General features: G+C 41.9%; 100 protein-coding genes, 2 tRNA genes and 2 pseudogenes (2 of these 104 cut by a window edge). 59 read left to right on the top strand and 45 right to left on the bottom strand.

What is annotated here, in order from left to right:
• The 4 genes from V7K76_RS12390 to V7K76_RS12375 all read left to right on the top strand — a co-directional run.
• Positions 1 to 51: the 3' end of a hypothetical protein gene (locus tag V7K76_RS12390; RefSeq protein WP_334780553.1), read on the top strand. Its footprint begins 162 nt before the window's first position; only the last 51 of its 213 coding nucleotides appear in the window; the start codon falls outside the window, past its left edge; the stop codon is at positions 49 to 51.
• Positions 52 to 63: 12 nt separating this feature from the next.
• The gene (locus V7K76_RS12385) at positions 64 to 990 is read left to right on the top strand and encodes a hypothetical protein (RefSeq protein WP_334780554.1); all 927 of its coding nucleotides are present in this window, start codon (positions 64 to 66) and stop codon (positions 988 to 990) included.
• A gap of 198 nt (positions 991 to 1,188) precedes the next feature.
• Positions 1,189 to 1,719, top strand: coding sequence for an ATP-binding protein (locus V7K76_RS12380; RefSeq protein WP_334780555.1), 531 nt, complete (start codon positions 1,189 to 1,191; stop codon positions 1,717 to 1,719).
• Between the two features lie 105 nt (positions 1,720 to 1,824).
• Complete coding sequence (locus V7K76_RS12375) at positions 1,825 to 3,297, top strand: ATP-binding protein (protein ID WP_334780556.1); 1,473 nt, start codon at positions 1,825 to 1,827, stop codon at positions 3,295 to 3,297.
• A gap of 52 nt (positions 3,298 to 3,349) precedes the next feature.
• Here the strand turns inward: V7K76_RS12375 and bchM are convergent, their stop codons facing one another.
• Both bchM and V7K76_RS12365 read right to left on the bottom strand, forming a co-directional pair.
• On the bottom strand, positions 3,350 to 4,036 hold the full coding sequence (gene bchM / locus V7K76_RS12370) for a magnesium protoporphyrin IX methyltransferase (protein WP_334953518.1): 687 nt from the start codon (positions 4,034 to 4,036) through the stop codon (positions 3,350 to 3,352).
• A 640-nt stretch (positions 4,037 to 4,676) separates the two neighbouring features.
• A complete protein-coding gene (locus tag V7K76_RS12365; RefSeq protein ID WP_334780580.1) occupies positions 4,677 to 4,997 on the bottom strand; it encodes a DMT family transporter in 321 nt (106 codons plus the stop codon).
• Between the two features lie 317 nt (positions 4,998 to 5,314).
• Here V7K76_RS12365 and V7K76_RS12360 point away from each other — a divergent pair, with 317 nt between their 5' ends.
• Positions 5,315 to 6,493 carry a GNAT family N-acetyltransferase gene (locus tag V7K76_RS12360; RefSeq protein ID WP_334953516.1) on the top strand — a complete coding sequence of 393 codons (1,179 nt, stop codon included), beginning with the start codon at positions 5,315 to 5,317 and terminating at the stop codon, positions 6,491 to 6,493.
• 628 nt (positions 6,494 to 7,121) lie between these two features.
• On the opposite strand, the gene gatB is transcribed toward V7K76_RS12360, so the two are convergent.
• Positions 7,122 to 8,597 carry an Asp-tRNA(Asn)/Glu-tRNA(Gln) amidotransferase subunit GatB gene (gene gatB, locus V7K76_RS12355; RefSeq protein WP_334780559.1) on the bottom strand — a complete coding sequence of 492 codons (1,476 nt, stop codon included), beginning with the start codon at positions 8,595 to 8,597 and terminating at the stop codon, positions 7,122 to 7,124.
• A gap of 130 nt (positions 8,598 to 8,727) precedes the next feature.
• On the opposite strand from gatB, the gene V7K76_RS12350 reads away from it, so the two are divergent.
• The 4 genes from V7K76_RS12350 (at position 8,728) to V7K76_RS12335 (ending at position 11,201) form a co-directional block, all read left to right on the top strand.
• A complete protein-coding gene (locus tag V7K76_RS12350; protein WP_334780560.1) occupies positions 8,728 to 9,252 on the top strand; it encodes a DNA topology modulation protein in 525 nt (174 codons plus the stop codon).
• A gap of 643 nt (positions 9,253 to 9,895) precedes the next feature.
• Entirely contained in the window at positions 9,896 to 10,441 is a 546-nt protein-coding gene (locus V7K76_RS12345; RefSeq protein WP_334780561.1) for a shikimate kinase, read from the top strand.
• A 20-nt stretch (positions 10,442 to 10,461) separates the two neighbouring features.
• Entirely contained in the window at positions 10,462 to 10,878 is a 417-nt protein-coding gene (locus tag V7K76_RS12340) for a XisH family protein (protein ID WP_334780581.1), read from the top strand.
• On the top strand, positions 10,866 to 11,201 hold the full coding sequence (locus V7K76_RS12335; protein WP_194042083.1) for a XisI protein: 336 nt from the start codon (positions 10,866 to 10,868) through the stop codon (positions 11,199 to 11,201). The genes V7K76_RS12340 and V7K76_RS12335 overlap by 13 nt, the downstream gene beginning before the upstream one ends.
• 498 nt (positions 11,202 to 11,699) lie before the next feature.
• Here V7K76_RS12335 and V7K76_RS12330 read toward each other — a convergent pair whose 3' ends face one another.
• Entirely contained in the window at positions 11,700 to 12,173 is a 474-nt protein-coding gene (locus V7K76_RS12330; protein WP_334780562.1) for a tetratricopeptide repeat protein, read from the bottom strand.
• A 3-nt stretch (positions 12,174 to 12,176) separates the two neighbouring features.
• Positions 12,177 to 13,163 carry a homogentisate phytyltransferase gene (locus tag V7K76_RS12325; protein ID WP_334780563.1) on the bottom strand — a complete coding sequence of 329 codons (987 nt, stop codon included), beginning with the start codon at positions 13,161 to 13,163 and terminating at the stop codon, positions 12,177 to 12,179.
• Here V7K76_RS12325 and V7K76_RS12320 point away from each other — a divergent pair.
• Positions 13,162 to 13,524, top strand: coding sequence for a hypothetical protein (locus V7K76_RS12320; RefSeq protein WP_334780564.1), 363 nt, complete (start codon positions 13,162 to 13,164; stop codon positions 13,522 to 13,524). The genes V7K76_RS12325 and V7K76_RS12320 overlap by 2 nt on opposite strands.
• A gap of 208 nt (positions 13,525 to 13,732) precedes the next feature.
• On the opposite strand, the gene V7K76_RS12315 is transcribed toward V7K76_RS12320, so the two are convergent.
• The 3 genes from V7K76_RS12315 to V7K76_RS12305 form a co-directional block, all read right to left on the bottom strand.
• A complete protein-coding gene (locus tag V7K76_RS12315) occupies positions 13,733 to 16,114 on the bottom strand; it encodes a phosphoketolase family protein (RefSeq protein ID WP_334780565.1) in 2,382 nt (793 codons plus the stop codon).
• 411 nt (positions 16,115 to 16,525) lie between these two features.
• Positions 16,526 to 17,092 (bottom strand): ribosome maturation factor RimM, encoded by a 567-nt coding sequence (gene rimM, locus V7K76_RS12310; RefSeq protein ID WP_334780566.1) that lies wholly within the window; start codon positions 17,090 to 17,092, stop codon positions 16,526 to 16,528.
• A 71-nt stretch (positions 17,093 to 17,163) separates the two neighbouring features.
• On the bottom strand, positions 17,164 to 18,447 hold the full coding sequence (locus V7K76_RS12305; RefSeq protein WP_334780567.1) for a valine--pyruvate transaminase: 1,284 nt from the start codon (positions 18,445 to 18,447) through the stop codon (positions 17,164 to 17,166).
• 405 nt (positions 18,448 to 18,852) lie between these two features.
• Here V7K76_RS12305 and V7K76_RS12300 point away from each other — a divergent pair, with 405 nt between their 5' ends.
• Positions 18,853 to 19,962: an S-(hydroxymethyl)glutathione dehydrogenase/class III alcohol dehydrogenase gene (locus V7K76_RS12300; RefSeq protein ID WP_334780568.1), complete on the top strand. Its 1,110-nt coding sequence runs from the start codon at positions 18,853 to 18,855 to the stop codon at positions 19,960 to 19,962.
• A gap of 287 nt (positions 19,963 to 20,249) precedes the next feature.
• Positions 20,250 to 20,708: a DUF29 domain-containing protein gene (locus tag V7K76_RS12295; RefSeq protein ID WP_334780569.1), complete on the top strand. Its 459-nt coding sequence runs from the start codon at positions 20,250 to 20,252 to the stop codon at positions 20,706 to 20,708.
• Positions 20,709 to 20,874: 166 nt separating this feature from the next.
• Here the strand turns inward: V7K76_RS12295 and V7K76_RS12290 are convergent, their stop codons facing one another.
• The 5 genes from V7K76_RS12290 to metG form a co-directional block, all read right to left on the bottom strand.
• Positions 20,875 to 22,554, bottom strand: a complete 1,680-nt coding sequence (locus tag V7K76_RS12290) for a hybrid sensor histidine kinase/response regulator (protein ID WP_334953510.1) — start codon at positions 22,552 to 22,554, stop codon at positions 20,875 to 20,877.
• Between the two features lie 548 nt (positions 22,555 to 23,102).
• A complete protein-coding gene (locus V7K76_RS12285; protein ID WP_334775043.1) occupies positions 23,103 to 25,013 on the bottom strand; it encodes a GTPase family protein in 1,911 nt (636 codons plus the stop codon).
• 384 nt (positions 25,014 to 25,397) lie between these two features.
• Entirely contained in the window at positions 25,398 to 26,606 is a 1,209-nt protein-coding gene (gene lptC, locus V7K76_RS12280) for an LPS export ABC transporter periplasmic protein LptC (protein ID WP_334775042.1), read from the bottom strand.
• Entirely contained in the window at positions 26,606 to 27,235 is a 630-nt protein-coding gene (locus V7K76_RS12275; protein WP_334710139.1) for a LabA-like NYN domain-containing protein, read from the bottom strand. Before V7K76_RS12275 ends, lptC begins: the two co-directional genes overlap by 1 nt.
• 166 nt (positions 27,236 to 27,401) lie before the next feature.
• Complete coding sequence (gene metG / locus V7K76_RS12270; protein WP_334775041.1) at positions 27,402 to 29,006, bottom strand: methionine--tRNA ligase; 1,605 nt, start codon at positions 29,004 to 29,006, stop codon at positions 27,402 to 27,404.
• Between the two features lie 382 nt (positions 29,007 to 29,388).
• On the opposite strand from metG, the gene V7K76_RS12265 reads away from it, so the two are divergent.
• The 10 genes from V7K76_RS12265 (at position 29,389) to V7K76_RS12220 (ending at position 41,015) form a co-directional block, all read left to right on the top strand.
• Positions 29,389 to 30,114 (top strand): lysophospholipid acyltransferase family protein, encoded by a 726-nt coding sequence (locus V7K76_RS12265; RefSeq protein WP_334775040.1) that lies wholly within the window; start codon positions 29,389 to 29,391, stop codon positions 30,112 to 30,114.
• 175 nt (positions 30,115 to 30,289) lie between these two features.
• Positions 30,290 to 31,108, top strand: a complete 819-nt coding sequence (locus V7K76_RS12260; protein WP_334953507.1) for an alpha/beta fold hydrolase — start codon at positions 30,290 to 30,292, stop codon at positions 31,106 to 31,108.
• Between the two features lie 142 nt (positions 31,109 to 31,250).
• Positions 31,251 to 32,417: an EcsC family protein gene (locus V7K76_RS12255; RefSeq protein ID WP_334953505.1), complete on the top strand. Its 1,167-nt coding sequence runs from the start codon at positions 31,251 to 31,253 to the stop codon at positions 32,415 to 32,417.
• Between the two features lie 160 nt (positions 32,418 to 32,577).
• Positions 32,578 to 34,059 carry a leucyl aminopeptidase gene (locus tag V7K76_RS12250; protein WP_334775037.1) on the top strand — a complete coding sequence of 494 codons (1,482 nt, stop codon included), beginning with the start codon at positions 32,578 to 32,580 and terminating at the stop codon, positions 34,057 to 34,059.
• 244 nt (positions 34,060 to 34,303) lie between these two features.
• A complete protein-coding gene (gene plsX / locus V7K76_RS12245) occupies positions 34,304 to 35,326 on the top strand; it encodes a phosphate acyltransferase PlsX (RefSeq protein WP_334953502.1) in 1,023 nt (340 codons plus the stop codon).
• Positions 35,327 to 35,454: 128 nt separating this feature from the next.
• The gene (locus V7K76_RS12240; protein ID WP_334775035.1) at positions 35,455 to 36,447 is read left to right on the top strand and encodes a beta-ketoacyl-ACP synthase 3; all 993 of its coding nucleotides are present in this window, start codon (positions 35,455 to 35,457) and stop codon (positions 36,445 to 36,447) included.
• Positions 36,448 to 36,617: 170 nt separating this feature from the next.
• A complete protein-coding gene (gene fabD, locus V7K76_RS12235; RefSeq protein WP_334775034.1) occupies positions 36,618 to 37,517 on the top strand; it encodes an ACP S-malonyltransferase in 900 nt (299 codons plus the stop codon).
• 115 nt (positions 37,518 to 37,632) lie between these two features.
• Positions 37,633 to 39,612 (top strand): HET-C-related protein, encoded by a 1,980-nt coding sequence (locus V7K76_RS12230; RefSeq protein WP_334775033.1) that lies wholly within the window; start codon positions 37,633 to 37,635, stop codon positions 39,610 to 39,612.
• Between the two features lie 303 nt (positions 39,613 to 39,915).
• Positions 39,916 to 40,560 (top strand): NIL domain-containing protein, encoded by a 645-nt coding sequence (locus V7K76_RS12225; protein ID WP_334775032.1) that lies wholly within the window; start codon positions 39,916 to 39,918, stop codon positions 40,558 to 40,560.
• 116 nt (positions 40,561 to 40,676) lie between these two features.
• Complete coding sequence (locus V7K76_RS12220; RefSeq protein WP_334775031.1) at positions 40,677 to 41,015, top strand: NIL domain-containing protein; 339 nt, start codon at positions 40,677 to 40,679, stop codon at positions 41,013 to 41,015.
• Between the two features lie 6 nt (positions 41,016 to 41,021).
• On the opposite strand, the gene V7K76_RS12215 is transcribed toward V7K76_RS12220, so the two are convergent.
• Positions 41,022 to 41,612 carry a Crp/Fnr family transcriptional regulator gene (locus V7K76_RS12215; protein WP_334775030.1) on the bottom strand — a complete coding sequence of 197 codons (591 nt, stop codon included), beginning with the start codon at positions 41,610 to 41,612 and terminating at the stop codon, positions 41,022 to 41,024.
• Positions 41,613 to 41,790: 178 nt separating this feature from the next.
• A complete protein-coding gene (gene cysE, locus V7K76_RS12210; protein WP_442936247.1) occupies positions 41,791 to 42,519 on the bottom strand; it encodes a serine O-acetyltransferase in 729 nt (242 codons plus the stop codon).
• Between the two features lie 241 nt (positions 42,520 to 42,760).
• Here cysE and V7K76_RS12205 point away from each other — a divergent pair, with 241 nt between their 5' ends.
• Positions 42,761 to 43,216 carry an RrF2 family transcriptional regulator gene (locus V7K76_RS12205; RefSeq protein WP_334775029.1) on the top strand — a complete coding sequence of 152 codons (456 nt, stop codon included), beginning with the start codon at positions 42,761 to 42,763 and terminating at the stop codon, positions 43,214 to 43,216.
• An 18-nt stretch (positions 43,217 to 43,234) separates the two neighbouring features.
• The gene (gene cysK / locus V7K76_RS12200) at positions 43,235 to 44,197 is read left to right on the top strand and encodes a cysteine synthase A (protein WP_334775028.1); all 963 of its coding nucleotides are present in this window, start codon (positions 43,235 to 43,237) and stop codon (positions 44,195 to 44,197) included.
• Between the two features lie 134 nt (positions 44,198 to 44,331).
• Here the strand turns inward: cysK and V7K76_RS12195 are convergent, their stop codons facing one another.
• Together V7K76_RS12195 and V7K76_RS12190 are read right to left on the bottom strand one after the other, a co-directional pair.
• Entirely contained in the window at positions 44,332 to 45,042 is a 711-nt protein-coding gene (locus tag V7K76_RS12195) for a cadmium resistance transporter (RefSeq protein ID WP_334775027.1), read from the bottom strand.
• A 238-nt stretch (positions 45,043 to 45,280) separates the two neighbouring features.
• Positions 45,281 to 45,526, bottom strand: a complete 246-nt coding sequence (locus V7K76_RS12190) for a hypothetical protein (RefSeq protein ID WP_334775026.1) — start codon at positions 45,524 to 45,526, stop codon at positions 45,281 to 45,283.
• Between the two features lie 88 nt (positions 45,527 to 45,614).
• Between V7K76_RS12190 and V7K76_RS12185 the strand changes: the two genes are divergently transcribed.
• On the top strand, positions 45,615 to 46,277 hold the full coding sequence (locus V7K76_RS12185; RefSeq protein ID WP_334775024.1) for a cadmium resistance transporter: 663 nt from the start codon (positions 45,615 to 45,617) through the stop codon (positions 46,275 to 46,277).
• A gap of 57 nt (positions 46,278 to 46,334) precedes the next feature.
• Here the strand turns inward: V7K76_RS12185 and V7K76_RS12180 are convergent, their stop codons facing one another.
• On the bottom strand, positions 46,335 to 47,132 hold the full coding sequence (locus V7K76_RS12180; RefSeq protein ID WP_334775023.1) for a sulfite exporter TauE/SafE family protein: 798 nt from the start codon (positions 47,130 to 47,132) through the stop codon (positions 46,335 to 46,337).
• Between the two features lie 1,307 nt (positions 47,133 to 48,439).
• Here V7K76_RS12180 and V7K76_RS12175 point away from each other — a divergent pair.
• Together V7K76_RS12175 and V7K76_RS12170 are read left to right on the top strand one after the other, a co-directional pair.
• A complete protein-coding gene (locus tag V7K76_RS12175) occupies positions 48,440 to 50,608 on the top strand; it encodes a PAS domain S-box protein (protein ID WP_334775021.1) in 2,169 nt (722 codons plus the stop codon).
• A gap of 215 nt (positions 50,609 to 50,823) precedes the next feature.
• Complete coding sequence (locus tag V7K76_RS12170) at positions 50,824 to 52,011, top strand: class I SAM-dependent methyltransferase (RefSeq protein WP_335029791.1); 1,188 nt, start codon at positions 50,824 to 50,826, stop codon at positions 52,009 to 52,011.
• 72 nt (positions 52,012 to 52,083) lie between these two features.
• Here the strand turns inward: V7K76_RS12170 and V7K76_RS12165 are convergent, their stop codons facing one another.
• The gene (locus V7K76_RS12165; RefSeq protein WP_335029800.1) at positions 52,084 to 52,371 is read right to left on the bottom strand and encodes a hypothetical protein; all 288 of its coding nucleotides are present in this window, start codon (positions 52,369 to 52,371) and stop codon (positions 52,084 to 52,086) included.
• Positions 52,372 to 52,469: 98 nt separating this feature from the next.
• Here V7K76_RS12165 and V7K76_RS12160 point away from each other — a divergent pair, with 98 nt between their 5' ends.
• The 9 genes from V7K76_RS12160 (at position 52,470) to V7K76_RS12120 (ending at position 64,586) form a co-directional block, all read left to right on the top strand.
• Complete coding sequence (locus V7K76_RS12160; protein WP_335029790.1) at positions 52,470 to 53,348, top strand: NAD(P)-dependent oxidoreductase; 879 nt, start codon at positions 52,470 to 52,472, stop codon at positions 53,346 to 53,348.
• Positions 53,349 to 53,538: 190 nt separating this feature from the next.
• Positions 53,539 to 54,702 carry a DNA polymerase III subunit beta gene (gene dnaN, locus V7K76_RS12155; protein ID WP_179067702.1) on the top strand — a complete coding sequence of 388 codons (1,164 nt, stop codon included), beginning with the start codon at positions 53,539 to 53,541 and terminating at the stop codon, positions 54,700 to 54,702.
• A gap of 251 nt (positions 54,703 to 54,953) precedes the next feature.
• Positions 54,954 to 56,270, top strand: coding sequence for an FADH(2)-oxidizing methylenetetrahydrofolate--tRNA-(uracil(54)-C(5))-methyltransferase TrmFO (gene trmFO, locus V7K76_RS12150; RefSeq protein ID WP_334775017.1), 1,317 nt, complete (start codon positions 54,954 to 54,956; stop codon positions 56,268 to 56,270).
• 285 nt (positions 56,271 to 56,555) lie between these two features.
• On the top strand, positions 56,556 to 57,761 hold the full coding sequence (locus V7K76_RS12145) for a murein hydrolase activator EnvC family protein (protein ID WP_334775016.1): 1,206 nt from the start codon (positions 56,556 to 56,558) through the stop codon (positions 57,759 to 57,761).
• Between the two features lie 58 nt (positions 57,762 to 57,819).
• A tRNA-Arg gene (locus V7K76_RS12140) sits at positions 57,820 to 57,892 on the top strand.
• Between the two features lie 541 nt (positions 57,893 to 58,433).
• Positions 58,434 to 60,683, top strand: a complete 2,250-nt coding sequence (locus V7K76_RS12135) for a GUN4 domain-containing protein (RefSeq protein ID WP_334775015.1) — start codon at positions 58,434 to 58,436, stop codon at positions 60,681 to 60,683.
• 163 nt (positions 60,684 to 60,846) lie between these two features.
• Complete coding sequence (locus tag V7K76_RS12130) at positions 60,847 to 61,095, top strand: hypothetical protein (RefSeq protein ID WP_334775014.1); 249 nt, start codon at positions 60,847 to 60,849, stop codon at positions 61,093 to 61,095.
• Positions 61,096 to 61,337: 242 nt separating this feature from the next.
• Positions 61,338 to 61,769, top strand: a complete 432-nt coding sequence (locus V7K76_RS12125) for a hypothetical protein (RefSeq protein ID WP_334775013.1) — start codon at positions 61,338 to 61,340, stop codon at positions 61,767 to 61,769.
• 78 nt (positions 61,770 to 61,847) lie between these two features.
• Entirely contained in the window at positions 61,848 to 64,586 is a 2,739-nt protein-coding gene (locus tag V7K76_RS12120; RefSeq protein WP_334775012.1) for a hypothetical protein, read from the top strand.
• A 425-nt stretch (positions 64,587 to 65,011) separates the two neighbouring features.
• On the opposite strand, the gene V7K76_RS12115 is transcribed toward V7K76_RS12120, so the two are convergent.
• Complete coding sequence (locus V7K76_RS12115; RefSeq protein WP_334775011.1) at positions 65,012 to 66,448, bottom strand: hypothetical protein; 1,437 nt, start codon at positions 66,446 to 66,448, stop codon at positions 65,012 to 65,014.
• Between the two features lie 1,343 nt (positions 66,449 to 67,791).
• On the opposite strand from V7K76_RS12115, the gene V7K76_RS12110 reads away from it, so the two are divergent.
• A complete protein-coding gene (locus V7K76_RS12110) occupies positions 67,792 to 68,112 on the top strand; it encodes a hypothetical protein (protein ID WP_334775010.1) in 321 nt (106 codons plus the stop codon).
• Between the two features lie 2 nt (positions 68,113 to 68,114).
• On the opposite strand, the gene V7K76_RS12105 is transcribed toward V7K76_RS12110, so the two are convergent.
• Together V7K76_RS12105 and V7K76_RS12100 are read right to left on the bottom strand one after the other, a co-directional pair.
• On the bottom strand, positions 68,115 to 69,623 hold the full coding sequence (locus V7K76_RS12105) for an ATP-binding protein (protein ID WP_334775009.1): 1,509 nt from the start codon (positions 69,621 to 69,623) through the stop codon (positions 68,115 to 68,117).
• Complete coding sequence (locus tag V7K76_RS12100; RefSeq protein WP_334775008.1) at positions 69,620 to 70,303, bottom strand: response regulator transcription factor; 684 nt, start codon at positions 70,301 to 70,303, stop codon at positions 69,620 to 69,622. Before V7K76_RS12100 ends, V7K76_RS12105 begins: the two co-directional genes overlap by 4 nt.
• Positions 70,304 to 70,472: 169 nt before the next feature.
• On the opposite strand from V7K76_RS12100, the gene V7K76_RS12095 reads away from it, so the two are divergent.
• Entirely contained in the window at positions 70,473 to 71,360 is an 888-nt protein-coding gene (locus V7K76_RS12095; RefSeq protein WP_335029788.1) for a hypothetical protein, read from the top strand.
• 474 nt (positions 71,361 to 71,834) lie between these two features.
• Positions 71,835 to 72,185 carry a histidine triad nucleotide-binding protein gene (locus V7K76_RS12090; protein WP_334775005.1) on the top strand — a complete coding sequence of 117 codons (351 nt, stop codon included), beginning with the start codon at positions 71,835 to 71,837 and terminating at the stop codon, positions 72,183 to 72,185.
• Between the two features lie 49 nt (positions 72,186 to 72,234).
• Here the strand turns inward: V7K76_RS12090 and V7K76_RS12085 are convergent, their stop codons facing one another.
• Positions 72,235 to 72,915 (bottom strand): RibD family protein, encoded by a 681-nt coding sequence (locus tag V7K76_RS12085; RefSeq protein ID WP_334775004.1) that lies wholly within the window; start codon positions 72,913 to 72,915, stop codon positions 72,235 to 72,237.
• Positions 72,916 to 73,388: 473 nt separating this feature from the next.
• On the opposite strand from V7K76_RS12085, the gene V7K76_RS12080 reads away from it, so the two are divergent.
• The gene (locus tag V7K76_RS12080; RefSeq protein ID WP_334775003.1) at positions 73,389 to 76,538 is read left to right on the top strand and encodes a GAF domain-containing sensor histidine kinase; all 3,150 of its coding nucleotides are present in this window, start codon (positions 73,389 to 73,391) and stop codon (positions 76,536 to 76,538) included.
• On the opposite strand, the gene V7K76_RS12075 is transcribed toward V7K76_RS12080, so the two are convergent.
• Positions 76,535 to 77,977 (bottom strand): RecQ family ATP-dependent DNA helicase, encoded by a 1,443-nt coding sequence (locus tag V7K76_RS12075; RefSeq protein ID WP_334953489.1) that lies wholly within the window; start codon positions 77,975 to 77,977, stop codon positions 76,535 to 76,537. The genes V7K76_RS12080 and V7K76_RS12075 overlap by 4 nt on opposite strands.
• 398 nt (positions 77,978 to 78,375) lie before the next feature.
• Positions 78,376 to 78,951, bottom strand: a pseudogene (locus tag V7K76_RS12070) (hypothetical protein); the annotation flags it as partial.
• Positions 78,952 to 79,422: 471 nt separating this feature from the next.
• Here V7K76_RS12070 and V7K76_RS12065 point away from each other — a divergent pair.
• Positions 79,423 to 81,879: a HEAT repeat domain-containing protein gene (locus V7K76_RS12065; protein ID WP_334775001.1), complete on the top strand. Its 2,457-nt coding sequence runs from the start codon at positions 79,423 to 79,425 to the stop codon at positions 81,877 to 81,879.
• A 34-nt stretch (positions 81,880 to 81,913) separates the two neighbouring features.
• Here the strand turns inward: V7K76_RS12065 and V7K76_RS12060 are convergent, their stop codons facing one another.
• The 6 genes from V7K76_RS12060 to V7K76_RS12035 form a co-directional block, all read right to left on the bottom strand.
• A complete protein-coding gene (locus V7K76_RS12060) occupies positions 81,914 to 82,159 on the bottom strand; it encodes a hypothetical protein (protein ID WP_334775000.1) in 246 nt (81 codons plus the stop codon).
• Between the two features lie 120 nt (positions 82,160 to 82,279).
• Complete coding sequence (locus tag V7K76_RS12055) at positions 82,280 to 82,609, bottom strand: hypothetical protein (protein ID WP_334774999.1); 330 nt, start codon at positions 82,607 to 82,609, stop codon at positions 82,280 to 82,282.
• 114 nt (positions 82,610 to 82,723) lie between these two features.
• A complete protein-coding gene (locus V7K76_RS12050) occupies positions 82,724 to 82,954 on the bottom strand; it encodes a hypothetical protein (protein WP_334774998.1) in 231 nt (76 codons plus the stop codon).
• A 38-nt stretch (positions 82,955 to 82,992) separates the two neighbouring features.
• Complete coding sequence (locus V7K76_RS12045; RefSeq protein ID WP_334774997.1) at positions 82,993 to 83,664, bottom strand: ester cyclase; 672 nt, start codon at positions 83,662 to 83,664, stop codon at positions 82,993 to 82,995.
• Positions 83,665 to 83,938: 274 nt separating this feature from the next.
• Positions 83,939 to 85,543, bottom strand: coding sequence for a 2-isopropylmalate synthase (locus tag V7K76_RS12040; RefSeq protein WP_334774996.1), 1,605 nt, complete (start codon positions 85,541 to 85,543; stop codon positions 83,939 to 83,941).
• 95 nt (positions 85,544 to 85,638) lie between these two features.
• Positions 85,639 to 86,160, bottom strand: a complete 522-nt coding sequence (locus V7K76_RS12035) for a LabA-like NYN domain-containing protein (RefSeq protein ID WP_041565194.1) — start codon at positions 86,158 to 86,160, stop codon at positions 85,639 to 85,641.
• Between the two features lie 741 nt (positions 86,161 to 86,901).
• Between V7K76_RS12035 and V7K76_RS12030 the strand changes: the two genes are divergently transcribed.
• Together V7K76_RS12030 and rpsU are read left to right on the top strand one after the other, a co-directional pair.
• Positions 86,902 to 89,247 carry a CHASE2 domain-containing serine/threonine-protein kinase gene (locus V7K76_RS12030; RefSeq protein WP_334774995.1) on the top strand — a complete coding sequence of 782 codons (2,346 nt, stop codon included), beginning with the start codon at positions 86,902 to 86,904 and terminating at the stop codon, positions 89,245 to 89,247.
• A 676-nt stretch (positions 89,248 to 89,923) separates the two neighbouring features.
• On the top strand, positions 89,924 to 90,115 hold the full coding sequence (gene rpsU / locus V7K76_RS12025) for a 30S ribosomal protein S21 (protein WP_069073774.1): 192 nt from the start codon (positions 89,924 to 89,926) through the stop codon (positions 90,113 to 90,115).
• A 239-nt stretch (positions 90,116 to 90,354) separates the two neighbouring features.
• On the opposite strand, the gene V7K76_RS12020 is transcribed toward rpsU, so the two are convergent.
• The 4 genes from V7K76_RS12020 to V7K76_RS12005 form a co-directional block, all read right to left on the bottom strand.
• Complete coding sequence (locus tag V7K76_RS12020; protein ID WP_334774994.1) at positions 90,355 to 90,774, bottom strand: GNAT family N-acetyltransferase; 420 nt, start codon at positions 90,772 to 90,774, stop codon at positions 90,355 to 90,357.
• Between the two features lie 50 nt (positions 90,775 to 90,824).
• Positions 90,825 to 91,211 (bottom strand): SMU1112c/YaeR family gloxylase I-like metalloprotein, encoded by a 387-nt coding sequence (gene gloA2, locus V7K76_RS12015; RefSeq protein WP_334774993.1) that lies wholly within the window; start codon positions 91,209 to 91,211, stop codon positions 90,825 to 90,827.
• A gap of 74 nt (positions 91,212 to 91,285) precedes the next feature.
• Positions 91,286 to 91,690 (bottom strand): type II toxin-antitoxin system VapC family toxin, encoded by a 405-nt coding sequence (locus tag V7K76_RS12010; protein ID WP_334774992.1) that lies wholly within the window; start codon positions 91,688 to 91,690, stop codon positions 91,286 to 91,288.
• A complete protein-coding gene (locus tag V7K76_RS12005) occupies positions 91,680 to 91,940 on the bottom strand; it encodes a hypothetical protein (protein ID WP_334774991.1) in 261 nt (86 codons plus the stop codon). The genes V7K76_RS12010 and V7K76_RS12005 overlap by 11 nt, the downstream gene beginning before the upstream one ends.
• A gap of 129 nt (positions 91,941 to 92,069) precedes the next feature.
• Between V7K76_RS12005 and V7K76_RS12000 the strand changes: the two genes are divergently transcribed.
• Together V7K76_RS12000 and V7K76_RS11995 are read left to right on the top strand one after the other, a co-directional pair.
• A complete protein-coding gene (locus V7K76_RS12000) occupies positions 92,070 to 92,291 on the top strand; it encodes a DUF433 domain-containing protein (RefSeq protein ID WP_334774990.1) in 222 nt (73 codons plus the stop codon).
• 277 nt (positions 92,292 to 92,568) lie between these two features.
• The gene (locus V7K76_RS11995) at positions 92,569 to 93,210 is read left to right on the top strand and encodes a type I restriction endonuclease subunit R (protein ID WP_292852765.1); all 642 of its coding nucleotides are present in this window, start codon (positions 92,569 to 92,571) and stop codon (positions 93,208 to 93,210) included.
• 69 nt (positions 93,211 to 93,279) lie between these two features.
• On the opposite strand, the gene V7K76_RS11990 is transcribed toward V7K76_RS11995, so the two are convergent.
• From V7K76_RS11990 to V7K76_RS11975, 4 genes are all read right to left on the bottom strand, one after another.
• The gene (locus tag V7K76_RS11990; RefSeq protein ID WP_334774989.1) at positions 93,280 to 93,735 is read right to left on the bottom strand and encodes a hypothetical protein; all 456 of its coding nucleotides are present in this window, start codon (positions 93,733 to 93,735) and stop codon (positions 93,280 to 93,282) included.
• 99 nt (positions 93,736 to 93,834) lie between these two features.
• On the bottom strand, positions 93,835 to 94,215 hold the full coding sequence (locus tag V7K76_RS11985; protein WP_334774988.1) for a DUF4238 domain-containing protein: 381 nt from the start codon (positions 94,213 to 94,215) through the stop codon (positions 93,835 to 93,837).
• A 519-nt stretch (positions 94,216 to 94,734) separates the two neighbouring features.
• On the bottom strand, positions 94,735 to 96,015 hold the full coding sequence (locus V7K76_RS11980; RefSeq protein ID WP_334774987.1) for a vWA domain-containing protein: 1,281 nt from the start codon (positions 96,013 to 96,015) through the stop codon (positions 94,735 to 94,737).
• Positions 96,012 to 97,268, bottom strand: coding sequence for a vWA domain-containing protein (locus V7K76_RS11975; protein ID WP_334774986.1), 1,257 nt, complete (start codon positions 97,266 to 97,268; stop codon positions 96,012 to 96,014). The genes V7K76_RS11980 and V7K76_RS11975 overlap by 4 nt, the downstream gene beginning before the upstream one ends.
• A 238-nt stretch (positions 97,269 to 97,506) precedes the next feature.
• On the opposite strand from V7K76_RS11975, the gene V7K76_RS11970 reads away from it, so the two are divergent.
• From V7K76_RS11970 to V7K76_RS11960, 3 genes are all read left to right on the top strand, one after another.
• Positions 97,507 to 98,169, top strand: a complete 663-nt coding sequence (locus tag V7K76_RS11970; RefSeq protein WP_292732139.1) for an ATP-dependent Clp protease proteolytic subunit — start codon at positions 97,507 to 97,509, stop codon at positions 98,167 to 98,169.
• 121 nt (positions 98,170 to 98,290) lie between these two features.
• Positions 98,291 to 98,902 (top strand): ATP-dependent Clp protease proteolytic subunit, encoded by a 612-nt coding sequence (locus V7K76_RS11965; protein ID WP_334696314.1) that lies wholly within the window; start codon positions 98,291 to 98,293, stop codon positions 98,900 to 98,902.
• A 259-nt stretch (positions 98,903 to 99,161) separates the two neighbouring features.
• Entirely contained in the window at positions 99,162 to 99,785 is a 624-nt protein-coding gene (locus V7K76_RS11960) for a J domain-containing protein (RefSeq protein ID WP_334774985.1), read from the top strand.
• A 67-nt stretch (positions 99,786 to 99,852) separates the two neighbouring features.
• On the opposite strand, the gene V7K76_RS11955 is transcribed toward V7K76_RS11960, so the two are convergent.
• Complete coding sequence (locus V7K76_RS11955; RefSeq protein WP_334774984.1) at positions 99,853 to 100,056, bottom strand: J domain-containing protein; 204 nt, start codon at positions 100,054 to 100,056, stop codon at positions 99,853 to 99,855.
• Between the two features lie 78 nt (positions 100,057 to 100,134).
• Positions 100,135 to 100,764, bottom strand: coding sequence for a J domain-containing protein (locus tag V7K76_RS11950; RefSeq protein WP_334774983.1), 630 nt, complete (start codon positions 100,762 to 100,764; stop codon positions 100,135 to 100,137).
• Positions 100,765 to 100,796: 32 nt separating this feature from the next.
• On the opposite strand from V7K76_RS11950, the gene V7K76_RS11945 reads away from it, so the two are divergent.
• Together V7K76_RS11945 and V7K76_RS11940 are read left to right on the top strand one after the other, a co-directional pair.
• A complete protein-coding gene (locus tag V7K76_RS11945) occupies positions 100,797 to 101,885 on the top strand; it encodes a tocopherol cyclase family protein (protein WP_334774982.1) in 1,089 nt (362 codons plus the stop codon).
• 33 nt (positions 101,886 to 101,918) lie between these two features.
• Positions 101,919 to 101,992, top strand: a tRNA-Arg gene (locus V7K76_RS11940).
• Positions 101,993 to 102,215: 223 nt separating this feature from the next.
• Here the strand turns inward: V7K76_RS11940 and V7K76_RS11935 are convergent.
• Positions 102,216 to 102,416 (bottom strand): hypothetical protein, encoded by a 201-nt coding sequence (locus V7K76_RS11935; RefSeq protein WP_334953476.1) that lies wholly within the window; start codon positions 102,414 to 102,416, stop codon positions 102,216 to 102,218.
• Positions 102,417 to 102,576: 160 nt separating this feature from the next.
• Here V7K76_RS11935 and V7K76_RS11930 point away from each other — a divergent pair, with 160 nt between their 5' ends.
• From V7K76_RS11930 to dusB, 5 genes are all read left to right on the top strand, one after another.
• A complete protein-coding gene (locus V7K76_RS11930) occupies positions 102,577 to 103,146 on the top strand; it encodes a YdcF family protein (protein ID WP_334774981.1) in 570 nt (189 codons plus the stop codon).
• A gap of 566 nt (positions 103,147 to 103,712) precedes the next feature.
• The gene (locus V7K76_RS11925) at positions 103,713 to 104,876 is read left to right on the top strand and encodes a GuaB3 family IMP dehydrogenase-related protein (protein ID WP_334774980.1); all 1,164 of its coding nucleotides are present in this window, start codon (positions 103,713 to 103,715) and stop codon (positions 104,874 to 104,876) included.
• Between the two features lie 372 nt (positions 104,877 to 105,248).
• A complete protein-coding gene (gene trxA, locus V7K76_RS11920) occupies positions 105,249 to 105,572 on the top strand; it encodes a thioredoxin (protein WP_334706013.1) in 324 nt (107 codons plus the stop codon).
• Between the two features lie 747 nt (positions 105,573 to 106,319).
• Positions 106,320 to 107,132: a carbon-nitrogen hydrolase family protein gene (locus tag V7K76_RS11915; RefSeq protein WP_334774979.1), complete on the top strand. Its 813-nt coding sequence runs from the start codon at positions 106,320 to 106,322 to the stop codon at positions 107,130 to 107,132.
• Between the two features lie 238 nt (positions 107,133 to 107,370).
• On the top strand, positions 107,371 to 108,426 hold the full coding sequence (gene dusB / locus V7K76_RS11910) for a tRNA dihydrouridine synthase DusB (protein ID WP_334774978.1): 1,056 nt from the start codon (positions 107,371 to 107,373) through the stop codon (positions 108,424 to 108,426).
• 223 nt (positions 108,427 to 108,649) lie between these two features.
• Here the strand turns inward: dusB and aroF are convergent, their stop codons facing one another.
• Entirely contained in the window at positions 108,650 to 109,519 is an 870-nt protein-coding gene (gene aroF, locus V7K76_RS11905; RefSeq protein WP_334774977.1) for a 3-deoxy-7-phosphoheptulonate synthase, read from the bottom strand.
• A gap of 1,067 nt (positions 109,520 to 110,586) precedes the next feature.
• Here aroF and V7K76_RS11900 point away from each other — a divergent pair.
• The 4 genes and pseudogenes from V7K76_RS11900 to V7K76_RS11885 form a co-directional block, all read left to right on the top strand.
• Positions 110,587 to 111,081: a hypothetical protein gene (locus V7K76_RS11900; protein WP_334774976.1), complete on the top strand. Its 495-nt coding sequence runs from the start codon at positions 110,587 to 110,589 to the stop codon at positions 111,079 to 111,081.
• Positions 111,082 to 111,256: 175 nt separating this feature from the next.
• On the top strand, positions 111,257 to 111,904 hold the full coding sequence (locus tag V7K76_RS11895) for a pentapeptide repeat-containing protein (RefSeq protein ID WP_334774975.1): 648 nt from the start codon (positions 111,257 to 111,259) through the stop codon (positions 111,902 to 111,904).
• A gap of 148 nt (positions 111,905 to 112,052) precedes the next feature.
• The gene (locus V7K76_RS11890) at positions 112,053 to 112,907 is read left to right on the top strand and encodes a DUF72 domain-containing protein (protein WP_334774973.1); all 855 of its coding nucleotides are present in this window, start codon (positions 112,053 to 112,055) and stop codon (positions 112,905 to 112,907) included.
• A 36-nt stretch (positions 112,908 to 112,943) separates the two neighbouring features.
• A pseudogene (locus V7K76_RS11885) lies at positions 112,944 to 113,066 on the top strand (hypothetical protein); the annotation flags it as partial.
• A gap of 265 nt (positions 113,067 to 113,331) precedes the next feature.
• On the opposite strand, the gene V7K76_RS11880 reads toward V7K76_RS11885, so the two are convergent.
• Positions 113,332 to 114,339 (bottom strand): aldo/keto reductase, encoded by a 1,008-nt coding sequence (locus tag V7K76_RS11880; protein ID WP_334774971.1) that lies wholly within the window; start codon positions 114,337 to 114,339, stop codon positions 113,332 to 113,334.
• A gap of 175 nt (positions 114,340 to 114,514) precedes the next feature.
• Positions 114,515 to 115,343: the 3' portion of an SDR family NAD(P)-dependent oxidoreductase gene (locus tag V7K76_RS11875; RefSeq protein WP_334774970.1), read on the bottom strand. The gene runs 8 nt beyond the window's last position; only the last 829 of its 837 coding nucleotides appear in the window; its start codon lies beyond the right edge, outside the window; it ends in the stop codon at positions 114,515 to 114,517.

The raw sequence follows: 115,343 nt of genomic DNA, 5'->3' as shown, positions 1-115,343 counted from the left end.
ATGAAATTGGCTTCTCCTGATACTTGGAAACACTATGGATTAAATTCATAGATAGCAGTAATAGTGCGCTTTAGTTGCGAGGAAATTGAGCCTTTTACTCCCTTCGGTTTTTGGAAAAAATTACTCAGTTTACTGAAGGATAATCTAGATACTGAACCGGAATTGCAAGCTAGCATTAATACTGTTCTAGCAGAGAGTCGGGCATCTAGAGATAGTCTGCGTCAGCTATTAGTAGAACTTGCTCAAAGAGGAAAATTCTTAGTACTGCTAGTAGATGACTACGATGTGGCTCTTATTCAAAGCCAAGAATACTCAGAAGAGAATATGCAGCAATTCTTGAGTGAATGCCGTAACTTGGCTGTTCACTTAGAACCAAAACGGAATATCTCAATCATTGTCACTTCTAAAAAACGCCTCAACGATCTTGGTCCACGTCTTAATCCTAATGCTTCCCCGTGGTATAACCATTATTTATTTCGACAAATTAAACCATTTGATAACACGGAAATTGAACAATTCCTGCAACCATTCCTACAACCATTTAATAAACCAATCACAACAGAATTACAGCAAGCAATAGGAGAAATTGCTGGGGGACACCCATCTCTATTACAAATTGCTAGCTTTTTGCTATATCAAGAGTTACGCAATACTACATCACCCCAGGTAGAAGAATTTGTTAGGGAATTTGAAAGCAGTACTCGATATTTTTTTGATAATACTTGGCAAAGGTGTAATATTCAAGACCAAAATTTATTGATGTTGATGGCTTTGGCAAAATTGAGAGGTCGTCTGGAAAGAAGACGATATGACTTAAAAGATGTTGACCTGATTTTTACCCAAAATGAACGAAATTTGACCAAACTAGAAGAGCAGGGTGTCATTAAACGGACACCTAACAACGGGAATATTGCTTATTTATTTATTTATTTATTTATTTACTTCATCATTGATGGAAAAGTGGGTAATTCAGGAAATTTGGAATTCTGATGATGATTTATTAACGAAAAGACAGAAAGAATTCCTCAATCTCATGAGTCATCAACAAGCTGAGAATATGAAAAACGCCATTGTCTGGGTAGGAAATCACAAGAATGATGTTATCTCATCTCTAAAATTTATTTATCCTATAGTTTAAAAACTAATCAAGTTTTTTGTAGTTTAGTAAAAGTACTATGTGAAAATAATATGGTAAATGATAGCAAAAGAAACCCTTATATTATTGGTACTCCAATTGAAATCCCAGAAAAACTTTTTGGGCGAGAAACTATATTTGAAGACATAAAAGATAGTTTGCAACAAGATGCACAAGTTATCTTACTAAATGGTCAGCGACGTATAGGCAAATCTTCTGTTTTAAAAAATATTCCTCTTGTCGTCTCTAAAGATGAGTTGTTGTTTGTGCATTGCGATTTACAAGCTCATAGTCATGCAAGTTTAGGCGAAATTTTGTATGCGATCTTTCGTGAGATTTTTAAAGTTATTAATTTAGATACAAGTAACCTAGATATACTATTAAGTATAGATGTAGATATTCGCAGAATTATCAACAATAAACTACTGCCGATAGTTTATAACGCACTAGAAAATAGAAAGCTGATATTGTTGTTAGATGAGTTTGATGTTGTAACTCAAAACGATACAGAACAAACTTCAGGATTTTTACGTTTTTTAGACAATTTAGTGAAGCGGAATGAGTATAATATAATTTGTGGGTAACAACGACAAGTAAAATATTTTCCTTATTTTGTTGTACTGCAATAGCTTATGGGTATCTAGCTAAATAATCCCAGGCTGTTCAGTAGACCTATCGCAGATATTATCATGATACAACTAAAATCTCAGAGAAACCCTTATATTATCGGTCGTCCCATTAGTGAACCGGAAATATTTTTTGGGAGACAGGAGCAATTAGCGTTTATTGAAGAAAATCTGAGCCGAGGCGAGAAATTCATATTACTACACGGTCAACGACGTATAGGCAAGTCATCTCTACTTCAAAATATTCCTAAGATTGTCAAAGTAGATAAGTCTGCTTTTGTTAGTTTTGATTTAGAATATCATAGCCAAGAAAAGTTAGAAAATCTCTTAGAAAGTTTAGCAGAAACTATTGTCGAACAATTAAAAATAGATCCAGACAAAGTAGTAATACCAAAAGCCAAAGAGATAGAAGAACAAAAAGATATCTTTTGCACTAACTTTTTACCCCAAATCCACGAACATCTAAAAGAGACTAATTTGGTATTACTATTAGATGAATTTGATGCTTTAAATAATAAACATATAGGTGTAGGGCTTGAGTCACTATTCAAACAGTTAAAAAATATTGTTTATAAAAATCAAAGATTATTTGTAATTATATTTGCTGGAAGAAAACCGGCAGACATATCAAATTTACTAAAAATATTTCCCAAAGTACTGATTGCAGAAGTTGGGTTGCTAGATAAGGAAAGTATTGAGCAGTTAATTATCCAACCTGTTGCGGATTCTTTGAAATACGAACCAAAGGCCATAGAAGCAATTACCGATTTATCAGCAGGACATCCCTATTTTATTCAAATTTTATGTTTTGCAATTTTCAGTCGAGCTAGGGAACTAGAAAAATGGGAAGTTTCTGAAGAAGATGTAGAAATGATTATAGATAGGGCGGTTGAGCTTGCCGAAGCGGGTTTTGCATGGTATTGGGAGGCTTTATCTGTACCAGAGAAAGTAGTTTTTTCGGCGGTGGCTGAGGCGCAAAAAATAGCTATAGAAAAAAAAGACCAACAGCTAGAGAAAAACCCGTTGATGTTACTTCAAAGTCATAATGATGTCTTGTCAAGAGATTTGCAGAAAAAATTAACTAAAGAACTAGCATCAAAGGGGTTTTTAAATGAGCAAGGCAGTAAAGTTAAAATCGAATTAGTCCGGCGTTGGTTAATACAACGTCACCCGTTATGGCATGAGATTAGGGAATTAGAAAAACTAGATAAACAAGAAGTTAAATATACCTACGAAACTCTGAATCAAATACCTGAAACTAGCCAAAATCAAAAGCAAAGTAATATGACTCAAAGCGGTGCTTTGAGTCAACATCCTCAGAAGTCTGAACAAGATGTATCCTCTGTTAAAGCTTCTAAGGATAAAGTTCATCAGAATAGAGGAGAAATCTGGTTACTTACTGGAATTATTTTCTTAGGAGCAGCTGCGATCGCTACCTTTGTAATCATGTATAATTCTGCAAAGCCGAACAACAGTCATTTAGAGAAAAAACAAAGCTTGATGCCAACGGCAATATCTACCATATCTCAGGTTTGAGATTGTCAAATCGCAGCAAAGGTCTATCATATCCTTTGCTGCGATTTTAACTTTACTTGCGTGTAGCTTCCAGTAGGCGAGAAAAATAGAAGCGAGTCTTCGTCATTGCCCGTCTTTCCAAAGAAAAGCCATTACTTTCCAAGATTCTTACCACATCAGCCTCACGGTGCAAATATGCACGAGTGGCTTTACTTGGCCCAGGAAAGAAACTGCCAATTTTCTTGAGTATACTCAGGGTGCAGGTCTTTGGCGCAAAACTGAGAATTATCCGCGACTGTGCCAAAGAACAGAGGTGAGATATCATCTCATCGGCTTTTTCTTGAGGGTAATGAATAAGAACATCTAGACAAATAACAGTATGGTAGCTACCACTCAGCGATTCCAAATCCTGCACAGCAAAAGTGGGATTTTCATCATTTCCCAAGGTTTGCTTGGCTCTATCCCTGCCTTCTTCCACCATTTTTTCAGAAATATCGGTGGCATAGACTTTAGCACCATCTACCGCCAGGGGAATGCTGAGACTACCGACACCACACCCAGCATCACAGATTGATAGCTCTGGTAAATTGTTATCAGCCTTCAGCCAACCGAGAACTGTATCCACGGTTTGCTGGTGTCCATTGCGGATGTCTAGTTGGACTTTGTTGACTTCGCCATCGCCGTAGATTCGCTTCCAACGGTCAAACCCTGTGGAATTGAAATACTCGCGAACAATCGTTTTATCGTCGGCTGCGTTCATAAACTTTGATTTTTAGGGGTTCCCAATGCTTAAAATTATCATTGATAGGAACCCATAAGAGCGGTCTTCCAGATTTTTCTAGATGATAGTTTGCCGATAGGCAAGGATACTTACGTATATAGAGAAATTAGAGTGCCGAATTCTTGGGTAGATTTACATCTTGCACTTATTTTTCCATTGTCGTTTGTATAGCTGACCCTTTCATTTTTAGCATGATTCAAAACTTTTGTTTTTGCTTCTTCTAAGAACCTATCCCACTATTCTAAAAATCCTTAATTCTTTTCGTAAAATATAGTTCAATATGCTTGGTTTAAGGGCTACTGGCAACAATTTTAGGTTTTAAAGACGCGATAAATCGCCGTCTCTACAAGTGTTTTGGGTTTATCTGAACTGTATTGAATATAGTTTGGTTTTTTCGCGCCGACTTACTTATTCATTACAACAGCAACAAGCAGAATGAGCGGTTTTAGTTTATTTACCTCGTTTTATAATATTTACGAAGTATAGGACTCATATTTGATTTTTGAACAAAACTCAGTACACCTTTATTCCTTCTTCCCAGTCACTAGTCCCCAGTCCCCAGTCCCCAGTCCCTTACCTCTACGAGTGATTCAGAAATCAAATCGGATTGCTATATTTTTTATTGATTTGCATTTATGCCAATTACCCCTATGATTATTAAGGCAATCGACAAAAGTTTAATGAATGTGGCAGATTCACGAAACCAGATAATCCCAATAATAGCAATTAGAATAGTTCCCAATCCAGCCCAGACGGAATAAGCCACACTTACTTCAAGTCTCTTGAGAGCAATGGTCAAAAAAGTAAAACAAAATCCATAGCAGACAAATATTAATACTGAAGGAACTATTTTCGTAAATCCCTCCGATAACTTCATGCAGGTTGTGCCTGAAACCTCAAAGAGGATTGCGATGATGAGGTAAATCCAGCTTAGGAACATATTTTTTGTAAGTGGTTTGTTAAGAGCAACTGATGGGCGATGCACCACACCCTATCAATGTAAAAAACAGTACTGAAGCCACCCATTAACAAATACATTTAATTAAGTATAAGTCTATTGACCCCAGCAATCAAGTCAGAGGCTCATCAATTAATTGTTGGATTTTAGATTTATTCTGGTGTTAAATTGGGAGGCAACTCTTTAATTTTGAATCTTCAATTCCAAAATCCAAAATTTAAAATCTAAAATTCCGTAAAGCATTGAGGCAACGCCTGCTGTAGTATGATTGTGATTTTGTTCTACTAATGGTATGAGAGATGACGGCTCAATTTGAATACAGCACTCTTGCCGATTCACAAGATATCCAGCACCTTGGGCATATATTTGAGCAGTGTTTTATCAGCGCACTGGGAGGTGAGGAAGCTTATATCAATCTAATTGGCGTAGAAAATTTCCGTATTATTCGTGAGTCAGAGCAATTAATTGGTGGATTGGCAACTTTGGATATGGGCCAGTGGTGGGGTGGTTTGCGTGTACCAATGACAGGAATTGCAGTAGTGGGCATTGCTCCAGAGTATCGTGGTTCGGGAGCTGCGATCGCTCTTATGGAACAGACCCTCAAAGAACTTTATGCTAGGGGTATACCGCTCTCTGCTCTTTATCCAGCAGTTCAAGGCTTGTACCGAAAAGTCGGGTATGAACAGGGGGGTAGCTGGTGTAATTGGGAAGTTCCGACTAAAAGTATCCAATTGCGAGAGCAACCCCTAACTTTGCAACCAATATTTCCGCTAAATCATCAAGTCTTTCACCAACTATATCAGCAGCAGGCGAGACTAACGCATGGATATTTAGACCGACATCCAGCAATCTGGGAGCGCTTAATCCAGCCAGATGATAAAGAAACATTTTACGCATATTTTATCGGTACTAAAGAGAAACCCCAAGGATATATCCTCTTCAGTCAACATTCAACAGAAGATAGCACAATCCTGCGGGTCAAGGATTGGGTAATTCTCACAGTTGCGGCTGCACAATCATTCTGGTCTTTTCTGGCCAGTCATCGCTCTCAAATTGAGCAGGTGCGATGGAGAAGTTCTGTGAGCGATTCCTTGACATTGCTGCTACCAGAACAAACTGCCAAACTCAAACAGACGATGCGTTGGCTACTGCGGGTAGTAGATGTAGTCAAGGCATTGGAAATGCGTGGTTATCCATCGGGAATTCAAGCTGAATTGCACTTAGATATTCAAGATAATTTGCTAGATGCAAACAATGATAAATTCATCCTTTCCGTTGCCAATGGACGCGGTGAAGTTACAAAAGGTGGAAAGGGTGAATTACAGCTAGATATCAGAGAACTAGCACCACTGTATACAAGTTTGTTCACTCCCTACCATTTACAAATAGCCGGAAAACTACATGGGACAGAAACAGCTATATCAGCAGCTACACAAATATTTGCAGGTGCATCGCCTTGGGTGGCTGATTTCTTTTAAGGGGAGTGTATAAAATATCAGCGACTTCCAAATAAAAAAATATCTAACTTTTCTTGTGGGGTGGACATCTTGTCCGCCCTTATTTATGAGCAAGTGAGACCCCACCCCCGTGGGTTTCCAATTTCTTGAGTCCGCGCAGGCGGACGAAAGTTTGTGTAGCCGCGATTTCTAATCGCTAAGTATATTTGCCGTATTCAATTCTATCCGTAAATACCACAAAAATAAAATAAAAAAGAGAGCTACTTAAGCAGCTCTCCAGATCATCAGGGTGCATCTACTTACCACAGCATATCATTTTAGGTATGAGGGTTGTCACCAGCTTTTATATGAAGATTTTGTGAAGGAAGACCGGGAAAATACTTAAATTGGTCATGGGGCATGGGGTATTGGGCATTGAAAAGAGGCAGAGGGGTGCGGAGGGGAAAACTCTTCTCCCTTGCTTCTTCCCTGCTCCCTGCCTTATGCCAACAATAATTATTTACGCCTAACTACTTAAGCATTCAGTTGTAAAAAAATTGTAGGTTGGGTGGAGCGGAGCGCAACCCAACATATATAAGGATGTTGGGTTACGCAAAGCCTCCACCCAACCTACGTCCAATGAACTATTTTAAGCTTGCCATGCCACTACTTAAGCATTCAGTTTTTTCTCGACCAATTCGTTAGTCAGCTTAGGATCGGCACGTTTGCCTGTCTTTTTCAGAACTTGTCCGACAAAGAAGCCTTTGAGGTTGGTGTTACCGTTGCGATACTTTTCTAGTTCTTTGGGATTAGCGGCTATTACTTCATCAACGATAGGTTCCAGTACACTAGGATCGGTGATTAACTCTTGACCTGCAAAGGCTTTCTCAGGAGAAATACCACTTAGCAAATCTGGGAGCTTTTCTTTAGCTTGAGCATTGCTAATTTTGCCCGTTTCAATGCGAGTGATGATATCTGCTAAATTGGTGGGAGTCAGGGCGATTTCAGTAATACTGAGTTTTTGCTTATTGAGGTGGGCGGCGATATCTTGAGTAATCCAGTTAGCAGCGGCTTTGGGATTTGCTCCAGATGCGATCGCAGTTTCAAAATATTCGGCTATTGAACGATCTTCTGTCAACACTCTCGCATCGTAAGGGGAAAGCCCCAACTCACTTTCATAATGATGGCGTTTTTGGGCTGGTAATTCTGGTAGTTCGCTCCGCCATTGCTCTAATTGTGCATTTGACACCTCAATTGGTGCTAAATCTGGTTCGGGGAAGTAGCGATAATCGCTGGAACCTTCTTTCACCCGCATACTACTTGTGCGTTGAGCGCCTTCTTCCCAGAGACGAGTTTCTTGGATAATCCTCGCGCCTGCTTCGATGGCGGCGATTTGGCGCTCAATTTCGTAGTCAATTGCCCGTTGAATAGCGCTGAAGGAGTTCATGTTTTTAATTTCTACCTTGGTGCCAAATTCCTTTCGTCCCACTGGACGCACGGAAATGTTGACATCGCAGCGCAGAGATCCCTCCTGCATATTCCCGTCACTCACGCCGAGATACCGCACAATCCGGCGTAATTCTTCAGCATATTCAGCAGCTTCTAGCCCAGAACGCAGATCGGGTTCCGAGACAATTTCTACTAAGGGTATACCTGCGCGATTGTAGTCTACCAAAGAATAGGAAGAACCGGAGAGGCGATCGCTGCCTGCGTGTACCAATTTTCCCGCATCTTCTTCCATGTGCAGACGCGTGATACCAATGCGTTTGCGAATCGGATTACCCTCAGCATCTACCAACTCAATTTCTAACCAACCATGTTCTGCGATCGGTAGATCGTATTGAGAAATTTGGTAATTTTTGGGTAAATCTGGATAAAAATACTGTTTGCGGTCAAATTTACTATATTTAGCGATTTGACAATTTAGTGCCAAACCAGCCTTGACAGCGTATTCTAATACTTTTTCATTGAGTACAGGTAAAACCCCAGGTAAACCCATACAAATCGGGTCAATGTTAGTATTGGGGTCAGCACCGAATGCCGTAGAGCTATTAGAGAAAATCTTGGTGTTGGTACTTAGCTGACAATGGGTTTCTAAACCAATAATCGCTTCATACTCAGTTTTTACAGTCGTAGCAGTCGTCATAATATCAATAATTTGGGCATAATCCTTCTAGTGGTACTATTGTAGCGGCGTATTGAGTTGCCCTGAAGACGGTTATTTGGGTGAGCAATGCTTACCGTGTTGAGCTTGAAAAAGAAGGTGCGAACCTAAAGTGAAGAAAATCTTGATTATTGGTTCTGGGGGTGCTGGTAAATCTACCCTAGCCCGCGCACTGGGAAGCATTTTAGGTTTAGAAGTGATTCACTTGGATGCTTGGTACTGGAATCCTGGTTGGGTTGAGACTCCAAAAACTGAATGGCAAAGTATTATCCAAGACCTAACCCGACGAGAATCTTGGATTATGGATGGTAACTATGGCGGTACTCTCGACCTTCGTTTGTCGGTTGCAGATACGGTAATTTTTTTGGATTTTCCCCGAATTTTATGTTTGTCGCGAGTGATTAAACGCCGCTTCATCTATGCTGGACAATCCAGGCCTGATATGGCGTCACATTGTCCTGAAAGATTGAATTGGGAATTTCTCAAATATATCTGGTCATACCCAATTATCCGTCTTCCTGGAATTCTAGAAAAACTTAGTCAAGTAACACCAAACCAGCAAGTTATTATTCTCCGCAAACCAACAGAAGTCAGAGAGTTTTTACAAAATATTTCCCACGATAGGACTCATATTTGATTTTTGAAAAAACTCAGTACACCTTTATTCCTTCTTCCCAGTCCCCAGTCCCCATTCCCCAGTCCCTTACCTCTACGAGTGATTCAGAAATCAAAGACGCTCCTGCGTCGCTAACGCTGCGCTATCGAGCGTCGCGTCTGAATATTGGTTAAAACCGTACTTCTCTACGAGACGCTACCGCGAACGTCCCGCTACGCGCTAATGCCCCTGGTGGGCGAAAAAAATTAAAATATTCTCGCCTTAAAATTCTATTCCTTTATGGGTAGAGTATTCTGAATTCTGAATTCTGACTCCTGTTTTATTAAAAGTATCTGAAAAAATTGATAAACTATCACTATAGCATTTCCCGACTTAGTAAGGTACACCCGTAGGGGTACGGCAGTGCCCATTGGTGTCAGCTTAACGTGAAACCGCTTGTCCGCCGGGAATTGAAATTCCCGTATAATAGCTAAAGTCATCTGAAGATGACTAAATATCGCCAAAAATCTCTAGTCTACTTCAGTAGTGGGCATGGAAGCCAACAGATAAGCTATTTCCATCTGTCGCAGCTTAACTCAGGTATTGCTTGAATACGCACCTATGAGTCGTTAAGTTTATAATTTGAAACTGTGACTCAAAACTCATAATTGGAGCGAAGCAACTGGTGAGCAGCTTATTACAAGGAGTCAACCTGTACTTAATTGGGATTATGGGCGTTGGTAAGACGACGGTAGGGCGCTTACTAGCAAAGGAATTGGGTTATGGATTTGTGGATACCGATGATGTCATTGCCCAAGCGACAGGTAAATCTATCAATCAGTTATTTGCACAAGCTGGTGAAGCGGAGTTTCGCCAGTTAGAAAGCGACGTACTTTCAAAAGTTTGTGCTTTTACAAAGTTGACTATAGCAACTGGTGGGGGAATTGTTCTGCGGCGAGAAAATTGGGGTTACTTGCACCACGGTTTGATAGTGTGGCTAGATACGCCAGTTGAGATAATTTACAACCGTTTAGCTGAGGATACCACAAGACCATTGCTACAAGATGTTGATCCTCAAGGTAAATTGCGATCGCTCCTCGAACAACGAACACCACTTTATTCTCAAGCCGATTTGCACATCATCGAGCGAGAGGGAGATACACCTGAAGATGTTGCCAAGCGAATACTTGAGGCAATTCCTAGCATCCTGAAAAAAGCTGTTTCTCATTAATGGCGAATATTAATCTAACTGTGTCTGCAAAAGATATTTTTCATGAATCAGTTAAAAAAGCTTTGCAAAAAGAACAATGGATCGTTACGAGCGATCCATTAAAATTTAAATTTGGGGAAGTCAACTTCCAAATTGATTTAGGCGCAGAGAAAATAATTGCCGCAGAAAAAGGAAATGAAAAAATAGCAATTGAAATCAAAAGCTTTTTTAACCCCTCGGCAATAACAGATTTTTACTCCGCTTTGGGACAATTCCTTAGTTACTGTCTAGCATTAGCAGGATATGAACCAGAGCGAGTATTATACTTAGCAGTTCCATTGGATACTTACAAAATATTTTTTCAACTTGAATTTACTAAAACTGCGATAAAACAGTATCAGGTGTTGTTAATTGTTTATGAGCCGGAAAATGAGGTGATTGTACAGTGGATAAACTAGCGAAATATCAAGAATTGGTGAAAACATTGTTGACTAACTATGCCAGTGATGATGTCTCAGATAATGATGTCGAAGTTCAACTCATTTTAGACACAGAACGCAATCATTATCAATGGATGAATGTCGGTTGGCAAGGATTTAATCGTATTTATCGATGCGTAATGCATTTTGATATTAAAGATGGCAAAATCTGGCTGCAACAGAATTTAACCGATCGCAATCCAGCAGAGGAATTAGTGATGATGGGAGTACCACGAGAGGATATTGTCTTGGGTTTGCAAGCTCCATACAAGCGTCAGTATACAGATTATGGCGTAGCGTAAGGCGATCGCTCTTTTCGATTACCTACGAAAGTTAATATTTATCTTGGAGTTTAATGCAGTGATATATTCATTTGCTCATCCTGCATTTTTACTACCACCATCTTCAGATTTTAGCAATTTTCTAGATGTTATGCCACTTGCATGTTAGTGTGTGTTACGGAGTGTTGAGTTTCATTACATCAAATAGATGCATCCACTTTTGGAATAAACATAATTATTTAGTGCGAGAAAACCAACTACATGGGTTGTCTAAAAAAGACTATCTGCCAAAACCGGATGCTCTCCATAAAAATTAACCAGCCGAGTAACGCACCATTCTTAAGGATTTGGTGCGTTACACTACGCTGTCGCTAACGAACCCTACGTATCTGTTCAAAAATCAAATAGTAGTCCTATAGGAAATTCCCAAATAAAAACCATTCTCACCATAATGATGAGAATGGCAAAAAATTAGGAGACAAGAACAGGAAAATTTAATCTTCGCAATTCTCATTCAACTTAAGATTCACTTGACTTAACACTCATTTTATCTAACAGTTTAGTGATTTTTTGAGCTTTTTCAGCTTGTCGCTGTTTTTGTAATAAATCTTTAGCTTGTATCAGGTTAGTTTTCGCTTCTTCTTCTCGCTTTTGCTGCATGAGAATGTTTGCCAGACGCAAGTAAGCATCAGGATTTTTTGGACTGCGGCGAATTACTTCTTGGAATAATTCTGTTGCTTCTTCTACTTGTCCTTGCTGGTTTAAAACATCTCCCAAAAACAAGCGCACCACATCATTTGTAGAGTTGATGGAAATCACTTTGCGAAAGGCTGCTTCTGCACCTTGGTAATCTTTTGCTTGAGCAAGATTGATGCCTTTTTGAAATAAGTCTGAGGTTATCAAAGTTTTCCAAGCGAAATAACCAAGGATTGACAGACTGAGAACAACTACAATAGCAGCGATAATCGAACTAGTGGGAAAGGTTTCTAGCATTGTCTAAGCCAAAAGACAGGCGATAGGAAAAATCAGATATTCCATAAAAAAGAGTTTCCAGATAAATTGGTAGAATTGAGCGATCGCACTTTTATCTTGTAAGTCTACCGTCAAACTCCGCAACCACAGCCAAGCCAACAGCCCCAAATGAGTAACTATCAAGAATATGGGGTTAACTGAGGCGACACGTAGCACCCCAACCAGAATAATTCCCAAATAGCAGGCAGTTATTACCCAAAGAGACAGATTAAACACAGCTTGCGAGCCGAGTTTGATGGTGAAAGTAGTAATATTGTAGAGGCGATCGCCTTCCATATCGGGGATATCTTTAAAGATCGCGATCGCAAAGGTAAACACCAAAATAAATAACGTCAGCACCCATACCACAGGCGGAATTGTTTGGCTTTGGTGCAACGCCCAACTGTAATGCAGATATAACCCTAAATTCACAATCGTACCGCGCACCGAAAAAATACACAGCGCCGCCCAAACGGGAAACTGTTTCAAGCGAATTGGCGGTAAAGAATAAGCAGTACCAATGGCCAAACTAATCGCCACCATCCCCAATAAGAACGGGCCAGTTAGCCACGCCACAACTAGCGCCAAAATCCCACTAGAAGCAACAATCAATTGCCCAGTTTGCTGAGAAAACTCACCAGATGCTAGGGGTAAATGAGGCTTATTAATCTTGTCAATTTCCACATCTTCTAATTGATTCAGCCCCACAATGTAGACATTGCCACACAGACAAGCAATCCATGCGCCCAACAAAGGTAGTAGGGAATACGTTGTTGTAGAGACGCGATTCATCGCGTCTGTATTTATCGCACCTGTACTAATGGCAACGGCAATTAAATATAAACCTAAAACACTCAGACTTGTACCAATAATTGTGTGCGGGCGAGAGAATTTCCAGAAAGCGTATAACCACTGGAAATATGATTGAACGGGTTTGCCTGATAAAGGGCTGTTTTGAGAACTCTGGCTCATGAGTAGCTTAAATACTGTATTCTGGCTAGTTGTTAATCATTGTTACAGAATTTGGTCATTAACAAGAGCCAAAGACCTACATAGTATTTATATTTTGGGTTCTTCAGTACCTTTTATCCTAAAGTTCCAGTTAAAAATCTCAGAAGTCTTGCTATATAAGGGAATTATCAAACAGAATTCAGGAGTCAGGAGCCAGAATGGGCTAAACGCCCCGCTACCGCTAACAGAATTGAATTCTGTGCGACTGGCGGATAGCGCCGGCGGCAAGCGAGTCTTCTCCCAAGGGGAGACGCTAAGAGCGAACGAGCGTCTTGATTCTGACCGGAGGCGGAGCATCTCCGGCTCCGCTCCTGAATTCTGACTTCTGAATTCAGGAGTCAGAATTCTTCTTCAAGCTTATTTTCTGAGATTATTTTAATATTGCCTCTTTCCCCTGTTCCCTTGTGGTTTCCTGACTTGTAGTACGTGGCATTTGAGGAACTTAGAGAATCTCTTCTGCGTAAGTTATAAAAAAAAGGGAGAAGCAGGGAGAAAAGTTTCCCCTCTGCCTCTTTCCCCTCTATCTCCTTTTAATAAGGCCACTTCCAATCGCGGATTTCCGGCACATCATCGCCGTACTTCTCAATATAGTGCTTGTGTTCAATCAGCTTATCCTGCATCTGCTGTTTCACATAAGCTGCCTTAGATCCTAGTTTGGGGACGCGATCGATTACATCAATTACTAAATGGAAGCGATCTAAATCGTTGAGAACAACCATATCAAAAGGAGTAGTGGTAGTTCCCTCTTCCTTGTAGCCACGCACATGGATGTTTTTATGATTAGTGTGGCGGTAGGTTAAGCGATGAATCAGCCAGGGATAGCCATGAAAGGCAAAGATAACGGGTTTGTCGGTGGTGAAAATTGTGTCAAAGTCTTTTTCACTCAAACCGTGGGGATGTTCGCTTTTTGGCTGGAGTGTCATCAAATCGACTACGTTCACTACCCGCACTTTTAAATCTGCGAAATTCTGACGCAAGATGTCTACAGTCGCCAAGGTTTCTAAGGTGGGAACATCCCCAGCACAAGCTAGCACTACATCTGGATCGCCGCCTTCGTCGTTGCTTGCCCATTCCCAAATGCCGATGCCTTTGGTGCAGTGCTTGATGGCTGCATCTATGTTGAGATATTGCAATGCTGGCTGTTTTCCAGCAATGATGACGTTAACGTAGTTGCGGCTTTTAAGACAATGGTCAGTTACCGACAGCAGAGTGTTGGCATCGGGGGGCAAATAGACGCGAACAATCTCGGCTTTTTTGTTGAGTACATGGTCGATAAAACCAGGGTCTTGGTGGGAGAAGCCGTTATGGTCTTGTCGCCAAACGTGAGAGGTGAGTAGGTAATTGAGAGAAGCGATCGGTCTACGCCAGGGAATATGTTTGGTGGTTTTCAACCATTTGGCGTGTTGGTTGAACATGGAATCAATGATGTGGATGAATGCCTCGTAGCAAGTGAAAAATCCGTGACGCCCGGTGAGGAGGTAGCCTTCTAACCATCCTTGGCAAGAAGTTTCGCTGAGAACTTCCATCACCCGACCGTCGGGGGAAAGGTGGTCATCTTCGGGGTAAATTTCGGCTTCCCAAACCCGATCTGTAACTTCTAACACAGGGTCTAGACGATTCGATGCTAATTCGTCGGGCGCAAAGATGCGGAAATTGCGACTTTCTTGGTTAAGTCGCATGATATCCCGCAGGAATTTGCCGGTCACTTTGGTAGCTTCGGCGATCGCCTTCCCTGGTTCAGCAACATCTACAGCATAGTCTTGAAAGTCCGGGATATTGAGGTCATGCAGCAAAATACCGCCGTTGGCGTGGGGATTATCACCCATACGTCGATGCTTTTTGGGGGCTAGTTCTGCTAGTTCGGGAATCAGTGTGCCGTTAGCGTCGAAGAGTTCTTCTGGTTTGTAACTCTTCATCCAATCTTCTAGAAGTCTTAGGTGTTCTGGCTGTTTTGCTATGTTGCTTAAGGGGACTTGGTGCGATCGCCAAGAACCTTCAGTTTTTTTGCCATCCACTTCTTTAGGCCCTGTCCAACCTTTGGGGGTTCGCATGACAATCATCGGCCACTGGGGACGTTCAGTGAAACCATGTACGCGGGCTTCTCTTTGAATACTTTGAATTTCAGCGATCGCTGTTTCTAGAGTCGCCGCCATCTGCTGGTGAACATCTGCGGGATCGTCACCTTCAACAAAGTATGGTTTGTAGCCGTAACCTACAAATAAACTCTCCAACTCCTCACGGCTAATTCGTGCGAGTGTCGTTGGGTTAGCAATTTTATACCCATTCAGGTGCAGAATCGGCAATACAGCACCATCACGTATAGGATTAAGAAACTTGTTGGAATGCCAGCTAGTGGCTAAAGCACCTGTTTCAGCTTCGCCGTCACCGACAACAGCAGCAACAATTAAATCAGGGTTATCAAAGGCAGCACCGAAAGCGTGGACAAGGGCATAACCTAGTTCCCCGCCTTCGTGGATCGAACCAGGAGTTTCCGGTGCAACGTGACTAGGAATACCACCGGGAAAAGAGAACTGTTTAAAAAGTTTCTTGATTCCTTCAGCATCCTGGGAAATGTTGTGGTAATACTCGGTATAAGTGCCTTCTAAGTAGGTGTTGGCAACCAGTCCAGGGCCTCCATGACCGGGGCCAGCAATGTAGATTGTGTTTAGGTCATATTTCTTAATGAGCCGATTCAGGTGAACATAGATAAAGTTCAGCCCTGGCGTTGTTCCCCAGTGCCCTAAAAGTCTGGGTTTGACGTGTTCCAGCTTTAGGGGTTCTCTTAGTAGCGGATTGTCCAGTAGATATATTTGCCCAACGGAAAGATAGTTAGCTGCACGCCAGTAGGCGTTTATCTTTTGTAATTCTTCATCTGTTAAAGGCTTTGTTTGTGGAGTCGTTGCTAATGTCATTATCGACACTCCATTACAAAAAGGATTTTGGCGAACTCATCAGTAAGTGATTATACTTTTTTTCCAGATGATGGCCATCTACCCATGATGATTTTTTCCACCCTTCTTGACTAAACAAGGTAAAAGTAAAAAGTAAAAAGGCAAAAGAAAGAAAAAGAAAAATGGTTTGAGAGCAACTAAATTTATTTATGGAATGAAATAAAAACATTTATTTCGAGATGCACTGGCTTGCACAAGTTAAAACTTATACTATTTCCTTATGAGGGTGTGCCAAACCCTTTTAACTTCTTTCTTTCTTTGTGTCCTTCTCTGACGAGACGCTGCGCGAATGCGTCCTTTGCGGTTCGTTTTCTTCCTTGTACTTAAATATGGTTTAGCGCATCTTCATACAGAAGCAGATCAAGGAATAACCTAATTATTAATTTCCAATAACCCAGGCGGTGGTGTGATTTCAATACGATTAGATTTCAAGTCTACTATTGGTGCGATCGCTTCCACAAAAGGAATCAAAACAGTCTTTTGCTTTTTGTCGCCAGCAAATGATTCATGGAACTTTACTTCTAACAAATCATTACCAGCCGGGATAATATCTACCACTGTACCAACGAGTTCGCCAGATACCTGCATGAAGACTTCCAAACCAATCAAATCGAGGACATGATATTCATCTTCGCCTAATTGGGGGCGATCGCTAGCTGGCACCATTAATGTACAACCGCGCAACGCCTCCGCCTGGTCGCAATTTTCTACACCAGCTAATTTGATCACATACAAGTTTTTGTTACTGATATAACGTCCTGTCAATAATTCGATTGGTTGTGGTTCTGTGTCACCTGAACGCAACAACCAACGTTTTCCCGGCACCTCAAATCTTTCGGGAAAGTCTGATACAGGATAAACCCGCAATTCTCCAGACAATCCTTGAGGGGCAACAATTTTACCAATTTCTAGCCAATTATCTGATTTGTCATTTGTCATTTGTCATTTGTCATTTTTTATTGCTTATTTTTCCCTTGTCTCACTCAGCACTCAGCACTCAGCACTCAACACTAGGCAGTCACAGCCGCACGCTTATAAGCTTCTTCAGCCACCTTGGCTAAACGTTGCATGGCAGTGGCAATTTCCTCATCACTGCCGGTGAGGCTGATGCGGAAGCATTGGTGCTTGTGTGCCCATTCTTCTTCTAAACCGGGGAAGAAGGTACTTCCAGGGACAATAATCACACCTACTTGCTTTAATTGTTGGTAGAATTCCCAGTCAGCGATGGGTAAATCCTCTAACCACAACCAAGCAAAAATTGCTCCTTCACCGCGATGGAGGAACCAAGGTAAATCCTTGGGCATCGCTTCTTCTAAGCTGGTTTCTAAAACGGTAAATTTATTTTGGTAAAAGGGACGGATGACAGTATGAGAAATTTCAACTAAGCGGCCAGAATTGATTGCATAAGCTGCGATCGCTTGGCCGTAACGTGAAGAATGGAGACTCATATTTGCCTGAAAACACTCCAGCACTTCAATCCACTTTTCATCCCCAATGGCAATACCAATTCTTTCTCCTGGTAATCCGGCTTTCGATAAACTCAGGCAGTGGAGGATATTCTCACCAAACACTGGTGTCATTTCGGTAAAGTTTAATGCGGGGAAGGGAGGCGCATAAGCGGAGTCAATTAACACGGGTAAATTGTAAGGTGCAGCCAGGGCGGCAATCTTTTTCACCTCATCATCAGTGAGGACGTTACCAGTAGGATTACAGGGGCGAGAGAAAAGGACACAACCAGTATTTTCTGTAATCGTAAGTTTGCTGAAGTCGGGGCGATATTTAAATCGGTGGGCAGCTGCATCAATATCGAGAGTTGGTTTGTAGGCAGTTAAGGCTTTTGGAACTAAGCAGATACCACCGTAACCTGTGTAGTCAGGGCTGAGGGGCAAAACGATTTGTTTTAACTCGCCACTGGGGGTGTAGCCACCGAAGGTATTGGCAGCGTAGAAGTAGAGGGTTTGACTGCCGGGGGTAATCAGGATATTGCGATCGCTCAAGTTTAACCCGTAGCGTTTGTTAAAATCGTTAGCGATCGCTTCAATCAATGGTGCATAACCCTGACTTGAGCCGTAGCGGCAAACTACCTCACCATATTCTGAACTAGCAAGAAGTTGTGCAGTACAATCCCGCCATAATTGCTCTACCTCTGGCAAAATCAACGGATTACCAGCACTCAAATTAATAAACTGCTGCCCTGCACCCGCTCGTAATGTTTCGATAATATCCTTCATGATTGCTCTGACGCCAGTCAGGTTGGACATTTGAGCGCCGATTTGAGTTAGGGCAGGGTTCATAAGCTGTAATAAAATATATTAATTGAGGGGTGGACAAATTATTTGGGGTTTGCTGCTGACATCCAGTTTACATCGTTGTTAAAGCAGCTGTTACCACCTTTAACCAATCTAGCTAGAGAATGATATTTTAACAAAGGTAATAATATTTATCGTTCTAGTGGCGATCGTGCTGAGTAAATCCAATGAAGTAATACAAAAGTTTATCATGTGTTTAATATTTATGAGGGGACTGGATACTGGGGACTGGAGATTGGGGACTGGGGAATGGGGAGATGAGGGAGTGTGGGGAGATGAGGGAGATGAGAATTTTGCTTCCCTCTCCTCCCACACCCCCCACACCCCCCACACCCCCCACACCTCCCAATGCCCCATGCCTAATGAAAAAACTATACAGGAGCGCTGACATTGCAAGTTAAAGCAGCAGTAGCTTACAGTGCAGGTAAGCCGTTGACGATTGAAACCGTTCAACTATCGGGGCCACAAGCCGGCGAAGTGTTAGTTGAAGTGAAAGCAAGCGGGGTTTGTCATACCGACGCTTTTACCTTATCTGGTGACGATCCCGAAGGTTTGTTTCCGGCTATTTTGGGACATGAAGGTGCTGGTGTGGTTGTGGAAGTAGGCGCTGGTGTCACTAGTCTCAAACCAGGGGATCATGTGATTCCTCTCTACACTCCCGAATGCCGTCAATGTGAATATTGTCTGAGTTTCAAAACTAATCTCTGTCAAGCCATTCGCCTAACTCAAGGACGCGGTGTGATGCCCGATGGCACCAGTCGCTTTAGTGTGGATGGGCAGATGATTCATCATTATATGGGTACATCCACTTTTGCTAACTATACGGTGCTGCCGGAAATCGCCTTAGCAAAAATTCGCGAAGATGCCCCATTTGATAAGGTTTGTTACATTGGCTGCGGTGTGACTACTGGTATTGGTGCAGTCATCAATACTGCCAAGGTGGAACCTGGGGCAAATGTCGTGGTTTTCGGTTTGGGTGGTATAGGTTTAAATGTCATCCAAGGGGCGCGGATGGTAGGGGCAAATATGATTGTCGGGGTAGATATTAATCCCAACAAACGCGCCTTGGCGGAAAAATTTGGTATGACGCACTTTGTCAATCCTCAAGAAGTAGAGGGTGATTTAGTTCCCTATCTGGTTGATTTAACAAAAGGCGGTGCTGATTACAGCTTTGAATGTATTGGTAATGTCAAATTGATGCGTCAAGCATTAGAATGCTGTCATAAAGGTTGGGGTGTGAGCGTGATTATCGGTGTTGCTGGTGCTGGACAGGAAATCAGTACTCGTCCTTTTCAGCTAGTAACTGGGCGCGTTTGGAAAGGTTCAGCTTTCGGTGGCGCTAGAGGCCGTACAGATGTGCCAAAAATTGTTGATTGGTATATGGAAGGTAAGATAAATATTGATGATTTGATTACCCATGTAATGCCCATTGAGCAAATTAATGATGCTTTTGAATTGATGCACAAAGGTGAATCAATTCGCAGTGTGGTAACTTTTTAATTTGTAATTCGTAATACTCGCCTCCGGCGAGAAGCAAGCTACGTAATTCGTAATTTTTGACTGATGCTTACGCAGATAGTCCTGTTTCAAATAAGGTTTAAATCTCTATCTGAAACATAATTATGAATTATGAGTTTTTAAATTATAGCGGTTCTCATTCACATGAGGTACAACCGTAGGGGCAATTCATGAATTGCCCCTACACCTTGCGATATAATTTTGTACCGCATTTGAGTGGGAACCGCTATATGTAGACATTACAAATCTGAAAAAAGGCAAAAAAACTGATGCCAAATTTCTATGAAACAGACTTCTACATTTGGACTCAAGAACAGGCTAACCTTCTGCGTCATCATCAATGGAACCAGCTTGACCTACCCAATTTAATTGAGGAAATTGAATCTTTGGGAAGAAAGGAACGCCAAGAATTGAGAAATCGTCTTAGTGTGTTAATTGGACATTTGCTCAAATGGGAATATCAACCAAATCAACGCAGTCGTAGTTGGTTAGCAACAATTAGAGTACAACGACGGGAAATTATCAATTTGTTGAGCGAGAATCCTAGCCTGAAGCCTTATCTTGAAGAAGCACTCCAGGAATCTTATGAAAATGGTAGGGATTTAGCATCAGGAGAAACAAATTTGCCACTCTCAACTTTTCCCCTGCAATGTTTATATCTTTTTGAGGAAATTTTGAGCGATCGCTTTTATCCCGGTGAGTCTACCACAGATGATTTAATGAATTGACCGAAAACGACTCATGATACAAGCCCCTAAATTTATTTATGGGGATCATTAATTTTGAATTTTGTTAGCGCAGCGTTAGCGAGTCTGCGAGCGTCATTTTGAATTTTGAATTCGGAGCGAAGCGACGTGACACTCCTCAGTCCAAATTCACAAGTAGCAAAATTTGTCAACTTGATAATACTCCATCAAAGTATCGATCAATTTCTGCTGTAAGTATTTCAAAGTCCACAGGCTTGGTCAAGTGGCATTTGAAACCAGCCTGAAGCGCAAGTTGCCGATCCTCCTGGCCACCGTAGCCGGTGAGTGCAATCAGAATTGAGCGATTAAATTTGGAGTCTTTACTTAGTTCCTGTGCAACGGCGAATCCATCCATTTCAGGAAGTCCGATGTCACAAATAATCACATGAGGCTCAAGCTTCCTGGCAATTTCTACCCCTAAAATTCCATTTTTGGCAATGGAAACTTCATGCCCAAAATACTCAAGTACTGCTTGTAATGATATGGCTGAATCCTCGTTATCTTCGATGACTAAAATCTTCAATGATTTTTTAGCCGCCTCTGTAATCTCCAGGTTGTTGTCCAAGGCTGTAATCTCTTCGCATACAGGGAGAGTAACTTTGAATTCTGCTCCCAGATTAATCCCTCTACTTGAGGCTTGAACATTACCACCATGAAGTTCCACAAGACTTTTTACTACCGAGAGTCCCAAACCTAGCCCGCCTCTTGAACGGTCTAAGCTGCGATCGCTCTGGGTAAATGGCTCGAAAAGTTCTGGTAATATTGTCGGGTCTATCCCTATACCTGTATCTCTTACGGATAAGACCGCCACACTACCTGAGCCATTCTCACTTGAAATAACTGAGAAATCCACCCAGATTGTCCCATCTGGCTGGGAAAACTTTAAGGCGTTATCAATAAGGTTCCCAAAGATTTGGAAGAAGCGAGTGGAGTCAACATAAGCCCACACGGGCGTATTTGGCAAGTCTTGTACTACGTTAAGATTCCATCTCTTGATTGCTTGTGCATGGTCATTGAGACTCTGGCGAACCAATTCCACCAGATTAACTTTCTCTAGGTTTAATGAAATTTTCCCATAAGTGATAGACGAAACGTCAAGTAACTCATCGATCAATTTCGAGAGGTGCTTAATCTGGTGCTGCATCATTAAAACTGTTTCCCCGACTGCACCAGTCTCACCCAGCTTTAACTTAAGTAGCTGAACGCCGTTGGAAATAGGAGCAACAGGATTCCTCAACTCGTGAGCCAGCATCGCAATAAATTTGTCTTTTAGGGCGTTTTGGTTCGTAAGTTTCTGGAAAAGTTGCACGTTGGCGATCGCAACTGCTGTAGTATCTGTCAAAATCTCAAGGAGTCCGATTTCTTCGGGTGTGGCTAGGTGTCGTGTACTCCAGTAGGCTCCAATTGCACCCAATGGTTCAGAAACCCTGATCGGAACCATCACTAAACTCTTGACAAAAGTCACTTTGTACGCATCAAGAGGAATTCGTGTATCTTGGTAAATGTCCTCAATTACGGCTGCTTGTTTATTGAGCATTGCCCAACCGGAGATGCAAGACTTGAGGGGAAAACGCATACCTTTCCAAAGCGGCCCAATGGCGTTTTCATCGACATAGTGGCAACATTCACCATCCCGCAATACAAAAGTGACTCCATCCGCATTTGTGAGATCGCGAGCTGCTAAACGCACAATCTCAATAATTTCTTCTATAGTCCGCACACAAGCCAAATCCTTCACGACCGAAAGTAGCCTGTTGTAAGACGAAATGTTATAGCTTTGAGGTGAATTCTGTTCTTGAGAGATGGAGGTTTGTAATATATTTTTCATAAAAGACTTCAAACAGAAGGGATGTCTGTATAAAAACTCAGGTAAAGCGGGTAGGTTTCAGCAGATACTTACTCTTAATCGTAATTTTAACTTTAGATATTGAGAGTACAATCTTTTAACGCATTTTTCTCCTATTGTAGTATAAATATTTTTAACTGAATCAGTGAATATTCGCGGAAGGGTTGTGCGTTATAATGCAATCTCTGATATTTGATGTACTGCGGTTACGTAGTTAGGAATAAGAATTAAATAAAATACAATTTATGTCCCTGGTTTACCTCACCCTAAATCCCTCTCCTTATAAAGCAATACAGTTCAGTTAAGGCTAAAACTCTTTGCCAAAGTCAATTTTTTTAACGAACCGCAAAGGACGCAAAGAGAAGACAGAAATGCTTAACTGAACCGTATTGCCTTATAAAGGAGAGGGAAGCTAGAGACAGAATGAAATTCAATTAACTCTTGTGGGGTGGGCATCTTGCCCGCCCTATGGACTGGGCGCTCATGTTGCCCACCCCACAATATTGGATAATTTATTTCTTGGAGTTCCCTTATTTAGCGATCGCCAAATAATACTCAAATCGCTCCCGGAGTTGTTCTACCGTTAAATTTTGAGTCCAGTACTCTACTAGGGCGTGACCAAATGCCCAGGCGTTGCGATCGGGTGCAGCGGAGTTTTCTAGCAGTAGCGGCCAAAGGGATAGCAATTCAAAGTTGAGCGAGTTGGAGTTGCCTGTATTCAAGAGCGAGAAAAGGTCATATCCCATTTGAAGTTTGCCAATTACAATCGGCAACTGTTCCACAGGAATTTGCTCTGCCAACATATATGCTAAAGCTGGAGATCCGGTTGAGAGCGTAGAAACAAACTGGAGGACGGGACTTTTGAGCAAAGCCGTTAATCCCTGTGTTGTCGTCATTTGGAAGGTGTAGTGGTCGATGATTTTGGCAGCAGCGACGATACGGGCTTCTAAGTTACGCAAAAAGCGGGCGAGACGGAGTTGCTTGCTTGGCGCGATCGCATCCACTAATCCCAACGATAGCGCCTCTACTCCCCAAGAAACTCGATTCGTTTTGCTGTCACCTGTAACCACGGGTAAAACTAGATTACAGAAGTTTCCCAGCAGTTTGGCACGATACTCAGTGGCTTCGCGAATGGCAATTTCTTTGGCGCGAGCGCCCCATTCCCAATCATAAGGCGGTTGCCATTCGCGGATGGGACGTAGCCGGTCTACCTGAGTGACGATCGCGATCGCAGGTAAATCTGCAACTTCTGCTTTGATGTCTTGCAAAAAGTCCACATCCATTTGCAGGGCAGGATCGAGGGCAGGGGTAGCTAATAGCAGCAAATCTGCGTTGATGGCATAATCAAGCACCAAATTTCTGAGTCTGGCACGGTTGACTTGTTCATAACCAGGTGTATCCAAAAGTGTTAGGGTTTCCCCACCTTGAGCCTGCCATTGATAATTTTGAATGCGATCGGTACTCGGTAAAACATCAACGGCTGCGAGATCCGCCTGAAATAGCGTGTTAATCAGGCTGCTTTTTCCCGATCCTGTGCGCCCTACCAACAGAATATTAACGGGCTTTTGCCCAACTACCTCGGCTGGTTGAGCTTGAGTTAAGATTTCTCGGAGTGTTTGGGTTTTTGCCTGGGGTAAAATTGGTGTGGAAACTACGGTTGCTGAAACTGGGCTGCGTCCGTAAAGTGCGATCGCCTGCCGACATAAGTTTCTCAGGGCAGCTTCCCGGAATAACTGGCTCAAATTTCCCAGCAATTGCTGAGTTGCTTGGTTACTGGAACCCTGGGTAGCTTGTTTTGCCACTGCCGCCACCGGATTTAAAACCCACTGTGCCCAATTCCAAACACGCCAGAATTTCCGAGCCGATGGTTCCAACTTTCGGTAGACTTCGTATCCTTGGTATGCTTGCCCCACCGTTACCTGATTGAGGATAGGGGATAACTTTTGCATCCACTGATCCATATCATCTACCGTTCCGCGAATCAGCCCGTAAGCTTGGGGGACGTAAATATTCAGTAGAGGGTATTGAATTTGAGGATTGTAAATATGAGCGATCGCCACGACTAAATCTTGGCAGCGCGTCCAAAAAGTTTGCCAGTCTTCCCAAATGGGGCGATCGCTTTGTGCTGCTTGGAGAATTTCTTGGAGTGCGGTTTCTGCAAGCTTTGTAGTATCACTTCCCACTGGCTGTACTGTATCTTCTGCCGTCGATTCCAGTTCTTCACGGACTTGAGTTAATACAGCTTCTATTTGGTTAACAGCTGGTTGAGTCCATTTGACTAGCAGCCAACGCCAACCCACGAATAAAAGGGTAAACACACCCCAAATCCAATTAATGCCCCACGCATGAATTTGCGAACCGGCGGATACCAGTAAAAAAATGATGATAAACGCGATCGGGATTGCTAATACAACCCACTGCCACGGTTTTAATCGCACCATTGCCCCATACCTGCTTTGGTTAGACTGCTTATATTGCTATTGTCGATCTAAATCTGTTCATTAGTGGCTTGAAAGTGCTGAGTGCTGAGTGCTGAGTACTGAGTTAGGAGTTAGGAGTTAGGAGTTGGGAGTTGGGAGTTAGGGGTTAGGGGTTAGGAGTTATACTAAAGACGGGTTGCAGCTTTAGTTTTAAAATCGCCAAGAGTATTGATATACAAAGATTTTTGCCTGGGCAAAAGTCTAGCAATCATCCGTTTTTAGTATAGGAGTTAGGAGTCAATACTGCGTAGGTTTTGGAATTTATTGGTTGAGACAAGCTTTCTTGAGCAGGGAGCGAAATGGAGGCTGGCGTTGAGTTTTGCTTCCCCTGCTTCCCCTGCCTCCTCAACGACGATTGGCTCTTTCTTGGGGAATAATCTCCGTGACTACCCTATCGCCAGAACTGCCGCCTTTGACAACAATATTTTCTGTTTGCAGATTACCAAGGGCTGTTTCACCGACAAAATTTAACGGTGGGTCAACTTGTCGATAAGTCACATTTCCTTGAGCTTCAACTAACTTATTGTCTAAATACCAAGTTAATGTATTGGATTTCAAAGACTGGCGACGTTGACCAACGGCGTTGACGTTTCCTGTTAAATAAACGGTTTTTTGCGGTATTTTCATTTCACCTTGATTAGCTGTCACTGTGACATTTTCGGCACGCTGGAACATTCGCGTGGGCGAGTTTGTGGTGACAGTTTCGGCATTCATATTCCAGATCATAGAGTTACTAGCTATTTGCAGTGGTGGGTCTAGTAAATCTAGTTGAGCATTTTGTTTGATAGTGGCAATTTTGGTTTTTAAGTTGACTTCGGCAGAATTTCCCTTGCCACGATCGCTAATTTTATTATCTTTGTAGCGGTCAATTTGGACGGGGCGATCGCTAATCAGTTTTTCTTCTTTAATATTCCAAATTAAATGTTCGGTTCTAACCTGCATTTGGGGATCGGTGGAATTGGCTATTACCCCTCCAGAAAATTCCATGCGCTGTTCGCGGGTTTTAACTCGCGCTTCCTGTGCTACTGCTTGTAGTTGTTTATGAGTACCATTAATCTGGTTACGCACAATCAACAAATCTTCTTGAGGACGCCATTCTAATTCATTGCCTTGCAACACAATCCCATTATTAGGATCTGTGGCAAATATCTTACCCTTAAGAAACAACTGCTTCCCATCTTGTACAATATCTGCTACATCTGCCTTGATTTTGTAAACTACTTTGCCATCTTGGTATAGTTCACCATAAGGACTTTCCGCCTGACCAATTTCTTTTTCTTTGGTATATTTTGCCCGTGTAGCCCTGACTTTCCAAATCGGTCGTCCGACTTCATCTGCTTGTTCTAGGGTGACACCAAAGAAAGTTAAATCGCTATCTGAATTAGATGATCCCCCGGTATTTTGTTGAGAAGCTGGGGGAGATTTGCTCCCACAAGCAACTAAACCAAATACCAAGAAAAAAGTCAAAGGTAAAACAAGAAACGAGGGAGCGGAGGAGAAATTTTGATTTTTTCTCTCTTCCTTTCTCCCCCTTTTATGAAACTTATACGCCATTATTCTTGGATTTCTAAATGTCCATCACTAGTTCTAGTGTCTTCCAAAAAACCGATCCCCGATAAGGGTCGGTATGGATAGCTTTGGCGAGGGGTTTTTTGAATATCCTCTTTGATGGCTTCCAAATCAATGTAGCGATCGCTAACATTAATTAAGCTGTCGCTGGTCATGGAACGCAAGCTCACGACTTCTACCCGCACGCCACGATAGCTGACTGAATTAACCGCATAAGCTAAATCCCCATCACCGCTAACTAAAACTGCGGTATCATAAGAATCTACTAGTGCCATCATATCTACCGCTATTTCTACATCCAGGTTAGCTTTTTTAGAGCCATCTGGTAGCTGGACTAAATCTTTAGCAATGACTCGATAGCCATTGCGACGCATCCACAGCAGAAACCCCTGTTGCTTCTCGTTTGTCCGGTCTACGCCTGTGTAGAAAAAAGAACGCAGTAGTCTAGAACCTCCCGTTAATCGACATAATAGCTTGGTGTAGTCGATTTCAATCCCTAGTTGCAGTGCAGCGTAAAATAAATTTGAGCCATCAATAAATATGGCAACTCTACCCCGATTCTCTAAAACCTGTTCTGGCGTAAAGATTGAATCGTTTTCTAAATTATTCAACATCGTTGTGATACCTCAATTTTTATCCCTGTTATTTTTGATACAAATTACCAACTTTTAGATGCTAGTCACAGAGGCTTATGATAATGTTCCGCAGCTGATTTAAATTCAGCCACGATAAATTTTGTGAGAAAATAAGAAATTGAACAAAATCAGAGTTTGATAAGGACTAATCGTTTTTCGGGGTTTCTATTCGCTGAAAAACCGGTTGGTGTCTACCCAAAGGTTGTTTGCTAGATAGTATTCCCCATCTCGCATGAATGGTAAAAGGAGCGGTAACTGAACTTTGTTTTTGATCGTTAAAATTTATTCCAAAACCTAGCTGCTGATAAATATCGCTACTAATGTTAGGAATAATTGGGGATAGCAGATAAGCTGCTAGTCTAACTGATTCTAGAACTGCGTAGAGAACCTTTTCCACCGATTCCTGCTGTCCCTGTTTATATAATGACCAAGGAGCTTGTTCATCAATAAACTTATTACTGGCTTGCGCCAGGGAAAGGATAGCCTCACAAGCTTGACTGAAAGCTAGCTCCTGGTATGCTTGTTTCACCTGTTCCCCTAGACGTAAACCAATTGCTTTCAAAGGATTTTCGTCAGGAATCGCTTCATTACCAATTGATGGGACATTATTCTCAGCACAGTATTTCTTCACCATGCTCAAGGTGCGATTGAGCAAATTACCTAAATCATTTGCCAAATCTGCATTCAGAACATTAATGAACCTAACTTCATTAAAATCTCCATCCTTGCCAAATTCGATTTCCTTAAGGAAGTAATAACGAACGGCATCACTACCATAGCGTTTAACTAACGCAACAGGATCAAGGGTGTTACCCAGACTTTTGCCCATCTTTAGACCATCTTTGGTCAAAAAGCCATGTCCAAATACTCGCCCTGGTAAGGGTAAGCCAGCCGACAACAGCATTGCTGGCCAGTAAACTGCATGGAAGCGGAGAATATCTTTACCAATTAGGTGCAAATTAATCGGCCACCATGTTTTTAAAGCATTTTCTAAAGTCGGTTCTGCGTCTGGTTCTAGTAATGCTGTGACATAACCTAGCAGCGCGTCAAACCAGACATAAAGGGTGTGCTTGGGATCAACTGGTACGGGAAAACCCCAATCTAGATTTACCCGCGAAATTGAAAAGTCTTGTAGCCCTTGATTTACAAAGCTGAGGACTTCGTTACGCCGACTTTCTGGTTGAATAAAATCCGGTGTAGATTGATAAAATTCTGTCAGCTTATTTTGATATTTGGATAAGCGGAAAAAATAGTTTTGCTCGTCTCGCCACTCCACTTCTTTGTTAGTATGAATTGGGCAACGGTGTCCTTCTAACAGATCCCGTTCTTCTTTGAATTCTTCGCAGGATACGCAGTACCAGCCTTGTTGTTGTCCCTGGTAAATATCACCAGATTCCCAGACTCGCTCAAAGAATTCTTTCACGATCGCTTCATGACGAGGTGCAGTAGTCCGACTAAAGCGATCGTATTGAATGTCTAGTAACTGCCATAAACTCACGAAGCTAGGAACAATTTCATCACAAAACTCTTGTGGTGCTTTGCCTAAACTTTCTGCCGATCGCTGAATTTTTTGCCCATGCTCATCTGTACCTGTAATTAGTAATACCTGATTTCCCAGTAGTCTCTGAAATCGCGCCACTACATCGGCTGCGATCGTAGTGTAAGCACTACCTATATGGGGTACATCATTTACATAATATAGAGGTGTGGTCAGCGCAAATGTGTTTGTTGTTTTATTCACTAGATTCATACAAAATAAAAATTACTTATTAAAAGGTTTTACATTTTAGCTTTTGGTGGCAAAACCACGCAATTATACAATATTATTCCTACTTTTTCCAATAACATCTTTATAGTAGCAAATTTATCAGGTCAAGAATTGTTTTGTAATCGCCATCAATTAAATTCATTTTTACCTAAAAAATGGAGATTAACTAATCATAAATTTTATGAATAGTTCATATTAGATATTCTTGTGATCAAGAATACAAAATTGAGAACGCAGAAAATCTCATTGCTTTTGTCGATTAGATATTTCTATCTTAAGACGGTCATGGCAATAGTAAAGAAATGTAAAAATTAAATTCAGATAAATCGCCATCCATATTTACGGGAAAATATATTGATTAGATATGAATCGAAATAGCCCCCTAGAGATTTCTCGCGCTTTGGTGGCGGCACTTTCAACGCAAATGTTTCGCTATTATGAGGATCGCATTCCCCAGGATGCTAGCGTGTTGGTAGTCAGCAATCACCGCAGCTTTATGGATGCACTGATTTTAATGGCAGCGTTATCGAGTCCGATTCGCTTTGCTTGCCATCACTATATGGGACAAGTGCCAATCATGCGGGAGATTGTCACCGGTCAATTGGGGTGTTTTCCCTTGGAGGAGACTCAAAACCGCCAGCAAAGCTTTTTTTCACAGTCACAGGTGCTATTGCAGTCCAAGCAGATGGTGGGAGTATTCCCAGAAGGGACAGAACCAATGGTGAAATTTACTCAACCAAATCATCTGGGTGAGTTTCAACGGGGATTTGCTCATTTGGCATTACGAGCTGATGTACAGGATTTAGCTATTTTACCGATCGCGATCGCCTCTTTAGAAGAAGTCAACACTTCCGGCTTCCCCTTAAAGCTTTTGAGTGTATTTGACCCTTCCGAACCCTTATTTAAGCAAGGTGGTTGGCATCCTTTGGTAATTTATCGTCGGGTTGCGGTGTTAATCGGTCGTCCTTATTGGATTACGCCCCAATATCATCAAAAATATCATGGTAAACAAGCTAGAACTGTTGTGGCTGAACTGACAGAACACTGTCATGGTGAAATTAGCAATTTACTGCGTCAAGGTTGCTATTAGAGCCATTCGATTTTGGATTTTGGATTTTGGATTTTGGATTGTGCCCATGACTTTCAGTCTCTTGCTCTCAACAGATTATCTACTTTTGGTCAAAAACACCGAACTTCACTCAAAAGCAACAATCAACAGTCCAAAAGTTTTATACCATTGACCAATGACTAATGACTAATGACCAATGACTATTTCTGAAGTTGAGCTAAAGCCTTGTTTTCTGACTCCTGAACGAGTACAGCCAGAGTATCCGTTATTGGTATATTTACCAGGAATGGATGGAACTGGTCAACTATTGCGATCGCAAACAGCTGGATTAGAAACTGGCTTTGATGTGCGCTCTTTGGCGCTACCCCGGAAAGACCTTAACACTTGGGATATGCTAACGAAGAGTGTATTGGACTTGATCGACGCCGAATTAGAAAAAAGCTCTCAGAGGCCAGTTTACCTGTGTGGTGAGTCCTTTGGTGGTTGCTTGGCAATGAAAGTAGCAATCCAAGCACCCCATTTATTTAAGCGAATCATTTTAATCAACCCAGCTTCATCCTTTCATCTCCGCCCTTGGTTAAGTTGGGCATCCCAGCTAACTTACTTAGTGCCATCAGGATTGTATGATGTTGGCGCACTGGGATTATTACCATTTTTAGCATCTTTGTCACGCATTTCTCGCAGCGATCGCCACGATTTGCTGAAAACTATGCGTTCTGTCCCAGCTGAAACGGTTCTTTGGCGGTTGTCTTTGCTACGAGAGTTTCGTATTGATGAGGAACACTTAAGTAATTTAACTCAACCAGTTTTGTTAATTGCCGGTGGTAGCGATCGCCTTTTGCCTTCTGTAACTGAAGTGAAGCGGATAGCAAATATTTTACCAAATAACAAGGTTGTAATATTGCCAAATTGTGGACACGCCTGCTTGCTAGAAAAAGATACTAATCTCTACGAAATTCTTAATAATAACGAATTTTTAGAAAGGAAAGCTGATATAGGTAGAGTTAAAAAGTAAAGGAAGGTGCAGCATTTTAAAATCAAAGCAAACTCATAGTAATCAATTATTATGACGAATTGTACTTTTTGGGAGATGTCAAGCCACTCATACTTTCGCTACAAGTTTAAAGAGAGAGGCTTTATGAAGATGGTGTCAAGCAATGGCAGACAAACCCCAAGAAGTAGAAGTGAATAAATTAGTTAATTTACCCAGAGAAACTTTAGAAGTAGGAACCCAGGCTCAATCATCAGTAGAAAATGAACCATCTGGATTAGAGTATTTAATTAAAACTATTGCTCACACTGGCCAAGCAATTTTAGACACAGCAGTAGGAGTGGGAGAAGCAACGGCAAAAGAAACACACAAGTTTATTGAGCAAACAACTCAAACCAGTGGTCAGTTTTTGAATCGCCTCAGCGAAAATTGGCTAATTAGAAAACTATCTGGAGTATTAAATCTCAATTGGCTAATTAGTGATACTAACCTAGTTGATTTAGAACAAGTAGAAGCGGCGGTAAACAAGCTGAAGAAACAGTATCCAAATGAATCACCCAGCCAGCTTGCTCACCGAATCATGGTGGAAAAAGCAACCAAAGCAGCCACGGTTGGACTAGCTACTAGTTTTTTGCCAGGTATAGCAGTGGCATTGTTAGCAATTGATTTAACAGCCACAACAAAATTGCAGTCAGAAATGCTTTATCAAATTGCATCTGTCTACGGGCTAGATTTAAAAGATCCTGCTCGTAAAGGTGAGATTTTGGCAATTTTTGGATTGGCCTTGGGTGGAGAGCGTCTGTTGAAAGCTGCGGGGTTAGGCTTGCTGCGAAATGTGCCCTTAGCGGGTGCGGTAATTGGAGCTAGTTCAAATGCAACGATGATCTATTCATTGGGTTATGCTGCTTGTCGATTTTACGAAACCAAGCTGGATGAATCAACATCTCTGGCATCGCCTCAGACATTGGCAACATTAAAAGCTGAGAGTGAAAAATATCTAGAAAGTGCGATCTCTCAACAAGCCATCACGGATCAAATCTTAGTTCATATGATCCTAGCTAGTCATCCAGAAAAGACTTGGAAAGAAATTTTACCAGAATTAAAAGCTCTAAACCTAACTCCTACCTCGTTGGATACCATTGCCCAAAATATCAAATCACCTCAGCCTTTAGATATATTGCTCAATCAACTGAATCGTGATTTTGCCATACCCTTATTGGCTCAGTGTTACAAAATTGCCCAGCTTCACAATCAGATTACACCAGTTGAGCAAAAAATAATCGAAGCGATCGCCAACAAATTTGACATTGACACAAATTCAATTGGGGCATAGGGCATTGGGGATTGGGAGGTGTGGGGGGTGTGGGAGGAGAGGGAAGCAAAATTCTCATCTCCCTCATCTCCCCACACTCCCTCATCTCCCCACACTCCCCATGAAACCAGAATTTTGAGCAATACTGGTACAGGAAGGAATATTTACACAAAATCCCAAAATGACAATTCAACCTAGTGATAAGCCTTTGCTAGAGTGGGCAGGCGATAGTTTGGCAATTGGATTATTTGAAGATGCAGTAGAGTTAACCGGAGAACTAGCTACTTTAGATCAAAAGTTTTCTGGGGTTTTAAAAGAACTAATTGCTGAAGAAGAATTTAAAGGTAAAGCCAACAGTACTATTTTCACCCGTGTGAATGCTGGTAGCCCAGTGCGGAAATTGATTTTGGTCGGTTTAGGCAAACCAGATGTACTAAAACTAGATACTCTGCGCCGCGCTGCTGCTGCTGTAGCCAGAGTAGGAAAAAAGCAAAAAAGCAAAATTTTGGGATTTAGTTTTCCATTATGGAACAACGATCCAGCAGCCAGTGCCCAAGCGATCGCCGAAGGTGTAGAATTGGCACTTTACCAAGATATTCGCTTTAAATCCGAACCAGAAGATAAAGGTTCACAAATAGAAACCGTAGATTTACTAGGTTTTGGTGGACAAGAAGCAGCCATCACTCGCGCTAATCAAATCGTTTCTGGGGTAAATTTGGCACGGCAGTTAGTAGCAGCGCCAGCCAACGCGGTAACACCAATTACTTTAGCGGAAACTGCTCAAGCGATCGCCAGCGAGTACGGTTTACAACTGCAAATTCTAGAACGGGAAGACTGCGAAAAGTTGGGTATGGGTGCTTTTTTAGGAGTCGCCCAAGCTTCCGATTTGCCACCGAAATTCATTCACCTAACTTACAAGCCAGAGGGTACACCTAAAAAGAAATTAGCAATTATTGGCAAAGGTTTAACCTTCGACTCCGGTGGACTCAACATTAAAGGTGCTGGTAGCGGCATCGAAACCATGAAAATTGATATGGGCGGTGCAGCTGCAACCTTGGGCGCAGCAAAAGCAATTGCTCAAATTAAGCCAGACTCAGAAGTTCACTTTATCTCGGCGGCGACCGAAAACATGATTAGCGGTCACGCCATGCACCCTGGAGACGTTCTTACAGCATCAAACGGCAAAACCATCGAAGTGAACAACACGGACGCTGAAGGACGTTTGACCTTAGCAGATGCCTTGGTGTATGCCGACAAATTGGGCTTAGATGCGATCGTTGATTTAGCAACCCTAACTGGTGCCAACGTCGTTGCCTTGGGTGAGGATATTGCTGGTTTGTACACTCCCGATGAAGGTGTCGCTTCCCAAATCGAAAAAGCTGCGGAAACTTCAGGAGAAAAGATTTGGCGGATGCCAATGGAAGAAAAATACTTTGAAGGACTAAAGTCTGGTATAGCGGACATGAAAAATACAGGGCCACGTCCAGGTGGTGCAATTACCGCTGCCCTTTTCCTCAAACAATTCGTCAAACAAACCCCTTGGGCACACATAGATATTGCTGGCCCAGTGTGGACAGATAAAGAAAATGGCTACAACAGCGCCGGGGCAACTGGCTACGGCGTTCGGACGCTAGTTGATTGGGTGCTGGGTAGTGGGGAGTAAGAATTTTAGATTTTAGATTTTGGATTTTAGATTGAAATTTAATCCAAAATCTAAAATCCAAAATCCAAAATTGAATTGCCCCATGCCCCATGCCCAATGCCCAATACCAAACAATTCGTGCTATCTTGAGCTAGCCAGCAAAAATTGTTGCAATCGTAACAGAAGTAATTTGGCGGTCAGAAAGTTAAGCTTTTTCGGCAAAGCCATCTGGTAAAATTTGTAAGGTTTCTAGAAGCTGTGAGCAATGGGATCGACTCGCATACGGATCGCAATTGACGCAATGGGAGGGGATCACGCACCTGGTGAAATCGTTGCTGGCGCATTGCGAGCAAGGGAAGAATTGGGTGTAGATATATTGTTGGTTGGTGATCCCCAACAAATAGAAGCTGCCTTGCCATCAAAAACAAGTTTAGGGCAGGTGGAGATCGTGACTGCTGAAGAAGCGATCGCTATGGATGAGGAGCCAATAAACGCAGTTAGACGCAAACGCAAGGCTTCGATCAATGTGGCGATGGATTTAGTTAAGCAGCAAAAGGCAGATGCCGTATTTTCTGCGGGTCACTCTGGGGCAGCGATGGCATCAGCTTTGCTCCGCTTAGGACGATTGCCGGGAATTGAGCGCCCAGCCATCGGGACTGTTTTTCCCACGATTATTGCTGGTAAGCCAGTGCTAGTACTTGATGTCGGCGCAAATGTAGATTGCCGTCCCAAGTTTTTAGAGCAGTTTGGCGTTATGGGATCGGCTTACAGTCAGTATGTCTTGGGTACAACTGAACCGAAGGTGGGTTTGCTAAATATCGGTGAAGAAGACTCTAAAGGCAATGATGCAGCCGTCCGCGCCCACCAACTGCTACGCGAAAATTCTCAAATTAATTTTATTGGCAATGCCGAAGGGCGTGATGTGCTTTCCGGTCGCTTTGATGTCATTGTCTGCGATGGCTTTGTCGGCAATGTATTATTAAAATTTGCCGAAGCCGTCGGAGAAGTGATTCTGCAAATTCTGCGGGAAGAATTACCCCAAGGATTGCACGGTCAAATCGGTTCAGCACTCTTAAAACCAAACCTGAAGCGAATTAAGCAGCGAATGGATCACGCAGAACATGGTGGTGCATTGCTGTTAGGCGTGGCAGGAGTCTGTTTTATCGGTCACGGTAGCTCACAAGCTCCTTCAATTTTTAATGCAATTCGCATGGCTAAAGAAGCTGTTGATAACCAGGTGATACAACGAATTCAGTCCCAATATATCCTAGAGCGCGAGAGCGGTTAGTCATTGGTCATTAGTCATTAGTCATTAGTCATTGGTCATTTGTAAAGGACAAATGACTAATGACAAAGGATAAAGGACAAAGGACAAAAGACAAAGGACAAAAAGGCTGATAGTTTGGGGGATTAGGAGTGCAAAACTTAGGCGTAGCAATTACCGGAAGCGGCTCGGCAGTACCAGCAACTTCCTTACACAACCAGACATTGAGTGAAGTAGTTGAAACATCAGACGAGTGGATTACCACAAGAACGGGAATTCGTCAACGGCGATTAGCATTGCCATCTGAGTCCTTGAGTGTACTCGCTACTGCCGCAAGCAGTCAGGCGATCGCATCTGCGGGCATTAAACCAGAAGACATAGACCTGATTCTACTGGCAACTTCCACCCCTGATGATTTGTTTGGTAGTGCTTGTCAAGTCCAGGCTCTATTAGGAGCCACCAACGCAGTAGCCTTTGACTTGACAGCTGCCTGCTCCGGCTTTGTATTTGGGCTGGTGACAGCAGCCCAATACATTAGAACTGGTACGTACAAAAATGTACTTTTGATCGGGGCAGATATCCTCTCTCGCTGGGTAGATTGGCAAGACCGGCGCACTTGTGTATTGTTTGGTGATGGTGCAGGGGCAGTGGTGTTACAGGCTGCCAAAAGCGATCGCTTATTAGGATTTGCACTTAAAAGTGATGGTACTCAAAACCATCACCTCAATCTTGCTTATGCAGGCGGTTCCCAAGAACTGCTCCCTAATGTAAATATCACCAAAGGCACTTACCAACCGATTACGATGAACGGCAAAGAAGTTTACCGCTTTGCTGTCCAAAAAGTGCCAGAAATCATAGATAAAGCCTTATTTCAAGCCAACCTTAGCATTGATCAAATAGATTGGCTGCTGTTGCATCAAGCCAATCAGCGGATTATCGATGCCGTTGCCCAACGCCTGAATGTCCCAGAACATAAGGTTATCAGTAATCTCGCCCAGTACGGCAACACCTCAGCAGCTTCCATCCCCTTAGCTTTAGATGAAGCGGTACGCCAAGGTAAAATTAAACCCAATGACATCGTTGCTGCATCAGGCTTTGGCGCTGGTCTTACCTGGGGTGCAGCAATTTTTCAATGGGGAAGATAGGGATTGGGGACTGGGTATTGGGTATTGGGGATTGGGAGGTGTGGGGGGTGTGGGAGGAGAGGGAAGCAAAATTCTCATCTCCCTCATCTCCCCACACTCCCCACACTCCCTCATCTCCCCAGTCCCCAGTCCCCAGTCTCCAATGACCAATGACTAATGACTAATGACCAATGACTAAAACTGCATGGGTGTTTCCCGGACAAGGTTCTCAAACCCTGGGAATGGGAATGGACTTATTAGATATACCTGCCGCTAAAGACAAATTTGCCCAAGCCGAAGAGATTTTGGGCTGGTCTGTAATCGAAATTTGTCAAAACGAAGAAGAAAAGTTATCACAGACACTATACACCCAGCCAATTCTTTATGTGGTAGAAAGCATTCTTGCCGATCTTCTCCGCAAACAAGGACACCAGCCAGATTTAGTTGCTGGTCATAGTTTGGGAGAATATACTGCCCTTTACATTGCGGGTGTCTTTGAGTGGTCAGCTGGTTTATATCTAGTAAAGCGTCGTGCAGAACTCATGGATAGCGCCTCTGGTGGGATGATGGCAGCTTTGATCAACTTTGACCCCGAACAGTTAGAAAAAGTAATTTCCCAAACACCTGATGTAGTGCTGGCAAATGATAATAGTTCAGGTCAGGTAGTAATTTCAGGCACGACTGAGGCTGTACAAGCAGTGATGACTCAAGTTAAAGCAAAGCGTGCGATTCCGCTAAAAGTTTCTGGAGCATTTCATTCACATTTAATCGCACCAGCAGCAGCAGAATTCCAAGATATTCTAGGATCTGTGGAATTTCAGCCAGCGATTGTGCCAGTGTTGTCTAATGTAGAACCAATTCCGTCTATTGATGCCGAGATTTTAAAGGAACGCCTCAACCAACAAATGACTGGTTCTGTAAGATGGCGAGAAATTTCTCTACAACTCCCAGCTAACGGCATCCAGCGAGTAGTGGAAATTGGCCCTGGTAAAGTCTTAACTGGCTTGATTAAACGTAATAGCCCTGATTTAATATTAGAAAATATCCAAAGTGCTGCTCATTTACCAGACTCAGTTCTGAATGCTGAGTAATGAGTATGGGTAAGATAATTTACACTTAAGTCGATAGCGATGCCTGCGGCGGTAAACTACGCCACTCAACAAACTGTATAATTAGTCTCAAGAATCTGCCTGAGGTGAAGGTGAGATGAGCCAGCGAATTGGACGCAACAAATCAGCTGCATCAAGTTTTACAAATCCATCCCTTGCCTCGCTAAGTATTGCAAAACTAGCGAACCCAATCCGCGGCTTTGGTTCAGAAGTCAATACTGCCCCGTCCCAAATAGCAACTAAGCTAACTTCAGACCTTCAAGAGGCTCAGTCTGCTGATGAGCAACTATCGCAACCAGAAGCGCTCAAAGAAAAGCCCCTTAGTCACGACATTAGCCGCATATCCTTGCGTCGTCCACAAGCACAACTAGACCAGTACGAACCTGCAAAAGATGCATTGACTCCTTTGGTACAGCAAATGGGAGATGCTCTAGCAAACCCCAAGGTCATTCAGCGTTATCAGGCCGGTGAATCAGGACATGGCTCGATTGAGAAAAAAGGCTTGATATTAGCTGGTTTCACCGCCGATGAAGCCGCAGACGCTTATTTGGGGAACTGGATGCGCGATTTATCACAACTCGGCCCAGATATGTTTCCCCTGGTCGAACTGCTGGGAATGGGTGAATTTGGCAAGCCAATCGACCAGAGTAAATTGGGGACTTATGTTCCTTCAGAACACATGGATAATCCCGACGGAGGTAATACCGTCGAAGACCCGACTACAGCAACCAGCACAAAGGATGTTGATGCTCGTAATGAAAATAAAAAGCAGTTGTCCGACTCCCAAAAGAAAGACCAAGAAGCAGCTGATGCAGCCTATGCCGACATCAAAGCAGCTGCTGCCAAGAATCATCTGCCAGCTTATATCGAGCGCGGCAAGTTTCTGGCTAAGAAAAAGTTGGTAGAAGCAATCAAAAAAGGTGAGACTCCAGAAGGGCGCGAGGAAATGAGCAGCGCTTTACACGCCATCGAAGATTATTTTTCCCACACCAACTTTACTGAGGCAGCCATCTGGGTACTGGCAAAGGAAAACCCAGCTAAATATAAGCCCCTGATGGCTAAAATGTCCGAAACAACCTTAGGTATAGGTACAGCAACGGTAGGTGGATTAGACAAAAAAGGACTACCCCAAATTGTTAGCGGCACTTATGCCCCAGGTGCTAATAATATGGTCAGCCAAATTGAATTACTCAAAACGGAACTAGAGAGTGGGGCTTTGACTGTAGCCTTGGTAAAAGGCTTGATGATGAAGGCAGGAATTACAGCCGATGTTCTTGCCAACAAGCTCGGTGAGAAGATGGGAATCAAACCGATTCTCCGTACTGTCGAAGGTGGAATTGGTGCAGTAGTGGGTGGTGTCGAAGGAACGGTTAAGGGTGCAGCTAGCGGCGCGAGGACTGGCGGGGCAGCAGGTCGTAGACTAGGCGGGTTTTTAGGTAGCCTTGGCGAAGCTGTGGGTGAAGAAATTGGCGAAGCTGTGGGTGGCGTAGTTGGCGGTGTATCCGGTGGTGTATCCGGTGCGAGAACAGGCGAAGCGGCGGGTGAAGAAATGGGTGAACAGGATGCCGAAGCCATTATTAAGGCAGCTGGCTTTACGATTAAAGGCGGTATGGTCGTAATTACAGCCGCGACTGTGGATGCATTGCTTGCAGCCTTCCCAAAAATTGCACTTGCTCTGACCACAATTGTCGCTATAGCGAAGAGTAAATTAGGACAAAAACTATTAGATGCAGCTGCCGAGAAGAAAGTGGCAGACTCTGCCAAGGAGGCGAAAGCCAAAGGGTTGACTGGCCCCACTCACTCAGAGCTTGCCAAAGATGCTCCCGACCATCCGCTCTTTGATGCTTCTGCCTCGCTGGCTGTAGAGGCAGTGAAAGGAATTGGTATTGCCATGAAGGCGGTATGGGAACAGAATAAAACTAATCCTCCATCAGCGGAACCTGTTGGCACGGAGGCGGTTACAAACCAGGTTGATAAATATGTCTGTGCTTTAGATGGCGATGGGTGGTGGCGACCCATTATCGAGAAACAAGCAGTGGCGGCTGGTATTACTACTGCTGATGGTGCCCAGAAGTAATAATTTCTACTTAAGTCGCCCCACAAGAAGTAGTTGAGTATTTTTTTATTGGGAAGTCCCTAACTCGATCATAATTTACGTGAATTTACCCATTGTTTTTTTGCGGTCTTTGTGAGACTCTCCTTTACATAACAATTAAATGCGATAAGCCGATAGATTTACCGTATTTTATCAAAGCCAGAAATATGAAAATCTTGATGAGACTGAGATTCAACCAGGTACAGCATCAGCAAGATTTTCTGCCGAACCCAAAAATTGCGTAGGCGTAGCCCACTGTAGGTATCGCGATTGGGAATTAATCTGATGTCTGAAAGTAAATCTTTAGAACCCGCTTCAGTCCACAGTCGAATCCTTGTGCCTCAACGGTATCACAGGCAACCTGTAATTTCTCGACTGGTGTCTCGTTATGGTTTAACTGTCAATATCAAAGCTGCATCGCTGACATCCGACAGTGACAGCGATGGCTGGTTTGATTTAGAACTTTCAGGAAATCCTCAAAAACTGACAAATAGCCTATCTTACTTGCAAGGATTGGGAGTGAATTTGCTGCAACTAGCGATCGCTAACCAAATTCAACCCAATCAGCACTCTTTACCTTTCCCAAATCCAGCTAACAAACTGAGTTTCAAAGATTCTACATGGCTGACAAACCAATGGCAAGAGCAATTCCAGCAATGGATTTCTCTAGGTCAAACCAATCGATTGCGTTTGCAACTGTGCGTCTTAAAATCTTATTACGAAGAACCAGTGATTTCTGAGTTAGTTTCTCGTTATGGGCTAACAGTTAATATTACCAGTGCCATACTTCAACCCGATACCCAAGATGACGGCTGGTTTGACTTGGATTTGTGGGGGAGAACAAAGCAACTTTACTCTAGCCTGAGTTATTTAGAAAAACTGGGACTACCAATTTGGTTGGATTTGTCTAGTGTTTATAGCGATCGCTAAGTTAATAATTCGTAATTCGTAATTCGTAATTGAAGGACAATTTAGCTGAATTTGTCTCGGTAGTGATGTCTACGACGGGCTACGCCTACGCTAATTAAAAAAATTATCACTATCCAATGGCAGCACGAAATAACCAAAAAACCAACTCTCACACCAGATTATCAATGGTTTCTTCAGCTTATGAAAAAAGCCAAGTCACTCAGATTCGTCTGCGAATACATATTCCCAAAAGCTATCTACAAGCGCCCGTAATTTCGCAGTTAATTTCTGCTTACGGGTTAGTAGTTAATATTACCAAGGCTATGCTACAACCAAATACAGATGGCGAAGGATGCTTTGACATTGAACTGCGGGGAACAGTGGCACAAATTTCTAACGGTTTAGCTTACCTGGAATCTCTAAACCTTAGAATTATCGGCAAGCCCAATGCTGACGGCGATAGCTGGTTTTACTGAAATAATCTAAATTTCGTAGTACCAAATTTCTTCTTCTTTTAGGACAATTCGATGCAGGGAGAGACGATCAATCAAGCCCTCTTGCTCAAACTGTCCAAGAACACGAGTAATGGTAACACGAGTCGAACCGAGCATTTCCGCCAGGTCTTCATGAGTCAGACGCATATCTATTAAACGTCCCTTCTCAACTTCCGAACCAAACTTTTTAGATAGCCATGCCAACAGCTTGATGAGCATAGTATCCACTTTTTTATGGCTACGAATGATCATCAATTCTTGAGCCTGTTGGATATGGGCAAGTAGAGTTTCTGTTAGTTCACTCCACTCTTCTAAAGGTAAGACTGTTGCCTCTACTTTAGTTAAGCATTCCATCTGATAAGGTTCTAATTTTGACAAAGTTCTACCAACAACGTCCCCAGGGCCCCACAATCCCAGAGCGACGGTTGTACCATCTTCCAAATAGGTAAAAGTCCTAACGAAACCCGTTTCAATCTTCCAAAGTCCGTTTTTATGCTCTGGCAGAAATGACCTACGGGCAAAAATTTGCTTAGTATTATTACTGCTTAGACTAGATAAGCTTGTGTACAAAGACACCATATTATAAACACTCTTCCCCGATAAACTAACCGTAGTATTACATTTATATCAGGTTATAAGAACCTATGGGTATTTAAAAGAAGGGAGTTGGGAGTGGGGAGTTGGGAGTTGGGAGTTGGGAGTTAGGGGTTAGGAGTTATTTGCCCCATGCCCAATGCCCAATGCCCAATTCCCAAAATTAAATTCCCGCACCATCCAGAAAATCTTCAATCATCCCATCAGAATTTTTGCTCTTAGACTTGTTGGTTGCTTCGTCAGCAAGTTCAGTTGGGGATAAACTTGATTGATCTGACAATTGCTCGAACTGTTTCTCTAAAGACTTGACACGTTCAAATAAAGCGCGGATGACTTCAGCTTCTACGTCACGTACTTTATCATGATCCAGAACATTGGTATTTAAGTTGTTCTGACGAGTCACGCGCCCTGGAATCCCAACTACAGTAGTATTACTGGGGACATCTCGTAGCACCACTGAACCGGCTCCAATACGGACGCGATCGCCAATTTGAATATTTCCCAATACCTTTGCACCTGCTCCTACAACCACATGAGAGCCTAAAGTCGGATGGCGTTTGCCGCTTTCTTTCCCAGTGCCGCCAAGGGTGACACCTTGATAAATCAGAGCATAGTCACCCACGATCGCAGTCTCACCAATCACTACTCCCATGCCGTGATCAATAAACACTCCCTGGCCAATTAATGCCCCAGGATGGATTTCAATTCCGGTTAAAAACCTACTAATATGAGAGATGAACCTTGGTATAAAGGGAATGCCAATTTTATATAGCCAGTGTGCCAATCGATGGCATATTAAGGCTTGGAGTCCAGGGTAACAGAACAATACTTCTAGCCAGTTCCGGGCTGCTGGGTCACGCTCAAAAATGGTTTGCAAATCAGTTAGTAGCATACTCTGTTGAGATTTTTGTTGGTAGGTGAGGTTCTGAAAACAGAAACTCAGGATGATTCCCACAAAAAAATTCAAATAATTTATGGGAATTTTTTCAGATCATAATCTACGGTAAGTCGATAGAGTATAGTGTTTTTGTGGGTAATAAGTGGGATGCTATCACATTCCACAGTTGAAAAAAATTAATTTCGCATAAACTGCGATAAGTCCCTCAAATCACCGTAGTATATTGAGTACAGTCTTGAATAGCCAAAACTACGCTCTCTTGGATCTGTCTTCCAAAGTGGAATACGCACTGCTGGCACTCTTAGAACTGGCAAGCCACCACGGAAAAAAACTTCCTTTAACCATGAGCGAGATCACTGCCAAACAACCTATACCTGAGCGCTATCTGGAACAAATTTTGACCAACCTCCGGCGTGCTGGTGTAGTGCAGAGTCAACGCGGCTCTAAAGGAGGTTTCGTTTTAGTTCGTGAACCTTGGCAGATTACAATACTTGAAATTGTCACTTTGGTAGAAGGTGAGCGGAAAGAGAAAGATACCTCTGACTCTCCGACTCTGGAAAAGACTCTGATTTATGAAGTTTGGGAGCAAGCTAATGCTGCCTCAATAGAAGTTTTGGGTCGTTATACACTCCAAAACTTGTGCGACGAAAGAGAAACTCGCGCCCAACAGAGTCCAATGTATTATATTTAGACACGACGGAGTACCCCCATGCGGATAGCGAAAGATATCACAGAGTTAATCGGCCGAACTCCTTTAGTTCAATTAAACAAGATTCCCCAAGCTTCAGGAGCGGTTGCTCGGATTGTGGTGAAGCTAGAAAGCATGAACCCAGCATCTTCTGTGAAAGACCGGATTGGCGCGAGTATGGTGGAAGCGGCGGAAGAAGCAGGCTTGATTCACCCAGGGAAAACTGTTTTAGTAGAGCCGACTTCTGGAAATACAGGAATTGCGCTGGCGATGGTGGCAGCCGCTAAGGGTTATCATCTTATTCTAACGATGCCTGACACAATGAGCCAGGAAAGACGCTCTATGCTGAAAGCTTATGGCGCTCAATTAGAGTTAACGCCAGGGGTAGAAGGGATGCGAGGAGCGATCGGTCGTGCAGAGCAGATTTTAGCTCAAACACCCAATGCTTATATGTTACAGCAGTTTCGTAACCCAGCTAACCCGAAAGTTCACGCCGAAACTACAGCCGAAGAAATTTGGAATGACACCGATGGAGAAGTAGATATTCTCGTGGCGGGAGTGGGTACTGGTGGGACGATTACAGGAGTTTCAGAAGTTATTAAAGGACGGAAGCCGAGTTTTCAAGCGATCGCAGTTGAACCAAGTAGCAGCCCGGTATTAACAGGTGGTAAATCAGGGCCTCACAAAATTCAGGGTATCGGCGCGGGATTTGTCCCAGCAATTTACCGTCCAGAACTGGTAAATGAAGTGATTCAAGTAGCGGATGAGCAAGCGATCGCTTACAGCCGTCGCCTCGCCAAAGAAGAAGGATTGCTATCGGGGATTTCTACTGGCGCTGCTTTATATGCAGCTATTCAGGTGGCACAACGACCAGAAAATGCAGGTCGCCTAATTGTGATGATCCAACCTAGCTTCGGCGAACGCTACCTCAGTACCTCATTGTTCAAAGACCCAGAAGAGAATGAGTGGTTGAGTAAAGTTTAATTCTCCATACCAAATTTTAGATTTTAGATTTTGGATTTTGGATTTTTATTCATTTCTTGGAGTTCCCTAATAGCTAGGGCTAGGTGCGAGATCTGAGGATTTTTAATCTAAGTCAAAATCTAAAACTGGCTTGGTCAACTACTAGAATTTTCGCTAATTTCATCGACACTTTCATGATTTTTCACTAAAATCATCAAACAGACACTACTAGCAGCTAGCTTTATTGGACTTAAAGCTTCACTTTTTAATACAATAAAAGTGCCTAATCCGATAAGAACAAAAGGCACAATATTATTAACGTAACGAGTCAATATCTCAGCTATGACTCTGTTGTTAGTTAATTTGTATGCAGCGTAGCACCAAACTCCTAACAATAGAAAAAATAATCCGATAATTACCAAAAAACTCTCGAAGTTGCAGCTAGCAAATAAAGGAATGTAGACGCTAATATTATCGCTACCATTGGCAATTGTCACGGCTGCCACACTATAAACTTGGGGAGAAAAAAAACTAGTAATTGTTGACGCTTCATCTGCTTCTGTTGTATCTACAACTTCTTTTGCTGAATCTTCTTCCCAATTAACTAAGCTACTGATACCTATAGACATTGGCAGTAAACCAAGTAATCCAATCCAGCTTTTTGAGAATACTAACCCACCAAATAAACCAGGAAGACTCAAAATCAACAGAACTATAAAACCTAGAAATTGACCAGCAACTATATGCCGTGGTCGAAAATTAGGATTTATCTGGGAAAAAAACAACAATAGAATGACAATATCATCAATATTAGTGGCAATGAACGCGATCGCCCCTGTAGTAATTGCAGTAAGTAACTCGTTCATATTTTAAGAGAAATATAGACATACTTTTATCTGGAAGCAGGCTACGCAAAGCCTCTCGTAGAGAAATATTCCAAGGAGAAGAATACAAAGAAATTCAAAAACAACAAATACACGCCCACAGGGTACTGGCGTGTCAAGGCTAAAATGTTCCAAAAAAAATTGTAGGTTGGGTGGAGGCTTTGCCAAAGCCAACATCCTGATATATGTTGGGTTGCGCTCCGCTCCACCCAACCTACGTCTAATGCACAATTTTTTTGCTTGCCATGCCAGTACGTAATAAAATGGAGTGTTCTCGTAGCGTCTTCAAGAGTTGCGATCGCTTTATTCCGCTTTGCTTCATACCCTTATCCACGAGAGGCTGCGCCAACGGGTTCTTCCAAGGAGTACGCAATGACAATCTATCATCTTGATAAATTTGCTTGCATTGGGATGCTCCCCTAAATCTGAATTTTTGCAATAAATCTCGTAAATCGGTGAAATTCATTGAATAATCACTTTCTCTATATTAAAGCTTAGTTGTGCCAGAAGGTTAATTTGGTATGGTTATAAATCGTAGATTCTAAAAATCCAGCATGAGTAAGCTAGGGACAGCTTTCAGTGAAGGGATAATTGCCTTCATCGCCACTAACATAGATGACATGATTATCTTGTTAATATTTTTTTCACAGGTAGATGGTAATTTTCGGCGGCGGCATATCTTACTCGGTCAATATCTGGGTTTTACAGCCATTATCATCGCTAGCTTACCAGGATTTTTTGGTGGATTGGTTATACAGCGGGAATGGATAGGATTGCTAGGATTGCTACCAATTGGTATTGGTATTCACCACTTAGTATATAAAGAAGAAGATACTATCACAGTTCAGACAGTCAGTAGTGATTTTAACCAGCCAACATCTACTAACCCGGTATTGTCTTTTATTTTGAGTGTTTTACACCGCCAAACTTATAAAGTGGCAGCAGTCACGATCGCTAATGGTGGTGACAATATTAGTGTATATGTTCCTTTATTCGCTGGTCACAATCTTGCCAGCTTGGGAGTAATTATAAGTGTATTTTTTATCATGGTAGGGATTTGGTGTGCGATCGCTTATTCTTTAAGCCGTCAACCTACCATTGCCGATCTTTTCAATCGCTACGGCCAAGCTGTTGTACCTTTTGTGTTAATTGGCTTGGGTCTGTTGATTATGTATGAGCGAGGTACATTCACTCTACTACCTTGGGTGAGAAGTTAATTAATGGTGGATGCTGGATGTTGAATGCTGGATTGGGAATTGAAAATCTCAAATTAGTTACACCTGATGAACTAATTTCCAACTCACCATCATCAAAATTGCATAAATGATAAATCGTAACGGACGTTGCGGGGCTACCTCGCAGACTTTAGCACCTAGTAACACCCCAGGCACAGAGCCTAGCCATATAGGCAGTACCAAACTCCAATCAACTGTTCCCAGGCTGAGATGACCAAGGGCTGTAAACAGCAGTAAAATTGCTGCGTGTGAAATATCTGTACCCACTAACTTCCGGGCATCAAGGCGGAAAAACCCAATCAGCACTAGGGCAAACATTGAACCTGAGGAGACGCTGGTTAGACCAACTAAACAGCCTAAAATTGCTCCCAAAGTAATTGTTACAAATCGACCAAAGTTAGTTTCTAAGTCTAACTTTGGCAGTTCGGGTAAATTAAATTTGGGGAAAAAAGTCAATAACAACAATTGCACTAGTGCTAATACTGTGACTAGCAAAATCATTCCGCCAAGCAAACGGAACAAGATGTTATCTAGGTTGTACTCACCTGTACGTTTAATGAAGTGCAAAATCCCCACCCCCAACAGTGAGCCTGGAACACTCCCGAAGGCCAGCCATTTGACAACTTCTGTGTCAAGGGTTTTCTGTTCCCAATGCTTAACGCTACCAACAACTTTCATCAACGTAGCGGCCACAACATCAGAACTCACAGCGATAGAAGGCGGAACCTGAAAAACAAAAATCAACATTGGCGTGATGAGAGAGGCTCCACCAATTCCCGTCAAACCAACGATGATGCCAACAAAAAAGCTTAAGAACGGTAGTAATAGATAGTGCATACTCTTCGGGGGTTTCAACAATTAGTTATCAGTTATCAAAATCTTGTTGAGTCTCCCACTTCTAGAAGTGAGCAGCCTCAGTTAGGGTTTAAATCCCCAAACGAAGCCTTGATAACTGTTCACTGACTTAACTACGAGCAGCTAGAATTGAAATTCAGCTTTAGCTTCACTGCTAGAAAGCAGCAAGTCAGCCAAACTATAGCCCAGTGGTAGACAGAGCTAGTTATGGTGAGTTATTGTCTTTCTCAAGAGATGAGTGACACAAATCTTATCCAGCTAAAAGTTAGGGCAGAGAATTCCTGGATAACTTCAAACCTGTCTGGAAGTTTTTGCAAGCATGACAATTGGCATTTAGCTCAAACAGACTTTGATAACTGCTTATGAGTCAGTTGCTCTGCTAAACTCAACTTCTAACTAGGTTTTTCTGCGGTTTTACATGTAAAAGCACGTAAGGCGATGCACTTACCGTATTTTACTCGTAATCAGGATTAAACGTCCAGCGTATTCGCTTTGTATATCGCTCAATTATCTAGTTAATACTCCGCAGTCGGTTAAACTTCTTAGGACTAGTTGTTAAAAAAAATACCTAATTATACCGCAAGGTGCAGGGGCACGGCAGTGCCCATTAGTGTCAACTTAACGTGAAACCGCTTGTCCGCCGGGAATTGAAATTCCCGTATAATAGCTAAAGTCATCTGAAGATGACTAAATATCGCCAAAAATCTCCAGTCTACTGAAGTAGACTTTAGCTAAAAGCCAAAGAAATTTATCAAGGAAGGCAGGAGGCAGAGGGCAGTTCTTGCTGGAGGAAAACAGCGCTGGTGCCTCCTGCGACCGTTCGCGCAGCGTCTCCAAGAGTTGGGAACAAGGGTTTTAAACCCCACCGTCTACACGGTGCTTACAATTTGGTTGGGGTTTGAATCCCCATCCAAATTGTGCCTCCTGCCTCCTGCCTCTTTCAATTCAACGCGGGTAAGGAAGCTAACAGATAAGCCATTTTTAGCTTAAGTTGACACCAATGGAAGTTACCAATGCCCAATGCCCCAAGCGACGGGGCGACTATCCCTCTCCACGCCACTTGCGGGATGGAGTTTCCCGTAGCTTTCAATGAATTTATATTAAAAATTAGCGGATTTATTTGTGAATATTATGTATAAATCATCATCCCAAAAAATCCAGATATTTACAACTCTAATAGATTGTATTTTGCTACCAGTGTTATTAAAATCCTTAAAATATTCTCAGTATTTGTTTTTAATCTTTAATCTTAATTAATGGAGGTAATCTGCGACACAAGGGGCGATCGCATGAGCAAAAAATGGTATCGAGTCCAAAAGCTAAAAGCTATATTCGTCCTAGCATTGGCAGTTGTATTTACTAATGCTGTAGTCTCATATAGCAACACTATGAAGCTGATTCACAACCAGCAATGGGTAACAGACTCATATCAAGTTATTACCCAAATTGAAAGTATCGAATTTGCACTTAAAGATACTGAAACTGCACAACGTAATTATCTAATTACAGCAGATGCAGATGATCTAAAAACCTATCTTGCAGCTAATCAACAAACTAATAGCAATATTCAGATTCTCACTAAGCTAACTGCTAAAAATCATCAAAAGCAGCAGTGGATTTCTTTGCTGGAACCAAAAATTACCACCAGGCTGAAAATTCTCCAACAAGAAATTTACCTCAGACAAAACCAGGGATTAGAAGCAGTTCGGCAATTAATCTTATCCGATCGAGATAAGCAAATCGGTAAAGAAATCCAACAACTGATTCACGACTCTTTAAAGGCAGAGCAAAATTTGTTACACCAGGGGATGCAGCAGTCACAAGTAAGTTCCCAAAAGGCAATAGTGACATTTTTTATCGCTGCGATTGTGGATTTGGTGCTGGTGGCGCTGCTATATGATTTGTTGTGGCGTTATATCAGGCAACTTCAGCAAACGGAACTGGCCCTACGCCAAAGCGAAAATCGTTTACGAGCCATGATAGATGCAGAACCAGAATGCATCCAGTTAATTGCCAGGGATGGCACCCTTTTAGAAATTAATGCAGAAGGGTTGGCAATAATGGAAGTAGAAAGTGCTGATGTATTAATTGGTAAACCAATTGATGCTGTAATTTTACCAGAGTATAGAGCCGCCTTTGCCGACCTGCATAAAAGTGTCTGCCAAGGTAATAAGGGGACTTTGGAGTTTGAAATGGTGGGATTTCAAGGCACTCATCGCTACATGGAAACTCATGCTGTACCAGTGCGTAACGAATCTGATGGTACGTTCATTCATTTGGCACTGACGCGAGATATAACCCAGCAAAAACAGGCAGAACAGAAAATCCGCGAACAAGCAGCGCTGCTGGATGTATCAACTGACGCGATTCTGGTGCGAAATATCCACAACCAAATTTTATTTTGGAATCAAGGTGCTGAACGTCTATATGGCTGGAAGGCTGAGGAAGTTATGGCGAAAAATGTTTTGCAAGTTTTGTATAAAGAGATTTCACCACAGTTAGAAGACGCTTACTTGAGGGTGATAAATACAGGTGAGTGGCGGGGTGAGTTGCATCAACTAACCAGGGAAGGCAAAATAATTATCGTTGAAAGTCGGTGGACACTGATCCGACATCATAATGGCCAACCCAAATCCATTTTGAGCGTGAACACCGAAATCACGCAGCAAAAACAACTAGAAGCTCAACTTCTGCGATCGCAACGTTTAGAGAGTATTGGTACTCTAGCTGGCGGTATTGCCCATGACCTCAACAATATACTATCTCCAATTTTAATGTCAGTTCAACTGTTGCAGAAGAAATTGCCCGATTCGCAGAGTCAACAAATACTGCAAACTTTAGAAAATAATGTGAAACGCGGTGCTAATTTGCTCAAACAAGTCTTATCTTTTGCACGGGGTATTGAAGATAAACGGATAATTGTGCAAATTCAGCCTTTGATGGCAGAAATTGAGCAAATTATCGCTCAAACATTCCCCCAATCCATTATTTGCCAGATAGATATGCCGAAAAATCTCTGGTACGTTCGTGGAGATATAACTCAACTGCATCAGGTGCTAATAAACTTGGTAATCAACGCCCGCGATGCTATGCCCAATGGCGGTATTTTAAGGATTGCGGCGGAAAATCTGGTGATTGGCGAACATTCTGCCCAGATAAACATCGATGCGAAAGTAGGTTCTTATATTGCGATCGTGGTGACGGATACTGGTATGGGGATGTCGTCAGAAGTCCAGCAACGGATTTTTGAACCATTTTTCACCACCAAAGAGATAGGCAAAGGTACAGGTTTAGGACTTTCTACGGCATTGGGTATTATTAAAAATCACGGTGGTTTTGTCAATGTTTATAGTCAAGTAGGCAGAGGTACTCAATTTACAGTGTACTTGCCTGCCTCTACATTCAGAGACACACATTCGCTGTCTCAAGAACTGAAATCAGTTATGGGAGATAGCTAGTACCGCAAGGCGGAATTCAAAATGACGCTCTCTACGAGACGCTGCGCGAACGTAGACTCGCTAACGCTGCGCTAACAAAATTCAAAATTCAAAATGAATACAGCGTAAGGTTTTCAGGGATTTAGAATGGTATATCTATTTACGCCGTGCTGTACTAGTACAAGAAGGCAAAAGTAAAATTTTCTCTACTCTCCAAATCTCAAACCGGAAATTTTATGGATTCAAATCCAGCATTGTGTGCTGCGATCGCTCATCACATTACCACCAGTCCGCAGCAGCGAATTACTTTTGCTGAATTTATGGATATGGCACTATACCACCCTGAACATGGCTACTATTCTAGCGATGCTGTCAAAATTGGCTTTCAGGGTGGTGATTTTTTTACCTCTCCTAACCTCTGTGCTGACTTTGGCGAGTTATTAGCAGAACAATTTTTGCAAATGTGGGAGATTTTAGGGCGACCTGTACCCTTTTCTCTGGTAGAAATGGGAGCAGGTCAAGGATTGCTAGCATTGCATATCCTGAAATATCATCAGCTGCACTACCCAGATTTTTTTACCGCGCTGGAGTACATCATTGTTGAAAAGTCACCAACTTTAAGAGAAGAACAGCAGCAACGCTTGCAAGATTTACCCGTGCGTTGGTGTAGTTTAGAGGAAATACCATCCAATGCGATCGCAGGCTGCTTTTTTTCTAACGAGTTAGTAGATGCATTTCCAGTACATCAATTTATTCTAGAATCGGGCGAACTCCGAGAAATTTATGTAACCACAGATCCTAATGAGAAAGAAACCAATCCCCCATACCCATCATTTGTAGAAGTCACAGGGGGACCTTCAACGCCCCAACTAACTGAATATTTAGATTTACTGGAAATCGACTTAACCCAAAGTGCCTATCCAGATGCCTACCGTAGTGAAATTAATTTAGCTGCTTTAAACTGGTTGAGTATAGTAGCAGACCGCTTACAGCGCGGCTATGTGCTAACAATTGATTATGGCTACCCCGCCAGTCGTTACTATAATCCCAGGCGATCGCAAGGAACACTACAGTGTTATTACCATCATCGTTTCCATGACAACCCCTATATTAATATTGGTAGGCAAGATATTACTGCCCATGTTGACTTTACGGCCTTGGAACGCTGGGGTGAGAAGTGTAATTTAGAGAATATTGGTTTTATCCAGCAGGGATTATTTTTAATGGCGTTGGGGTTAGGCGAACGTATTGCGGCCCTTTCCGATCAAAAGCAACCCCTCTCACAGTTACTAAAGCGGCGGGACGCACTACACCAACTTATAGATCCCACAGGCTTAGGCGGTTTTGGAGTCCTAATTCAGAGCAAAGGTTTGGAGAATACAGAAATTTCTCAACCACTAAAAGGACTGACCTTGCCAGAGTAAATGTAAATTTGAAAAGTTAAAACTCTATTTAAGAATGCCGTATCAGTCTTATTTAGACTAGCATAACAGTGATTACTGTAAAGTTAAACACACTACCAAAGTAATAATTATGACTACCCACGACCTGTTAATGCTAGCAACACTACTTACCCCCGGTATTTTACTTTCAGTGATAATTATGGTGACTTTTGCGGCTGGTGGTTGATTGCCAGAGTTAGAGACTAGGGACTGGGAAGTAGTAAAACTGGGATTTGAGAGGTTAGTGGTGTTCAGATCCCCGACTTCTTTAAGAAGTCGGGGATCTAGCAGCCCCTCAAAATCAATGGGACAAACCACTACTTCCCCATTAATTTGAATCAAACAATACAAACGCGATGTCCACGATGGGCTGTAACACTCGTGACGCTCAACAGCACGAGCGTCTGACTCGCTAACACGTCATTAAAGGAACTTAAAAAATGAAGGTGGCATTTCTGGGAACTGGACTGATGGGACTACCAATGGCTCAAAGGTTATTAGCCGCAGATATACAGCTAGTTGTCTACAATCGCACCCCAGAAAAATTAGCACCACTACAAGCTGCTGGGGCTGAAATTGTCACACATCCCCGCCACGCCATTCGCGCTGCTGAGTGCGTAATTCTCATGCTTACTAATGCCTCGGCTATTTATAATGTGTTGCTTTCAGATACAGCTTGGCAAACCTTAGAAGGACGCACAATCATTCAAATGGGAACAATTACTCCCACGGAAAGCCAGGAAATTAGAGATGCAGTTGTTGCAGGTGGTGGTGAGTATTTAGAAGCACCTGTATTAGGGAGTATCCCAGAAGCAAAAGCTGGTAAGTTGAGTGTTATGGTAGGATCTGAGCCAGAACAATATCAACGCCACTTAAAATTACTCCAAAATTTTGGGACTGAACCTTTACTTATAGGGCCAGTGGGATCTGCGGCGGCGCTGAAATTGGCACTCAATCAACTAATAGCTTCCCTAACAACTAGCTTTGCCCTGAGTCTGGCTTTTGTCCAGCGTCAGGGTGTGGATGTAGATGTGTTTATGCAAATATTGCGCGATAGTCCACTCTACGCACCTACCTTTGATAAAAAGCTACAACGGATGTTGGATGGCAACTATACCGATCCAAATTTCCCTACAAAACACTTGCTGAAAGATACAGAATTGTTTATCTCGGAAGCGAAATCTCAGAGTTTGGATCTCAGTAGTATTAAAGGAGTGCGGCAAATTTTGCAAACAGCCGTAAAAATGTCATTTGCCGATGATGATTACTCATCACTATTTTCTGTAATTAAAGAATGGGGAGAAGCGATCGGGGATTGAAGTAGGCAAGCAAAGAATTGTAATTCCCAATGTTTTTGAGGGAATAGAGGCACTGCTGTTTGTGCCTGTAGTTTTAAGACTTTGGACTAAGATTACAAACGTATTTGTCTAGATTTATCTACTTTTGAGTAGCTTTGTCCAGATTCCTACGAGCGGTGTTAGGATATCTTTCACCAGCTGAATCTGACTTATGAAATTAGTTTGCTCCCAAAGCGATCTCAGTACAAACCTCTCACTCGTCAGTCGTGCAGTACCTTCACGACCGACTCATCCGGTACTTGCCAATGTGCTGCTACAAGCGGATGCTGAAACTAACCAAGTAAGCTTAACAGCCTTTGATCTCAGCTTGGGAATCCGCACCAGCTTTAATGCTGAGGTATGGCAAAGTGGCGCGATCGCACTTCCTGCTAAATTACTTGTAGACATCACTTCTCGTCTTCCAGAAGGCGAAATCACTCTAGATGATGAATCAGCCCTTACAGGTGCAACATCCGGTGGAGAAGGCTTAATTGTTACACTCACACCCAAGAGTGGACATTACCAAGTCCGAGCAATGGGGCCAGAAGAATTTCCCGAACTACCTGTAATTGAAAATACAGAAGTAATCCATCTCACCACCACCGCATTAATTGAGGGATTACGCGGTTCATTATTTGCTACCAGTGCTGATGAAACCAAGCAAGTACTCACTGGTGTGCATTTAACAGTTAAACAAGATACCCTAGAATTTGCTGCTACCGACGGACATCGCCTCGCAGTAGTAGAAACTAGCAACGAGCGTCCTTTAGGTGGAACGACTCAACTAGAAGTAACAGTACCAGCTAGAGCATTACGCGAACTCCAACGAATGCTAGCTCATAGCGCCTCATCAGATGAACCTGTAGCTTTATATTTCGATCAAGGTCAAGTTGTGTTTGCATGGCAAAATCAACGCTTGACTAGTCGCACATTAGAAGGGCAATATCCTGCTTATCGACAACTAATCCCCCGTCAATTTGAGCGACAATTGACCATTGAACGGCGACAATTCGTCAGCACTTTAGAACGGATTGCGGTGCTAGCCGATCAAAAAAATAACATTGTCAAACTGAGTATTGATAGCGAAGCCCAAGAAATTACCTTATCTTGTGAAGCTCAAGATGTAGGCAGTGGTAGAGAGTCAATGCCGGCACAGATTTCTGGTGAAAATATTGAGATTGCCTTTAACATTAAATATTTGATGGAAGGCTTAAAAGAGTTACCGTCTTCCGAAATTCAAATGCATTTAAATCAAAGCCTAACGCCAGTAATTTTTACACCATTGGGTGGTTTGAAAATGACTTATTTAGCTATGCCGGTGCAACTTAGAAGTTAAAACAAGTCGCAAGTCGCAAGTCGCAAGTCGCAAGTCGCAAGTAAGTTTTGTTAAAGCGACGCGCAAAGCGAGTCTGCGATAGCGCCGGCGGCAAGCGAGTATTTTCGAGTCGCGTCCGGGGATTTAGCGCTGCATTGCGGTCTTGGGGTCTCCCCAAGAGGAGCAACTTTGCAAGACAGACCCCGACCCAAAACTTACCGGTTATTGAACCGGGGGACTTAAACCCACCGTACTCTGTTAAAAATTTAACTATGGAAAAACAGCCGATACAAGTAATTGGAGGTGGACTAGCTGGAACGGAAGCAGCGTGGCAAATAGCTCAGGCTGGAGTACCAGTAATTCTACATGAAATGCGTCCAAAGCGATTTAGTCCTGCTCATCATACAGAACATTTAGCAGAACTAGTGTGTAGTAATTCCTTTGGGGCAATGGCAAGCGATCGCGCAGCAGGATTATTGCACGAAGAGTTACGCCAACTAGGTTCTATCGTCATCTCCAAAGCTGATGAACACGCCGTCCCGGCTGGTGGGGCGCTAGCTGTGGATCGGGGACAATTTGGCCAAGACTTGACTGAAACTTTAGCACATCATCCTTTAATTGAATTCCGTCGGGGTGAAGTGTCTGCGATTCCAGAAGGAATTGTGGTTTTAGCAACTGGGCCTTTAACTAGTCCCGACTTAGCAGAAGATTTGCTCCGCTTTACGGGTATGGAATACCTGAGCTTTTTCGATGCAGCGAGTCCGATTATCGTCGGAGAATCGATTAACCGTGACATTGCTTTTATGGCATCACGTTATGACAAAGGCGAAGCTGCTTATCTCAACTGCCCAATGAATAAAGAGCAGTACTTGCATTTTCGAGAAGAACTTTGTAAAGCTGAACAAATAGAACTCAAGGGTTTTGAACGGGAAACAGCAAAATTTTTTGAAGCTTGTTTACCCATAGAAGAATTAGCACATCGGGGGGAAGATACCATGCGTTACGGCCCCCTAAAGCCAGTGGGATTGTCAGATACTCGCACAGGGGAACGTCCTTATGCTGTGGTGCAGTTGCGACAAGAAGATAAAGCCGGTCAACTGTGGAATATGGTAGGATTTCAAACTAATCTGCGTTGGGGTGAGCAAAAGCGCATATTTCAGCTAATTCCCAGTTTGGAAAAAGCAGAGTTTGTGAGGTTGGGAGTGATGCACCGCAACACTTTTATTAATGCTCCCCAGTTAATGCATCCTACCTTGCAATTTAAAGGGCGTCCAACATTGTTAGCTGCTGGACAATTGATTGGTACTGAAGGCTACACTGCTGCGGCTGCCGGTGGCTGCTTGGCGGGAATTAATGCAGCGCGGTTAGCTTTGGGTAAAGAAGCTTTGGTTTTACCACCAACAACAATGATGGGTGCGTTATTGGAATTTATTAGTTCCGCTTCGCCCAAGCATTTCCAACCAATGCCGCCCAACTTTGGGATTTTTCCCGATTTAGGAGTGAAAATCAAAAGTAAACCAGAGCGTTATGGACGTTACCGCGATCGCTCTTTAACTGATTTGGCAACTTGGAAAGTTAATCGTAATTAATAGACATCTGGTGAAAAAGAATTGTTTTGACGTAGCACTGCTACGTCTCTACAAAGGTTCTGGGTAACGCACGCTAAACCTGGACACACCAAAGTAATTAAGAGAATTGCTATCCGTGTACTCATATATACCACCTGCTAATATATCTGCTAAATGCTGACATAGCTGGAATCCTTGTGTTACAACTTGGCATACCAATTTAATAATGCGTTGGAGTAGGTGAATCAGATTTTGGGAATAATCCTCATAGTGTTTGAAAGCATAGCTGGGGTGGGGCTTCGCACTATGAGAGCGCGATTTCTACAAAAAAAGCAGATTTATTGCTGTTTCTCAATTGCATTTTGCTGCATCTTGTGCATTTGTTTGGCATTAATTCCAGCCTACGCAATATCCACAGGATCTATCGATAATTTGCGACAACAGCAACAACAGATGAACCAGCAGCATCAGAGTGTGGCTCAAGATCGCGATCGCTTAACAAATCTCCAAGGAGAGGCTCAAAAAAACCTCACTGGCTTAAAGCAAAATGTGCAAACTACAGATAGCTACATTCAAGAGAGCGAATCACGATTACAACTCGCCGCCCAAAGTCTCCAGAAGTTAGAAGCTGACTTAGATGTGGCAGAACGTTCATATCAGGAGCGTCAAGTCGCAACAGTAGCACGATTGCGTTATCTCCAGCGATCGCCTGCTTCTTTTGGATGGGCAGTTTTGCTTGAAAGTGAAAATATCAGCGACTTTTTCAGCCGTCGTCATCAGTTGAAGTTAGTCTATCAGGCAGACGAGAAAATTTTGCTAAAACTCAACACCCAAGCAAAGCTGATCGATAAACAGAAAACGGAAGTAGAACAGCAAAAAAATGAAATTGCCTTGATTCGTGAGCAACTGCTAGCACAAAAATCCGATTATCAAACTCAGGCACAATCGCAATCAGAATTGATTCAACGCCTAAATAGCGATCGCCTGGCCTTGGAAGCAGCGCAAAATCAGTTAGAAAGGGAATCGAAAAATCTGGAAGTCTTGATTCAACAAAAGGTAGCAGAAGCCAGATCGTCAGAAGAAGCCCAAACAAAAACCAACAGCCGTACAAATATCATCATTCGGGGAACTGGTGTCATGACATATCCCAGCGATGCTCCTACTAGCAGTCCCTTTGGCTGGCGGATACACCCTATTCTTGGCTATCGTCGCTTTCACGCCGGCTTAGACTTTGCCGCCAGTTATGGCAGTAAAATTCGGGCAGCCGATTCAGGAAAAGTAATTTTTGCTGGGTGGTATGGTGGCTATGGCAGAGCAGTAATTATCGACCACGGCAATGGTCTGACGACACTCTACGGTCATACCAGCGAGTTGTATGTCACCGAAGGACAAGCAGTTGAACGCGGACAAGCGATCGGTGCTGTCGGTTCCACGGGTTTCTCAACTGGCCCACACCTCCACTTTGAAGTTCGTCGCAATGGTACACCAGTCAACCCCACTGATTATCTTTAACTCATTGCCAATTCGACCGCAAACTTGATCACAGACGTGCTATCATTGCCAATAATGAGGGCGCGTAGCTCAGTGGATAGAGCAACAGATTCCGGTTCTGTGGGTCGGGGGTTCAAATCCCTCCGCGCTCGTTACCTTTACAAGACTAACCACAAAATCGAGAGGTCATTTTCTCTCAGTTTTCTCTCACGGGATAAAACCAATTTACCCTATGAGACGGAATTGCAACGGATAGCTGGAATACATAAAATTTATAGCTTAGACTAGGTAATATAATTTTTGCTTATAATTCATTTATAAAACCTGTCTCTGATAATTCCTAAGAATTTGCTAGAAAATTTTTAATATAATTTATACTAAACTTGACTTTTTTAAAATTTTGTGCATAAGGTTGATTTTATAGTGGTGCTGCCTCTGCATTAGAGTGCTATCACCTATATATATAGGTATGTACTTTAGTGTGCAAAAAGTTGCATACTTTACATACTTCAGTATATTTTCATCCAACTTTTTATGCTTGCTAGGGAATCCAAAGGAAACGGGACTCCTAATTAATAAGAAGACATAACTGTTAGAAAATGTCTAATTTCTACTTTCCATGCGTTATTTAACGACTGCAATTGGGAAAGATAAGATGTAAGGCAAAATCTGCTACCTAGAAAGAAGGTATTTATGTCACAACCACAACCAAATATACTGCAACTTGCTAAACAAGGAAACCCAAAAGCTATTGCGGCTTTAATAAACAGACAACTAGAGCCTAAAGGTATCGTTGCTCAAGTTGATTTAAAAGATAACTGCTTACAAATTCTTATAGAAGCAATTCAATTGCCGCCACAACAGATTATAGTTGAATACTTCCGTAAGTCTTTCACAAACTTAGGTGCTACTGCAATCAAAACTATTAAAGTTTATGGAAAACGACCGGGAGAAGTATTTTTTGATTGGCATGAATTATTTGATTTGGTAGAACCACCAGGGCAAGAACTATTGAAAATGGCTAAATCTGGTGATATTCAATCAATAACTATTGTGATAAATCAGTGTTTAAAAAATCAAGGTATTATAGCCAAAGTAAATTTAAAAGATAGTTGCTTGCGAGTAATGCTAGAAGCACAAGAAGCTATAAATCAACAATTAATAGTCCCAATACTAATTAATGAATTTGAGAAATTAAGCATCGAATCTATCGATAAATTAATAGTATATGGCAAACAAACTAATGAAGACTTTCCAGGATGGCATCAAGAAATTAACTATAATTTACTAACTAATAACTCAGGAAAAACAGTAGAATCTTTAGCTTTAGTCTCAATTAGCGAGACTGAAGTTAAAGATATCATAAATGTAAGCCTCAGTCAAATTGAAAATATAGATTCTGTCAAGTTATCAAACTATCTATATTATGAATTTCTACAAAATAGAATATATGAACCTCTATCAGTTAGGTTCAAAGCTGAAGAAGATGAAAATAAAATTCATGGTATAGTGAATGCGTTTAATATTTCTACTCTAGAAGAAGATATAAAGCTGTCCATAAAGCAAATAGAAAAGCAAATTGTAAGAACATTAGAAGATAAGTTCTATATCACTTTAGATATAAACCAAGTAGAAAGAATATTTTATGATATTTTAAATTATAGGTTTTCTAATCTAAAAAATGCAATTAAACAGATGGAAAAAGCTATACAGGAAGTTTTAAATTTTAATTTTCCTGAAGAAACAAACGAGTTAAAAGCCTTCTTTAAAGGAGCCGTAGAAGGAGCCGTAGATGGTCTTACAGGAAGAATTAAATTTACAGAAGTAATTGTAGGGGGTGTAATTGGTAATCTTATTATACCAGGATTAGGGGGTGTAATTGGTGGTGCAGTTGGAGGGTGGTTTGCTGGTAATAAGGAACAAAAGAGAATGGAAGAGATTATTAATCAATATGATATAGCCAAAAAGAAAGTAGATGAGGAATTCAAAGTTCTATTCCAAAATTGTTATGAGGATATTTCTAATTTGATTAATAGTTTATATAGAATAAATCTTATTCAATATCAATATTTTCTACAATCGGAAGAACTTAATAGACAAGGTGTAGAGACTAAAAATAATAAAAAAAATCTTATAGAAGCTATTAATTTTTACGATGCAGCCATCAACTTGAATCCACATCATTACGTAGCGTTGTTTAATAAAGGTTTCGCTTTAGAGTCATTAGGTAAGTACGAAGAAGCAATTGATGCCTATGATGAATCTCTTAAAATTAATAGTAAATTTATTCTTCCTCTGGAAAGTAAAATAAGGGTTTTAGAAGCTTATCTAGAACAATATGAAACTGTAATTTTACTATGTGATAATGCTATTTCTAAAGGTTATAACACTTTTAATATCTTGTCTGCAAAAAGCTTTTCTCTTTATAAATTAGAAAGATACCAAGAAGCAATTGAAATTTGTGATATAGCTATATCAATCTATTCTTCTAGTCTTGAAATATATCAGTTTTTTATACAGAAAGCTGTCTGTATGATATGGATGGAAGATTCAGAACTTGCTCTAGAAAATCTAAAAGAAGCCATAACATTAAATCCAGAAAAGTCCCAAGAAATAATAAAAGTTAGTCCGAGCTTTGAGAACCTAAAAAATGATGAAAGATTTATAGCATTGATGGAATCATCTGTGGGTGTAGATTATAGTAATTTGAAGAAACTATTAGCAGAAAATAAATGGAAAGAAGCTGATATAGAAACAGCAAAACTCATGTGTTTGGCAGTTACTAATCATGATAAAAGACTTAATATAATCGTGAAGGATGCTAGAGCATATACAGAGTTGAATAACGAACGAATTGTTAAAATACCAGCTATAGATTTAAATACAATTGATAAGCTTTGGCTAAATTGCAGTAAAGGAAAGTTTGGATTCTCTGTACAATAACCAATTATTAAAAGTAGAAAGTCGGAGGTTAGGAGTAAGCCAGAATGATTTGATAAGAATAGGACTAAGGTCTATTAAAAATGATGATTTACAGAAGCTAGTCGATGCTAAAGAATTAATCGCTTGCTAAAAAAACCCTACCATACCAAACACAAGTAAAATAATGGATACAGTAACCAACTTAATTAACTTTGCAAAACCGTTCTATTTAAACGGTGATTTTTATACTTATGACGAATTTACGGCTGTAATTCTTGATTTACTAACTGAGGAGCAAATGACAGAGTACCGTAAAGCACGTATCAAACTAGAAAAAAGTAACGATGAGCTACTACAAAAGTATGTCGCTTATTTCAGTTTGGAACACGAAATAGATGAGGCTGATATTTGGGTAGAGTATGTTGATGACTAGAAAATTAGTAAGATAATATGGCATAGAATCCAGAATTTTAAAAACTATCCACATGGCTAAGAAAATCTTTTTATCCTGCAATAAAGATTTCACTCTGTTCATGGACTTTGAGAATTATCTAAAGCATTTCTTACCGAGAGATTTATATATGGATTACCTAAATAAAATGTCCACAAAGTTAGAGCGATATCCCAGTAAATTTATGAACTACTCACAATTTATTATCGACAACATCGAAGACAGTGACGACATCAACAGCAACTAAGAGAAAGAAACATCCAGATAAGGCTAAGTTAGATGATTTATTACAAAAATTCCGTATTGCTATAAAGCAACAGATAGCCCATTTCAAAAGTAGTAAAGTTCATAGTGATGGATATTACTACTCAGATATAACGGGTTATAAAATCACAAAATCCAAAAATGTCCAGGTTAATCACGTACATCCTAGAACATTTCGTCAACTAGCTTACGACTTTATCAAAAGTAGAGGAATTGACTTAGACTCTATCGAATTTCTGCAAGATTATGAGCTAAACCAAGTACTAGAAGACTGGAAACAGTTTCATGCAAAGAATGCAGTACTTAATATTCTTACTGCGTCTCAGAATAAATACGAATGGCTCTCTAATCGAGCGAATGACATTCCTTACACCAGATTCTACACAAATTGAAATAGCCTTCAGCTACCACAACTAAAGGCAATAATCGACTACTAACGATGGAAAACGAACCAAATGGAATTACTTACTATGAACAATTCAACTATTACTAATTATAACGAATTTCTCAGTGTCTTTAGACAAAATATAGCTCAAAATTCATCTACACACGAAGCATACAGACAGAAAATTATAGAGCATCGAAAAACTTATAAGAAACTTGTACTTAGGAAGCATTTAGATACGGTGAAGCACCAACTCATTATTGACACTAAAAAAGTTAATAATAAACCTGAAGGTGAAGAAGCTTTAGCTACTATATACGAACGTAAAAGAGAATTTACTACTGAAGCTACAGCTTTTGAATTAGCACAAAGAGTACAAGATGGTAACTTATTTATACCAGGTTATATCGATGTAAAAAAAAGACTCGTAGATAAAAACTGGGAGAGTCAATCCATATTCTGTATCGATATGGACGATACCCTTACTATTCAACAAACATTTGCGAGGTTAGATGAATATCAAATACAACATTGTTTTGCTTATACTACACTAAGACATACGCATCAACACCATAAGTTTAGAGTAGTATTCCAATTACTTGAACCAATTACAGATATAAACCAGAGAAAAGCTATTGTAGATATGCTTTTTATATTATTTCCAGAACAAGATAAGGCTTGTAAGAATCCTACTAGGAGATTTTTAGGTAGTAGAGAGTACACAGTATTCTTTCCAGCTTACGATAAGTATCTAAATGTTAATAATCTACTAGCAGCAACCCGTTCTTTAGTAAATACAGGGTTAAATACTTCTAATAATCTCTCTCGTAACTTGGACAGATTAGATAAGTCGTTAAAAGTGGATGAATTAGCGCAAAACCCTTTATATAATATAAAGGGAATTGCGGTACTTAATCCAAAAAACGCTACTTTTATAGAAAGTAAAAAAGTAATTAGTAATAGTATTAACCCTGTATCCTTGAGAACGGCAAACTATGAAATACTACGCGGAGTAGATTTTGAGCAGCTAGGTAATCAGGTTAAAATATTCCAAGATTTCTGTAATCCCGATATCAAGCTGAATCATGTACAGTTACGAGGTATTGCATCATCCCTGCGCTTTATCGAAGGTGGTGATAAGTTTTTTATAGAGACTGTCTCTAGTAATCCTTTGTACGCCAATGAGAAGAAATTCTTAGTTAAAGAGTGCAGAAAGTATGACTATCATGCAATGTCTCTACATAACTTCAGTGAATATCCTGAAGATTGGGAGTATAGCAATATATATGAAGTTGCTAGGATTAATCGCACACATTTTTATAGAAAAACACAAGGGGTACTTATGTCGTTAGCCACTGCCGAAGAAAAGCTTTATTCTACTTTAACTACAATACTTAAAAGTGATGACACTGATGTACACATCATCAAAAAAGCTACTGGTTTAGGTGGGACTACACTACTAGCAAAGCTGCTAGGTGATTTAAGTATAAAAGCTGTTGTAGCGTTTCCCAATCATGCTTTAAAGCGAGAGAAGATAGAGTTATTTTCTGAGTATAGTAAATGTAATGTAACGCCAAACTTACCCGGCAATATTCCGCAAAAGCTCAAGGAAAAGTTAGAATATTATTATCAAATTGGTTCTTACACTGCTGCTAATGACTTGATAAGTAGGGAAGCCAGTAAATACCCAGCACTTCGTAATTACTGGATAAATAAGTTAAACAGTTACAAATCTGATAACACTGTACTCACTACTCATACCCAGACAATGTATGTCAACTTTGATAAGCATACAACTTATATTTTCGATGAAGACCCACTAAGACAGATATTAGAGAAAGGTAGCGTTACTTTAACAGATTTACAAGAGTTACTAACTGTAGTAAAAAATAGAAATGATAGGTCAGTACTTACTAGCTTTTGTGAATCCATCATAAATAATATTCCTAATTGCATACACAAGACTAAGGCTTTAGGATTAAGCGACATGAGTAATATCGAAGCTGAAGTAATTCTAAATGACACGGGTAAGCTATCCACAGCAGTACTTAGGTTTTTAGATAGTGACCACTATGCAAAACATTTACCTGATAGTGAAGATGATACCGATGTTAAATCCATCGAATTTATTAAGCACAACAGTTTAAACTCTGAATTCCTAAGTAACAGAAAAATAATTATAATATCTGCTACCGTTTCGGAATATATTTACAGAGCATTATATGGTGATAGAGTCAAGTTTTATGATATTGATAATGTCGATGCCATTGGATTAATCGACCAAAATCGTAAATATAGCTACGGTCAACGCAGTTTACAAGAACACACTGATTATGTGAACGAACAAATTAAAGACTTACCGACTATCACATTTAAGAAATTCAGACACAAGATAACAAACGCATTAGAAGATATTTATTACTGGAAATGCGAGGGATTTGATGAGCTAAAGGGCAAGGATATCGCAGTAGTAGGTACACCACATTTAAGACTAACCGACTACTTGCTGTATGGCGCTGCTTTAGGTATTGATATTAGGACATCAGACTTTAAACTTACTAATCGAATAGTTGAACACAACGGCATTGTGTGTTTATTCAACACATTCCAAAGTGACAGTTTGCAAAAGATACAGTTTCATTTCATAGAGGAGCAGATAGAGCAAGCGATAGGTAGAGCAAGACATCTAAGAGAAGATGTTGTGGTGAAGTTGTTTACCAATTTCCCTGTAAAAAATACTTTACTCACTGATGACGAAAGAATACCTCACCTAGAACGGCTAGCCAAGGTAGGAACAGCCCAGGTCGAACAGTTTTCGTTTTAACCGTTTCACCATCTCAGGTGAAAGAGGCTGAAATACCTACTGTGCAAGAATCATGAAATGATAATTTTGTACTGCACACCTGCACAGAAAATTAGAATTTACTTAGTAAATATTTTAGCTAAGTAGTACTTAGCATCAACTTCCTGTCAGTATTGTTAATCCCTGACAAAAAACCTTAGAATCTTATGAGCTTCACTAGTAGCGCTACCAAGCCTACAAAATGAACTACCCTTCTATTTCTGGTCTTTGCTACACCTAGAAAGATTAGCTAGGTTAGGAATAGAGGATGATTCTATACCTAGAGAAGTAATCATTATCCGAGATGATGAGGAAATCTTGATTTAAATAAAATTTCACCTGTATCAAAATTCATATAGGTGAACTTTAACACTTTGCAGGTATTCAATAAATAGTGCGTGTAATGGTTATTTCACTCTAATTTCATCCTCATGCACGTTATAGATAGCTGCCAGTAATTTGATTGACTTCTCATCAGTGCATCCTAATTTTTCAGCTATAGCAACTGCTGACTGTAGCGGAATAGCTTGGTTAGTAGACTGTGTGAGTAAATCCAGTGTAGTTTTAGTTGTTTGTCTCCTTTTGTACACAGTATCATTCATAGCGGGTGAATGTCCTAGTGACATTGCTCTTTTTTCTAACGGTATTCCTGCCATCATTCCGTTAAGATTAGCTAGGTGACGTAAGGCATGGGTTTGAGTAAATTTAGAGTTTTTAGCCCATCTGGTTAATACTCTGTAAGCTCTTTGACTGATGTATGCTCTAATTGAGTTTGGATTCAGTGAGTTTAAATGAAACACTGGCAACTCACCTGATTTAATCTCTAACTTCTCAATCAAATTAGGATAGGTTGGTGGAACTAACGGAACAGCTAAACGATAACCAGTTTTAGTAGTAGTGCCTAATATTGTCTCACTTCCTACAACTGCAATCATCTCTTTATTGTTAGCATTTTGTAATGCTGGGATTATTACACCGTCTTTTGTTCTAAAAGCTTTGTCAATGTTCTGAATTGCAAAAACCTCACTAATTCTCAATCCATATACTACCTGCATTGAAAACACAAATAGCCATGATTTCCGTGTATCAATATTACTCCTTGCATCATTCTCAGGAATATTTACAATTTCTTCTCTTAATTCAAAAAAATCTTCTAATGAGATGCTTTGGAGATTTTCTTTAAACTTAGTTTGTGCTATGTCTAATTTGCCTAACTCATCCCGTAGCTTGCTATTATCTGTTACCTCACAAAGTTTTTTCATTGCTGAAACACAATCTTTAAAACGTTTACTACCCTTGATTTTGCTATTAATAACATCCATCATATCGGTAAGGTTGATGCTATTATTTAACGGGAGTTCTTTGTAGAAACAATAGTACACTTCATACCAGCATGATTGATGGCTAGGGTTGTTTCTATCTCGTGGTTGACGTTTCTTGGTGTAGCTATTCCAGTAATTATCTTCTACTAGCTTGATAGCTTCATTGAATATAATCAAGTCATTCTTGACTTGGTTTTTTTCTAAAATGTGTTCATCATACCAAGCTAAAAACTCTGTCTCACTGCTAAACTTCCCTAATGCTTCACTAACTTGTTTAGCTTTTCTGAGTGCGTTAGCTATCCCATCCATCGTAAAAGCACAGTTACACGCTTTAGCTACACGCTTATCACCGAGTTTGAATTGTAGGAGGATATAAGTACCACTAGCTTTACTGTCTTTTTTGAGTCCTATTCCTTTAGGTGTTTGGTTTTGCGCTTCCTTAAAGAAGTCTAGCAAACGTTCATAACCTATAAGATGATTGGCTATATCGCTTGGTGTGACTTGCTTATGATTTTCTCTCATCTTTCTCTCAACTTGCCTAGTGAAGTCAGAGAAAACTGAGAAAATGCTAGTTATATCGTTCTTAACCAGATTCCGGTTCTGTGGGTCGGGGGTTCAAATCCCTCCGCGCTCGTTTATTGTACATTAGGGACTTCCAAATAAAAAAATATTCAATTAACTCTTGTGGGGTGGGCGTCTCGCCCGCCCTATGGACTGGGCGCTCATGTTGCCCACCCCACAATATTGGATAATTTATTTCTTGGAGTTTCCTTAACTAATTATTTGTCACTGTTAACAGATTGATGTCATATTCTAATTGATGTCACTGTTAACATATTAGCTGTCACCGAACAAAGCAAAGCTAATTTCCTTGAGAATTGAGTCTATCTATGCCTAATCTGCCCTGAGATAGATGAACTGAATCGCAGTATTATCTATCAATAAGAAAAAGCTAAACTTCTTGTTTAATTAATACAAATAAACCATAAATCAAACGCTTGTAAATACTCTATTTCAAACATCTGTTTGTTATTCTGTTACTTATAAGACCAATTAGAGAAAGCGGTAAAAGCTTTTTGGCTAGAGGTTACACCTTTATCAAATAAATCCAGGTTTTGAAGTGGATACTTTATTAAGCAATTTAATGCTGCGATCAACGTATCTAAAACCAGATCGCACCCAACAGCCTATTTTCATCACAACAATCAAGCACTTAATGAATAGCAGGCATATTTGCCCTGGATGTTCAACCGTTTTACTGCGCCACATCAGCATGGGAGGGCTTTATTGGCGTTGTAGCTTTTGCCGTCAGGAGATGCCAGTTTTTTGAAGAAGAATTCAGAATCAAGATGCTCAGGGACTCCCTACCACTGTGCTATCAGTGGGAGATATGCTGCGGGAAGTAAGTGACAGACTTATCACTAGACATCTCCGAAAAAGAATTGTTTTGACGTAGCACTGCTACGTCTCTACAAGGGTTATGGGTAACGCATATTTAATTTCTGGAGATGTCTACTGATTATTCGTGCTTGTTACTCACCTAGTTAAGACCACCAAATTTTCTTGTTTTGTGGGGTATTAAACCCAGTCATTTATTCGCCAGTCTTACAAAATTACAGCACTTTGCAAGTAGCTGTAATTCTGACTCCTGAATTCTGTTTTATAAACAAGACTAGTACCGCAAGGCGGAATTCAAAATTCAAAATGACGCTCGCGGACTCGCTAACGCTGCGCTAACAAAATTCAAAATGAATAGAGCATAAGGTTTTCAGAAATTTTGAATGGTATGTCTATTTACGCCGTGGTGTACTAGGAAAATCAGAAGTAAACCCTAAAATTTTTCTTTTTAATTAGGTTGCTAAAAAATGTCGCACACATTAATCAATTTAACATTGCCAATCGTCATTCAAGAAATTGATCATGTCTTGAATGAGTATCCTGAACATCCTTATCAATTAGCTTTTTCAATTCATGAATTGCGGCAAAAGCTAATTGCCCACATTTTAAGTCATGTCCCTAATCGCTATGTAGTCGAGGAGGTAGAGGAATCATCTAGACACCCTAAAGTTTTCTACTCTTCCCCTTTAAAGGAGCGGCTACATTTGGAAACGGTCGTTCACGGAAGTATTCTGCATATCCTACGTGAAAATGCTGATTGGCTGAGTCGCCATATTCCACATATTTAATTTTATAACTTCACCGGTAAAGTCAGGGTGAACGCTGTTTGACCCAAAGATGTTGAGTCAAGGGTGAGATCGCCACGATGGGCGCGGGCAATTTCGCGGGATAGGCTGAGTCCTAGTCCAATTCCTTCTATTTTGCGGTTACGTGAGGGATCGCCGCGATAGAAGCGGTCAAAAATGCGTAGGCGATCGCTCGCTGGAATATCTTGGGATGCATTGACAATCGTTACATTGAGGGTTACTGGAGTTTGATGAGTGTGAATTTTTATCCAGCCGTTAGGAAGATTGTATTTGATGGCATTACTGAACAGGTTTTGCAAAACTTGAATTAAAAGATCGCGATCGCCTTTTATCCGCAGTCCATTAGTGAAGTCAGTTTGCACAGTCAACTGGGGAGCTAACATTTCCAAGTCTTCTAGCATCTCCATGAGCAACTCAGACATATCCACCTCAACCAGATACAAGCTCATTTTTCCCGCATCTGCCAGAGATAGCAACAAGAGTTTCCGCATAATTCCACTCAGGCGGCGCACCTCATCCAACAGGTTGCTTAAGCGCTGTTGCACTTCACTACCAGAATCAACCTGCTGTAGTGTTCGTTCGAGTTCGCCTTGTAAAATAGTTAGTGGGGTTTTCAGTTCATGAGCCGCATCACCACTAAAGCGGGAAGCTTGAGTAAAACTGCGTTCCAAGCGTTCCAACATCAAGTTAAACACTTGAATCAGTTCGACAAATTCCACATCAGTTGTTCCAATGGGAATCCGTTGATCTAACCCTTTGACAGTCACCTGTTGTATTACGCCCGTTAATTGACGGATAGGACGCAAAGCACCACCAGAAACTAACCATGCTCCCACTGCAACTAGCAATAGCGCTCCCGGAATTGAAACCATAAAAATATTGCGAATGGTAGCCATCTCTTGATCGACGGCTTGTAAGCTAACAGCAATGGCAATCTGAGTATTGGGAAATTTAGTTGCCCCAATCCGCCAGACTGCTTTTGCCGTCTGTTCAGTGACAAATTGAGGTGGACGTGGACGAATCGGCGGCGGCGGCTCGAAGGGTGGATTTGTATTGGGGGATAAAGGCGGTGGTTCTCTCTTCGGGAGTGGTGGTAAAGGTGTCAACTGAAGACGCGCCAGCAACAGACGATTCACCTCAAGATCGGCAGGTAAGGAGTTTGATTGATAAAGTATATTGCCGTTTGAATCAAGCGCCAGAACGGCGACGGGGGTTTTTGTATTGGTTCCAAAAGTATAAGATAATGAATCTTCGTAAGATTGCCATCGCGGGCCATTGCCTGATTGGAAAAAACTTCCGGGAACGGGAGGTTCCTGTCGTTGAGGTGAGTTCGGAATTACCCGCAGCAATTGATTTAATAGTTCTGCATCCAGGCGGCTAATCTTAGCATTGTAAATCTGCAACCAGGAAATTGCACCAAATCCGACTAATGTGCTTCCAGCTAGAGCCGCAGACAACAAAGCAAGGCGGAGTCGAAAGGAATCAAGTTTCATGAGGAAGAATCTGGCTTGCGAAATCGGTATCCAACCCCTCGAATGCTTTCAATCCAGACTGCTTCATCAATGGGGTCAATTTTTTTACGAATTCGCTGGATACAAACATCTACAACGTTGGTATTGGGGTTAAAGTCGTAACCCCAAACGTGTTCTAGAATTTGGGTACGAGTGAAAACCCTTCCGGGAGAGCGCATGAGATATTCTAGAAGATTAAATTCGCGGCTGGTGAGTTCTATGGCCTGGTGATTGCAAGTGACTTCTCTGGTGATGCGATCGAGTTTAATCGGCCCAACGCCAAGTACATTTTGGCGTTCGCTCACACTCCGACGCATAACGGCATGAATTCTAGCCACTAATTCTTCTACAAAAAATGGTTTAGCGATATAGTCATCGGCTCCCAAATTTAGTCCTTGCAAGCGATCGTCTAGTTCATTCCGAGCCGTCAACAGAATTACTGGAGTATTCCGACCTTGCCGCCGCAATAGTTTTAGAATCGATAATCCATCTTTTCCCGGCATCATAATGTCGAGTAAAATCACATCATATTCATTATCTAATGCCCGCAGATATCCTTCATCACCGTTATCGCAGTAATCTACAACAAATCCCTGCTCCTTCAGCCCAGCCCGGACAAAGTTAGCAATTTTTGCTTCATCTTCGACAAATAGAACATTCACAAGTATTTATGAATTCATATATTATTCCATTTTAAATTCATTATTTTCTGTTTAAATTACAAAACTGTAATTTATAAAATAGACAAGCTGTAATTTTGAGGTGGCTCAATTATAAACATGATGTCATTTTGAGATGACTTAATTAGAAACATAAATTTTTGGAGATTTAATGATGAATATTCGTCGAGTTCTAGTGGTGACAGCAATTCCTGTTTTAGTTGGCACATTTGGTTTTATTTCACTCAATCAAGCAAATGCCGCTAATCAATTCGATCAAATAGCACAGGCGCAACAACCACCCAACCAACCATCAAATGAACAGCCGCGTCCACCCAGACCGGATTTTGCCGCCGCAGCCACAAAGTTAGGAGTCACAGAAGCACAGTTAAAGGCTGCTTTAGGAGTTCCTGCCAATCCTCCGAATCCAGGCGATCGCAATCAACGTCCACCTAGACCGGATTTTGCCGCCGCAGCCACTAAATTAGGAGTTACAGAAGCACAGTTGAAAGCTGCGTTGGGAGTTCCTGCTAATTCTCCAAATCCAGACGATCGCAATCAGCGTCCACCTAGACCGGATTTTGCCGCCGCAGCCACAAAGTTAGGAGTTACAGAAGCACAGTTAAAGACTGCGTTGGGAGTTCCTGCCAATCCTCCGAATGCAGGCGATCGCAATCAGCGTCCACCCAGACCGGATTTTGCCGCCGCAGCCGCAAAGTTAGGAGTTACAGAAGCACAGTTAAAGACTGCGTTAGGAGTTCCTGCCAATCCTCCGAATGCAGGCGATCGTAATCAACGTCCACCCAGACCGGATTTTGCAGCCGCAGCCGCAAAGTTAGGAGTTACAGAAGCACAGTTGAAAGCTGCGTTGGGAGTTCCTGCTAATTCTCCAAATCCAGGCGATCGCAATCAGCGTCCACCTAGATCTGATTTGAAAGCCGCAGCCACAAAGTTAGGAGTTACAGAACAACAGTTGATCGATGCACTAGGTATTCCACCTCATCCTCCTAGCGATGGTGTAACTTCTCCCCAAGAAAATCGCCCTAGTCAACCAAAATAGCTGAACATTCTCTAGATTAAGGAGAAAATAAAATTATTCATCAATCGTAGTAGTAGCTAGCTTCTCTATTTAAGAGAAGCTAGTACCGCAAGGCGAAATTCAAAATTCAAAATTCAAAATTAATACAGTGTAAGCGTTTCATTGATTTTGAATGGGTGGTTTATTTATGCCGTGCCTTACTAGGATGTGCGCGATTATTCAAAATTTGTTTAGGACTTACGCAAAATATCTCTCAAACTCTGATTTCTCCGTGTTCTCTGTGCCTCTGCGGTAGCCTGCGGCAAGCCGCTTTGCGTCTACGTTATTCCCTAACTCGTGCGTAAGTACTATTGTTAACAAACTTAATAGCCTTCTTCAAAAATTAATTAGACGTTGCTCAAAATCCTTCGTAGGCAGAACTCATGAATTCTGCCTACATTATTTTTGCTCATCTGTCTAATATAAAATCTCTAAGAGATAAGTAGGTAAATTGGCATGAGTGAAACTACAGAAACGATTTTCAGCAAAATCATTAGTCGGGAAATTCCGGCTGATATTGTTTATGAGGATAATTTAGCCCTGGCATTCAAAGACATCCATCCCCAAGCGCCGACTCATATCTTGGTCATTCCCAAAAAACCCCTGGCCACACTAGCTAATGCTGAATCTGAGGATCATGCTCTATTGGGTCATCTTTTGTTAACCGTCAAACGTGTTGCAGAAGAAGCGGGACTGAAAAATGGTTATCGAGTTGTCATCAATACTGGTGATGACGGTGGTCAAACAGTCCATCACTTACATTTACATATTTTAGGAGGACGGCAGTTAGATTGGCCCCCTGGTTAATAAAACCAAATGAATTGCGTCTAGAGACGCAATTCATCAGTGAAAGAAATTACTTAAGTGTGCGGTAGTGTAAAAACAACTCACTTCCAACCTGACGAGTTTCAACGAGTTGAAGATGAGGAGCAGCACTAGGAATAAAACCCTCTCCTTCCACTGGGCTAGGGGCGTGCTTTCCTCCATAAATGACTGGCCAAATGGTTAACCACCAATCGTCAATTCGTCCTGCCTGCAATAGAGCAGCTGTTAAAGAGCCGCCTCCCAAAGCAACAACTTTGTGAATACCCCGCTCTGCCATCAAGGTATAGGCTCGATCCCAGTCTAGGTTTGTATCTCCCAAATCAATTAATTCAGCCAGTTTGTGGAGGATTGTTGCATCAGAATTGCGCTCTAAACCAGTCCGTGTGGTGAATATCCATCGCTCAATGTCCTGACTCAAAAAAGGCAAGTCCAGCGATAGGTCTAGGGAGCCTGAGACAACACAGGTAATCGGCTGAGGAGATTGACCCCGAACCTCACGTGCTGCCAACAACTCAGGATTGCGAATTGAAAAAGTTCCTCCCTCAGCGCGAATTGTCCCTGCTCCTACCAGGACTAAATCGGCAAGAGAAACTTGATACTCCAAGTGTGCTTGATCGGCTATATCGGATTCACGAGGCGCTTTCGGATCTACGGCACTAATTTTTCCATCGGCCGTCATGGCAAGAACCACAGTTGTTTGGATAGCTGACATGATTACCTTTTAACGATTTTTTTTAATATTACCTTTTTGAATTCTTTGCTATGAATAGACTTCTTGCAGAAGTTGGGTAAGGATAAAGCGTTTGTATTTTGCAGCTATTGTCAGGTAAATAGACCACGCGGTAGGGGTGCAGCATTGCTCATTGGTGTCAACTTAAGCTGGAAATAGCTTAACTGTCGGCTTCCATGCCCGCCCGGAAATAAATTTTCGGGCTAATAGCTTAAGTCTACTGAAGTAGACTGGAGATTTTTGGCGATATTTTAGTCATCTTTAGATGACTTTAGCTATGAGACGAGAATTTCAATTCCCGGCGGACAAGCGGTTTCACGTTAAGTTGACACTAATTGATACTATCGTGTCCCTATATTGTTTTTTATGACATTCACAGCAAATAACTGTTACCTTTGCGATCGCAACGGGAATCATGAGATAGCAGACTTTCAATACTTAAAGTCCCACTGGGAATGGAAAACTCCTCTACGACTCAACCCATAAAACCAAATTCAGAACAACAAGAATCTCATTCAGATGTGATATTTTCTCTCCGTCAGAATGAGCAACAAAAAGCCTTGTCTGGGGTTATTGCCCATATTCGGGAATCTCTAGACATAGAAACTATCTTCAAAATTACGGTCACCGAAGTACGTCAGCTTTTGAAAAGCGATCGGGTTGCCGTGTTTCGTTTTTATCCTGAGTTGGCATGGGAAGGGGAATTTATCTATGAAGATGTGGGAACAGAATGGGGTTCGGCACTAGCAGCCAAACTCCGTGACCACTGCTTTAGTGAGGAATTCGCAGGACTGTATCAGCAAGGTCGAATTAAAGCAATAGCTGATATTTATCAAGTTAATGCCAGTGATTGCTACATCAAGATTCTAGAAAGATTCCAAGTACGTGGTAGTATAACTGCCCCCTTGATAAAAGGTAAAGATTTATGGGGCTTGTTGTGTATTCATCAGTGTAGTAGTCCTCGCCAATGGGAAGACTCAGAAATTGAGTTTGTGCAATTAATCGCCGAACATCTCGGAGTTGCTTTGCAGCAAGCAGATTACCTAGAACAAGTAAAACTACAATCGGCACAATTAGCACAAGCAAAAGCCAGAGAAAAAGCAGCCGAATGGCAGAAAACCATAGCCATCACCATTGAGAAAATTCGTCAGTTCCTAGACTTAGAAAGCATTTTCCACACAACCACCGGAGAACTTAGGCAACTGCTAAATGCCGATCGCGTCGCCATCTACCGCTTTAATCCCGATTGGAGTGGCGAATTTGTGTTTGAATCAGTGGCAGAGGGTTGGATTTCTCTCATCCATGAACAATCGCAGCGCCCGGAATTGAAAGAAAACGTCAGTGAATGTAGCGCTAAAGATTTAGCTAAACCCCCTGTTGCTGATACTTACTTACAAGATACAGATGGTGGTAGCTTTAGTAGATGTGAAGTTTACCGTGTTTGTAATGATATTTACAATTCAGGCTTTAGCAACTGCTACATTAAAATCTTAGAGATATATCAAGCCAAAGCTTATGTAATTATTGCCATTTACCACGGTCAAAAGCTCTGGGGGCTGCTAGCAGTGTATCAGAATGCTACAACCCGTGATTGGCAAAAAGATGAGGTTTACTTGCTTACCCAAGTAGGCACTCAATTAGGTGTAGCTTTGCAGCAAGCAGAATTTATCCAACAAATGCAGATTCAAGCAGCAGAGATCAGCAAAGCTGCTGAAAGGCAAAGGGCGCTGGCAAACACCGTAGAAAAAATTCGTCAGTCTCTTGATATTAAAGCCATCTTTAAAACCACTACTCAAGAAGTCCGGCGGCTATTGGAAGTGGAAAGAGTCGCAATTTATCGCTTCTATCCTGATTGGAGTGGCGAATTTGTGGCTGATTCTATTCTTGATGGCTGGACACCAGTGGTTAAGCCGCAGCCTGTAACCGAACGCGTTCTTGTCCAAGGAACGAAAGCAGGTAAGTATGCACGTAATGAAGTTTTTGTCCCAATTTCTCAGGGCGAAAAGCTGTGGGGATTGCTAGTAGCTTATCAAAATTCTCAGCCCCGTTATTGGCAAGATGAAGAAATCAATTTGCTAGCACAAGTTGGCGTTCAATTGGGGGTAGCATTACAGCAAGCTGAGTCATTGAAACACATGCAGGTGCAAGCCCAAAAACTGGCTAAAGCTGCCGAACGAGAACGGAAAGCAGCCCAAAGGGAAAAGGCTTTAGCCACAACGGTGGAGAAAATTCGCCAGTCTCTTGATATTGATACCATCTTTGCTACCAGTACAGAAGAAGTCCGGCGGCTATTGGAAGTCGATCGAGTGACAATCTATCGATTCGGGGCTGATTGGAGTGGGGAATTTGTTGCTGAGTCACTAGCCCAAGGTTGGACAGCAGTCAAGGATATTGTACCTGCGATGTCTACGACGGGCTACGCCTACGCCACTAATTACTTGCAAGAAACCCAAGGCGGAGATTTTGCTAATAGTAAAACTCTTGTTATTAAGGATATTTACAGTACCGATGATTCTATTCCTTATCTTGCCCTAATCGAGCTAATGGAGGCTAGGGCATATATGATTGTGCCGATTTTTCAGGGTGAGAAACTTTGGGGATTACTAGCAGCTTATCAAAATATCAAACCCCGTGATTGGCAAGAAGATGAAGTAGATCTGCTGATGCAAATTGGTACTCAGTTAGGGGTAGGACTTCAGCAAGCGGAATTACTCGAACAGACTCAACGTCAAAAAGAAGAAATCACACAGACTCTTAAAGAATTACAGCACACTCAAAGCCAGTTAATTCAAAGTGAGAAAATGGCAGGCTTAGGGCAGTTAGTTGCTGGTGTAGCACATGAAATTAATAACCCGATTAGTTTTATTTATGGCAATATCACTTATGTTACAGAACATGCTGAAAATTTATTTAAATTACTACACCTTTATCAAAAAGAGTATCCTAAAACAACAGAAAAAATTCAAGAGCAAGTAGCAGCACTAGATTTAGATTTTATTAGTGATGACTTGCCTAAAATTCTAACTTCAATGAAGATAGGGGCAGATCGAATCTCTCAATTAGTCTTGTCGTTACGAAGCTTCTCTCGACTTGACGAAACAGGAATGAAGCCAGTAGATATTCATGAAGGCATTGACAGTACTTTGCTAATTTTACAACATCGACTGCAACCAGAAACTAATTCTTTTGTGATTGAGGTAGTTAAACAATATGGTGAATTACCCCCATTAGTTTGCTATGCAGCCCAGATGAATCAGGTATTTATGAATATTCTCAACAATGCGATCGATGCACTGGAGAACTCAGCAACTAGTGGAAAAATAATTGACAATCCGAAAATTTGGATTCGTACAGAAGTCATAGAAGAGAATACGATTCTGATTTGGATTGCTGACAATGGTTGTGGAATTCCAGAAACGATGCGATCGCGCATTTTTGAACCTTTCTTTACCACCAAACAACCTGGACAAGGTACTGGCTTGGGCTTATCTATTAGCTACCAAATTATTGTAGAGAAACATGGTGGTAATATCAAGTGTGTTTCTGAAGCTGGTAAGGGCTGTGAGTTCTGGATAGAAATTCCGATGAAACGGACTGTTAGTTAACAGCAATTATCGCAATGTCCGCAACGCCAGTTAGCTGCTTCTTTGTCAAAACCAAAGGCGTTTAACAAAAATTGCCAACGACACTGCTTTGTAGTCAGATATTGCTGCATCTGTTTGGCGGCGTGTAATTGCGTCGGTGGCTGATTTCCGGCTTTTTGCCCAATGGTGTAATGAAAAGGGTCAAGCCAGTTTAGCTGACCACTGCTGTGGAGTAAAGCTAGTGCCGTCGCACCTTCAGGAAATTGTCGAGTTACTGCATTCACTTCTCCCTGTTTTGGCAATTTTTTCACAAGTTGCTGTGCTATTTGTTGTTGCGATCGCATTTGTTCGTGAAAAAACTCCTGTCTTTGCTTATCTCCTGCATCTAACCACCCCGTAGGTTCACTTACCAACGTTAACGCTTCTGCTGGTTTCCCATCCCTTCCAGCCCGGCCAATTTCTTGCACATATTCAGATAGCAGATGTGGCGCGTGAAAATGTGCTACCCAGCGAACATCACTTTTATTTATCCCCATACCAAACGCACAGGTACAAACCACAAAAGGCATTTTACCACTTAACCAGCTTGCTTCTACTTCACGGCGTTCTGTTGCACCTAATCCCGCATGATAGCTAGTTGTAGCGTAACCCATCTCTGCTAACCATTGGGCTAAATCTTCGCTATCTCGCCGAGTGCGAACATAAACTAATCCCGATTGTTGCGGTCTATTTTGAATAAACTTTAATAATTGTTGTTTTCTACCTCGTGGTGTCCAAGCGATGCGAACGCTGGGATGCAAATTCGGACGGTAGGGATTCAAGCGGAAAATCTCTGGGTGCTGTAATTGTAAAACTGTTTGAATAGTCTTTTGGGCTGAGGGGTCAGCAGTAGCAGTAAAAGCAGCGATACTAATTTTTGTTCCTGGTGGTTTTGATTTTAGCAATGCCGGACGCACCGCCCCTAATCTGCGATAAGCTGGGCGAAAAGTATCACCCCATTGCACCAAACAATGAGCTTCATCTAAAATCAAACCATTAATTTGCAATTGCGGCTGACATAATCTTTCCCACACTGGCACACTTAGCAAAGTTTCTGGTGATAAATACAGTAATCTTAGCTGTTGACGTTCCAAAGATTGCAGAGTTGCACGGCGTTGAGATGAAGATAATTCGCTATGCAAAAGTGCTGCTTTTTGGTGGCTTTCTCGTAGTTCCTGTACTTGATTTTCCATCAACGCCACTAAGGGCGAAACTACCAAAGTTAATCCTGTTTGTAGCAGTGCGGGAAGTTGAAAACAAATCGACTTCCCGCCACCTGTGGGCATAATAATCAGCGCATCTTTTTGTGATAATAAACTACTGACAATTTCTCCCTGTGGTGGACGAAAATCTTCATAACCCCAGATTTTTTTAAAAGCAGCGAGGACTTCTTGCCAAGATTTTGTTGTAGGCTGATTCATAATCAATGGTAGATGCACCCATATCCTTGAATACTAAATATAGCCTTTTTTATCCAGCTAATGGTTCAGTAATTTCATCATTTTAGGTTGCAACCCACTGACCGCAAGAATGAATTATAGTTAACTTGAGTTCGACTAGTCATCTCATATCAACCCAAAAGACCTCTCCCTGGTTTTACTACGCAAAACCTGTCCCTCTCCGAGTCGGAGAGGGACAGACTTGAACTTTAGTTCAAGGCAAGGAGAGGTCTGTCGAACTCACGTATAGTTATTATTATTTTTGGCTCTTCAGTTACTTTTATGGATAATTACTGGTAACAGTGACTTAGGGAAGTTGCAGCGTTATCTGGAGGTTACACGTAGATTTTTTCAAAAATCAAATCGGATTGCTATATTTATTAAATCTCCACTGATAATCCTGGATTAAAGTAATTATTTGGTTCATCTGGATAACCACGCGGATTACAAATAACGCGAGTCAAACCGATTTGATAATCTAATTGATTGTGAATGTGTCCATGAATCCATAATAATGCTCCAGACTCCTCAACTAAAGTATCAAGATTTGAAGCATAAGCAGCACTTAAAATATCTTCTTGATATTGAAAAGGTATAGACTTTGCACTAGGAGCATGATGGCTGATAATTACATTTCTACCAGACAAGCCAGATAATGTATTTTTTAACCAATTAACTGACTTTTTACAAATTAGGGCTGTGTCAATACTTCTTAACTTTGAGTATTGCGGACTTAATCTAATTTTCTTGTAATCGTTCATGATTTGACTAGCTTCTACACCTGCCATACGTGGCTCACCAAACAGTTTAAAATCAGTCCATAAAGTACAATCTAAAAAATTTACACCTTCAATGGTAACTAAATCATTTTCTAGAACATGAACATTAGTTCCTAATGAATAATCTTTTAGTTTCTCAACAAGCCTTGGATAAGCACTTCCATAGTATTCATGATTACCTAATACATATTTAGCTTTATATAATTAATATTCTTATCTAAATTCTAACAGCATTGCTACATCGAAAGCAATTATTGATTGGTAACTAAGCATCCCACAAATGCCGCAAGCATTCAGGCATAATAGCCCTTCTTAGCGACGACTACCGATGTGGTAAACCGCAATTGTATTTTGTAATCGCTACCCATCACCATCGATATTTACCTTTCTCGTAGCAAGGTGTTTTGTCAAGCTACAAAAGATGCTCATGGACTTTACCACTGTTATGGATTTAAAAATTTGACATAACCAGAGAAAATTATGATACGTTTAAATCCCAATGCTAATCAAGCTTGAGCAAAGCGGGGACAAACCAGTGCGTAGGCGTAGCCCGTCGTAGACATCGCTAACCCGCATTCACAGTTAGATTACAATCTAAGTGTAGTTTCTCTGACTGGAGTTGTTCATCGGGTGATTCAATCCGATTCAATGACAAAGCACACCAGACAAGTATTACTTAGTGCGCTCAAGGTGGTTGTCTTATGCCTGACGCTGTTCCTACTATGCACAAGCAATAGCTGGGCGCAAATCACTACTGACAGCAAAATTGCTCCCCTGATTCAGAAGCTGATAGATAACGATGCCCACATCAGTAGCATTGCCGCAGATGCCTTAGTTAATATCGGTTCGCCAGCAGTACCGTCTCTGATTGAGGCGTTGAAAAATCAGGATATTAATCTTCGCTGGCACGCCGCTTCGGTTTTAGGAGATTTGGGTGCAGAAGCAGCACCAGCAGTTCCAGCTTTAAGTGCAGCATTGCACGATGAGGATGGACAAGTCCGCCTGTACGCCACCTTAGCTTTAGGAAATATTGGTACAGCAGCCAAAGCAGCAGTTCCATCGTTGATGGCGGCATTACAAGACAAGGAGCAATTCGTTCGCATTTATGTTCCTTCTGCACTTAGGAAAATTGGTGTAGAAGCGAAAGTAGCTGTCCCAGTATTAACCGCTGCCCTAAAAGATAATAACCCGGCTGTACGTTACAATTCGGCCTACGCCTTGGGTGCAATGGGTACAGAAGCAGTATCGGCTGTCCCTAATTTAATTGCCCTGTTGAATGATAACCAGTTTTACGTGCGTTTAGGTGCTATCAAAGGTTTAGGAGGAATAGCGGCAGGCTTTCAGGACAAAGCAAATGCTTTACCTAGCTCAAAGTTGCAGAAAGTCATCTCAGACTTTGAGCAGGTATTGACAACTATCCAAGAACACAAAGATAAATTTACAGAGACGGACAGTAGGCTGATACGTCGCCCTCTCAATGCCCTGAAAGCAGAAAAAGAAACTCGCCTCTTTGATAGAGTTCTAGAATGGCTATTTGGGCATAAATTACTCTTGGGAATTGCCGCCTACCTGATCTTATTACCTTCCGTGTGGTTAATTTTCTTGCGATTAGCCCCTTTATGGTTGTTGAAAATTAACAACGCCCTCAAACCCTACACAGATTTTTCCCTACCATTTATCAGTGTTAATGTACCTCTGCGATATGTGCTATTCGTTGGCTGGTTTCATTACCATCCCAGAGTATTAGATGCGTGGGTAGCTAAATATATCAAAGCAGCCCGCGAACAATTTCCCAAAAAGGATACGGTTAGCAGTCGCGCCTGTTACATTCCCATTCCCGTTGTTCTGGATGGTATAACAGTTCCCCAACTAATGAATGAGAATTTGCGCTCAACTTTTGAGAAACAACGTAGCTGCCTAGTAATTGGTGGGGAAGGGGGCGTAGGTAAAACCAGTTTAGCGTGTCGAATCGCTGGATGGGCAATGGCTGAGGATGAAGAGCAACAACTCTGCAAACATTTGATGTTACCTGTGCTATTGGAAGAAGAATTTCGGGTAACTGAAGGTAAGTTGCCGCTTTTAGAAGCTATCAGAGGACAGTTGCAAGCTTTAATTGATGAACCAGAGCCGATTTGTCAAGAGTTACTGTTACGTTTGTTAAGAAAGAAACGCATTCTAGTAATTGTAGACCGGTTCTCAGAAATGAATGCGACTACACGAGAAGCAATTGAGCCGGAGTCACCAGAGTTTCCGGTGAATTCGTTGGTGATTACTTCTCGAATTGAGGAAAAGCTGGGGCGGGTTAATAAGACGATAATTAAACCTCTGCGGATTGAGGCGAATAAACTATCGTCCTTTATGGAAGCTTATCTGATGCAGCGAGGTAAACGCGATCGCTTTACTGACCAAGAATTTTTTGACGCTTGTAACCGCCTTTCTCTGATGGTCGGTCAAAATAATATCACTGTTCTGCTGGCTAAACTCTATGCTGAACAGTTAATCGCCAGTAGAGAGGTTGCATCTAATATTTCTGCGTTGCCAGAGAATATTCCCAATTTGATGCTGGGTTATATCAATGAACTCAATCGTGATGTTACAGACAATCAATTTGACGATCGCACTGTTCATCAAATTGCCAAAACCATCGCCTGGGAATGTTTGCAACAAAGTTATCAACCAGGAACCGCCAAGCGTGGAGATGCTATTGTTGCATTAGCAAATTTGGGTATTGATGACCCAGAAACCGACCTCGATTATTTAGAAAAGCGTCTGCACCTGATTCAAACTATCGGTTCTGCTAAAGATAGAATCCGTTTCTGTCTTGACCCTTTAGCTGAGTATCTTGCAGGTTGGTATTTAATCGAATTGTATGGCAATAACGATAGCAAATGGCGATCGCATTTTTTCAAAAAGGCAGATGATTTAGTCAAAACAGGCAGACAAGATGCCATCAAAGGCTTGTTATTGGCGGTGCGAGATTGTTACTTATCTGAGGTTCAAGGTAGCAAAGAAACGGACTTTGTACCCCAGAAGTTGGGTAAACTAGCTGGGTTTACACCTTCTGTTAATACATCAGCTACTACTGTACAAACATTAATACCATGATTAATTGCCAGCTTGTGATTCTGCCTGTAATTTTTTAGACTGCTGCTTGCTCGGTCAAAGTATCATATAAAGCAAAGCTAGTAGTTTTTTTCAGCACAAAAGTGTCATTCTCCTTAATTAAATCCCCAGTACAAACGACTGGCAACCTCTGATGATAAGCAGTCAGAGCCAAATTGTATTCAGATTCACTTAAAAAAAGATGGATTTGGCGGGGCTTGCTCACAACAAAGCCAATAATTGTAACATTGCCTGGATGATTTCGTTCTGTTAGTCGAATCACTATCAATACCGATCGGTTAAGGTTTTTTGATGAAAATTATAAATCTCAAAGACGCGATAAATCGGCGTCTCTACAAAAGACTGATTATTGTAGAGACGCCGATTCATCGCGTCTCTTGCCTTAACCGAACAGTATTGGAATCACTATCCCCTGGATTTCAGTATTCGGGATTATTGTAATGAGATCGCTCAATATGTCTAACTGAGAGCGGACTTCAACTTTTTCTAGAATTGACAAAATCTCAGCCATCCGCAGCGCATAAGACCTGATTCCGGGATTGAGAGGTAAGGTAATATCAAATTCTTCACCAAAATCAGTTGTTTTAATCCAAACTGATTCTTTATTGCCAACCTGACTTTCTTGATACCACCCCTGTGCTTGTAGATAGGATGTTAATTTCTCAGGATCTAAATTAGAGAGAATATTCGGGTCACGCACGGTAACTATCATATTGGTTCTCCGCTAGCAATTTGTTGCATTAGAGCGCCCGGAAATAAATTTCCGGGCTAGTAGGCTAAAGTCTACTGAAGTAGACTGGAGATTTTTGGCGATATTTAGTCATCTTCAGATGACTTTAGCTATTTCCATTTCATCGATTTTAGTTTTAGTAGAGTCAACCACAGCTAAAGCGTTGTTATAAGTATCAAGCATAGTGCGAAACTCTTCAATTGATTGAGTCAGATTTTCCAAATCGCAACTATTACCAAAATCCATGTTTGAATCAACTGCTTTGAATCCAGACGTTCTCAGTTCAGCTTTTTCTAGAACCCGCGATGTCCGCTTTGTACGAGGCATAAATATTTTTTCAGAAATCACATCGGATTCCTATATATCTACTGATTTTGGGAATGGAAAGGACAACCACCACTGGTTAATTTCTGAAGAAAGACATTATTATCAAAATAATGCTCTAAAGACTCTATCTTCAAATCATCAGTGACGCGAGCAATACTAATTCCTACTATTTCTATTGTTTCACCTGTGGGTGCATAGTCTTTATAGGAACCATTAAATGTTCCCCAATGTCGCCACTTAAAGGTAACATTAGGCGGCCCCGAAAGAACTTCTGTTAATTCCCAAAGGAAGCCATTAGGAAAGGCTGTATGAAAAACTTGAAATGAAGATTCAAAGGTTTCTGTTTCAGAACTGTATTGCTCAGTTTTACCTAAAAACAGGTTATAAGTCCCTTCGGTTGCAACATCCTCAGCAGTGAATTGTTGTCCCCCATTGGTACTCATCTTAAACTTATCAGTAACAATCGAAAGCCACTGTTGAGGATTAGATTTATTAGAAGCTTCCATCTCAAAATTTCGGACTAAATTTTGAGCGATCGCATCTATTGAACCTTCAGGATGTTGAAATTTACTCTCTTGATGAAGAAATTCATTGGTGTAAGAATAATCCGGGCGTTTTCCTTCTCGCCACTGTACTTCTTGATCATGAGCAATGACTATATCTCTATCTTGTACCCAGAGCGGCAGTTCTGTAGTTTTCTCGCTACTCATACAAGCTCACTGACTATAAACATCGTCTCTCAGAATAAAGTTTTATGAATATAAGTCAATCAAAAATTCTAAAAAAGTAAACAATATTCATAATCAACTCAATAAACTTGACTTTTCGCACAAATTAGACATCTCCAGAAATTAAATATGCGTTACCCATAACCCTTGTTTTGACGTAGCAGTGCTACGTCAAAACAATTCTTTTTCGGAGATGTCTATTAGCACCAATGACTAATGACTTCGATTTCCCCCCGGCTTCAAGCCGGGGGATGAGTTAAACTTTCTGTGCAGTTACTTCCTCTGGCTTTTGTTGAGTTTGCAAAGATGCATACAACCTATTCAACGCATTTACATAAGCTTGAGCAGATGCCACGATGATATCTGTGTTCGCTGCATGACCAGAAAATACTTTAGATTCATAACGTAAACGAATCGTCACTTCTCCAATAGCATCAATACCGGCTGTTACTGACTGCACAGAAAACTCAATCAACTCGTTGGGCACATTCACCACACGGTTGATGGCTTTGTAAACTGCATCCACTGGCCCAGTACCGATCGCAGCATCGGTTAATTCTTCACCGTCTGGGGTACGCAGAGTAACTGTGGCTGTAGGACGAGCGTTGCTACCGCAGGAAACTTGCACCAACTCTACCCGGAATAAATCAGGCGCTTGTTGGATTTCATCGTTAACGATCGCTTCCAAGTCCCAATCAGAAATTTCTTTCTTTTTATCTGCCACTTCTTTGAATCTGACGAATGCTTTATTTAATTCAGTATCCGACAGTTCAAAGCCCAATTCTTTTAAGCGCGTGCGGAAAGCATTTCTACCTGAATGTTTGCCCAAAACTATTTGATTGTCTGACAAGCCAATCAATTGGGCATCCATAATTTCGTAGGTTAGCTTGTTTTTTAGCACACCATCTTGGTGAATCCCAGACTCATGGGCAAAGGCATTAGCCCCTACAATTGCTTTATTTGGTTGTACCAACATTCCCGTCAAATTAGAAACTAAGCGTGAGGTTTTGTAAATTTGTCGGGTGTCGATATTTGTCAGGGATTCTTGAGAATCTGCTGGTCTTCCTAAGAAGGGGTTAAAATATTGTCGTCGGACATGCAGCGCCATTACCAATTCTTCTAATGACGCATTTCCGGCACGTTCGCCAATGCCATTGATGGTACATTCTAGTTGCCGTGCGCCATTTTTCACGGCTTCTAAGAAGTTAGCAACTGCCAAGCCTAAATCATTATGACCGTGAACGGAGATAATCGCTTGGTCGATGTTGGGAACATTTTCGATAATGCCCTTAATGATGGCTCCAAATTCGCTAGGGGTAGTGTAACCGACGGTATCGGGAATATTAACTGTTGTTGCACCAGCTGCGATCGCCCGCTCTAAAACTTGGTATAGAAATTCTGGATCGGTACGGGCCGCATCCATCGGCGAAAATTCTACATCTGTCATGAAGGATTTAGCATAGGCTACCATTTCTTCGGCGATCGCTAGCACTTCTGCCCGTGACTTCCGCAATTGATACTCTAAATGAATATCAGAAGTCGAAATAAATGTGTGAATTCTGGCATTAACTGCTGGCTTTAATGCTTCGGCTGCCGCTTCAATGTCTGCTTTAATCGCTCTTGCCAAACTACAAATTACTGGGCCATTTTCTGTCCCGACAATTTGAGAAATCTTCTTGACTGCTTCAAAATCCCCAGGACTCGCAAAGGCAAACCCTGCCTCAATGACATCTACACCCAGACGCGCTAATTGTTTGGCAATAACTAGCTTCTCGTCTATATTCAAAGTCGCTCCCGGACACTGTTCTCCATCTCGCAATGTCGTATCAAAAATGATGATTCGATCTGTTTGGTTGGTCATTTGTCGTTTGTTGTTTAGTGTTTACTTGTGGCTTAATATATCTTCAACCTTAGTTTTTCTTTTACTCTTACTTTTGTAAATAATTGCTAAGGATACTAACCTTCGGTTTTTTCTATTTGATCTCTGATATCATTTAAATCTATATATCTATCAGTAGCATTCCGCAGCTCTCTAGCGATCATTCCTTCAGTTGATACTACCGTAATATGTGTATTTTTTGAGCGTAATAGTTCGATTGCTCTTTCAAAATCTCCATCGCCACTGAATAATACTACTCGGTCATACTGGTCTACTGTATTAAACATATCTACAACAATTTCAATATCTAAATTCGCTTTTTGCGAGTAGCGACCGGACGTATCATCATAATATTCTTTCAGAATTTTAGTCCTGACCGTATATCCTAGACTAATGAGAGCATCTCTGAAACCTCGTTGATCTTGTGGGTCTTTTAAGCCAGTGTACCAGAATGCATTAATTAATGTTGTTTCTGATTGCTCATGTTTAAAGTATTCTAAGACGCGCCGTGGGTCAAAAAACCAGCCATTTTTTTGTTGAGCATAGAACATATTGTTTCCGTCTACAAAAATAGACAGACGATTCATTGGAGAACCCATACAAATTTACACCTAATAATATAAATGAATTTAGATGGAACAATAGATTATAGCAATTTTCAAATGCCTTGTTTGCTAATATCTATAAAGTAGCTGTTTATCTATAGCTTTTATCCTACCTCTTTCAAGGCATAAAAACGCCTTGCAACATTGGAGTTGAGATCCTGGGTGCTAACCTTATTCACCTCCAGCACTACAAGAGCTACCCTGCGATCAAAATCTACCAATAAAATTGACTAAGTAACAGCATTCATCGCTGCATAACATTAAAGTTTACTCCTAAAGAGGTATAGCATAAGCTTAGGGCAGGATATAAATTAATGCCGCTCTGTAGATAAAGCTGTCAGTATCAGGATAGGCTTTGTGGAGATTAACAACATTGCGTTAGAGACAGAAGACAGACTTGGGTAGAGCTTTGGGTAGAGCGCCCAGTTGAGAGTGTAGCTGTTGGTTAGGTTATGGTGAAATCTTGCCACAACTAAATGCAGAGGCAGAGTATATCCGGCTCCGATCTGTGAGACAATTACTACTTGTAACTCACTCAATCCAAAAAGAATAAATTAGGTGGTGCTTGAGTAGGAATCTCTTGGGGGCTAGCTCTGCTAATAAAAGTTTGTTGATGAATAGAAGATACTTTACAAATGTATAAGATTATCATTTAAGTCTTATTTCAATGTGCTTACACTAAAACGTGGTCTGAATAAATAAAAGTGTTGGACTTAAATCAATCAGTAACACGACATGGCAGAAGAACCTACATCTACCTTAACTAAAAACTATGTCTCTGCTGCCAATAGACTGTCAAGTAAACCGACAAAAGTAACTTCGACAGCATCGGCTCGGCAATCCAAATGGATGGTTCGCTTAGGTCATCTCCTCGCTGGCAGTTGGGCAATCGGGGCAGGGCTGCTGAGTGCTTCTGGGTGGGAATTGGTTCAATTGATGGATAATCAGGCGCTTTCTAGCTTTTTTCAACTGCGTGGGCCGATTGTGCCTCCAGAAGACATTGTAATTTTAGCAATAGACGATCAATCAATATCAGTTCCCGAACAGTACTATAAAACAGATCCGAAACAGTATGCCTACCTAGAAACACTGAAATCTTATCCTTATCAACGTGCTGCATATTCCCAGGTAATCACAAAATTAATCCAAGCAGGTGCCCGCTCTGTAGCCTTAGATATTGTTTTTGATACAACTAGCAGCTATGGAGTTACGGACGATCGCCAATTCCAAGCCGCATTGCAAAAATATGGCAGTAAAGTTACCTTAGCAGCCGTTTACGAAAATTCCCAGACGCACCAAGGGTCTTTTATGCAGCTAACAGACCCACACCAAATGTTTCGCACCGGATCAGTGTCCATTGGCTCAGTTAATTTTCCCTTAGAAGTAGATGGAAAAGTTCATCGATTAGCGAGTGAGTTTCCCAAGTTATTAGGTGAAGATAATTTATTTACTCAGAAGCCGCTTTCCTTTGATGAAGCAGCCCTCAAAGCAGCACAAGTAAATTATCCCCGACCAAAGGGCGATCGCATTTATTTTTGGGGGCCTGCGGGTACATTTGAGCAAATACCCTTTTGGCACGTATTAGACCCAGAAAACTGGAACACCTATTTACAACAGGGAAAGTTCTTCAAAGACAAGATCGTGCTAATTGGTGCGACAGATAAATTAAACAATGATTATTATCCCATCGCTGCGAGCAAAAGTACTGAACCCATGTCCGGCGTGGAAATTCATGCCAATGCGATCGCAACTTTGATGACAGGTAAAGCGATCGCCCCAGGAATTAACAATTTACCATTGCAAGGTTTATTCGTGCTAATGCTAGTTGGCAGCACAGCCTTGATGATTAGCAGACGCAAGGGTAGTATCAATAGATTTCTCTATAGCCTTGCCCTATCTGGCACTTGGGGAGGAATCAGCTATGGGTTATTTGTCTATGGTCAGTTAATTTTTCCCACTACTGTACCAATGATTGCGATCGCAATGACTGGATTTTGCTACTTGGGAACATCAATAATGAGGGAAAGCATTAGAAAACGCCAATTAGTAGATATTTTTCAGAAGTATAAAACTTCCCCCGTTGTCCAAGAGATTATCAGCCAACAATATGACTTGCAATACCTAATCCAGCAACGAGATTTAGCCTTATCCGGCAAAATCTTGGCTCAACGCTACAAAATTGTCAAAGTTCTCGGTTCCGGTGGATTTAGCGAAACCTACATTGCTGAAGATACTCAACGTCCTGGGAATCCGCGATGTGTTGTCAAACAACTAAAACCAGCCAGCACCAAATCAGAAGGGTTGCAACTTGCGAGACGTTTGTTTAACTCAGAGGCGCAAACATTAGAAAAATTGGGAACGCATCCACAAATCCCTCAACTTTTGGCGTATTTTGAAGAAGACGAAGAATTTTATTTAGTCCAAGAACAGATAATTGGTCATCCTTTAAATCAGGAATTGTTAGCAGGTAGAGTAATTGAAGAAGTTGCAGTGATCAAAATTGTCAGGGACTTATTGCAAACATTAAGATTTGTCCATGAAAACAAAGTGATTCACCGGGATATCAAACCCAGCAATATTATCCGGCGACATTCAGACGGTAAATTAGTATTAATTGACTTTGGTGCTGTCAAAGAAGTAACTATCAAACCGCTTGACGATCAAGAGTCAACGCCTTTTACCATTGGCATTGGTACTCAGGGTTACGCACCAAACGAACAATGTTTTGGTCGTCCACACTACAGTAGTGACATCTATGCAGTCGGTATGGTTGGAATTAAAGCCTTGACAGGTGTAGCCCCCCGTGAGTTAGGTAGAGATGCTGATGGGGAGATAAAATGGAGCGATAGCACTCAGGTTAGCCACTCCCTAGCTAAGATTCTCAGTAAAATGGTGTTGGATGATTTCAAACAGCGATATCAGTCTGCATCAGAGGTTCTTGAGGATTTGGAAGTTTTTGATGATATTGTAAATTCCCAAAGCAGACACCCCATGCAACGGAATGACTCATTAGTGAATACCTTAGACCAAGTAAACGCTACCACAAAATATTGCTCAGAATCATCCTCAGAAACTCCTTGAGTTTCAGCCTCGTTCATTTTTGTTAACATAGTTTGGTTTTATGAAAAAAGTGAAGGTTTAAAACCGTACTTCTCTACGAGACGCTACCGCGAACGTCCCGCTACGCGCTTTCGCCCGCAAGTGGCGCGAAACAGTCCTTGTATCCCAAGGGTTGTTGAAACCCCTCTTCCCGTTGTGTCTGTCTTGATTCAATTGCGTTAGCGACGTAGGAGCGTCATGGGCGAAAAAGCGAATTGCGAATTGGTTTCATTCTGCCGAACTACTTAGGAAACTCCAAGAAATAAATTATCCAATATTGTGGGGTGGGCATCTTGCCCATTGGTGTCAACTTAACGTGAAACCGCTTGTCCGCCGGGAATTGAAATTCCCGTATAATAGCTAAAGTCATCTGAAGATGACTAAAATATCGCCCAAAATCTCCAGTCTACTTCAGTAGACTTTAGCTAAAAGCCCGGGAATTTATTCCCTGGCGGGCATGGAAGCCAACAGATAAGCTATTTCCAGCTTAAGTTGACACCAATGGAGGCAGTCCCTATGAAACAAGTTTCAAAAGCCTTGAATGAAAGAATAACTGGGGACTGAGGACTGGGGACTGGTATTTTTACTCAGCACTCAGCACTTTCAAGACCTCCTGCCTTTCTTATTATGCCCAGTACCAATTAAGTAGGAGATGAAAATGACACAAGTATTTGTGGGTGAAAATGAAGGAATTGAGTCAGCCTTGCGTCGATTTAAGAGAGAAGTTTCCAAAGCAGGTATTTTTCCAGACATGAGAAAGAATCGTCACTTTGAAACGCCTTTGGAAAAACACAAGCGCAAAGAAGTCGCAAGGCACAAACAACGCAAAAGAAATTTCCGTCGTAATTGATTTGATCGTTAGCGATAGATACGCTACGCTAACGCACTTTCTCATTAGATTCTTAGCTGTCGAAAAGGCGATCGCTGACGAACCCATTCGTCACGAATTTTCCATTCCGGTAAATTGAAAAGTCCCAACGATAGAGTGCAGCAAAAAAACCGAGCTGTTTTTAGCTTTGTTTAACCAACATCGAGCTGCTCCAGGCGTTGACGCACAAGAGATGCTCCCCTGTTGAGCTAGCTCAATATTCACAGGTATTTTTCCATTACATAGTTTTGAAACCAAACTCCCCGCAGTTCTACTTGCTGTTCCCTGACTACGCTAAATCCTTTGTTTTCAAAAAATGGCTTCGCAGTAATACTCGCTTCTGTATATAGCCGTTTAATTCCTTGGAATTTTGCAGTATCTTCTATATGACTTAAGAGTTTTGAGCCAATACCCTTTCTTTGGTATTTGCTATGGCAATAAAAACAATCAATGTGACCATCTGATTCTAATTCTGCAAACCCAACTATCTCACCATTATTGTCGGCAATATAGGGAAGCTTGGCTTGTAATCTTTTGTGCCAAACTTCATAATCCATATTTTCGGGTGCCCAAGTATTGACTTGTTCTTGAGTGTAATCGCAAATATTGATTTCATGAATTGTATCATAAAACAGTTTCATGATTGCCTTGGTATCAGATAGTCTATATCCTCTGACTAACATATTGAAGCCTAATTTTCATAAATCTCTAACGGCAAATTATCTGGATCTTTAAAAAAAGTAAATTTTTTACCTGTAATTTCGTCAATTCTGATATTCTCTGTTTCTACACCTAGCGAGTTTAAGTAAAAAACAGTTTCCTCGATATCATCAACTTTAAAAGCAAGATGTCTTAAACCACAAGCCTCTGGACTACTAAATCTTTGTGGAGGATTTGGGAAAGAGAATAACTCTATTTGAGCATTTTCTCCAACTCGTAAATCTAATTTATAAGAATTTCTCTCGGCGCGAAAAGTCTCTTGAATAATCGAAAATCCTAAAATTTCAACATAGAATTTTTTGGAGCGATTATAGTCAGAACAAATAATAGCTACATGATGAATGCCAGTGGTTTTCATGTGTAATTCTCAAGCTATTGGCGTGGCAATTAAAAAGGCTTATAGCTTTCTTAAAACTTTATATTTAATAAGCTTTATATTGAAATAATCTGGATTTCCGTTACTCGGTGCATTGGTTTGGTTGGCTTTTCAGTGGTGATCAGTTGATCAGCTTTAATCTGCACAGCAGCAGCCACATGAAGTGCATCCATCGCAGCTAAACCGTAAGTACAGGCAATTTGATCAGCATTCTGTAAAATTTGCTCTAAGTCAGTTGGCCAGTGGATGACAGCACTAAAAAATGTTTCGTAAAATTCTGCTTCGTCTTGTTGCTTGTTAAAAGTTGCTTTAGGCAAGACTTCTAACTGAACGAAGCTACTTGAGGCAAACTCCAGATTTTCATCGTTAAGAATTTGATTCGCTCTGATGCTGATTGACTGAATGCCACAGAAAGCGCTGATCAGTACACCAGAGTCTATGTAAGTTTTCTTAAGACTCACGGAATCCACCGCGACGTGCAGCAAGTTCAAGTTCAATTTCGTCTTCGTTGAGAAGTTGCAATCCAGCAGCGATCGCTCTTTGTCGGATCGACCATAATTTTTTGGCTAAGGGTGTTTGTGGCACAAAATCAGATTCGGTGGGTGTTGTTTCTGACTCAGATTTAAGTAGTTCAACAAACTCTAAAACTTTTTGTTGCTTTTGGGGTGTGAGTTCTCGCCAGTGTTCAAGTAGTTCAACTTCATTACCCATAAGTACAACACTCGTGAATGATTTTTCTATTTTAGTGGCACAAGCCTTATTTCCTGTTCCCTGCTATAAAATTTTGCTTGGAGTACAATCGTCTCTCATGGATTTTCATAAGGAGCTAGAGTTACTTCCATGAAATTAGATCGCATTACCAGCAATCCCAATCGCATGAATGGACAACCCTCTATTCGTAATCTTCGCCTTACCTTTCGTCGGGTGATTGAGTTATTAGCTACCTACCCTAATCGAGAAGAACTGCTTCAGGAGTTTCCCGAATTAGAAGATGAAGATATTCAGCAAGCCTTAATTTTTGCATCGTCTTACTTAAGTGATCGCTATTCCTGTGAGTCGTGATTTCTAGGCGATCGCCTCAATTATCTATCTGCTAAAGGCTTTGCGGTATGCGATCGCATTAACAATCTTTCTCCTCAAGGCGATCGCTAGTATTGTAAGTCTTGATTTCTAGGCGATCGCCTCAACAATCTATCTTTTAAAGGCGATCGCTATTCCTGTGAATCGTGATTTTTAGGCGATCGCTCTTTTGCTCTTAATATATCGTATATTATGTATTGGAGCCTAGATCAAATGTCTAGACTTTTAAACTTCATGTAATTACTACAAGAATTTAACCGTGATTACAAATGCTAGTAGCCTTACCCTTGGTGCTCTCCGTCAAACTTTTGGCTTGAGACTCGACTCTAGCGATCGCTTTTTTGATGAATGGTTAAATAATGCGCCGACTCTAACCGAAGCGGAACTACAAGGACTAGATCGCCTCACTCGAAACTATAACTATCTCAGTCAAGAAGAACCACCTCTCGAAGAAATTGTTAAGCTTGTAGTTATATCACCATTGCTAGATTTAGCAGGTTTCTATCAGTTTCCTTTTTTGGTAAAAGCAGAAGTAAGTACCAATATCGAAGTTGCAGACGAAGCTAATGCTATTGCAGTTCAAGGCAGGATTGATATTTTGGTGATTCAAGATAGTTTTTGGATTTTGGTAATCGAGTCAAAGCCTGCAAGACTAGACGTTACGGCGGGAATTCCCCAAGCACTTACTTATTTGTTGAGCGCTCCCAACTTACAGTCAAGTTGTTATGCAATGGTTACAAACGGAAGAGAAGTATTGTTTTTGAAATGCGATCGCCACCAAAATGTCCCTCAATATACTCGATCGCATACTTATCGGTTACTTGAAAATACATCAGAACGTATCCAAGTTTTGCAGGGACTTAAACAAATTGGGGCTTATATTGGCGATTTGAGGAGTTAGGCGATCGCTATTCCTGTGAGTCGCAATTTTTAGGCGATCGCACTTAACCTACAAGATTCAGTGATCGCACTAACCACTAACTTTTTTAGCTTCTTGATTTTTTTTATACATTTCAAGAAAAAGGTGTTTCCAAAAAGAATCTTCTAAATTTTGTATTTCAAAGTATTGTAATGGAGTATTTTTAAGATATTCTAAAGTTTCGTGATGTCCAGCAGCAACACGGCAACCATTATAACCTCCACCATTAATGAATTGTAGTTCATTAAGAAACCTAGAATCCAGTGGAGATAAATTACTGTCAATAGAATGAAATCTTAAGCAATTAGTTGGACTTATAGGAAAATAGAATTCAGGTTCCCAAACATTATATAAAACTGGGGAACCACTAATAACGTATTCATATTCTTTATTTAATGACTTTGGACTAATACTACTTAATGTTAAATTATTGAGTTTTTGGATTAAAAATTGAATAGCTGTAAACAGATTAGCATGAATATTTTTAATCCAATCCTCTCCTAACATTTTATCTAAATATTTAAAATACGACCAACGCGGGTCATTTTTGAGGTCATCTAGAGAGATTTTTTTTTGCTTATCAAGATCATGGATTTCTTGTTTAAGTTATAAATACTCTTTTTTGTAAACTTCAAAGATTTCAGAATACAAAATTGATTGATTTCTGATTCCGATACATCTAAGCCATTGAAACGCCATGAATTCATTGATTTTTTCTCGTTCCTGAAGGTTCAATTTTTCTACACCATTTTTAATAATTGAGGCTATTATAGATGGAGATTGAGCATCGATCTCTTTAAACCATGAATCATAATTTTCTTCATTAGTTGTGAAATATTTATTTTGTTCAAACGTTCTAGCTATGGGATTTGATTTTATTGTAAGTTGATTCTTGATGTGAAGAATGACAAATATTTTATTTTTCTTTCTTGATGAAGAAAAATTTCTGAGTACTGCCTGGGTTACGAAATGTTGATGATCTGTCATACATTAAAACACGATGTTTAGTTCAGTTAATATTATAACTTTAAAAAAACGATGGTGAGTGCGATCGCTGATCTTGTAGGGTGCATTAATGAAATGCAATGCACCTTTTGATTATTTGCAAGAGAATCAAATTTTGTGCGTTACGCTACACTAAAATACGCTACTCCTAAGACAATTTGAACACCTTAATCTGCGAGCTTTTTATGAGGTTAAAAGGCGATCGTTTATAGGAGATAGTCACGGTTGAGCACGATTGAACGATGGACTAGGCGCACAATGAAACACGCCTAGTCGAATAGATTTTCAAGACTAAACTTCTGCTAGTTTGTCTTCAGGGATGTCTTGCAATTCTTGGACAATCTTTTCGATCAGCATAAGTCAAACTCTTCGGTGGTTGTTAATCAATAAGTTAAGAATATGCGACTACTTTGTTGCTCAATTGAGGAATAAAATATTTTTTCTCGCTTTCTGCCTTGGCGTGAAACTTTCACACCGTTAGTCAGCAAAACTGAATTTTTATTATTCTTGTAAAACAGTTTTTGATACAATTCTAGTTTTCTTGAGGTCTGCTTCAGAAAGTTCTTCTCCAGCTTGCAAGCGAGTGGCGGAAGTTTGCAACACTGTCGCTGCACCTTTATCTCCGATTTGTAAAGCAGTTTTAGCAGCCGTTTGCAACATCGTTGCTGCACCAGTGCGATCGCCTTGTTGCAATTTCGCTTCGGCTAACTGGGTCTGACGATACTTGGCTAAGGCTAAAATAGACTGCTGCACCTGGGGATTGGAGTCCGGTTGATACGCCCGTACTACATCTGCATACACTGGCATCAAGGGCGAAAGTAAACCTTCTTCGTTAACCAACGGGTCATCATAACGAATTTGCAAATGAGCGATCGCTTGTTTACCTTCTGGCAATTGTCCCAGATAAATGTTCGCCAAAACTACCCTTTCCACATCCTGCATCAAATCTCCCAAACGTACTGCAAAGCTACCATCGGCTTCGGGTTCCACTGGTAACTCGATTGTATCTGGGGCAACTTGGGCAATGGGTTTTAATTCTGCTAGTCGGACATTGGGCACTAGAGATAACAGCAAGTAGGCATTAGTTAGCCCAATCGATTGAATCCGTCCAAACAGTCGGCTAAATTGCTCTACAGCTTGTTCAGGATGTTCAATATGGGCTAAAGTCCCACCACCGACATCGGCAATTTTTTCTAGCAAATCTTGATTCCAGCTATTGCCAAATCCGAAAGTGTTGATAGTTAGGTTCAGTTTGGCAGCCTTTTGTGCCAGTTTGAGACAGCGCTTGTTGTCGTCTCGCCCGATATCCCATTTCCAAATCCGCAAACCGCTTTCACCATGCCCATCCGTCAGCAGAAACGCCTGGGAAACAGCGCCTCTTGTGCCCTTCATCAATTCTGTAATTCCCAGTTCCAAACCCTCAGCGATCGCAGTGCCACCGCTAGCAGTCAGTTTGCTTTTAATTTGAGATTTGATGCTTTCGGGGTCTTCGATCGCTTGGTTAGGGATAATGACTTCCGCAGTGCCGGAAAAAGCCACAACTGAGATGCGATCGCCTACTTTCAAGCGATCGATTAATCCTTCCACCGCCTGGATCACCGTTTTAATTGGGTGTCCATGCATGGAACCACTTTTATCCAGAATCAAGCAGAGGTTAAGGGGGAGATTTTGATCGGACTCATCAGCGATTGCAAAAATAGTTATTGCTAGTTGACGTTGGCTACTTGTTTGAGCCACATCAACATTATTGTCATTTAACGCCGAGAGCAATTTAACTTTCATTGGGGAGGGGTATCTTGCAAAATTGTTTTGGAGACAATTCTGGTTTTCTTGCGATCGCTTTCAGATAAATCTCCACCAGATTGCAGTTGGGTGGCAGAAGTTTGCAACACCGTCGCCGCCCCTGTATCTCCCATTTGCAAGGCAGTTTTTGCAGCTGTTTGTAACATCGTCGCCGCACCAGAGCGATCGCCCTGTTGTAATTTCGTCTCGGCTAGCTGGGTTTGGCGATACTTCGCTAATGCTAAAATAGAATGCTGCACCTGCGGATTTAGGTCTGCTTGGTAATTTTTGACTACATGGGCATAAACTGGGATATTTGGTGTAACTAAACCTACTTTGTTGGCGGCTGGGTCATCGTAGCGGACTTGCACATTAGCGATCGCTTGTTCACCTGTTGGCAATTGTCCCAAATAAATATTAGCTAAGATTACCCGTTCTGCATCTTTCATTAAATCTCCCAACCGCACAGCGAAACGTCCATCAGCTTCTTGTTGCAGTGGTAACTCAATTGTGTCTGGGGAAACTTGAGCAACTGGTTTGAGTTCCGCTAGCCGGACATTGGGCATTAGAGAGAATAACAGATAAGCGTTAGTCAATCCCACTGTTTGAATACGGCTGAACAAGCGATTAAACTCTTCCACTGCCTGTTCGGGTTTTTGAATATAAGATAAAGTACCTAAACCAGCATCAGCAATTTTTTCTAAAACATCTTGGTTCCAATTGTCACCAAATCCCAAAGTGTTCAAAGTCAAATTATAGCTAGCAGCCAATTGAGCAAATTTTAGACAGCGATTGTTATCACCGTGTTCATTTTCGCCATCGGTTAAGAGGAAAGCTTGGGAAACAGTATCTTTTTTACCCTTGGCCAACTCCTCAATCCCCAAACGCAACCCTTCATCAATCGCAGTTCCACCATCGGCAGCTAGGCGATCAATTTGCTGTTTGATTTTCTCTGGATTTTCGATCAGTTGACTGGGTACTAAGACTTTGGCACGGTGATCGAAAACTACAACACTGAGGCGATCGCCAGGATTGAGTCTATCTACCAGACGATTCGCTGCTTTTTTGACTGTTTCTAGCGATCGCCCATTCATCGAACCACTATGATCGAGAATTAAGCATAAATTTAGGGGTACATGGCGGTCTTGATTTTCTGCGATCGCCGAAATTGAAACTCCTAACTGACGCTGACTGTTCAGTTGATTCGCGTCCAAATTACCATCATTCAAGGCAGGCTGCAAGCTAACCTTCATAATTCAAAGTCCTTATTCAGGATATACATATAAAAAAATAACTTCAAAGCACTACTTTAACTCTACGGAAAACCTATCTAACACAAATACACTAATATAATCAGAATATCTTAGAAGCCAAGCATTGGCAGATGCGAAGCCGCCTTCAGCATTAGGGAGAAATCCGCACCTTGAGGAAGGCTGGCATCGCGCTAGGATGTATTACAGTTAACGGCATAGTTTCAGGCGATCAGTTGCTATGGACATTTCCCCAATTAAGGCTGTTCAAGCCCCATATTACGGCGATAACTTTTATCGGACACCGCCGCCAGATTTACCTTCCCTGTTATTGAAGGAGCGAATTGTCTATATTGGGATGCCACTGGTGCCTGCTGTCACCGAATTAATCGTGGCCGAATTGCTGTTTTTGCAATCCGACGACCCCGACAAACCGATTAAAATCTATATCAACTCCACCGGCACTTCGGGTTACAGTGGCGAACCTATTGGCTTTGAAACCGAAGCCTTCGCCATTTATGACACCATGAAATATATCAAGCCTCCTATCCACACCATCTGCGTCGGTTCGGCGATGGGTATGGCAGCAATGCTACTCAGTGCTGGTACAAAAGGTTGCCGCGCTAGTTTGCCTCACTCCTCAATTATCCTGCATCAGCCCAAGAGCTACGCCCAAGGTCAAGCAACGGATATTCAAATTCGCGCCAGAGAAGTTTTGGTAAATAAAGGGGCGTTAGTTGATATTCTACATCGCACCACTGGACAGGCTCCAGAAAAAATTACTAAAGATATGGATCGGCTGTTGTATCTAACACCATACGAAGCGAAGGAATACGGACTAATTGACCGAGTTTTTGAAAAAGAAGAACTCGCAAATCCCCCACTCCCTGCCAGTGTTCTTTAGTTAGTGCTGAGTGCTGAGTGCTGAGTGCTGAGAGACGCGATTAATCGCGTCTGTGTAGGAGTTATGAGTTATTTCTAACTCTCTTGCCGCCCCAAATTATTAAAAACGGAGTAAGTAAGTTATGCCTATAGGCGTTCCTAAAGTTCCTTACCGGATGCCCGGTGGACAATATACAGATTGGATTAGCATCTACGATCGCCTTTACCGGGAACGGATTATTTTCTTGGGGCGAGATATTGATGATGAAATCGCCAATCAAATTATTGCTGTAATGCTGTATCTGGATTCAGACGATCCAGGTAAAGATATTTATTTATACATCAATTCCCCCGGTGGGATGGTTACATCTGGCATGGCGATTTTTGACACCATGCAGCATATCAAATCAGATGTAGTAACTATTTGCGTAGGTTTAGCTGCTTCAATGGGTTCTTTCCTGCTGGCAGCTGGCACCAAAGGCAAACGGTTAGCATTGCCTCACTCACGGATTATGATTCACCAGCCTTCAGGTGGCACCCGTGGACAAGCAACCGATATCGAAATTGAAGCTAGAGAGATTCTACGGATTCGTCATCAGCTTAATGGCATTTATGCCGATAAAACAGGTCAGACCATAGCAAAAATTGAAAAAGATATGGATCGTGACTTTTTCATGTCTGCCGAAGAAGCTAAAGAATACGGTTTAATCGACCGTGTGATTGAAGAACGAACCTCGGTAATAACTGGGGAATAGGGAGTAGGGAATAGGGAGTAGGCAATAGGGGGATGAGGGGGATAAGGGAGTAGACAAAGAATTTTAACTCCTAACTCCTAACTCCTAACGCCTAACTCCTAACTTCCAAATCCCCACTCCCCACTCCCCACTCCCTTCTTTAAACAAACTGTCAACATTGAACTTTAAAAAAGTAAATTAGCCCTTATTATTGATAGTTCAGGCATAAAGCTGATAGCTGATAGCCGATAGCTGGATATTCGATAGCTCATAGCTCAAGATGGATCTGGGAGATTGCTACCGTTTATTGGGTTTAAGATCGGGAGCTTCTTTTGCTGACATCAAAGCGTCTTATCGACGACTGGCGCAGCAATATCATCCCGATATCAACCCAGATGACAACAAAGCCAAAGATAAATTTATTGCCTTAACAGAGGCTTACAAACTCCTGCTGACAGTAGTACTGCCAGAGGAAACTGCTGCACATTCAAGTCAGGTGTCAACATCTGGGCGTGATGATGCCAAGGTAACGCAACGGCAGAAAACACCAGTAACAACGGTGACAAGCCAAGAATCAGGAAAACCAAGGCCGCCTAATCTGTTGGAAATAGAAGAACGGCTGAAGTGGAAGACTTATGAGCAATTGCAGCGATTTTTGCAAGAAAGACGATTCCCCCAAGCGATCGCCCTGGCGGAAGCTTTAGCAGATCGGTTGTCAACAGATGCAGAAGTTCGCCAATGGCTAGCGATCGCTTATCAAATTTGGGGACGGGCGTTAATTTCTGAAAAACAACTACTTAAAGCCAGAATTTATCTCAAAAAAGCTCTGAAGACAGACCCCCATAATAAAAGTCTCTGGTATGAAGTCCAGCGCGATTTTCAACGTTTAGAACAAATTTTTTAATTTGTCATTAGACATCTCCAGAAATTAAATATGCGTTATCCAAAACCCTTGTAGAGACGTAGCACTGCTACGTCTCTACATTCATTTGGAGATGTCTATTGATTTCTTTGATTTTTTCTTCCGCTTCTAGCTTTTGCTGCGGTTCAATAAAACAATGTGGATGCCAAGTCTTAGCCATCTGGCGGTAAGCTTGCTTAACCTCATCAACAGATGCACCTGGTTTCAACCCCAGGATATTGTAAACATGATTGATGTCAAAGCGATCGCTCATACTAGGAAATCAGCAGCAGTTAGAACTCTACTTAGTATTCCCAGGTATAAGTATTAGCTAACTCCAGGTATAGTGCTGCTATCTTAAGCGCCGATTTAATCGCAGGAAACTTTTTATCCTCTGACAAAATCTTTCTACCAAAGGTCTAGGTTTTGATACATATCTAGGCGATCGCGATATACGCGCAGCACCCGGATTTCTTAACTCTTCTTCTATTTGTGCAGCTTTATTTAAATCTGAAGCGGCTCTATATTCGTATCCCAGTTGAGAACAAACTAGCCCCCGATACTTATATGCTTCAACATAGTGAGGATTGAGACGAATGGCGTGGGTAAAATCTGCGATCGCATCTTCATATCTTCCTCTAGTAGCATTCTCTACCCCTAAAGTATAGAAAGTTTCTGCATCCCAACGATTGACAGATATTTTTGGGGGATTTTTAGGCGAAGATGAAGAGGGATTTTCAGGAATAGGAGGCTCAGATGGACTTTCAGATTTGAGCTTGTTGTAAGCTGCATTGATTGATTTAATTTTTTCTTCAGCTTCCTGTTTTTGCTTTTGGTCAACAAAGCGATCGGGATGCCAAATTTTTACCAGTTTACGGTAATTTCGCTTCACCTGTGCTTGAGACGCACCGGGTTCTAGCCCAAGAATTTCATAAGCATCATTGATATCGAAGCGTAGACGTTTCGGCTTGTCGTTAGACATCGCGCATACTGAAAAAATCGGCAACTATATCTATGTTAACTATTCCCCTAAATTCTCTCCAAACACCCCATTCTGGTTATCACTGGGATGACACTAGTCGCCGCTTCTTTGAAGGCTGGTATTACCGCGTTACGCTACCGGAAATTGGACAAACATTCGCCTTTATGTACTCCATTGAAGACCCCATCGGCGGTAAACCTCACAGTGGCGGTGCAGCCCAAATTCTCGGCCCAGATGATGAATATTTATGTCGTACTTTCCCTGATGTCAAGAAATTTTGGGGTAGTCGGGATGTTCTGGGTTTAGGTCATTGGGGTAAAACAGATTTGCAAGTTTCTCCCCTATACCTGCTACCAGCAGAGTTTGAGCATCATGTTCAAGAAGGCTATCAAGCTACAGCCACCTTGAATCAGGGAATAATTCGCGATCGCGCCACCAATAATTATTGCCGTTGGCAGTATGAAATTCAACCAGTATACGGTTGGGGAAATCAAAATAGCATTCAGCAATCAACCGCAGGCTGGCTGTCATTCTTGCAGATTTTTGAACCAGGATGGCAAATTTTGATGGCTCACGGTTTAGCTAGCGGAAAAATTGACTGGAATGGTAAAATTTACGAATTCACCAACGCCCCAGCCTACGGCGAGAAAAATTGGGGTGGTGCTTTTCCGCAAAAATGGTTTTGGATAAATTGCAATTGCTTTGCAGGCGAACCCGATTTAGCATTAACTGCTGGCGGTGGACGGCGGGGTGTCTTGTGGTGGATGGAATCTGTAGCGATGATTGGCTTGCACTATCAAGGCAAGTTTTATGAATTCGTTCCCTGGAATTCCCAAGTAGATTGGGAAATTCAGCCCTGGGGTAGATGGCAAATGAAAGCTAGTAACTCAAGCTACGAAATTGAATTGACAGGAACCACCCATTTACCTGGTAAACCTCTGCGTGCGCCCACAGCAGAAGGTTTAAAATACTGTTGCCGAGACACCATGCAAGGAAAACTAAATTTAGAATTACGAGAACTAAATGGGAGAAAATCTAAAATAATTCTCAAAGCAGAAAGTTTTCTGTGTGGTTTAGAAGTAGGCGGCGGCTCTTGGGATAATTGTTGGCAATCTCGCTAAAACTACTGTTATAATTATATATGCTTCGCAGTTGGGGTTGTAGCTCAGTTGGATAGAGCGGACGCCTCCTAAGCGTCAGGTCGTGCGTTCAAGTCGCACCAGTCCCGTTTTCTTCAGGCGATTATTAATTTATTAATATATATATAGCTATATAACATTCGTAAGGTAGCATAAGGAACTCCAAGAAATAAATTATCCACTTTTGTGGGGTGGGCATCTTGCCCGCCCAGTTGATATGGCGGGCGAGACGCCCACCCCACAAGAGTTAATTGGATATTTTTTTATTTGGAAGTCCCCATATAGCAGTTCCCACTCAGATGCAGTACAAAATTATACCACAAGTAGGGGCAATTCATGTAGACGCAAAGCGGCTTTCCGCAGGGTATTGCCCCTACGGGTGTACCTCACGTGAACGAGAACCGCTATAAGTAACTGTGCTACCCTACCTTGTGGCTCATCGAAACGAGAAGCACTATATAAAGTGGTTACAACCCTTTGATGAATCGTCCGAGACAGGTTAGGATAATCCATCAATTAGAGGAAAAACTTTAAGCACGCTTAACCGCGCTGCAACACAAGAACCAACCAAATTTATATTTGGGCAGATTCTTTGGAAGTTTGCTACTCTACTAGCAATTGTTTTTCTTCTAGTCAGAGAAATTTTGGACTGAGTAAATAAAGTTATTGAGCCTTGAATAAGCTAATCTTTACAGGTAAATCTTTTCGTTTGACGGCTTTTGCCCTACCGCTAATCATCTGGTGGGGATACAAAGAAGTACAAAACCAATTTGTGCAGCCGCAAGCAGTTGTAGTGTTGGGTGGTTCAACGAAACATTTAGAGCGAGAGAAGTTTACAGCAAAATTCGTTCGCGAGCATCCAAATATACCAATTTGGATTACAGGCGGTAGTCCACGTACATTCACCCAACGAGTGTTTACCAAAGCTGGTGTCGATCCTAAACGTTTACACTTGGATTACGAAGCAGTAGATACAGTTACTAATTTTACTACGTTGGTGGATGATTTGCAACGTCGTGGCATCAAGAGTGTTTATTTGATTACTTCAGACTTCCACATGCGCCGGGCTTGTGTCATCGGCGAAATTATTTTGGGTAGTCGGGGTATTTATTTAAAACCGGTGCCAGTTCCTTCCGAAAAACCTCCTGAATCTATCGAAAAATCTGTTCGCGATGGGGCGAGAGCGATACTTTGGTTAGCAACTGGTTACACTGGCGTGGATGCCGCTAAAAATAAACGGTAAATCAAATCAATTTTGGATTTTGGATTTTGGATTTTGGATTTAAAAATCTTCTGAATCTCAAGATTTATCGCTTTAAAACGATGCAGAATATTCCAATTTGGTGGCATTTAGGGAAATTTTGATGATTTTGACCTAAGTAAAGACAAGCAAAGAAAGAGAACATATAGCATTACTAAATCATTCGTGAAAAATTAGATCCCCGACTTCTTTAAAGAAGTCGGGGATCTGGAAACCACGAATTTTCACAAATTCAGATAGGATTGCTATAATGTCGAGATTATTAGCATCAACTTAGTCAAACAAATAAACAACTTTTCCTCATTTGCTTTCTTGGTGTGTATTTTGCATCCACCAAATTTTTGAGCCGCAGCTTAGACAGTTCGGAAATGTCTAGTAGACATCTCCGAAAATGAATGTAGAGACGTAGCACTGCTACGTCTCTACAAGGGTTCTTGATATCGCATATTTAATTTCTGGAGATGTCTAGTGTAGTTCAGGAAAAAAACACTCCAATTCCCCCCACAATTTGATACCCTAGCTTAAACAGATTTGAGAAGATTTAAAGCGTGGAAATTCAACTTGGGCGGGGAAAAACAGCTCGCAGAGCTTACGGAATAGATGAAATTGCTCTAGCCCCTGGTAACAGAACACTAGACCCTAGTTTGGCAGATACTAAGTGGCGTATTGGTAATATTGAGCGAGAAATCCCGATAATTGCCAGTGCAATGGATGGCGTAGTAGATGTTCGTGTAGCTGTACGTTTGTCACAGTTAGGAGCATTAGGAGTCCTCAATTTAGAGGGGATTCAAACTCGCTATGCTGACCCAGAGCCAATATTAGATCGAATTGCCTCTGTAGGGAAAGATGAATTTGTTGCCTTGATGCAAGAACTCTATGCCGAACCAATAAAGCCGGAATTAATTGAACAACGTATTCAGGAAATTAAACAACAAGGTGCCATTGCAGCAGTAAGTGCAACTCCAGCCGGTGCAAGTAAATACGGTGAGGCGGTGGCAAAAGCTGGGGCCGATTTATTTTTTGTCCAAGCTACAGTCGTTTCTACTGCACATCTTTCACCAGAGTCTTTAGTACCACTTGATTTAGCAGAATTTTGCCGTTCCATGCCCATCCCCGTGGTGTTGGGGAATTGCGTAACTTACGAAGTTACCTTGAATTTGTTGAAAGCTGGGGCGGCTGGGGTACTAGTGGGAATTGGCCCTGGTGCGGCTTGTACTTCTCGTGGGGTATTAGGTGTGGGTGTACCACAAGCAACTGCGATCGCTGATTGTGCCGCAGCACGAGATGATTACTACAACGAAACTGGTAACTATATCCCCATTATTGCTGATGGCGGTTTAATCACCGGTGGCGACATTTGCAAATGCATCGCCTGTGGTGCTGATGGTGTGATGATTGGTTCCCCCTTTGCCAGAGCCACAGAAGCCCCAGGACGGGGGTATCATTGGGGAATGGCGACTCCCAGCCCCGTCTTACCCCGTGGCACACGCATTCGCGTTGGCAGCACTGGTAGCCTAGAGCAAATACTCCTTGGCCCAGCAGGACTAGATGATGGCACTCACAACCTTGTAGGAGCCTTAAAGACGAGCATGGGTACCTTAGGAGCGAAAAATATTAAAGAAATGCAGCAAGTCGAAGTTGTGATTGCGCCTTCCCTATTAACCGAGGGTAAAGTTTACCAAAAAGCTCAACAATTAGGTATGGGTAAGTAAAGGGAGTGGGGAGTGGGGAGTGGGGAGATAGGGGAGATGAGGGAGATAGGGGAGATAGGGGAGAAATAATTAATCCCCAATCCCCAATCCCCAATCCCCAATCCCCCAATTCTTCAATAAATTTTTCCAGCCCCCAAACAATTGCTGGAAAAATCCGATATGTCACCTACAATGGAGATAGCGGAGACGCATGTTTCCGTTCACTCCTCACACCACACTCCGCCCGGACTACTGTTCGGGCGGTTCCTTATGTTTGTAAATAAATTCTAGAGCTTCTTTCTTTGCAAATGTACATCCTCTACCCCCAAGCTGAGGTTTTTGCTATGGTAGAATTTTCACCAAGCTCAGATATTATTGGCGAAGGTTTTAGGCATGTCAGCAGCCGCACAAGTTACCGATTCTAGTTTTAAGCAAGAAGTACTCGAAAGCGATGTACCTGTTTTAGTGGACTTTTGGGCACCCTGGTGCGGACCATGCCGTATGGTAGCTCCTGTTGTCGATGAAATTTCCGAACAGTACAAAGGTCAAATAAAGGTCGTAAAAGTCAATACAGATGAAAATCCTAATGTTGCTAGTCAGTACGGCATCCGCAGCATTCCCACGTTAATGATTTTTAAGGGTGGACACAAAGTCGATATGGTGGTCGGCGCCGTGCCTAAAACTACATTGGCTTCCACTCTCGAAAAGCATCTTTGAAACTCAATCGGCAATAAAATCCTCTTGAGTTATCCATTTTTTCCTGACTTTAAGTTAATTTTTATAAACAAGTTTGAGAGACGCCAATTCCTCGTCTCTCAGGCTTGTTTATATTTATATGCAGTTTCAGAAGGTTTTTAGGAGTTTTCTACCTCAAAAACAATTCCCTAATTTCTGCACTACCAATTTCTATACGCTGGTACCTACCGCAAGGCGGAAGTCAACTTAAGCTGAAACTCCTTTAAAACCTCGTTTCCAGCCGGAGGCTGGAAATGCAACTCAAAAGCGGCTCTGCCACCAGCAAGGGAGGCGGAGCCTCTAGGACGGCATTCCCAGTCGGAGACTGGGAACGAGGCAAACGTGAAAATATCTAAAAGCTGATTTTAGGCTAGGTTTCACGTTAAGTTGACACCAATGGCAAGATGCTCACCCCACAATATTGGATAATTTATCATTCAAAATTAACAATCCCCATAAATAAACCCATAAATAAAAAATTTATACTAATTTGAAAAATGATTGCAACAGATGAATTCACACCAGACAGCTTTTATCAGGGTTTGATCACAACTAATTGCAATCTTGCTCAGTTTGCTAGAACCTAGAGACAGATTAAAATCAGCAATAAAACAAGTCTGTTAGAGAAAATCAACACTGATATATTTCTAATTAAGTTCCACAGATGTTGAAGTAGCGATATATTTTGATAATCTATCTCCCATAAATCAACTGTTCGTTGTTGAATCTATGAAGTCTTATTTAGCCGCCGCTATTCAATTGACCAGTGTGCCCGATTTACAGAAAAATTTGGCACAGGCAGAAGAATTAATAGAACTTGCCGTGCGTCAAGGTGCTGAATTGGTGGGTTTGCCAGAAAACTTTTCCTATATGGGAGAAGAAAAAGATAAACTCGCACAAGGGGATGCGATCGCTCTTGAAAGTGAAAAATTTCTCAAAAAAATGGCCCAACGCTTTCAAATTACGATCTTGGGCGGCAGTTTTCCACTTCCGGTAGATAATACAGGCAAAGTTTATAACACTACTCTACTCATCGATCCCAGCGGTGAAGAACTTGCCCGCTACTACAAAGTACACCTATTTGATGTTGATGTCCCCGACGGCATCACCTATCGCGAATCCAGCACAGTTGTGGCTGGTACGCAACTACCCCCCGTCTATTTTTCAGAAAAACTCGGTAATCTAGGGCTTTCTATTTGTTATGATGTCCGCTTCCCGGAACTGTATCGTCATCTGGCAGAGAAGGGAGCCGATGTGATCTTTATTCCCGCCGCCTTTACCGCCTTTACAGGCAAAGACCACTGGCAAGTACTACTACAAGCCAGAGCCATCGAAAATACCACCTACGTCATTGCTCCTGCCCAAACGGGGAATAACTACAGCCGTCGTCTAACCCACGGCCACGCCGTCATTATTGACCCTTGGGGTGTAATTTTAGCCGATGCTGGAGAAAAACCGGGAATTGCGATCGCAGAAATCAAGCCTACTAGGCTAGAACAAGTCCGCCGTCAAATGCCCTCTTTACAGCATCGGGTGTTCTAGAGACTGGGGAAGAAGCAAGGGAGAAGGGGAGAAGAATTTTCCCCTCTGTCTCTTTTCAATTCCCAATAATGCCCTTTACCTGCACTGATTATTTCTTGCGGATGGCTTCCTAGTAGTTGATTAATTTGCAAAAACAGCTTCCAAGTCAGGATACGTAACCTAAAATTAGCAGTGATTACAAATACCCCTAAACATTGCTGCTATTTTCCATCCGCATAAGTAAGTTTTAATTTTTTGTATGATTTCGCTCTCTCCCATTCTCCAAGCAAGACTCTCCCAACCCTTAAAAATTGGCTCCTTCGAGGTAAAAAGTCGGGTTCTCCAGTCGCCTTTATCTGGAGTGACAGATATGGTGTTTCGCCGTATCGTGCGTCGCTATGCCCCAGATTCAATGATGTATACCGAAATGGTAAATGCTACGGGGTTGCATTATGTCAAGCAATTACCCAAAATCATGGAGGTAGACCCCAACGAACGCCCAATTAGCGTTCAACTATTTGATTGTCGTCCAGATTTTTTAGCAGAAGCAGCAATCAAGGCAGTTGCCGAAGGTGCTGATACTGTTGATATTAATATGGGTTGTCCGGTAAATAAAATCACTAAAAATGGTGGCGGTTCTTCGTTATTGCGGCAACCAGAAGTAGCAGAAGCAATTGTGCGGGAAGTGGTAAAAGCTGTTGATGTCCCTGTGACAGTAAAAACCCGTATTGGCTGGAATGATAACGAAATTACGATTCTCGACTTTGCCAAGCGGATGGAAGATGCCGGGGCAAAAATGATTACAGTACATGGACGCACTCGCGCCCAAGGGTACAACGGTAATGCCCGTTGGGAATGGATTACCCGTGTAAAAGAAGTGCTTTCTATTCCAGTGATTGGGAATGGAGATATTTTTTCTGTTGAAGCGGCGGTGAAATGTTTAGAACAGACTGGCGCTGATGGCGTTATGTGTTCCCGTGGGACTTTGGGTTATCCATTTTTGGTGGGAGAAATCGATCACTTCCTGAAAACTGGGGAAATGTTACCGAAACCTACCCCGATTCAGCGTTTGGAATGTGCAAGAGATCATTTACAAGCCTTGTGGGAATATAAAGGCGATCGCGGTGTACGTCAAGCCCGTAAGCACATGACTTGGTATGCTAAGGGTTTCGTTGGTGCTGCCGAACTTCGAGGACAGCTAAGTTTAGTTGAAAAAGTAGATCAGGGTTTAGCAATGATTGACCAAACAATTGAAAAATTGGCTAATGGTTATGAACTTGAAGAAGAAGCACAAGGTAGTTTGGTAATGCTTTAAAAAATTGATAAGAGGCAGGGGGCAGGGGGCAGGGGAGGCAAAACTCAACGCCAGCCTCCATTTTTTCCCCTGCTCAAGAACAGCTTGCCTCAACCAAGAAATTCCAAAACCTACGCAGTATTGCTCTCCTGCTTTTTCATTTTACGAAAGCGATCGCTGTTTGTCTTTAAGCCAAAACAAATCTTTGGACTCAGACATACAAGCAATCGCCCCCAACTGAAATTTAAGCCGCACAAAAAATCGGGGCAGGTTTCAAACCTGCCCCGACATCTGATATACTGCGTCCTACGGCTGTTGCCACAGGCTTTAAGCTATTAACTAAATGCACCATATCTTCTAGAGAAAGTGCTTGACGGGCATCGGAAACAGATTTTTCAGGTTCCGGGTGACATTCAATAATTAATCCATCAGCACCACAAGCGATCGCAGCTCTAGACACAGGTGCTACTAACTCTCGTTTACCGACGGCATGGGAAGGATCTACAATTACAGGCAGATGAGTGATTTGCTTGAGTGCTGCCACTGCCCCTAAATCTAGGACATTACGGGTGTAATCGTCGAAACTGCGGATACCTCTTTCGCACAACACCACATCAGGATTGCCGTGGCTGAGAATATATTCAGCAGCCATAACGAATTCTTCAATAGTTGCTGCTAAACCACGTTTGAGTAGTATTGGTTTACCAGCTTGTCCTAAAGCTTTGAGCAAGTCAAAGTTTTGCATATTACGGCTACCAACCTGAAGCATATCAGCGTGGGCGGCCACTACTTCAATTTGGGAAATTGACATCACCTCAGTGACAACCGGCATATTGTAATGCGATCGCACCCTTGCCAAAATCTCTAATCCTGCTTCACCCATACCTTGGAAAGCGTAGGGAGATGTGCGGGGTTTGTAGACACCGCCACGCAACCCCTGTACTGATGCAGTAGATAGCTTTTGGGCAACGATCTCCATTTGCTCTAAACTTTCAACAGTGCAGGGCCCACCGATAATTACGAGTTTTTCACCCCCGAAAGCGACTTTTTCTGAAATTTTAACGATCGTCTGGTGATTAGGATGAGATTGTGCGGCAAGTCTAGCATTAATCATGGTTTTATCTCCTGAAAAGTTAGGGATTGGGGATTAGGGATTGGGGATTGGGGATTAGGGATTGGGGATTGGGTATTGGGTATTGGGTATTTGGAAAACTTTTTCCCCGTCCCCAGTCCCCAGTCCCCAGTCCCCGATAACAACAAAAAAGCCCGAAACCTTTAAGAGTTCCGGGCGCGTTCTGATTCATTGGCATGACGCTATTTACCCGGAACTTAGTTTGGGCCAAAAGTAAAAGCCATAAAACCAACTACTGAAATAAGTCATGACAATGAAATTCTCCTTAAAAAAACAAAAACCGCAGAGTTCGCTCTGCGGTTCACCGGGGGGTTTCCATTAGGAAACTTAATTCACTCCCGGTGAACCACCCTAAACCAAAAATAAAAATAGGAATTTGTGTTAAGCATTTGCGGGGCTTTTGCTGAAAATTCTAAAAACTATACCTATGTAATTTAACATTATCAGGAAGAATAAGCGGTGTCAACACCTCCACAAACTATAAAAAAGCGATAGACTCATTACAACTGTGGGGATCAAGACTAGTAGCGCAAGGCGGAATTAAAAATTAAAAATTAAAAATGAATACTACGTAAGCGTTTCATTGATTTGGAATGGTGAGGCAGTCCGGTCTTGGGGGTTTCCCCCATGAGGAACTGCCGAACCCGAAGGGGTGGTTTATTTCCGCCGTGCTGTACTAGTAGTCTGTCAAATAAATTTTGACGGATAAAGAAACGAACCGCATTCGCGCAGCGTCTCGTTAGAGAAGGACGCAAAGAGCGCTAAGGAAGAAGGAAAGAAAGAAGAAAAATTGAAAAATTTATTTACCCGTCAATTAGTTCTTGACAGACTACTAGTAAAGCTTTGCAAAATTCCAAATCACGCTCTGTACTAATTTCCGAACCACCAGAAGTTAACAGAGCCAGGATTGAAAAGTTAAAATATATAATTCTCCTGACTAATTACCTTATCTTGTGAAAGCTTATTGCAGACAATTGACAATCGCCATACATTATTCTTACCAAAAGTCCTCATTGACCAGATCAAATTTTTAGGATCATCAGTTTGATATGCCTAGTTCCAAAATCTTAGCCCAATCTTTCGACTATTATGGAGCTTACCCCTGCCCAGTCTGTCGGATAGGTAAGATTTCTCACATGCCATTGATGGAAACTATGGCTTGTGACTTTTGTCAAGAGATTTTTACAGTCAACTTAGAATTACAGCAAATCAAGATGCCTTCTAGGCAACCACCCTTAACTTGGCGGTGGAATGGGTTAAGTTGGACAGAAGGCCAGTTAGAAGGTGTGGAATTAGGTTGGGGTTATGGATTAGCAGCAGCAGTTTTTGTAATTCTGCCCACGACTCTAATTGGTATAGTCGCTTACTATTTTCCTGCTAATCTCAAGGAACCCATAACCTGGATGCCATATATTTGGACGATATTAACTTTCCTATCACATTTATCAATTATTGTTTGGATTTTTATTGAAGTCTATCAGATTCCAGTTGCAGCATATTTGAGAGCGATCGCACGATGGAGGAATGGGGAGATGGGGAGATGAGAAATCAATTCAAAATTCAAAATTCAAAATTCAAAATTCAAAATTCAAAATTAAAGAACTTCTGCCTCCTCTTTCCCAGTCCCCGATGCCCAATGCCCATAAACAATAACAAAAGATGCGGCGGATAGATGACTCCATCACTGATAATTAAGTTGATTGTCCACCAAAATATCGTATGAGCGATCTGGAGCGGTACTATAGAGTCTTGGAATTAGAGCCTGGGGCAACACTTGAAGAAGTGAACCAGGCTTACAAAGATTTAGTCTTTGTTTGGCATCCCGATCGCATTCCTAAAGAAAATCTCCGTTTACAGCAGAAAGCACAAGACAAGCTGAAAGCCATAAATGAAGCTCGTGAAAAGTTGCGTTCTCTAAAAACCAAACATCAAAACACACATAATTCACCGCCACCTCAACAGGAAAAACCATCCCCAACAACCCAAAAACCACCGAAGCAAAACTCAGACTTGAGTGGTAAAGACTATAGTCGAGCAAATTTGAGCAATAAAGACTTATCTGGCAGAAATCTGAGTTATGCCAATTTGAGTGGTGCTAATCTCAGTGATACTTTTATGCACAAAGTCAACCTCAGAGGCGCGAATTTATCTGAAGCAAATTTATTTCGGGCAAACCTACTTTTAGCGGATCTCAGGGAGGCGAATTTACGCGCTGCTAATTTGATTGGAGCGGATCTCAGTGGGGCCGACTTGCGAGGAGCCGACTTGACGGGAGCGCGGATTCGCTCTGGTGAGCGCCTTCTGGTTAAACTAGTTGGCACTAACTTAGCAGGGGCAATTATGCCTGATGGTGCAATTTATCAATAACTGAGGTTGCTTTATGACACCGAGTCCATGAGAAAGCAATCTGCCGTTTGCTTGCTGAATCTACCGAAATGAGAAAACAAGCAAACGGCATTTTGAGTAACAACCTGCTTGTAAAATTGAATATTATACATCAAGGCTTTTAGGCACTGTGAACTTTTTTATCGGTTGTGCTGTTTGGGCATATAAAGGTTGGGTGGGCGAACTCTATCCCCAAGGCACTCGCACTGCCGATTTTCTACATCTCTACAGTCGTCGCTTCACCACTGTAGAAGGTAACACCACCTTTTATGCCGTGCCTAACCAAGAAACTGTAACCCGTTGGGCTGCCGAAACACCAGCAGGTTTTGAATTTTGTCTAAAATTACCACGAGATATTACCCATCAAGGTTTGCTACAACCTTATATTCCGGCTGCTTTAAAATTTCTGGAGGGGATGCGCCCTTTAGGTAAGCATCTTGGCCCAATCTTTGCTCAGTTACCACCTAGTTATGCACCTGCATTACTTGACGATTTGACCAACTTTCTGGAAGCTTGGCCGCATACAGAAGCACCCCTAGCGCTGGAAGTTCGGCATCCCGACTGGTTCCGGGAACCCCATGCTAGTAATTTGACGGCACTTTTAGAAAAGTTAAGTGTAGGACGAGTATTATTAGATTCGCGCCCCATTTATACTGGAGATGATGACCCACAATTGCAATCGGAACGACGTAAACCCAAATTACCGTTGCAATTGAGTGTGACAGCACCTTTTACTCTGATTCGGTTTATTTCTCATCCGAATTTATCAGTGAATCAGCCATTTATGGAAGAGTGGGTAAGACAGATTCAGCAATGGTTAGAGATGGGAGTGCGAATTTATTTCTTTGTCCATTGTCCAATAGAAGCGCGATCGCCCAGCACAGCCCGTCACTTCCAACAGCTATTGGAACAAAGTGGAACATCAGTTCCACCCCTACCTTGGAATAACCTTGAGCATCCCCCTAATCAACTCAGTTTATGGTGAGTATATAGAGAGTGGGATTGCCCAAAATGCAGCACACATCACGATAGAGATGTCAATGCCGCTAAGAACATTTTGGCTGCGGGACTCGCAGTTTCAGCGCCAGTCACTCATGGGGGAAACCCCCAAGACCGCGCTGGCTTGTCTGTGGAGCGAACATAAGACCCGATAGAAATATCTCTAAAAGGCAGTTGCAAAAAACCAGCAATGGAAAGAAACAGAAACCTAAGTCGTGAGTCTTAGGAATCCCCGACCATTTACGGCGGGGAGGATGTCAATCTAGGTTTCTTAGCTAAGAACAATAGGCTTGGGTTAAGGGCTACTGGCAACAATTTTGGGTTTTCGAGACGCGATAAATCGCCGTCTCTACAAGTGTTTTGTTGCTCATTCTGAACTGTCTTGAGCTATAGAACACATTTTTTACCACTCAACGACCGGTCAATTGCTCCAGCTTTTCGGGGTATCTAGCTCCTTGCACCTCGATCTTGGAGGCTGCGTTATCAATGTCACGCAGATCGTCGGGCGTGAGTTCGACTGAGACTGCGCCGATGTTTTCGTCCAAGCGATGCAGCTTCGTGGTGCCTGGGATCGGCACGATCCACGGCTTCTGGGCTAGCAGCCAGGCGATCGCAATCTGAGCAGGTGTCGCCTGCTTCTGTTCGGCAATGCTACTGAGCAAATTAATCAGAGTTTGATTCACCTTGAGAGCCTCGGTTGTGAAGCGAGGCAAGGTGCTGCGGAAATCGGAACTGTCGAAGGTCGCGTTTTCGTCGATCTTGCCAGTAAGAAAACCCTTACCCAGAGGGCTGTACGGGACAAAGCCGATTCCGAGTTCCTCAAGGGTCGGTATCACTTCCGCTTCAGGCTTTCTCCACCACAGCGAGTATTCGCTCTGGAGTGCCGTCACAGGCTGAACCGCGTGGGCGCGACGGATTGTTTGCACACCTGCTTCCGAGAGTCCAAAGTGCTTAACCTTCCCTTCCTGAATCAGTTCCTTCACCGCTCCTGCCACGTCTTCGATCGGCACATTCGGGTCAACTCGGTGCTGATAAAGTAAGTCGATTGTCTCGACCTTGAGGCGCTTGAGCGAGCCTTCTACAGCCTGCTTGATGTGTTCCGGTCGGCTATTCAGTCCATGTGAACCTGGCGTCCCGCGCGAATCGGAATTAGGACTAATATCAAACCCGAATTTGGTAGCAATGACCACTTGCCCACGGAAGGGAGCGAGGGCTTCGCCCACAAGCTCTTCGTTTGTGAACGGGCCGTAGACTTCGGCGGTGTCAAAGAATGTTATTCCGCGATCGACGGCAGCCCCCAGAAGGGCGGTCATTTCCTGTATGTCTTTGGGTGGTCCATAAGAAAAGCTCATTCCCATACAACCAAGCCCGATAGTCGAGACTTCCAGATTACTGTTTCCAAGTTTGCGCTTTTGCATTTTTTGAACTCCTGTTCTTGAATTAAAGATCGGAATTGTCTTGCTCTACGATCAGGTCTGGTATTGTTCGTCGCTGACCTGTTCCATTTAGTCCACAGTCTTGCCGTCGATCTGTTGCTGAATGGCGATGTGCATCATGTCCGTGGATTTGATGATGATGCTTCTTGCGCGATCGCTAGAACGAACCGTCTGTTGATTTCGATAGCTCTTCATGGGCGCGCGTCGCCTGCAACCGTTCCTCGACAGCCGGCGCGATCGCCGCGAGGGCGTCGCTGCCGGCAACGAACAGCTTCGGCGGATTCGCCATCTCAGCGATTTTGACCAGAGCATCGCCCAACTTTGCCGGATCACCCTGTTGCGTGCCGTGGTAAGGCGACCACATCTCTTGGGCGCTGCCCTCAGCCGCGTAGTCCTCTATGACATTGCTTGCCCACCTGGTGTTGCGGGCATCCAGAAGGTTCGTGCGGAAGAAGCCCGGCTCGACCACCGTGATCTTGATACCGAACTGCTCGACCTCGGTTGCCACCGACAGCGAGAGTCCTTCGACCGCGAACTTCGTCGCAGCATAGGCGGTGCAGTGCTTCAGTCCGACCACACCAGCAACAGAGCTGATGTTGATGATGTGGCCCGACCGCTGCTGACGCATAACCGGCAGCACGGCACGCATAACGTACACCACACCATAGAAGTTCGTAGCGAACTGATGTTCGATGTCGTTCGTGGTCATCTCCTCAAAATTACCAAGCAGACTGTAGCCCGCATTGTTAACCAAAACGTCGATGCGACCGAACTGCTTCACCGCCTCATCGACGGCTGTTTTCGCCTGTACCTCGTCCGCAATGTCCAACTGGACAAATACAAGATTCTCGCTAGTAACGTCGCGCAAGGCATTACGCACTTTATCGAGGTTTCTTCCAGTCGCGACTACACGATCGCCGGACTGCAATGCCGCCTTGGCGATTCCGGTTCCGATGCCGCTGCTGGCGCCTGTGATCAACCAGACT

This window comes from Nostoc sp. (genome assembly GCF_036917975.1).
GTDB lineage: Bacteria > Cyanobacteriota > Cyanobacteriia > Cyanobacteriales > Nostocaceae > Nostoc.
The sequence above is the reverse complement of the archived record's forward strand: the minus strand, read 5'-3'. Positions and strand labels throughout refer to the sequence as shown.

Coding starts and splice junctions, on each gene's coding strand:
- V7K76_RS12380 (WP_334780555.1), top strand. CDS start 1,189: ATGGTAAATGATAGCAAAAGAAACCCTTATATTATTGGTACTCCAATT.
- V7K76_RS12375 (WP_334780556.1), top strand. CDS start 1,825: ATGATACAACTAAAATCTCAGAGAAACCCTTATATTATCGGTCGTCCC.
- bchM (WP_334953518.1), bottom strand. CDS start 4,036: ATGAACGCAGCCGACGATAAAACGATTGTTCGCGAGTATTTCAATTCC.
- V7K76_RS12365 (WP_334780580.1), bottom strand. CDS start 4,997: ATGTTCCTAAGCTGGATTTACCTCATCATCGCAATCCTCTTTGAGGTT.
- V7K76_RS12360 (WP_334953516.1), top strand. CDS start 5,315: ATGACGGCTCAATTTGAATACAGCACTCTTGCCGATTCACAAGATATC.
- gatB (WP_334780559.1), bottom strand. CDS start 8,597: ATGACGACTGCTACGACTGTAAAAACTGAGTATGAAGCGATTATTGGT.
- V7K76_RS12330 (WP_334780562.1), bottom strand. CDS start 12,173: ATGCTAGAAACCTTTCCCACTAGTTCGATTATCGCTGCTATTGTAGTT.
- V7K76_RS12320 (WP_334780564.1), top strand. CDS start 13,162: ATGAGTAGCTTAAATACTGTATTCTGGCTAGTTGTTAATCATTGTTAC.
- V7K76_RS12325 (WP_334780563.1), bottom strand. CDS start 13,163: ATGAGCCAGAGTTCTCAAAACAGCCCTTTATCAGGCAAACCCGTTCAA.
- V7K76_RS12315 (WP_334780565.1), bottom strand. CDS start 16,114: ATGACATTAGCAACGACTCCACAAACAAAGCCTTTAACAGATGAAGAA.
- rimM (WP_334780566.1), bottom strand. CDS start 17,092: ATGACAAATGACAAATCAGATAATTGGCTAGAAATTGGTAAAATTGTT.
- V7K76_RS12305 (WP_334780567.1), bottom strand. CDS start 18,447: ATGAACCCTGCCCTAACTCAAATCGGCGCTCAAATGTCCAACCTGACT.
- V7K76_RS12295 (WP_334780569.1), top strand. CDS start 20,250: ATGCCAAATTTCTATGAAACAGACTTCTACATTTGGACTCAAGAACAG.
- V7K76_RS12290 (WP_334953510.1), bottom strand. CDS start 22,554: ATGAAAAATATATTACAAACCTCCATCTCTCAAGAACAGAATTCACCT.
- V7K76_RS12285 (WP_334775043.1), bottom strand. CDS start 25,013: ATGGTGCGATTAAAACCGTGGCAGTGGGTTGTATTAGCAATCCCGATC.
- lptC (WP_334775042.1), bottom strand. CDS start 26,606: ATGGCGTATAAGTTTCATAAAAGGGGGAGAAAGGAAGAGAGAAAAAAT.
- V7K76_RS12275 (WP_334710139.1), bottom strand. CDS start 27,235: ATGTTGAATAATTTAGAAAACGATTCAATCTTTACGCCAGAACAGGTT.
- metG (WP_334775041.1), bottom strand. CDS start 29,006: ATGAATCTAGTGAATAAAACAACAAACACATTTGCGCTGACCACACCT.
- V7K76_RS12265 (WP_334775040.1), top strand. CDS start 29,389: ATGAATCGAAATAGCCCCCTAGAGATTTCTCGCGCTTTGGTGGCGGCA.
- V7K76_RS12260 (WP_334953507.1), top strand. CDS start 30,290: ATGACTATTTCTGAAGTTGAGCTAAAGCCTTGTTTTCTGACTCCTGAA.
- V7K76_RS12255 (WP_334953505.1), top strand. CDS start 31,251: ATGGCAGACAAACCCCAAGAAGTAGAAGTGAATAAATTAGTTAATTTA.
- V7K76_RS12250 (WP_334775037.1), top strand. CDS start 32,578: ATGACAATTCAACCTAGTGATAAGCCTTTGCTAGAGTGGGCAGGCGAT.
- plsX (WP_334953502.1), top strand. CDS start 34,304: ATGGGATCGACTCGCATACGGATCGCAATTGACGCAATGGGAGGGGAT.
- fabD (WP_334775034.1), top strand. CDS start 36,618: ATGACTAAAACTGCATGGGTGTTTCCCGGACAAGGTTCTCAAACCCTG.
- V7K76_RS12230 (WP_334775033.1), top strand. CDS start 37,633: ATGAGCCAGCGAATTGGACGCAACAAATCAGCTGCATCAAGTTTTACA.
- V7K76_RS12225 (WP_334775032.1), top strand. CDS start 39,916: ATGTCTGAAAGTAAATCTTTAGAACCCGCTTCAGTCCACAGTCGAATC.
- V7K76_RS12220 (WP_334775031.1), top strand. CDS start 40,677: ATGGCAGCACGAAATAACCAAAAAACCAACTCTCACACCAGATTATCA.
- V7K76_RS12215 (WP_334775030.1), bottom strand. CDS start 41,612: ATGGTGTCTTTGTACACAAGCTTATCTAGTCTAAGCAGTAATAATACT.
- cysE (WP_442936247.1), bottom strand. CDS start 42,519: ATGCTACTAACTGATTTGCAAACCATTTTTGAGCGTGACCCAGCAGCC.
- cysK (WP_334775028.1), top strand. CDS start 43,235: ATGCGGATAGCGAAAGATATCACAGAGTTAATCGGCCGAACTCCTTTA.
- V7K76_RS12195 (WP_334775027.1), bottom strand. CDS start 45,042: ATGAACGAGTTACTTACTGCAATTACTACAGGGGCGATCGCGTTCATT.
- V7K76_RS12190 (WP_334775026.1), bottom strand. CDS start 45,526: ATGAATTTCACCGATTTACGAGATTTATTGCAAAAATTCAGATTTAGG.
- V7K76_RS12185 (WP_334775024.1), top strand. CDS start 45,615: ATGAGTAAGCTAGGGACAGCTTTCAGTGAAGGGATAATTGCCTTCATC.
- V7K76_RS12180 (WP_334775023.1), bottom strand. CDS start 47,132: ATGCACTATCTATTACTACCGTTCTTAAGCTTTTTTGTTGGCATCATC.
- V7K76_RS12175 (WP_334775021.1), top strand. CDS start 48,440: ATGAGCAAAAAATGGTATCGAGTCCAAAAGCTAAAAGCTATATTCGTC.
- V7K76_RS12170 (WP_335029791.1), top strand. CDS start 50,824: ATGGATTCAAATCCAGCATTGTGTGCTGCGATCGCTCATCACATTACC.
- V7K76_RS12160 (WP_335029790.1), top strand. CDS start 52,470: ATGAAGGTGGCATTTCTGGGAACTGGACTGATGGGACTACCAATGGCT.
- dnaN (WP_179067702.1), top strand. CDS start 53,539: ATGAAATTAGTTTGCTCCCAAAGCGATCTCAGTACAAACCTCTCACTC.
- trmFO (WP_334775017.1), top strand. CDS start 54,954: ATGGAAAAACAGCCGATACAAGTAATTGGAGGTGGACTAGCTGGAACG.
- V7K76_RS12145 (WP_334775016.1), top strand. CDS start 56,556: ATGAGAGCGCGATTTCTACAAAAAAAGCAGATTTATTGCTGTTTCTCA.
- V7K76_RS12135 (WP_334775015.1), top strand. CDS start 58,434: ATGTCACAACCACAACCAAATATACTGCAACTTGCTAAACAAGGAAAC.
- V7K76_RS12130 (WP_334775014.1), top strand. CDS start 60,847: ATGGATACAGTAACCAACTTAATTAACTTTGCAAAACCGTTCTATTTA.
- V7K76_RS12120 (WP_334775012.1), top strand. CDS start 61,848: ATGAACAATTCAACTATTACTAATTATAACGAATTTCTCAGTGTCTTT.
- V7K76_RS12115 (WP_334775011.1), bottom strand. CDS start 66,448: ATGAGAGAAAATCATAAGCAAGTCACACCAAGCGATATAGCCAATCAT.
- V7K76_RS12110 (WP_334775010.1), top strand. CDS start 67,792: ATGTCGCACACATTAATCAATTTAACATTGCCAATCGTCATTCAAGAA.
- V7K76_RS12105 (WP_334775009.1), bottom strand. CDS start 69,623: ATGAAACTTGATTCCTTTCGACTCCGCCTTGCTTTGTTGTCTGCGGCT.
- V7K76_RS12095 (WP_335029788.1), top strand. CDS start 70,473: ATGATGAATATTCGTCGAGTTCTAGTGGTGACAGCAATTCCTGTTTTA.
- V7K76_RS12090 (WP_334775005.1), top strand. CDS start 71,835: ATGAGTGAAACTACAGAAACGATTTTCAGCAAAATCATTAGTCGGGAA.
- V7K76_RS12085 (WP_334775004.1), bottom strand. CDS start 72,915: ATGTCAGCTATCCAAACAACTGTGGTTCTTGCCATGACGGCCGATGGA.
- V7K76_RS12080 (WP_334775003.1), top strand. CDS start 73,389: ATGGAAAACTCCTCTACGACTCAACCCATAAAACCAAATTCAGAACAA.
- V7K76_RS12075 (WP_334953489.1), bottom strand. CDS start 77,977: ATGAATCAGCCTACAACAAAATCTTGGCAAGAAGTCCTCGCTGCTTTT.
- V7K76_RS12065 (WP_334775001.1), top strand. CDS start 79,423: ATGACAAAGCACACCAGACAAGTATTACTTAGTGCGCTCAAGGTGGTT.
- V7K76_RS12055 (WP_334774999.1), bottom strand. CDS start 82,609: ATGATAGTTACCGTGCGTGACCCGAATATTCTCTCTAATTTAGATCCT.
- V7K76_RS12050 (WP_334774998.1), bottom strand. CDS start 82,954: ATGCCTCGTACAAAGCGGACATCGCGGGTTCTAGAAAAAGCTGAACTG.
- V7K76_RS12045 (WP_334774997.1), bottom strand. CDS start 83,664: ATGAGTAGCGAGAAAACTACAGAACTGCCGCTCTGGGTACAAGATAGA.
- V7K76_RS12040 (WP_334774996.1), bottom strand. CDS start 85,543: ATGACCAACCAAACAGATCGAATCATCATTTTTGATACGACATTGCGA.
- V7K76_RS12035 (WP_041565194.1), bottom strand. CDS start 86,160: ATGGGTTCTCCAATGAATCGTCTGTCTATTTTTGTAGACGGAAACAAT.
- V7K76_RS12030 (WP_334774995.1), top strand. CDS start 86,902: ATGGCAGAAGAACCTACATCTACCTTAACTAAAAACTATGTCTCTGCT.
- rpsU (WP_069073774.1), top strand. CDS start 89,924: ATGACACAAGTATTTGTGGGTGAAAATGAAGGAATTGAGTCAGCCTTG.
- V7K76_RS12020 (WP_334774994.1), bottom strand. CDS start 90,774: ATGAAACTGTTTTATGATACAATTCATGAAATCAATATTTGCGATTAC.
- gloA2 (WP_334774993.1), bottom strand. CDS start 91,211: ATGAAAACCACTGGCATTCATCATGTAGCTATTATTTGTTCTGACTAT.
- V7K76_RS12005 (WP_334774991.1), bottom strand. CDS start 91,940: ATGGGTAATGAAGTTGAACTACTTGAACACTGGCGAGAACTCACACCC.
- V7K76_RS12000 (WP_334774990.1), top strand. CDS start 92,070: ATGAAATTAGATCGCATTACCAGCAATCCCAATCGCATGAATGGACAA.
- V7K76_RS11990 (WP_334774989.1), bottom strand. CDS start 93,735: ATGTTAGGAGAGGATTGGATTAAAAATATTCATGCTAATCTGTTTACA.
- V7K76_RS11985 (WP_334774988.1), bottom strand. CDS start 94,215: ATGACAGATCATCAACATTTCGTAACCCAGGCAGTACTCAGAAATTTT.
- V7K76_RS11980 (WP_334774987.1), bottom strand. CDS start 96,015: ATGAAAGTTAAATTGCTCTCGGCGTTAAATGACAATAATGTTGATGTG.
- V7K76_RS11975 (WP_334774986.1), bottom strand. CDS start 97,268: ATGAAGGTTAGCTTGCAGCCTGCCTTGAATGATGGTAATTTGGACGCG.
- V7K76_RS11970 (WP_292732139.1), top strand. CDS start 97,507: ATGGACATTTCCCCAATTAAGGCTGTTCAAGCCCCATATTACGGCGAT.
- V7K76_RS11965 (WP_334696314.1), top strand. CDS start 98,291: ATGCCTATAGGCGTTCCTAAAGTTCCTTACCGGATGCCCGGTGGACAA.
- V7K76_RS11960 (WP_334774985.1), top strand. CDS start 99,162: ATGGATCTGGGAGATTGCTACCGTTTATTGGGTTTAAGATCGGGAGCT.
- V7K76_RS11955 (WP_334774984.1), bottom strand. CDS start 100,056: ATGAGCGATCGCTTTGACATCAATCATGTTTACAATATCCTGGGGTTG.
- V7K76_RS11950 (WP_334774983.1), bottom strand. CDS start 100,764: ATGTCTAACGACAAGCCGAAACGTCTACGCTTCGATATCAATGATGCT.
- V7K76_RS11945 (WP_334774982.1), top strand. CDS start 100,797: ATGTTAACTATTCCCCTAAATTCTCTCCAAACACCCCATTCTGGTTAT.
- V7K76_RS11935 (WP_334953476.1), bottom strand. CDS start 102,416: ATGGATTATCCTAACCTGTCTCGGACGATTCATCAAAGGGTTGTAACC.
- trxA (WP_334706013.1), top strand. CDS start 105,249: ATGTCAGCAGCCGCACAAGTTACCGATTCTAGTTTTAAGCAAGAAGTA.
- V7K76_RS11915 (WP_334774979.1), top strand. CDS start 106,320: ATGAAGTCTTATTTAGCCGCCGCTATTCAATTGACCAGTGTGCCCGAT.
- dusB (WP_334774978.1), top strand. CDS start 107,371: ATGATTTCGCTCTCTCCCATTCTCCAAGCAAGACTCTCCCAACCCTTA.
- aroF (WP_334774977.1), bottom strand. CDS start 109,519: ATGATTAATGCTAGACTTGCCGCACAATCTCATCCTAATCACCAGACG.
- V7K76_RS11900 (WP_334774976.1), top strand. CDS start 110,587: ATGCCTAGTTCCAAAATCTTAGCCCAATCTTTCGACTATTATGGAGCT.
- V7K76_RS11895 (WP_334774975.1), top strand. CDS start 111,257: ATGAGCGATCTGGAGCGGTACTATAGAGTCTTGGAATTAGAGCCTGGG.
- V7K76_RS11880 (WP_334774971.1), bottom strand. CDS start 114,339: ATGCAAAAGCGCAAACTTGGAAACAGTAATCTGGAAGTCTCGACTATC.